Annotated in this window: 100 protein-coding genes, 1 pseudogene and 1 other annotated feature (2 of these 102 running past the window's edge); of the genes and pseudogenes, 7 read left to right on the forward strand and 94 right to left on the reverse strand. The window is 44.0% G+C overall.

What is annotated here, in order from left to right; all coding sequences use genetic code 11:
* From T546_RS0105835 to T546_RS0105850, 4 genes are all read right to left on the reverse strand, one after another.
* Positions 1-2,467, reverse strand: the 5' portion of a protein-coding gene (locus tag T546_RS0105835; protein WP_026890811.1) for a valine--tRNA ligase. 173 nt of this gene lie to the left of the window's left edge; only the first 2,467 of its 2,640 coding nucleotides appear in the window; the start codon lies at positions 2,465-2,467; the stop codon falls past the left edge of the window.
* Between the two features lie 64 nt (positions 2,468-2,531).
* Positions 2,532-2,748, reverse strand: a binding site (T-box leader).
* 49 nt (positions 2,749-2,797) lie between these two features.
* Positions 2,798-3,613 (reverse strand): hypothetical protein, encoded by an 816-nt coding sequence (locus tag T546_RS0105840; protein WP_026890812.1) that lies wholly within the window; start codon positions 3,611-3,613, stop codon positions 2,798-2,800.
* On the reverse strand, positions 3,610-4,833 hold the full coding sequence (locus T546_RS0105845) for a DUF5716 family protein (protein WP_026890813.1): 1,224 nt from the start codon (positions 4,831-4,833) through the stop codon (positions 3,610-3,612). Before T546_RS0105845 ends, T546_RS0105840 begins: the two co-directional genes overlap by 4 nt.
* A 17-nt stretch (positions 4,834-4,850) precedes the next feature.
* Positions 4,851-8,423, reverse strand: a complete 3,573-nt coding sequence (locus tag T546_RS0105850) for a DUF5717 family protein (protein WP_026890814.1) — start codon at positions 8,421-8,423, stop codon at positions 4,851-4,853.
* 143 nt (positions 8,424-8,566) lie between these two features.
* Between T546_RS0105850 and T546_RS0105855 the strand changes: the two genes are divergently transcribed.
* Together T546_RS0105855 and T546_RS0105860 are read left to right on the forward strand one after the other, a co-directional pair.
* Positions 8,567-9,724 (forward strand): NAD(P)-dependent malic enzyme, encoded by a 1,158-nt coding sequence (locus T546_RS0105855; RefSeq protein ID WP_026890815.1) that lies wholly within the window; start codon positions 8,567-8,569, stop codon positions 9,722-9,724.
* 75 nt (positions 9,725-9,799) lie between these two features.
* A complete protein-coding gene (locus T546_RS0105860) occupies positions 9,800-10,324 on the forward strand; it encodes a DUF4364 family protein (RefSeq protein WP_024836223.1) in 525 nt (174 codons plus the stop codon).
* A 352-nt stretch (positions 10,325-10,676) separates the two neighbouring features.
* Here T546_RS0105860 and T546_RS0105870 read toward each other — a convergent pair whose 3' ends face one another.
* From T546_RS0105870 to T546_RS22900, 13 genes are all read right to left on the reverse strand, one after another.
* Positions 10,677-11,642 (reverse strand): D-2-hydroxyacid dehydrogenase, encoded by a 966-nt coding sequence (locus T546_RS0105870; RefSeq protein ID WP_026890816.1) that lies wholly within the window; start codon positions 11,640-11,642, stop codon positions 10,677-10,679.
* A gap of 88 nt (positions 11,643-11,730) precedes the next feature.
* On the reverse strand, positions 11,731-12,474 hold the full coding sequence (locus tag T546_RS0105875) for an amino acid ABC transporter ATP-binding protein (RefSeq protein WP_026890817.1): 744 nt from the start codon (positions 12,472-12,474) through the stop codon (positions 11,731-11,733).
* Positions 12,475-13,275, reverse strand: coding sequence for an amino acid ABC transporter permease (locus T546_RS0105880; protein ID WP_026890818.1), 801 nt, complete (start codon positions 13,273-13,275; stop codon positions 12,475-12,477).
* A 104-nt stretch (positions 13,276-13,379) separates the two neighbouring features.
* Complete coding sequence (locus T546_RS0105885; protein WP_026890819.1) at positions 13,380-14,255, reverse strand: transporter substrate-binding domain-containing protein; 876 nt, start codon at positions 14,253-14,255, stop codon at positions 13,380-13,382.
* Between the two features lie 67 nt (positions 14,256-14,322).
* Positions 14,323-14,922 (reverse strand): ribosome biogenesis GTP-binding protein YihA/YsxC, encoded by a 600-nt coding sequence (gene yihA, locus T546_RS0105890; protein ID WP_026890820.1) that lies wholly within the window; start codon positions 14,920-14,922, stop codon positions 14,323-14,325.
* A gap of 12 nt (positions 14,923-14,934) precedes the next feature.
* Entirely contained in the window at positions 14,935-17,253 is a 2,319-nt protein-coding gene (lon, locus tag T546_RS0105895) for an endopeptidase La (protein WP_026890821.1), read from the reverse strand.
* Positions 17,254-17,330: 77 nt separating this feature from the next.
* Positions 17,331-18,632: an ATP-dependent Clp protease ATP-binding subunit ClpX gene (clpX, locus tag T546_RS0105900; RefSeq protein WP_026890822.1), complete on the reverse strand. Its 1,302-nt coding sequence runs from the start codon at positions 18,630-18,632 to the stop codon at positions 17,331-17,333.
* Positions 18,633-18,696: 64 nt separating this feature from the next.
* The gene (gene clpP, locus T546_RS0105905; RefSeq protein ID WP_024836232.1) at positions 18,697-19,284 is read right to left on the reverse strand and encodes an ATP-dependent Clp endopeptidase proteolytic subunit ClpP; all 588 of its coding nucleotides are present in this window, start codon (positions 19,282-19,284) and stop codon (positions 18,697-18,699) included.
* Between the two features lie 81 nt (positions 19,285-19,365).
* Entirely contained in the window at positions 19,366-20,652 is a 1,287-nt protein-coding gene (tig, locus tag T546_RS0105910; RefSeq protein ID WP_026890823.1) for a trigger factor, read from the reverse strand.
* Between the two features lie 110 nt (positions 20,653-20,762).
* Positions 20,763-23,741, reverse strand: coding sequence for an EAL domain-containing protein (locus tag T546_RS0105915; RefSeq protein ID WP_026890824.1), 2,979 nt, complete (start codon positions 23,739-23,741; stop codon positions 20,763-20,765).
* Between the two features lie 3 nt (positions 23,742-23,744).
* Positions 23,745-25,190 (reverse strand): extracellular solute-binding protein, encoded by a 1,446-nt coding sequence (locus T546_RS0105920; RefSeq protein WP_026890825.1) that lies wholly within the window; start codon positions 25,188-25,190, stop codon positions 23,745-23,747.
* Between the two features lie 16 nt (positions 25,191-25,206).
* Entirely contained in the window at positions 25,207-25,767 is a 561-nt protein-coding gene (locus T546_RS0105925; RefSeq protein ID WP_026890826.1) for a DJ-1 family glyoxalase III, read from the reverse strand.
* Between the two features lie 14 nt (positions 25,768-25,781).
* Positions 25,782-26,831 carry a substrate-binding domain-containing protein gene (locus tag T546_RS22900; protein ID WP_034598015.1) on the reverse strand — a complete coding sequence of 350 codons (1,050 nt, stop codon included), beginning with the start codon at positions 26,829-26,831 and terminating at the stop codon, positions 25,782-25,784.
* A 136-nt stretch (positions 26,832-26,967) separates the two neighbouring features.
* On the opposite strand from T546_RS22900, the gene T546_RS0105935 reads away from it, so the two are divergent.
* Complete coding sequence (locus T546_RS0105935; RefSeq protein WP_026890827.1) at positions 26,968-27,420, forward strand: CYTH domain-containing protein; 453 nt, start codon at positions 26,968-26,970, stop codon at positions 27,418-27,420.
* 95 nt (positions 27,421-27,515) lie between these two features.
* Here T546_RS0105935 and T546_RS0105940 read toward each other — a convergent pair whose 3' ends face one another.
* The 43 genes from T546_RS0105940 to T546_RS0106150 form a co-directional block, all read right to left on the reverse strand.
* Positions 27,516-28,514, reverse strand: a complete 999-nt coding sequence (locus T546_RS0105940) for a galactose/methyl galactoside ABC transporter permease MglC (protein ID WP_026890828.1) — start codon at positions 28,512-28,514, stop codon at positions 27,516-27,518.
* Complete coding sequence (locus T546_RS0105945; RefSeq protein WP_026890829.1) at positions 28,511-30,067, reverse strand: sugar ABC transporter ATP-binding protein; 1,557 nt, start codon at positions 30,065-30,067, stop codon at positions 28,511-28,513. Before T546_RS0105945 ends, T546_RS0105940 begins: the two co-directional genes overlap by 4 nt.
* Before the next feature lie 154 nt (positions 30,068-30,221).
* Positions 30,222-31,343 (reverse strand): galactose ABC transporter substrate-binding protein, encoded by a 1,122-nt coding sequence (locus T546_RS0105950; protein WP_026890830.1) that lies wholly within the window; start codon positions 31,341-31,343, stop codon positions 30,222-30,224.
* 194 nt (positions 31,344-31,537) lie between these two features.
* The gene (locus T546_RS0105955) at positions 31,538-32,560 is read right to left on the reverse strand and encodes a galactose ABC transporter substrate-binding protein (protein WP_026890831.1); all 1,023 of its coding nucleotides are present in this window, start codon (positions 32,558-32,560) and stop codon (positions 31,538-31,540) included.
* A gap of 14 nt (positions 32,561-32,574) precedes the next feature.
* Positions 32,575-33,546 carry a substrate-binding domain-containing protein gene (locus T546_RS0105960; RefSeq protein WP_026890832.1) on the reverse strand — a complete coding sequence of 324 codons (972 nt, stop codon included), beginning with the start codon at positions 33,544-33,546 and terminating at the stop codon, positions 32,575-32,577.
* A complete protein-coding gene (locus T546_RS0105965; RefSeq protein WP_026890833.1) occupies positions 33,543-35,315 on the reverse strand; it encodes a sensor histidine kinase in 1,773 nt (590 codons plus the stop codon). The genes T546_RS0105960 and T546_RS0105965 overlap by 4 nt, the downstream gene beginning before the upstream one ends.
* On the reverse strand, positions 35,315-36,931 hold the full coding sequence (locus T546_RS0105970) for a response regulator (RefSeq protein ID WP_026890834.1): 1,617 nt from the start codon (positions 36,929-36,931) through the stop codon (positions 35,315-35,317). The genes T546_RS0105965 and T546_RS0105970 overlap by 1 nt, the downstream gene beginning before the upstream one ends.
* A gap of 31 nt (positions 36,932-36,962) precedes the next feature.
* Positions 36,963-37,598 (reverse strand): precorrin-8X methylmutase, encoded by a 636-nt coding sequence (locus T546_RS0105975; RefSeq protein WP_026890835.1) that lies wholly within the window; start codon positions 37,596-37,598, stop codon positions 36,963-36,965.
* Positions 37,599-37,615: 17 nt separating this feature from the next.
* Complete coding sequence (locus T546_RS0105980) at positions 37,616-39,142, reverse strand: cobyric acid synthase (protein WP_026890836.1); 1,527 nt, start codon at positions 39,140-39,142, stop codon at positions 37,616-37,618.
* A gap of 4 nt (positions 39,143-39,146) precedes the next feature.
* Positions 39,147-40,235, reverse strand: coding sequence for a pyridoxal phosphate-dependent aminotransferase (locus T546_RS0105985; protein ID WP_026890837.1), 1,089 nt, complete (start codon positions 40,233-40,235; stop codon positions 39,147-39,149).
* 26 nt (positions 40,236-40,261) lie between these two features.
* Entirely contained in the window at positions 40,262-41,257 is a 996-nt protein-coding gene (gene cbiB, locus T546_RS0105990) for an adenosylcobinamide-phosphate synthase CbiB (protein ID WP_026890838.1), read from the reverse strand.
* 20 nt (positions 41,258-41,277) lie between these two features.
* Entirely contained in the window at positions 41,278-41,664 is a 387-nt protein-coding gene (locus tag T546_RS0105995; RefSeq protein WP_026890839.1) for a bifunctional adenosylcobinamide kinase/adenosylcobinamide-phosphate guanylyltransferase, read from the reverse strand.
* Between the two features lie 23 nt (positions 41,665-41,687).
* Positions 41,688-42,452 carry an adenosylcobinamide-GDP ribazoletransferase gene (locus tag T546_RS0106000; protein WP_408643057.1) on the reverse strand — a complete coding sequence of 255 codons (765 nt, stop codon included), beginning with the start codon at positions 42,450-42,452 and terminating at the stop codon, positions 41,688-41,690.
* Between the two features lie 326 nt (positions 42,453-42,778).
* The gene (hydF, locus tag T546_RS0106005; RefSeq protein WP_026890841.1) at positions 42,779-43,975 is read right to left on the reverse strand and encodes a [FeFe] hydrogenase H-cluster maturation GTPase HydF; all 1,197 of its coding nucleotides are present in this window, start codon (positions 43,973-43,975) and stop codon (positions 42,779-42,781) included.
* A gap of 31 nt (positions 43,976-44,006) precedes the next feature.
* Complete coding sequence (gene hydG, locus T546_RS0106010) at positions 44,007-45,422, reverse strand: [FeFe] hydrogenase H-cluster radical SAM maturase HydG (protein WP_026890842.1); 1,416 nt, start codon at positions 45,420-45,422, stop codon at positions 44,007-44,009.
* Between the two features lie 100 nt (positions 45,423-45,522).
* The gene (locus T546_RS0106015; protein ID WP_024836253.1) at positions 45,523-45,774 is read right to left on the reverse strand and encodes a TM1266 family iron-only hydrogenase system putative regulator; all 252 of its coding nucleotides are present in this window, start codon (positions 45,772-45,774) and stop codon (positions 45,523-45,525) included.
* Positions 45,775-45,948: 174 nt separating this feature from the next.
* The gene (locus T546_RS0106020; protein ID WP_026890843.1) at positions 45,949-46,497 is read right to left on the reverse strand and encodes a bifunctional adenosylcobinamide kinase/adenosylcobinamide-phosphate guanylyltransferase; all 549 of its coding nucleotides are present in this window, start codon (positions 46,495-46,497) and stop codon (positions 45,949-45,951) included.
* Positions 46,497-47,576: a nicotinate-nucleotide--dimethylbenzimidazole phosphoribosyltransferase gene (gene cobT / locus T546_RS0106025; RefSeq protein ID WP_026890844.1), complete on the reverse strand. Its 1,080-nt coding sequence runs from the start codon at positions 47,574-47,576 to the stop codon at positions 46,497-46,499. Before cobT ends, T546_RS0106020 begins: the two co-directional genes overlap by 1 nt.
* 4 nt (positions 47,577-47,580) lie before the next feature.
* Positions 47,581-48,993, reverse strand: a complete 1,413-nt coding sequence (locus T546_RS0106030) for a cobyrinate a,c-diamide synthase (RefSeq protein ID WP_026890845.1) — start codon at positions 48,991-48,993, stop codon at positions 47,581-47,583.
* Positions 48,986-49,558 carry a precorrin-6Y C5,15-methyltransferase (decarboxylating) subunit CbiT gene (cbiT, locus tag T546_RS25690; RefSeq protein WP_026890846.1) on the reverse strand — a complete coding sequence of 191 codons (573 nt, stop codon included), beginning with the start codon at positions 49,556-49,558 and terminating at the stop codon, positions 48,986-48,988. The genes T546_RS0106030 and cbiT overlap by 8 nt, the downstream gene beginning before the upstream one ends.
* Before the next feature lie 3 nt (positions 49,559-49,561).
* Positions 49,562-51,019 carry a precorrin-6A reductase gene (cobK, locus tag T546_RS22905; protein WP_034598039.1) on the reverse strand — a complete coding sequence of 486 codons (1,458 nt, stop codon included), beginning with the start codon at positions 51,017-51,019 and terminating at the stop codon, positions 49,562-49,564.
* Positions 51,012-51,746, reverse strand: a complete 735-nt coding sequence (gene cobJ, locus T546_RS0106045) for a precorrin-3B C(17)-methyltransferase (RefSeq protein WP_026890847.1) — start codon at positions 51,744-51,746, stop codon at positions 51,012-51,014. The genes cobK and cobJ overlap by 8 nt, the downstream gene beginning before the upstream one ends.
* Positions 51,743-52,780, reverse strand: coding sequence for a cobalt-precorrin 5A hydrolase (locus tag T546_RS0106050; protein WP_026890848.1), 1,038 nt, complete (start codon positions 52,778-52,780; stop codon positions 51,743-51,745). The genes cobJ and T546_RS0106050 overlap by 4 nt, the downstream gene beginning before the upstream one ends.
* Positions 52,777-53,544, reverse strand: coding sequence for a precorrin-4 C(11)-methyltransferase (gene cobM, locus T546_RS0106055; protein WP_026890849.1), 768 nt, complete (start codon positions 53,542-53,544; stop codon positions 52,777-52,779). The genes T546_RS0106050 and cobM overlap by 4 nt, the downstream gene beginning before the upstream one ends.
* Positions 53,545-53,546: 2 nt before the next feature.
* Positions 53,547-54,224 carry a precorrin-2 C(20)-methyltransferase gene (cobI, locus tag T546_RS0106060; RefSeq protein ID WP_026890850.1) on the reverse strand — a complete coding sequence of 226 codons (678 nt, stop codon included), beginning with the start codon at positions 54,222-54,224 and terminating at the stop codon, positions 53,547-53,549.
* 15 nt (positions 54,225-54,239) lie between these two features.
* On the reverse strand, positions 54,240-55,424 hold the full coding sequence (gene cbiD, locus T546_RS0106065) for a cobalt-precorrin-5B (C(1))-methyltransferase CbiD (protein ID WP_026890851.1): 1,185 nt from the start codon (positions 55,422-55,424) through the stop codon (positions 54,240-54,242).
* 69 nt (positions 55,425-55,493) lie between these two features.
* The gene (locus tag T546_RS0106070) at positions 55,494-55,715 is read right to left on the reverse strand and encodes a small, acid-soluble spore protein, alpha/beta type (RefSeq protein ID WP_026890852.1); all 222 of its coding nucleotides are present in this window, start codon (positions 55,713-55,715) and stop codon (positions 55,494-55,496) included.
* 130 nt (positions 55,716-55,845) lie between these two features.
* Positions 55,846-56,034 (reverse strand): PspC domain-containing protein, encoded by a 189-nt coding sequence (locus tag T546_RS0106075; protein WP_024836263.1) that lies wholly within the window; start codon positions 56,032-56,034, stop codon positions 55,846-55,848.
* A gap of 42 nt (positions 56,035-56,076) precedes the next feature.
* On the reverse strand, positions 56,077-56,985 hold the full coding sequence (locus T546_RS0106080) for a hypothetical protein (RefSeq protein ID WP_026890853.1): 909 nt from the start codon (positions 56,983-56,985) through the stop codon (positions 56,077-56,079).
* Entirely contained in the window at positions 56,982-57,725 is a 744-nt protein-coding gene (locus tag T546_RS0106085) for a DUF1700 domain-containing protein (RefSeq protein WP_026890854.1), read from the reverse strand. The genes T546_RS0106080 and T546_RS0106085 overlap by 4 nt, the downstream gene beginning before the upstream one ends.
* Positions 57,722-58,042 carry a PadR family transcriptional regulator gene (locus T546_RS0106090; protein ID WP_024836266.1) on the reverse strand — a complete coding sequence of 107 codons (321 nt, stop codon included), beginning with the start codon at positions 58,040-58,042 and terminating at the stop codon, positions 57,722-57,724. The genes T546_RS0106085 and T546_RS0106090 overlap by 4 nt, the downstream gene beginning before the upstream one ends.
* Positions 58,043-58,084: 42 nt before the next feature.
* Positions 58,085-58,333 carry a PspC domain-containing protein gene (locus T546_RS0106095; RefSeq protein ID WP_330371873.1) on the reverse strand — a complete coding sequence of 83 codons (249 nt, stop codon included), beginning with the start codon at positions 58,331-58,333 and terminating at the stop codon, positions 58,085-58,087.
* 224 nt (positions 58,334-58,557) lie between these two features.
* Positions 58,558-59,031, reverse strand: coding sequence for a pyridoxamine 5'-phosphate oxidase family protein (locus T546_RS0106100; RefSeq protein ID WP_026890855.1), 474 nt, complete (start codon positions 59,029-59,031; stop codon positions 58,558-58,560).
* Positions 59,032-59,169: 138 nt separating this feature from the next.
* The gene (gene pdxR / locus T546_RS0106105) at positions 59,170-60,582 is read right to left on the reverse strand and encodes a MocR-like pyridoxine biosynthesis transcription factor PdxR (protein WP_026890856.1); all 1,413 of its coding nucleotides are present in this window, start codon (positions 60,580-60,582) and stop codon (positions 59,170-59,172) included.
* A gap of 87 nt (positions 60,583-60,669) precedes the next feature.
* Entirely contained in the window at positions 60,670-61,710 is a 1,041-nt protein-coding gene (locus T546_RS0106110) for a TRAP transporter substrate-binding protein (RefSeq protein ID WP_026890857.1), read from the reverse strand.
* A 69-nt stretch (positions 61,711-61,779) separates the two neighbouring features.
* Positions 61,780-62,865, reverse strand: a complete 1,086-nt coding sequence (locus tag T546_RS0106115; RefSeq protein WP_026890858.1) for an ABC transporter substrate-binding protein — start codon at positions 62,863-62,865, stop codon at positions 61,780-61,782.
* Positions 62,866-62,892: 27 nt separating this feature from the next.
* On the reverse strand, positions 62,893-63,942 hold the full coding sequence (locus T546_RS0106120; protein WP_026890859.1) for an ABC transporter permease: 1,050 nt from the start codon (positions 63,940-63,942) through the stop codon (positions 62,893-62,895).
* Positions 63,943-63,944: 2 nt separating this feature from the next.
* Positions 63,945-65,489, reverse strand: a complete 1,545-nt coding sequence (locus T546_RS0106125) for a sugar ABC transporter ATP-binding protein (protein WP_026890860.1) — start codon at positions 65,487-65,489, stop codon at positions 63,945-63,947.
* A 201-nt stretch (positions 65,490-65,690) separates the two neighbouring features.
* Positions 65,691-66,296, reverse strand: a complete 606-nt coding sequence (locus T546_RS24515; RefSeq protein ID WP_026890861.1) for a TetR/AcrR family transcriptional regulator — start codon at positions 66,294-66,296, stop codon at positions 65,691-65,693.
* Between the two features lie 74 nt (positions 66,297-66,370).
* Positions 66,371-68,446, reverse strand: coding sequence for an oxidoreductase (locus T546_RS0106135; protein WP_026890862.1), 2,076 nt, complete (start codon positions 68,444-68,446; stop codon positions 66,371-66,373).
* A gap of 158 nt (positions 68,447-68,604) precedes the next feature.
* Positions 68,605-69,402 carry a response regulator transcription factor gene (locus tag T546_RS0106140; RefSeq protein ID WP_026890863.1) on the reverse strand — a complete coding sequence of 266 codons (798 nt, stop codon included), beginning with the start codon at positions 69,400-69,402 and terminating at the stop codon, positions 68,605-68,607.
* 8 nt (positions 69,403-69,410) lie between these two features.
* Positions 69,411-70,892 (reverse strand): sensor histidine kinase, encoded by a 1,482-nt coding sequence (locus T546_RS0106145; protein WP_026890864.1) that lies wholly within the window; start codon positions 70,890-70,892, stop codon positions 69,411-69,413.
* 147 nt (positions 70,893-71,039) lie between these two features.
* Positions 71,040-72,275 (reverse strand): D-alanyl-D-alanine carboxypeptidase family protein, encoded by a 1,236-nt coding sequence (locus T546_RS0106150; protein WP_026890865.1) that lies wholly within the window; start codon positions 72,273-72,275, stop codon positions 71,040-71,042.
* 191 nt (positions 72,276-72,466) lie between these two features.
* Here T546_RS0106150 and T546_RS0106155 point away from each other — a divergent pair, with 191 nt between their 5' ends.
* Positions 72,467-73,852 carry a polysaccharide deacetylase family protein gene (locus tag T546_RS0106155; RefSeq protein ID WP_026890866.1) on the forward strand — a complete coding sequence of 462 codons (1,386 nt, stop codon included), beginning with the start codon at positions 72,467-72,469 and terminating at the stop codon, positions 73,850-73,852.
* Between the two features lie 130 nt (positions 73,853-73,982).
* Here T546_RS0106155 and T546_RS0106160 read toward each other — a convergent pair whose 3' ends face one another.
* The gene (locus tag T546_RS0106160; RefSeq protein WP_026890867.1) at positions 73,983-74,918 is read right to left on the reverse strand and encodes a TIGR03943 family putative permease subunit; all 936 of its coding nucleotides are present in this window, start codon (positions 74,916-74,918) and stop codon (positions 73,983-73,985) included.
* 35 nt (positions 74,919-74,953) lie between these two features.
* Complete coding sequence (locus tag T546_RS0106165) at positions 74,954-76,186, reverse strand: CobW family GTP-binding protein (RefSeq protein WP_026890868.1); 1,233 nt, start codon at positions 76,184-76,186, stop codon at positions 74,954-74,956.
* Positions 76,187-76,408: 222 nt separating this feature from the next.
* Here T546_RS0106165 and T546_RS0106170 point away from each other — a divergent pair, with 222 nt between their 5' ends.
* Entirely contained in the window at positions 76,409-77,035 is a 627-nt protein-coding gene (locus T546_RS0106170; RefSeq protein ID WP_026890869.1) for a peptidase E, read from the forward strand.
* A gap of 142 nt (positions 77,036-77,177) precedes the next feature.
* On the opposite strand, the gene T546_RS0106175 is transcribed toward T546_RS0106170, so the two are convergent.
* The 3 genes from T546_RS0106175 to T546_RS0106185 form a co-directional block, all read right to left on the reverse strand.
* Positions 77,178-77,363, reverse strand: a complete 186-nt coding sequence (locus T546_RS0106175; protein ID WP_026890870.1) for a FeoB-associated Cys-rich membrane protein — start codon at positions 77,361-77,363, stop codon at positions 77,178-77,180.
* A 129-nt stretch (positions 77,364-77,492) separates the two neighbouring features.
* The gene (locus T546_RS0106180; protein ID WP_026890871.1) at positions 77,493-78,515 is read right to left on the reverse strand and encodes an LCP family protein; all 1,023 of its coding nucleotides are present in this window, start codon (positions 78,513-78,515) and stop codon (positions 77,493-77,495) included.
* Between the two features lie 61 nt (positions 78,516-78,576).
* Complete coding sequence (locus T546_RS0106185) at positions 78,577-79,230, reverse strand: HAD family hydrolase (RefSeq protein ID WP_026890872.1); 654 nt, start codon at positions 79,228-79,230, stop codon at positions 78,577-78,579.
* A gap of 139 nt (positions 79,231-79,369) precedes the next feature.
* Here T546_RS0106185 and T546_RS0106190 point away from each other — a divergent pair, with 139 nt between their 5' ends.
* A complete protein-coding gene (locus tag T546_RS0106190) occupies positions 79,370-80,095 on the forward strand; it encodes a DUF305 domain-containing protein (protein ID WP_026890873.1) in 726 nt (241 codons plus the stop codon).
* A 92-nt stretch (positions 80,096-80,187) separates the two neighbouring features.
* On the opposite strand, the gene T546_RS0106195 is transcribed toward T546_RS0106190, so the two are convergent.
* From T546_RS0106195 to T546_RS0106220, 6 genes and pseudogenes are all read right to left on the reverse strand, one after another.
* On the reverse strand, positions 80,188-82,086 hold the full coding sequence (locus T546_RS0106195) for a PTS fructose transporter subunit IIABC (protein ID WP_026890874.1): 1,899 nt from the start codon (positions 82,084-82,086) through the stop codon (positions 80,188-80,190).
* Positions 82,086-83,003, reverse strand: coding sequence for a 1-phosphofructokinase (gene pfkB / locus T546_RS0106200; RefSeq protein ID WP_026890875.1), 918 nt, complete (start codon positions 83,001-83,003; stop codon positions 82,086-82,088). The genes T546_RS0106195 and pfkB overlap by 1 nt, the downstream gene beginning before the upstream one ends.
* A gap of 281 nt (positions 83,004-83,284) precedes the next feature.
* Positions 83,285-84,150: pseudogene (locus T546_RS26410) on the reverse strand (MurR/RpiR family transcriptional regulator).
* 68 nt (positions 84,151-84,218) lie between these two features.
* Positions 84,219-85,133, reverse strand: coding sequence for a DMT family transporter (locus tag T546_RS0106210; protein WP_026890876.1), 915 nt, complete (start codon positions 85,131-85,133; stop codon positions 84,219-84,221).
* Positions 85,096-86,661, reverse strand: coding sequence for a metallophosphoesterase (locus T546_RS22920; RefSeq protein ID WP_051629631.1), 1,566 nt, complete (start codon positions 86,659-86,661; stop codon positions 85,096-85,098). Before T546_RS22920 ends, T546_RS0106210 begins: the two co-directional genes overlap by 38 nt.
* Positions 86,662-86,852: 191 nt before the next feature.
* Positions 86,853-88,022, reverse strand: a complete 1,170-nt coding sequence (locus T546_RS0106220) for an SAM-dependent methyltransferase (protein WP_026890877.1) — start codon at positions 88,020-88,022, stop codon at positions 86,853-86,855.
* 139 nt (positions 88,023-88,161) lie between these two features.
* Between T546_RS0106220 and T546_RS0106225 the strand changes: the two genes are divergently transcribed.
* Positions 88,162-89,061 (forward strand): DMT family transporter, encoded by a 900-nt coding sequence (locus T546_RS0106225; RefSeq protein ID WP_026890878.1) that lies wholly within the window; start codon positions 88,162-88,164, stop codon positions 89,059-89,061.
* Here the strand turns inward: T546_RS0106225 and T546_RS0106230 are convergent.
* From T546_RS0106230 to T546_RS22930, 23 genes are all read right to left on the reverse strand, one after another.
* Positions 89,039-89,632, reverse strand: coding sequence for a 4'-phosphopantetheinyl transferase family protein (locus T546_RS0106230; protein WP_026890879.1), 594 nt, complete (start codon positions 89,630-89,632; stop codon positions 89,039-89,041). The genes T546_RS0106225 and T546_RS0106230 overlap by 23 nt on opposite strands.
* Positions 89,633-89,648: 16 nt before the next feature.
* Entirely contained in the window at positions 89,649-90,296 is a 648-nt protein-coding gene (locus T546_RS0106235) for an MBL fold metallo-hydrolase (protein ID WP_026890880.1), read from the reverse strand.
* 100 nt (positions 90,297-90,396) lie between these two features.
* A complete protein-coding gene (locus T546_RS26235) occupies positions 90,397-91,458 on the reverse strand; it encodes a GNAT family N-acetyltransferase (protein WP_330371876.1) in 1,062 nt (353 codons plus the stop codon).
* Positions 91,459-91,611: 153 nt separating this feature from the next.
* The gene (gene eno / locus T546_RS0106250; protein WP_026890882.1) at positions 91,612-92,910 is read right to left on the reverse strand and encodes a phosphopyruvate hydratase; all 1,299 of its coding nucleotides are present in this window, start codon (positions 92,908-92,910) and stop codon (positions 91,612-91,614) included.
* A 19-nt stretch (positions 92,911-92,929) separates the two neighbouring features.
* Complete coding sequence (locus T546_RS0106255; protein ID WP_026890883.1) at positions 92,930-94,567, reverse strand: FAD-dependent oxidoreductase; 1,638 nt, start codon at positions 94,565-94,567, stop codon at positions 92,930-92,932.
* Positions 94,568-94,579: 12 nt separating this feature from the next.
* Complete coding sequence (gene ahpC / locus T546_RS0106260) at positions 94,580-95,143, reverse strand: alkyl hydroperoxide reductase subunit C (protein ID WP_026890884.1); 564 nt, start codon at positions 95,141-95,143, stop codon at positions 94,580-94,582.
* 216 nt (positions 95,144-95,359) lie between these two features.
* Positions 95,360-95,608, reverse strand: coding sequence for an RDAC family protein (locus tag T546_RS0106265; RefSeq protein ID WP_026890885.1), 249 nt, complete (start codon positions 95,606-95,608; stop codon positions 95,360-95,362).
* A gap of 2 nt (positions 95,609-95,610) precedes the next feature.
* A complete protein-coding gene (trpS, locus tag T546_RS0106270; RefSeq protein ID WP_024836299.1) occupies positions 95,611-96,702 on the reverse strand; it encodes a tryptophan--tRNA ligase in 1,092 nt (363 codons plus the stop codon).
* 68 nt (positions 96,703-96,770) lie between these two features.
* Positions 96,771-99,209: a homocysteine S-methyltransferase family protein gene (locus T546_RS0106275; protein WP_026890886.1), complete on the reverse strand. Its 2,439-nt coding sequence runs from the start codon at positions 99,207-99,209 to the stop codon at positions 96,771-96,773.
* A 26-nt stretch (positions 99,210-99,235) separates the two neighbouring features.
* Positions 99,236-99,880 (reverse strand): vitamin B12 dependent-methionine synthase activation domain-containing protein, encoded by a 645-nt coding sequence (locus T546_RS0106280; protein ID WP_026890887.1) that lies wholly within the window; start codon positions 99,878-99,880, stop codon positions 99,236-99,238.
* Between the two features lie 75 nt (positions 99,881-99,955).
* The gene (metF, locus tag T546_RS0106285; protein ID WP_026890888.1) at positions 99,956-100,813 is read right to left on the reverse strand and encodes a methylenetetrahydrofolate reductase [NAD(P)H]; all 858 of its coding nucleotides are present in this window, start codon (positions 100,811-100,813) and stop codon (positions 99,956-99,958) included.
* A 72-nt stretch (positions 100,814-100,885) separates the two neighbouring features.
* Positions 100,886-101,758: a protease modulator HflC gene (gene hflC, locus T546_RS0106290; RefSeq protein ID WP_026890889.1), complete on the reverse strand. Its 873-nt coding sequence runs from the start codon at positions 101,756-101,758 to the stop codon at positions 100,886-100,888.
* Entirely contained in the window at positions 101,755-102,732 is a 978-nt protein-coding gene (gene hflK / locus T546_RS0106295) for an FtsH protease activity modulator HflK (RefSeq protein ID WP_026890890.1), read from the reverse strand. The genes hflC and hflK overlap by 4 nt, the downstream gene beginning before the upstream one ends.
* Positions 102,733-103,118: 386 nt before the next feature.
* The gene (locus tag T546_RS0106300) at positions 103,119-104,213 is read right to left on the reverse strand and encodes a hypothetical protein (RefSeq protein WP_026890891.1); all 1,095 of its coding nucleotides are present in this window, start codon (positions 104,211-104,213) and stop codon (positions 103,119-103,121) included.
* Positions 104,214-104,226: 13 nt separating this feature from the next.
* Positions 104,227-104,553, reverse strand: a complete 327-nt coding sequence (locus T546_RS0106305) for a hypothetical protein (protein ID WP_034598057.1) — start codon at positions 104,551-104,553, stop codon at positions 104,227-104,229.
* Positions 104,554-104,618: 65 nt separating this feature from the next.
* Positions 104,619-105,974: a cell division protein FtsZ gene (gene ftsZ / locus T546_RS0106310; RefSeq protein WP_026890893.1), complete on the reverse strand. Its 1,356-nt coding sequence runs from the start codon at positions 105,972-105,974 to the stop codon at positions 104,619-104,621.
* Positions 105,975-106,092: 118 nt separating this feature from the next.
* Complete coding sequence (locus T546_RS0106315; RefSeq protein WP_026890894.1) at positions 106,093-106,821, reverse strand: cell division protein FtsQ/DivIB; 729 nt, start codon at positions 106,819-106,821, stop codon at positions 106,093-106,095.
* Positions 106,818-108,068, reverse strand: a complete 1,251-nt coding sequence (murA, locus tag T546_RS0106320; protein ID WP_026890895.1) for a UDP-N-acetylglucosamine 1-carboxyvinyltransferase — start codon at positions 108,066-108,068, stop codon at positions 106,818-106,820. The genes T546_RS0106315 and murA overlap by 4 nt, the downstream gene beginning before the upstream one ends.
* A 68-nt stretch (positions 108,069-108,136) precedes the next feature.
* A complete protein-coding gene (locus T546_RS0106325; RefSeq protein ID WP_026890896.1) occupies positions 108,137-109,288 on the reverse strand; it encodes an FtsW/RodA/SpoVE family cell cycle protein in 1,152 nt (383 codons plus the stop codon).
* A gap of 42 nt (positions 109,289-109,330) precedes the next feature.
* A complete protein-coding gene (murD, locus tag T546_RS0106330) occupies positions 109,331-110,677 on the reverse strand; it encodes a UDP-N-acetylmuramoyl-L-alanine--D-glutamate ligase (RefSeq protein ID WP_026890897.1) in 1,347 nt (448 codons plus the stop codon).
* A 12-nt stretch (positions 110,678-110,689) separates the two neighbouring features.
* Positions 110,690-111,658, reverse strand: coding sequence for a phospho-N-acetylmuramoyl-pentapeptide-transferase (mraY, locus tag T546_RS0106335; RefSeq protein WP_026890898.1), 969 nt, complete (start codon positions 111,656-111,658; stop codon positions 110,690-110,692).
* A gap of 75 nt (positions 111,659-111,733) precedes the next feature.
* Positions 111,734-113,494 (reverse strand): peptidoglycan D,D-transpeptidase FtsI family protein, encoded by a 1,761-nt coding sequence (locus T546_RS0106340; protein ID WP_026890899.1) that lies wholly within the window; start codon positions 113,492-113,494, stop codon positions 111,734-111,736.
* 74 nt (positions 113,495-113,568) lie between these two features.
* Positions 113,569-115,343 carry the 3' portion of a peptidoglycan D,D-transpeptidase FtsI family protein gene (locus T546_RS22930; protein WP_330371877.1) on the reverse strand. 418 nt of this gene lie beyond the right edge of the window, so the window shows 1,775 of its 2,193 coding nt (coding positions 419-2,193); its start codon lies off the right edge, out of view — the gene reads right to left on this strand; it ends in the stop codon at positions 113,569-113,571.

A 115,343-nucleotide genomic window follows, 5' to 3' on the forward strand; every position in this document is an offset into this window, starting at 1 on the left:
TCAGACGCTCAATCTCTTTCTCAATGTCTACCAGCTCTGCAAACGGCATATAGATTACCGCCTGATGGATAACTGCGGATACTGCATCGTCAGAAATACCGTTCTTATCCTTTTGGAGACAAACCTCACTTGCATATCCAAGGGTAGCAAAAAATACTTTGCTCTGCTCAAAGATAGTAAGGATTTCCTGGTTTTCAGAAACAACGTAAACCTTAGCCTTTTTGCTTGGCGGAACATTCATAGAGGTACGCACATTACGGATTCCTCTAACAGCTTCCTTAATGGTCTCTACTGCGTGCTCCTCTGAGGCAAAATTCCAGGAATCTTTAAATACCGGCCACTGAGAAATCATGATAGACTCCTCCTCATCCTGAAGATTACAGAAAATCTCCTCGGTAAGGAATGGCATATATGGGTGAAGAAGCTTTAAGGACTGAATGAGTACTGTCTTTAATGTCCAGATGGCCGCCGCCTTTGTGGTGTCTTCATCGTTCCACAATCTTGGTTTTACCATCTCAATATACCAGTCACAGAATTCTTCCCAAATAAAATCATATACCTTCTGAAGGGCAATTCCAAGCTCATATTTATCCAGGTTTTCTGTTACATCTTTTGCAAGAGAGTTGACCTTAGATAAAATCCACTTATCCGCCATGGTAAGTTTGGATAACTCAGCCTCCGCATTTGGTGCCTTCTCAATATTCATCATGATGAAACGGGATGCATTCCAAACCTTATTGGCAAAGTTTCTGCTGGCTTCTACTCTCTCCCAGTAAAAACGCATATCATTTCCAGGAGCATTTCCTGTAATCAGGGTCATACGAAGCGCATCGGCGCCGTACTTATCAATGATTTCCAGAGGATCAATTCCATTGCCTAAGGATTTGCTCATCTTACGTCCTTCCGAATCTCTAACAAGGCCGTGGATCAGTACGGTGTGGAATGGAAGCTTTCCTGTCTGCTCAATGCCTGAGAATACCATACGGATTACCCAGAAGAAAATAATATCATAGCCTGTTACCAGTACGTCTGTTGGATAGAAATATTTAAGCTCTTCTGTTTCATTGGGCCAGCCCAGTGTGGAGAACGGCCATAATGCAGAGGAGAACCAGGTATCCAGGGTATCTTCATCCTGAGCAAAGTGAGTGCAGCCGCATTTGGGGCAAACATCCGGGGCTTCCTTCCCCACGATAATTTCCTTGCACTCATCGCAGTAGTAAGCCGGAATCCGGTGTCCCCACCAAAGCTGTCTGGAAATACACCAGTCACGGATGTTCTCAAGCCAGTGAAGATAAGTCTTGTCAAAACGCTCTGGAACAAACTTTAAGGCACCGTTATTCAACGCTTCAATAGCTGGCTTTGCCATCTCTTCCATCTTAACGAACCACTGCTGTTTTACCAGAGGCTCTACTGTGGTACCACAGCGGTCATGGGTTCCTACTGCATGAGTATGGGGAACTACCTTTACTAATAAGCCAAGTGCTTCTAAATCCTTTACCATGGCCTTTCTTGCCTCATAGCGGTCCATGCCATGATACTTGCTTCCAGGAAGATGAATGGTTGCATCGTCATTCATTATGGTAAGCTCCGGCAGATTGTGTCTTTTTCCTACCTCAAAGTCGTTAGGGTCATGGGCCGGTGTGATTTTAACACAGCCGGTACCAAAGTCTTTATCTACATAGGAATCTGCAACAACAGGTATCTCACGGTCTGTAAGAGGAAGCTTAAGCATCTTTCCAATGAGTCCCTGATACCGCTCATCTTCCGGATTTACAGCAACAGCTGTATCTCCAAGGAGTGTCTCCGGTCTTGTGGTGGCGATCTCTACATATCTTCCCTCTTCCCCTGCAATGGGATAGTTGATATGCCAGAAGAAGCCGTTCTGGTCCTCATGCTCTACCTCAGCATCTGAAATGGAGGTCTGACACACTGGACACCAGTTAATAATTCTTGATCCTTTATAGATATACCCTTTTTTATGAAGGCGGATAAATACCTCCTGTACGGCTTCGGAGCACCCTTCATCCATGGTAAAACGTTCTCTCTCCCAGTCAGCGGAAGAGCCCATCTTATGAAGCTGGTTAATGATCTTGCTGCCGTACTCCTGTTTCCAGTCCCAGCACTTTTCTAAAAAGCCATCTCTGCCAAGATCAGCCTTATCAATTCCCTGTTTTTTTAAATTCTCAATGACCTTTACTTCCGTTGCAATGGCCGCATGGTCGGTTCCCGGCTGCCAAAGAGCCTCAAAGCCCTGCATCCTCTTATAACGGATAAGGATATCCTGCATGGTATTATCAAGTGCATGCCCCATGTGAAGCTGTCCTGTAATGTTTGGCGGCGGCATTACAATGGTAAATGGTTTTTTATCCTTATTAGGCTCTGCGTGAAAATATTTTTTATCCAGCCACTTCTGATAAAGCTTTCCTTCGATCCCTGCCGGATCATAAGTTTTTTCCAACTCTTTCATATTCTTCTCCTTTATTCTTCCATCAGTTTTTAGAACATAAGAAAAGCCCCTTGCATCCTGGGATGCAAAGGGCGAATCGTCGCGGTACCACCTTATATTATGGCACTTGGCCATATCTCTTAAGGCCTTTAACGCTGCCAGGCGTGAAGACTTACTTCTTAAATTTCAGCCTTCCGGTTCCAAAGCTACCTTCCGAACATACTTCCTTAACCGCCTTTCAGCCGATGGACGGTTTTCTCTTTCAGGGTTATGAACGTACTCCTCTTTTTCTTAACCTTTTTCTTATTGTTATCTTATACCATGTAATGATAGTGTGTTTTCCTGGTTTTGTCAAGACATAATGTTACGGTATTCCTGCTTCCATTTTTGCACAAGCTCTCCAGCTCCCTGGAAACGCTTAATAGGATCCTTTTGAAACAGCTTATCAAGCTCTAAGAGGCTGTCTGCCTGTTCTGCCTTTTCTTCTGCTTCCTTTCGGTCCTGCCCGGATTCCTGCAAAAGCTCCTCTGTAATCAGAACCTTTAACCGCTCACTGATGACAAGGCCAGGATTCCACTGGGAAAGATGGCAGATCCTTTTTAACACCTCGCTGCTCTTTACAAGATCAAAGGATTTCTGATAGGCCAGATAAGCCTTGTCCGTCATAAACAGCCTGGCATAGGATGCTCCCAGGTTATTATAAATTTTTGCCTGAAATACCTCTGATCCACGGCTTCCCTTAGGGAGATCTAAAATCTTTTGGTATTCTGCCGCTGATTTTCCATATTGCTTTCTGGAAAATAGGTAATCGGCTCTTTCTTTTAAGAATTCTGCCTCAGGCATTCTGCGGTAGGATGAGAGCTTTTGTCTAAAACGGCTTACCTCTGCCCCATTGTAATAATCGCATTCATGGAGAATGAGAGCCAGCAGCTCGTCGCCGTCTTCACCACTTTGCTGCCATTTGACCAGCTTAAGCGCAAGAAAGGCCATATCAAGATCATCCCGAATGAAATCAATCAATGCATTATCTACGAAGCCCTCCATAACAAGGAGAGGATTGTTATAAATAACATAGCAAAGCTCCTGAGAAGAATACAAGCGAACTCCCAGGCCTTCGAAATAATATGGATGTTTAACCGGCTCCTGCCGGCAAAGTATCAGACTCATAGCATGACCTCTTGTCTTATGATGGTATCCGAAGCCGGAAACAATTCCCCAAAGCCTTTGTCTTTTAATACCACTGCCATGGTTTTTTCGTCCAGAAACCCAAAGCTGATGCCAAGCCTTGTGGTTCTCCCTGGACGCTTTGGAAATCCTTCCAGATCTATTTTTATTAAACGCTTTTGTTTTGGATCCATGGGAGTTACCATAAATTCAACGTAATCCTGATTATCCACAATCAAATCTACGCTGCTCTTTGATTCATACCAGTTGTCACCTGCGGCTGCAACCACCAGCTGGCTCTCCCGTTCCTTATGAAGCACTCGCATGGAAACGGTGGAATGGAGACGTCCTTCACAAATACAGATAAATGGATATGCTGATTTTTCCTGGAGATAATCCATCCCACGTATAGCGGCTCCTCTTGCAAACAATTCCGGCTCCATAAATACCTTTCTGCGATGGCAGAGAAGTTTCATGGAGTCAGGTGCCCAGTCGTGGCGTTCAAAGCCTTTTCCGGTGAGGAACAAGGAGGAGAACAGCTTTTTCTGAAGGAGTCTGTCTGCACAGGAGCTTAAGATCTTATCCGCCAGCTTGCCGCCGGAAGGTGTATCTAAAATATCCAGGTTAAAGCTCTCTTCTAACGCTTCATCCTCTGCAATGACCATCATCTTTCGAAGCCCTCTTTGAACCTTTAATTCATGATAATGAAAGGAATCCTCGGATAAGTCAAATACTCCTACCTGATTGCTCCAGACTTCTTTTTTCTGGCTGAGAACGTAATACACGAATGCTTCCGTGTGGCTTACGATATGAATCCGTTCCCTGGGGATGCCAAGGGCGTCTCCGCAATACATGAGAGCGTCCATAATCTTCGCATCCGCCTTTTGCAGTGTGACCACAAGCTGCTTTACTTCTTCGCAGAAGAATTCCTCCATGGGAAGCTTTAATATCTTTTTTAAGAACATTGTCAGAAGGTTAAGACCTTCATATTTGATACCGCCCAAAGTGGCAGTCCCTTCTTTTCTAACCATTTTTATCAGCTTGTCTACTATGATGCCCTCACCTACAAGCGTGTAGGCGTAGGCTTCCTCTCCTACATACCAGGCATCTTCATCCTTTTTACGGCAGATTACCGTTGGAATGCACCATGACTTTTCCCTGTCATGGCAGCATATGCGGGTATAGGCATCACACAGATCAAGCCCTATTATCAGTCCGTCCATCGACAGCCCCCTTTATCTTACATCAGTGGAAATAATTCTTCTGCAGCAGCATTCTTCCTTAAATACTCCTGCATCCGTATTTTAAGCGCCGCTTCATCTCTTAAACTCAAAGACAGGCTCATTTCATTGAGACACGCAAATCTGCTGTCCATATCTTTTGAAGATTCCCCGGCATCGCAGCTTATGCTGCCTTCTTTTTTAAGAACCCAGTCTTCGTCAATCAGCTCGCTGATCCGGTATTCCATAATCTCGCCTTCAAACAGAATTTTCTGCTTTACGAACACGCCCTGATAAACCCGGGAGATATCCTCACTATGGAACTCTTCCTCATCCGGCAGAATCCTTATCTGAAGGTCAATCTTTGAATCACGGCCTGCGCAGTACTGAATCATAGCTTTATCAAGGATATCCTCAGGCATGGGAACATAGTTTGACAAGTCTTTAAAATGAGGGAAGACATATCCTTCCTCCAGTAAAAACTCCACCGTCTCCCTGCACAGTTCCTTCTGCTCATCTGAAAGCTCTGAAAGCTTGGCATAATACTTGGAGAGGGACAGTAAATAAATGGTGGGCAGACGTCCCTTTATGGAGGAGCCTTTTACCACTCCTTCCAGATAAGCCAATACCTTTTCTTCCGGTTCCTTATCCTCCATAAAGTATTCCGTACACTTTATAGTCAGATATGCCTTAACGATATTTTCACTGGTTTCCTTGCGGTTTCTATATAAATGGAAAACCTTATCCAGCTTGATCATAGCCCCGGAAAACATCATCTGGGCCGTCAGTCTTTCCTCTAAATCATAGGTTTCCACATGACCGGAAACCGATTGCATGAGAACGTGATACATCTGGTCTGACAGGCCGTTAAAATGTTCACACAGATAGTCCAAAATAACACTGTCATTTTTTCCTTCTTTAAAAACTTCATAGGCGATGGTAAGGAGCAGAGAATCCTCATCAAATAGCTTTTGGAGAATCATCTTTGTACACAGCTTATATAACTGCTCCATTCCTATGCCTTCGCAGCCAAATTCCCGGATCATATGAAATGCCTCTTCCATATAACCGTTAAGGATCAGGGTATTGCAGACTCCAATCCGCTCCTCTTTGGTAAGAACCTTTTTATCCAGAGTCAGAAGATATTTAGCTCCATCTCCGCCCTCTTCCGGAGCATCGGTCTGCTTTTGATAGAACTCAATCACCTTTGATAATAATAGCCGCTGATAATATGGACGAAGCTTCGGATCCTCTAAGGTCGCTTCTAAGATCTTAACTTCTTTTCTGTCAGTGACTCCCTTTGACAGTGCTTTTTCACACGCCCTTAAGCGAAGCATGGAATGCTCCGGAAACAGTTCAAAGCAACGCTCCTCAAGCTCCGGCCGGTCCATGACCGCGTCTTTCTTATAGGGGATATTGGCATACCGGTTTCCGTAGGCATCCTGGAATAACAGAATGCTGTGCTCTGAAAATAATGGCACATAGGCGACTCCATCATCAAGAAGGAACGCATCCTCTTCTGTCAGCTCTTCGTAGCAGACTATCACATATTTCATCTTTTTATTCTGGCATTCCACCCGGTAAGAACGTAAGATGGATGGCAGTACCATAGCCATAGGAAGATCTATGACATCCTTAAATATCATCTTTTCATAGATGGAGGCCAGACGATTGTCGATCCTGGACTCAAACAGCTGCTCGGTCGCAAACTTTTCTATGGTCCGCTCATAAGCCTGGTATAGCGGATCTGTAGGCTCCAGATATACCAGGACATTTTTATAAAGGACTGTCCTGCTGTTTAAATCCAGTTCACTTCCTCCGTAGGAAAAATATAAAAGTACTTCCTTAGGCAGAAGATAGCAATAATTCTTTGGAAGGGCATAAATATAATATTCGTAAAGCCTTGTAAGGCTGATCCCTGCTTTGATTCCTTTTTCATACCAGGCAAAGGCCTCTGCCATACGGCACTCTCCCTTAATCAGGAGTGCGCAAATAGCTTCCAGAACTTCCTTTTCCTGAAATTCCTCATAAAGCTTTATAAGCATCCGGTAATGCAGCCTGTTAAAATGCTTTGCTGAAAGAGTCAGCTTTGAAACTGCCAGAGCCAGCTTTTTATCCACCAGGCCCTTGCCCACGCAGTGATAAAGGATCTGCAGCTCCATAGGTCCCAGGGACCGGATTAAGTCTGGAGCTTCATTGAGCACCCGGCAGCCCCATAGGTAGAAAAATGGGCTTCTTACTCCCGTATCAAATTGACGTTTTAACATGGAAAACAAAGCAGGCATATTGTCAAACAGCCTGCGATCCAGCTTGATCAGCAGAAGGAACAGCCAAAATAGTTTTCTGTCTTCCTCCAGATACTTCTTCATGAGGCGGATCAGGGATTCCCTCTGATATTCATCCGGCTGAACCTGTAACCGCAGACACTGATAGTAACAGTATATTTCCCGTTTTTCCTGACGCTCATTTAAGATTACATCCCGGCACTCGTCTAGCAAAAGAGCGGCTTTTGACGGTTTCCCCTGTAACAGGCAGACCTCAGCACGAAAAAGCTTATAAAGGCTTTGCTCTCCCTTCATCAGCTCCAGCTCATCAAGGGCCTTTTCCATGTCTTCACAGAGAACATCGCCACTTCTTTGACCGCTTTCCTCCAAAAGGCGCAGCCGCAAAAATCGGCCGAAAGCCTCTTTTGCAAAGGCATCCTCCGCCGATATCCCTCCTCCGGGGTTCACAACCGCCGTTACCGGTATTATAAATTTATCTTCCATTCCGGTTATCATGATTCTGCCGGAATTCTCTCCCTGATGCATCCGTTCCGGGTGAATCAGAAACGGTACGCTGCACTGGTCGTTTTCAAAGTCAAGTTCACCAACCGTCTTTTTGGGCAGCTCTATAAAATCACAGTCCGTTGTCACGTCCAGATTCACGTAGCCCCAACCGCTCCGTGTAATGAATACCTGATCGTGTAAAACGTCCTCCAGTTCTCCAAATCTTAGCTCCTTATCATCCACCGACAGCACGACCGGCTTCTTTACCTTAAGGGCGGTCAAAAACTCTTCCAGTTCTTTTCGTCTGTCCAGTCTTCCCTTTAATCCGTCATAGATCGCCCTTATGTGGAGATCATCCATAAAAGGAGCCGTAACAAAATCCCGGTACTCGAATAAACGAAGAGCCGTGTCCATATCTTTCTTTGCAGCATCTGCAAAATCTTCTGCTGTCTTTAAATCACTGAGCGCTTTCCCTGACGTCCCCAGCTCCACACGAAAAGAATAAGGGACTTCTCTCTCGCCGCCATTGGTAACCAGGTAAAAAGATCCCTTAATGACATCCCCATCTTCCAAGAAACTTCCGTTTATCTCATAGACCAGATGGTTATATGTACCGCCAAACGCTCCGCTTAACAGCCTGACGCGGAAGTTTGAGGAATAGGCAAGCCCTTTTATGTGCAGATTATTCTCACTGGTAACGACAAGCTCCCGCCTGGTAGCTCCTCCGGAGCGCACCACATCATCAATTCCCGATGGGGTAACCTTTATCTTTGGAATTTCAGAATCAATGATGCCTTTTGCCAGCCTGTTGATTCGTTCTCTCATAGTACCACCTGTATCTTTAATTTCCTTATATTATTCGTTTGCTAAAAATTAATTACTCTATATTCTAACACATTTTCTATTGATTTAAAACCCTAAAATTGGTATGATATAATAAAAACTGTGGAAAAAAGGACAAACTGATTATGACAACCAACGAGAAAGCTTTATTGCTGCATGAAGAATGGAACGGAAAGCTGGAAATAAATTCCAAAGCAAAGGTCAAAACCAGGGAAGATCTTGCCCTTGCTTATACACCTGGAGTGGCTGAACCCTGCAAGGTCATTGCCGAGAATCCGGAAGCGGCTTATAAGTATACCATCAAATCCAATACAGTTGCTGTAGTCTCTGACGGAAGCGCTGTTCTAGGTCTTGGAAACATCGGTCCTCTGGCTGCCATGCCGGTCATGGAAGGAAAGGCCGTGCTATTTAAAGAATTTGGCGGAATCAACGCGATCCCGATCTGTCTGGATACCCAGGATACGGAAGAGATCATTAAAACCGTTGTTCATATCGCTCCTGCCTTTGGCGGAATCAACTTAGAAGACATATCTGCTCCTCGCTGCTTTGAAATTGAAGAACGGCTTAAGGAGCTTCTTACTATTCCTGTTTTTCATGATGACCAGCACGGAACAGCGATTGTGGTGTTAGCCGGAATCATCAATGCCTTAAAGGTCACCGGAAAGAAGATGGAGGAATGCCGTGTTGTGGTAAATGGAGCCGGTTCTGCCGGAATCGCCATTACAAAGCTTCTTTTGACTTATGGATTTAAAAACATTATCATGTGCGACCGTATCGGCATCCTGGCAAAAGGCATGGAAGGCCTGAACTGGATGCAGGAAAAGATGATGGAAGTTACCAACCTTACCGGTATAAAAGGTTCCCTGGCTGACGCCTTAAAAGGAGCTGATATCTTCGTAGGTGTTTCTGCTCCCGGGATTGTAACTCAGGAGATGGTATCCTCCATGAATTCTGATGCCATTCTTTTTGCCATGGCAAACCCGGTTCCAGAAATCATGCCGGATCTTGCAAAAGCAGCCGGAGCCAGAGTCGTAGGTACCGGACGGTCCGATTTCCCAAATCAGGTCAATAACGTCGTTGTTTTCCCTGGTATCTTTAAAGGTGCAATGGAGGGACGTTCCTCTTCCATTACAGAAGAGATGAAGCTGGCTGCTGCCGTTGCCATTGCTAATCTCGTAGCACCTTCAGAGTTAGATGAAAACAACATCCTTCCTGAGGCATTTGATCCCCGGGTCGCCGATGCTGTGAGCCAGGCAGTAAAGGATCATATCCGTCAGGCGTAAAACAAGAGGAATGGCTGGAAGCTTTTCGGCCATCCTTTATATTAGGGCGCAAAAAATGCGTCACTGGAGGTAACTATGCTGTCAGAACCTATGACCCTGTACAAACTAATGATTTTATATATGCTTAAACAGGTTAATTTCCCCCTGACCAGCGCACAATTGTCTAACTTTTTTCTGGAGCATGAATATACAACTTACTTTACATTGAACCAGGCGTTAAACGAACTGCTGGAGGCAAAGCTGCTTCATGTGGAGACCAATCACAACAGCAGCCGGTATGATATTACCAGAGAGGGCGAAGAGACTCTTTCCTTTTTTGGGAACAAAATATCACCTGCCATCATCAATGATATGGATGAGTATTTAAAGGACAACAAATTTCGTCTCCGCAATGAAGTTGGCGTCACAGCGGATTATTACAAATCCACGAGCCAGGATTACATTGTACACTGCGAAGTACGGGAAGGAAAAAACTGTCTGATCAGCTTAGACCTATCTGTTCCTGACAAGGACCAGGCAGAAATCATGTGTGACCACTGGAAATCAAAAAGCCAGGAAATTTATGCTTTTGCTATGAAATCTCTGATGAGCGGTTCCTGACGATCCGGAGGTCAGTAAAAGTTAAGGGGGAATTTACTTGAATAAAGCCCAAGTGAAACAAACGTGGTTTCATACCATTCATGACCATTATGAGTCTGTACGAAAGCAGCAGAATAAAAGATTGTTCCGTTTGAAAGTAAAGTTGTTTTTAACTGTCTTTCTTCCAATCTTTATTTTTGCTCTTGCAATTAAGGTGACTCGCACGTTTATACAGATTAAGGTCAGGAGTCTTTTTACTAAGACAACATGTCCTTTTAAAGATGACCACCTGCCCAAATAATATTGGAGCTTTTGTGATTCGTTCCTGAAACGTAAAAGAGGCGGCCTGAGTGTTAACACTCAGACCGCCTTTTTAATTCCCTCCATTTACGATATTTCTTTCTTCCCCTCTCAGATATGCACTGATATTCTCATAGATTTCTGACAGGCACCTTCTTCTCGCTTCTACGGTTGCCCAGCCTATATGGGGCGTAATGATCAATCTGGTACTGTCCTTAATGCTTAAAAGCGGATTATCCTTGCTCATTGGCTCTTCACTGAGAACATCGAGGCCAGCCCCGGCAATCTCCCCCTCTAACAGAGCCCAGGTAAGTGCTTCTTCATCAATAATTTTTCCTCTTCCCAGATTTAACAGCACCCCAGTTCGTTTCATCGCCTTTAGAGCCTTTTTATCCATGAGATTCCCGGTTTTCTCATTAAGAGGAGCGTGTATGGAAATGATATCAGAATCTTTCAGCAGGGTCTCAAATTCTACCCTTTCATAATTGGACTGATTGTTCATCCCTGAGGTGGAATAATAGATGATCCGGCAGCCAAAGGCCTCTGCCACCTTTGCTACTTCCCGACCGATTTCTCCAAGGCCAATGATCCCCCAGGTCTTTCCATAAAGCTCATTAAACTTTTTATCAAAACAGCTGAACACATCACTGTCTGTGTATTCCCCTGATTTTACAAAGGAGTCATAATAGGACAGCTTTTCATAGACGTAGAATAAAAGGGCGAAGGTATGCTGTACCACAGATCTTGTAGAGTAGCTTTTTACATTAGCCACAGCGATCTTCCGCTTGTTGGTATATTGAAAATCCACGTTGTTGGTTCCGGTAGCTGTCAGACAGATAAGTCTTACCTTTGTTGCATCTCGAAGCAGTTCTTCGTTCATAGTTATTTTATTAGCCACTATGATATCTGCATCCCTTACACGTGCAGAATTTTCTTCTGGATTAGAATTGTTGTATTTCACCACTTCTCCTATGGAGTAAAATGGAGCGTAATCCACATCATCACCTAAAGAATCTGTTTCCAAAAAGACTATTTTCATATATGACCTCCTTTTTGATTCATCATACCAAAAAGGAGCCTGCTCCACAACTGATTGTTCAGTTATATTGACTCAGCTCCTTCTTATGTTATCCCTGAATAAAACGGTCTAAAAACTCCTTTGTGGAATTTTTCTGGGGATTTCCAAATATATCAGATGGTTTTCCTTCTTCCTCAATGACACCGCCTGCCATGTAGACCACACGGCTGGAAACGTCTCTGGCAAAAGCCATCTCATGGGTTACGATAATCATCGTAAGCCCCTCTTTTGCAAGTGTTCTCATAACTGCCAGCACCTCACCTACCATCTGAGGATCAAGGGCTGAAGTCGGCTCATCAAACAACAGGATCTCCGGCTCCATGGCCAATGCTCTGGCTATGGCAACTCTCTGCTTCTGTCCTCCAGAAAGCTGTCTTGGCTTGGCATTGATGTAGGGAGCCATACCAACCTTCTCTAAATACATCATGGCCTTTTTTCTTGCTTCGTCTTTATCCTTTTTCAGAACCTTAATCTGGCCCACCAGACAATTCTCAAGAACTGTCATGTTGTTGAACAGATTAAAACTCTGAAATACCATACCTACCTTAGTCCGGTATGACGGAACGTTCATCTTTCTGTCCGTGATATCTACATCGTGATACAAAATCTCACCGGTAGTTGGTGTCTCTAAAAGATTGATGCAGCGAAGAAGGGTTGATTTACCGGAACCAGAAGCTCCGATAATACAGGTCACATCGCCAGCATTTACAGAAAAATCAATATCCCGCAGGACAACATTGGTTCCAAAGGTCTTACTTAAGTGATGAATTTCCAGTACTTTCTCTTCTGCCATTTATTTATCCTCCTTCTCTTTCGGATCTGGGAATTTCACCATACCGCTGGTATAAGCCAGGGTATCGGTAGTTGCCAGATCGTAGCTGTCAGGACCATCCATCTTCTTCTCCCAGTGACGCAGGATTCTGGAGCAGGTGAAGGTAAGAATAAAGTAAATGATCATGGTAATGGTAAATGCTTCAAAGTAAGTATAGTACGCTCCTGCCACGCCTTTTGTGGCATAGAATAACTCAACCACACCGATAACGGAAAGTACACAGGTATCCTTAATATTAATGATTAAGTTATTACCGATCTGAGGCATAATATTACGGAGAGCCTGTGGCATGATAACATTGACCATGGTCTGAAAATGAGTCATACCGATGGCTTTGGCGCCTTCTGTCTGGCCGGGATCAATGGAAAGAATTCCGCCTCTTACCGTTTCTGCCATATAAGCACCTGTATTGATGGATACGATGAAATATGCAGCAAATACGATGGACATATTGATCTGAAAGAGAGCCGAGGAACCATAAAAAATGAACATGGCCTGAACCATCATAGGGGTTCCCCTGAAAATCTCTACGTAAACATTCAAAATGACTTTAACTGCTTTCAGCAGAACTCGTTTTACCGGGTTATCATGCTTTGAAACAGGAATGGTCTGAACAATTCCCACTGCAAAACCAATGATACAGCCAATCAGTGTTCCTACAATGGCAATCGCCATTGTCTTACCGGCGCCGCTCAGGAAGGAGGGACCGTATTCCCGCAGAATAAACAGCATTCTGCCTAAAAAATCTGATGGTAAAGACATATTACCTTCTCCTTTTCTAACTGTCATTTAGACAGAACAAGCGGCACGAAGATAAGAACGCTCTTGTCCCGTGCCTGCAAGCCCTGATTCTTTTTTATTGCGTACTACTTTGACAATGGCTGTACGGAAATGGCCTCTTCCATCATCTTGTCAAAGTCAGCCTTTGTCATCTTAGAAAGGACTCCGTTGATGGCATCCTTTAACTCCGTATTGCCTTTCTTTAAGGAAACTCCGATGTTAATGTCTTCATCAGATACCTTGAAGTCACCGTCTGTACCGGTAAAGTCAAGAAGCTTGAAATCAGGATAAGCAATTAATGCTGCTTGTCCGGTAGGTTTGTCTGTTACTACCACATCACATCTGCCAGAGCTTAAAGCTACTAACATGGCAGGTGCGGATTCCATAGCCGGCTGGATATCTGCATTGGGGATCTGAGGAAGGCAGCTGTCATACCAGATGGTGTTTAACTGGGAAGTACCAGTTGCACCGGAAAGGTCTGCTACGCTTTTTGCATTCTCATATTTGCCGCCGCTCTTTACAAGGGCAACAATGGTCGCATAGTAATATGGATCTGTAAAATCTACTGACTGGAGGCGCTCTGCTGTAATGGACTGTCCTGCAATGACGCAGTCAACCTTGCCAGACTGAACAGCAGGAACCAAAGAATCCCAGTCCAGCTTTACGATCTCAAGGCCGTATCCAAGTTCATCAGCAATTTTTTTAGCCATCATAACATCATAGCCGTAAGCAAAATCAGAACCACCGGAAATAGGAACTGCTCCGTTGGCATCATTTGACTGGGTCCAGTTATAAGGCGCATAACTACACTCCATAGCAACTTTCAGTACTTTTTTACCATCTGCATCTTTACCAGCTGCATTGGTTCCTTTTCCAGCACCTCCGCCGCAGGCAGTAAGAGCTGCCGCTGCAAGGGAAACTGCTAAAAGAGTTGATGCGATTTTCTTTATTGTCTTTTTCATAACTGTTTTCTCCTCTTCTTGCCAAAATGAACTCTATGTAATAAATAGGTTCATTATAAAAAGATTTTTATTCCTTGTCAAGACTATTTGCGTAATCTGATATCAGCTCCCAAATTTCATCCCTTCCCTGCTTTGTTTCCGCAGAAAAAGGAATCACAGTTACATCACTTCCGATTCCCAAACCGGTCCTCACTTGCTTAATTGCCTTCTGTACCTGGCTTCTCTTTAATTTGTCCAGTTTTGTGGCGATGATGACTGGCTGATACCCCTGATACACGATCCAGTCATACATGGTCTTATCGTTGACGGAAGGTTCGTGGCGGATATCAATCAATAAGAATACGCACTGGAGCATAGGGGATTTGTGGAGATAATTTTCAATCATCTTTCCCCATTTTGCTTTTACCTCCAGGGCTACCTTTGCATAACCGTATCCTGGAAGATCCACATAATAAAACGCATCATTGATATTGTAAAAATTTATTGTCTGGGTCTTTCCCGGCTGGGAAGATGTCCTGGCAAATGATTTGCGGTTCATCAGAGCATTGATCAAAGAGGATTTTCCTACGTTTGATTTTCCTGCAAAGGCGAATTCCGGCTTAGTATTCTCCGGAAGCGTGCTTGTAATGCCACATACCGTTTCCAGTTCTACGGATTTAATAATCATATGATTTCCTTTCTATTCCTGGAGAAATGCCTCCTGTAAGACCTCTGACATATGCTTGACATACACGATGGTAAGATTCCCGATAATCTCATCTGAAAGCTCCAGAATATCAGGTTTATTCTTAAATGGAACCAGCACGGTCTCCACATGTGCCATACGGGCAGCCAGTATCTTCTCCTTCAGACCACCGATCGGAAGCACACGGCCTCTTAGAGTTATTTCTCCAGTCATGGCCACCTTTGCCTTTACTTTGCGGTTAATGACCGCAGAAAGCATGGCTGTTGCCATGGTGATGCCTGCCGAAGGACCATCCTTTGGAACGGCTCCTTCCGGTATATGAAGATGGATGTCGTGCTTTTCGAAATAATTATCTGCCACCTTATAGTCCGGGCAGACCGAACGCACGTAACTAAGTGCCGTCCGGGCAGATTCCTTCATGACATCTCCCATCTGTCCGGTAAGGGATAAATTTCCTTTTCCAGGCATAACATTGACTTCGATCTGCAGGGTACTTCCTCCAACGCTGGTCCAGGCAAGGCCTCTTACGATTCCCACCTCATCATCCTCATTGACATCTTCAAAGGTTACTTTCTCTTTACCTAAGTATGTTTCAAGATTCAAATCTGTAATCTCGATGGCCTCTTTTTTGTTCTCCAAAAATTGTCTGGCAGCTTTACGGTAAACAGCACCGATTCTTCTCTCCAGCGTTCTGACGCCTGCTTCTCTTGTATAATTGTGAATTATTTTTTCAAGGGCTTTATCTGTAATGGTGACCTGACTCTCTGTCAGCCCATTCTTTTCCCTTTGCTTTCTTACTAAGTAATTCTTAGCAATATGGAATTTTTCATTCTCCGTATAGCTGGTTACTTCAATTAATTCCATACGGTCAAGGAGCGGCCCCGGTATGGTTGTGGTGGTATTGGCCGTAGCAATGAATAAAACATTGGATAAATCAATGGGAAGCTCTATATAATGATCCCGGAACTTTACATTCTGTTCACTGTCAAGGACTTCTAAAAGAGCGGAAGAAGTATCTCCCTTGTAATCTCTGCTGACCTTATCAATTTCGTCCAAAAGCATAAGAGGATTGCTGACTCCTGCCTGTCTTATAGCCTCTGCTATTCTTCCCGGCATAGCACCTACATATGTTTTCCTGTGACCTCTGATCTCAGCTTCGTCCCTGACTCCACCCAGACTGATTCTTACATATTCCTTATTCAGCGCCTTTGCCACAGAGCGGGCGATAGAGGTTTTACCGGTTCCTGGAGGTCCTACCAGACAAACGATAGGGCTTGTTCCTTTTTTTGTCAGCGTACGGACTGCCAGGTATTCAAGAATACGTTCCTTCACTTTTTCAAGACCATAATGGTCCTCATTTAAAATATCTTCGGCATGGGATATGCTGTTGTTATCCTTGGAAACCTTTTTCCAGGGAAGCTCCAAAACAGTCTCTAAGTACATGCGCACTACATTGGCCTCCTGGCTTCCGCCTGGCATCGCCTTAAAGCGCTCGATTTCCTTTTGGATCTTGTCCTTAATCTCCTTGTCAGCCTTTAATGATTTTAACCGCTTGTTGTATTCATCTGCATCGGTAAGAGGATTATCCTCTCCTAACTCTTCCCGGATTACCTTTAACTGTTCCCTTAAAATATAATCCTTCTGATTCTTATCAATTCGCTCTTTTACCTGAGACTGTAATTCCCGTTTTACCTTTGTGACCTCAATTTCAGTCAAAAGATGCTTCATGACAAGAGCATACCTTTCATCCAGCATAATGCTCTCTAATACCTGCTGGCGCACCTGGTAATCCCAGGAAAGCTGTACGGCGATCTGATCCAGAAGCTCTCCTAAATCTGTCAGTATTAAAAGACCAGGGATCACTTCTTTTGCAAGCCTCTGGTTTTCCTTGCCGTATTCTGAAAGCTTATCCTGAACAATCTGCAGCATAGCCTGTTTTGTTACATCATCTATCATCTCATCAAATTCAAATACTGTATCGATTTCTCCCACCAGCATGGGTTCTTCATTCTCAAGAGCCAAAAGCTCTGCACGTTCCAGACCTTCCACCATAACACGGATTACATTGCCAGGCATCTTTACCAGCTGCTTGATAACAGCAATCGTACCGATGGAATGCAATCCCCCGAAATCAGGATTCTCTTCTTCTGAATCCCTCTGGGTGACGAGACACACCTTCTGGTCTCCAACCATTGCTTTTTCTACGGCTGCCGCAGACTTTGGCCGGCTGATATCAAAATGTAACATCATTTTGGGAAGAACCGTCATCCCGCGCAGGGCGATAACTGGCATTGTGATTGTCTTATGCACCATAATGTTCTCTCCTTTGCATTCAAAAAGGTGTTGCAGCAGTTTTCTCGCTGTAACACCTTCCCGACTCATGCAGGGATCTATGCGATCTCGCCTGTTTTATCTTTTCTAAGCTTTTGGGCCAGCGATTTTCTGGGAACTGTCGTATCCCGGAAGATGAGTTCTGGCTCACCTGTCTTATCTACAACTTCTTTGGTAATCTTGCAGATTCCGATGTTGCTGTCGGAAGGAATCTCATACATAAGCTCCATCATGACGCTTTCCATAATGGAACGAAGACCTCTGGCACCGGTTTTTCTTTCTACGGCCAGCTCTGCAATTCTTTCTACCGCGTCCTTGGACAGTTCAAGTTTTACATCGTCAAGTTCAAACAATTTCTGATATTGTTTCACCAGGGCATTCTTTGGCTCTGTTAATATCTTAACCAGTGCTTCCCTGTCTAAAAGCTCCAGGGAAACAGTAATCGGCACACGGCCGATAAACTCTGGAATCAGACCAAACTTCACCAGATCCTGAGGAAGGGTCTTTCTTAAAAGATCATCAATATCTGTCTTATTCTTATCTACGATTTCCGCATTAAAGCCGATGGAACCGGCACTTAAACGGCTTTCAATAATTTTTTCCAGTCCATCAAAGGCTCCGCCGCAGATGAACAAAATATTCGTTGTATTGATCTGTAAAAGTTCCTGATGAGGATGCTTTCTTCCTCCCTGAGGAGGCACACTGGCAACCGTACCTTCCAGGATCTTTAACAGTGCCTGCTGAACACCTTCACCGGATACATCTCTTGTAATGGAGACATTCTCCGATTTCTTTGTTATCTTATCAATCTCATCGATATAGATAATTCCGTATTCCGCTCTGCTTATATCATAATCAGCTGCCTGGATTAATTTCAAAAGAATGTTTTCTACATCCTCTCCCACGTAGCCTGCTTCTGTCAGGGCAGTTGCATCTGCAATGGCAAAAGGAACATTTAACACCTTTGCAAGGGTCTGGGCAAGGTAAGTTTTACCGGAGCCGGTAGGTCCTAACATAAGAATATTGCTCTTTTGCACATCCACATCCAATTTCTTTCTGGATGTGATTCTCTTATAGTGGTTATAGACTGCTACTGACAATACCTTTTTTGCGTTGTCCTGACCAATCACGTAGCTGTCCAGAAATTCTTTGATTTCCTTTGGCTTCATCAGATTGATATCAGCAAAATCAGGTCCTTCTTCTTCATGATTGTCAAATTCTTCTTCCAATATCTCTGCGCATAAATCAATGCACTCATCGCAGATATAAACATTATTGGAACCGGCAATCAATTTCTTTACCTGATCCTGGGTTTTCCCGCAAAAAGAGCATCGGATCTTTTCGTCAGTTCTGACCGGCATACATACACCTCATTCTTTCCTATAGTTACTTATGCTTTAAACATAAAGGTCTGCCCAAAAGGGATTAACGATTGTGGTTGTAAAGTATATCATCTATCAGGCCGTATGCTTTTGCTTCATCCGCAGTCATATAATTGTCACGTTCTGTGTCGCGCTCAATCACTTCGTACGGCTGGCCTGTATTAGCTGCCAGTATATCATTCAAACGCTTTTTAATCTTTAAAATGTTGTCTGCAACGATTCTGATATCCGTCGCCTGTCCCTTGGCTCCGCCTGAAGGCTGATGGATCATTACCTCTGCATTAGGAAGAGCAAATCTCTTTCCTTTTGCTCCGCCAGCTAAGAGGAAAGCACCCATGCTGGCCGCCATACCCATACAAACGGTTGAGACATCACATTTGATGTAATTCATGGTATCATAAATTGCCATACCTGCGGTAACAGAACCGCCAGGACTATTGATATAGAGGTTGATATCCTTATTAGGGTCTTCTGCCTCTAAAAATAACAGCTGTGCCACAATCAGGCTTGCTGATACATCAGAAACTTCTTCACCAAGGAAAATAATTCTCTCCTTAAGAAGTCTGGAATAAATATCGTAAGAACGCTCGCCCTTACTGGTTGATTCAATGACATAAGGTACTAAACTCATCTGTCTTCCTCCTGTCTCTTTTCTTCAAAGCCGAATAGACTCCGGACAAAAAACGTCAGGAATCTATCCGAATGAAACATCTTATACTAATTTTGCTTCCGCAACAAGAAAGTCTACTGCTTCCTGAACTGCAAGATCTTCCTTCATCTGATTGATACCGCTCTCTCCAAGATATTCTTTCACCTGGTCAGCTTCCATCTGGTAAGCTTCTGCCATGCCAGCGATTTCCTTCTCAACAGCTTCATCAGCTACTGTGATGTTCTCAGCCTTAGCAACTGCTTCTAATACAAGTCTGGTCTGGATTCTCTTAAGTGCCTGTGGCTTCATCTGATCCTTTAAGGATTCGATTGTCATGCCTGTAAATTTCATGTACTGGTCAAGAGATAAGCCCTGGCTCTGCATTCTTCTTGCATAGTCGTTCACCATGTTGTTTACCTGGCTTTCGATCATTGGCTCAGGGATCTCCATGGTAGAATTCTCAACAATCTTCTGAACTACATTGTCTTCGTTCTCTGTTGCTGCTTCTTTTTCTTTCTTTTCTGCAAGCTTAACTTTGATGTCATTTTTGTACTCTTCCAGAGTTTCAAACTCAGAAACTTCGCTGGCGAACTCATCTGTTAACTCAGGAAGCTCTTTTTTCTTAATTTCCTTAACGGTAACCTTGAACATAGCTGGCTTTCCGGCTAAATCTGTTGCATGGTACTCATTTGGGAATGTAACATTCACTTCACAAGCTTCACCGATTTTCTTACCGATTAACTGCTCTTCAAATGTATCAATGAAGGAATGGGAACCGATGGTAAGAGGATAATCCTCTCCTTTTCCGCCTTCAAAAGTCTTTCCATCAACAAAACCTTCAAAATCAACGACAGTCTGGTCGCCGTCTTCCACTGCTCTGTCTTCTACAGATACCAGTCTGGAATTCTGCTCCTGAACTCTCTTTAATTCTGCAGCAATGTCTTCCTCAGTCACTTCTGCAGAAGCTTTTGTTACTTCAATTCCTTTATACTCGCCTAAAGTTACATCAGGCTTTACGGCAACGGTAGCGGTATAGATTAAGTTCTGTCCTTTTTCTACCTGTACAATGCTGATCTCTGGTCTGGAAACGATGTCCAGTCCGCTTTCTTCTGCTGCACCTGCATATGTTGCATCAAGAGCTTCGTTTACTGCATCTTCGTATAAAACGCCTGCTCCGTACATCTTTTCAATCATGGCCTGAGGAGCTTTCCCTTTTCTGAAACCTGGGATATTAAATCTGCCCTTATTCTTATTGTAAGCTGCGGTAAGCGCCTTGTCAAACTCCTCAGCCGGCACCTCTACCGTTAACTTTGCCATGTTCTTCTCTAATTTTTCTACTTGTAAACTCATCAATGGGTTCCTCCTTGAAATATATGTGAACCGCCATACCGACAGGGCGTTACACTTCAATTTAGCATTATACCATACTCGTCCCGTAAATTCCAGTATTATTTACGAAATCATAGGGCATTTCCTGAAAACTCCTGCATCTTCTTCACAATGTACGGGTCAAGGGGACGAATCTCCATTTGTGGTCTGGCAATATAGTATCCCTGGAAAAGCTGGACACCACAATCCATTAAAAATTCCAGTTCTTCTGCCGTCTCCACGCCTTCTGCCAGCACCAGGATGCTGTTTTTTTCAGCAAAACCCATTAGATTTTTTAAAATGATCTGGCGGTTGGGGTCCTCATGGATACGCCGGATCAGGCTCATATCCATCTTTACAATATCTGGTTTCATGTGAAGGAGAATGGATTCGCTGTTATATCCGGTGCCAAAGTCGTCGATGGCTGTGAGGCCGCCCCATTCCTTTGCCATTTCCTTTTTGCTCTGCATGAAGTTCTGGCTGGCCGGCTCCCCTTCCGTCATCTCGATTACCACTCTTGACAAGAGCTCTCCATACTGCTCCTCCAGCTCTTTGATTCCTTCTTTTGTCAGACAGACACTGGCGATGGAATTGATAAACAGCTTTTCATCCTTTCCAAGCTGTCCTGCCTCTGCCTCCGCTTTTGCAGCCCTCAATCCGGCAAACCAGGTAAGGATTTCCATCTGCGGCAGCTTTGCCTGGGCTCTGGTTAAGTTAATCACCTCACCAATCCCTTTGATATTGGAAAAATCGGGCCGCATGAGAAGCTCATATCCATAGACAGCTCCTTCTCTTGTGGCAATGGGTTGAAAGGCAAACCGCACTTCCTTTCTATCCAGCAGCCGGTTAAGCTCTTCACTTCCTGTGAGCATATAGGAATTATGCGTATACTCGGATATATCAAATTCCTTAACCACACCTTTTACACTGTGCTTCACCATGTACATGGCAAAGTCTGCATAATTAAACAACGCATCAAAATCAAGTGCATCATCCGGATACCAGGAAAGCCCCCCGGATACCCGTATGGGAAACTGATAGCCGCTCTCCATCTTCAAGGTGAACTTTTTAAGGTGCTTCATAAAATCCCGGACAATCTTTCGGATATCTTCTTTTTTCTGGCCTTTTAAGAATACTACAAATTCATCCCCCGAATATCTGGAAATAATACCTCCATATTCCATAAATTTTTTCAGGCAGTCTGCAAATAGCACAATATAGCGGTCACCCTCGTCATGACCGTAGGTATCATTGATATATTTTAAATTATCAAGATCCCACATAATTACGGCTGCAATCTCGTCTTGTAACCCTTCTATGGCTGCCAGAGCCTTCTCTCGAAACGCTCTGCGGTTATATATTTCTGTTAAAAGATCATAATTTCGTTCCCGCTCGAGCTTTTCTTTCTCCTCTACATTTACTGTTACATCGGTGCAGACTCCAAGAATGGTTCCTTTTTTTGATTCATCCAGAATGATTTCAATCCATCTAAGGCCATCTGGTCCCTCAAGACATTTTAAGATCCGGTCTCCTTTTAATTCTATCTGCCCAAAGGTCTGTCTTAATAAGGGATCGAATTCCTCTGCCCTTATGTAACAATAAGCCTCTTTCATCCTACCCCAGCCAAGCATTTCAAAGAGGGATCTGCTGCAGAAAACTCTTTTTTCTTCCTCCTCGTATTCAAATACTCCAACAAGAACATTGGCATGCTCCAAAATCCCGGACATTTTATAGGAGGCCCGGTCCACATCCCGGTTTAACAGTTCAATGGTTTCTGATAATTCGTCGATTTCCTTTACATGGACCCGCTCTAAAGACAATCCGCGGCTCCCTGATTTTCTTCTCAATTCCTCCACCAGTCTGCGAATAGGCTCTGTCATGATTCTTCCTATCATATATGCTCCCAGTAAGCTGAAAAGCAGCGGGACCAGCATGGAGCTAAAAAGCATGCGTCTAACGGCATTATAAAAGGACAGAAGATCCTTCTGCCTCGCCATGCCCACCATTACCCACTCGTTGTCTCCATACATTCCGTCTGTTCCATAAATATTAAGCTTATTTACGCTGGCATACCATTCGGTGCCTTCCGGTGATTTTAAGGTACTGATATTTTCCTTATGGTTGTATTCATATTCAATTTTTGTATTCTCATTGAAATACTGATTATAGAGATATCCCGATTCCGCAACGGGAATGATGGTATTGGTTCCTTTTTCCCGTAGACCAAGGAGCCAGCATTCATTAAAGCTGCCATTAATCTGCTCCTGTGAAAGAATCTGTTCCAGCTGGTTTACCGTCATCTCAAGTCCGCAGACCCCTATAATCGTACCATCTTTCAGAATAACAGGGGCAGAATAGGTAATGACCTCCGTATCTTTGGGACTTAGCCGAAAGGGTGAACTTAAATAAGCATACCTCATGGTATCCTTCTTTTTTCCCTTATACTTTATCGCCGCATCATAAGGCTTTTGATAAAAATCAGCCGTTCCTTTTCCTCCTGTATTTAAAAATCCCAGTTCCCAGAAAGAATCCAATGGAATATTGTATTTTTCAGCCAGTGAGGGCAATCCCCGTTCCATTAAAAGAGAGGAATTGTCATTTAGATATCCTCCCGGATTGGAATTCCGGATATAGAAGCCTGCTTTCATCTCTGCCGGGCTTTTCATAGCCGCTGGCCCGTTTAATACCATAAAGACACCAGTCGCATTGCTTAAATGGAGCATTTCAATAGACTTTTCCATTATGGTATCAACGATTTCACGGTTTAAGTCATAATCTGAAAATATGGCCTCCGGCTCTCGTTGTTCTTTTTTAAGTATTTCCTCGATCTCTTCTGACATAAATCCGGAATTATTGAGCATCACCAACCAATGGTGCATGGTTTCCTTCTCAAATCCGGTCATGGTATTTTGTGTGTTTTCTGTCAGTATGTTTATTTCGTTCTTCTTTAGCTTGATGGAAACCCCGCCGAATAAAACAGTTCCGGCAATGACCGCTGCCTGTAATACCAGAAGAATAAGCAACGGTCCAAGCAGCTGGGTACGAATGGATTCACTTTTCTTTTTTTTCATGACTTATTCTCCGATGATCGTCTCCAGCTGCTTTTTGGTGTTCTCATACCATTGTTCAAAATTATCATCTGAGAGAAAAGCAGAAACCGCATTCTCCCTGGCCATTCCCTGTTCCATAAGCGCGCTTACCTTTTCATAATCTTCTTTTGCTTTACTGCTCATGGAAGTTTGCAGGATCTCCCTTGCTTTATCTCCGCCTTTAAAAGGTTTTGAAGTGTAGAGCCGGTATCGATTGGCTGTATCCAGTCCAATAAGCAGATTTTGTGATGCCGGGCTTGCTTTCCCTGATTCCTCCAGAAACGGCTTTAGAATCTCCTGGGTTCCTGATACCTTTTTTACAGGAAGATAGCCGGAGCCTATGGAAAATTCCATGTTATTTTCCACACGTGTAAACCACTTTAAAAATACAGTTGCTGCATATTCCCTTTTTTCTTCGGAACGAAATACCATCATACCAGCTCCCTGGGAAACGGCAGAGGGAATCGTACCCTCGAAATTAGGCAGAGAATAGAGCTTGCTTTCAATGGAATAGCTGGTCCCATCATCTAAGGTAACGGAAGAAGGAAAATAAGAAATTCCACTGGTTGCTCCCACATACGCCGCAAGTTTTCCAGTCTTAACATCGTCGCTCCTGAATTTGCCATAGGAACCAAAATATCCATTGACATAAGGTACGTAATAGTTATCCCAAAGCTTTCTCATGGTCTCTTTATGAAAATCCAAGGCTGTCTTGCCGTTCTCTGTCTGAAAGATTTCATGGCCAAGCTGCATGCTTCCAATAATTATGTAATTAGCGAAGGCATCTCTACCGAAAAATGCCTTTCCATCATCCGGTGTACTTGTGAGACTGTCTGTCCACTTATAGTAGGCCTCGGCCACCCGTGTAATGCCTTCCCAGCTTGAGAATGCCGCTTCCGTCACTCCTGTTGCCTCTGCAAACTTTTCCCAATCGGTCTGATTCACCGCAAGAATTTCCGTTGACTTCGCAATGGGGAATACTTTTATGGCATCGCTGCCATCTATTTTCCCCTCTTCCATATAGGCGTCTACGTATTCTGAGATTTCTTCCGGTGTCAGATATGGGCTTAAGTCCGCCGCAAGTCCCATCTGGTCGATCTCATATACCTTATCTCCATAGGCTGAAAATACATCAGGAAGTGGATCAGAACCAATTTTCTTATCTATGCTTTCATTGATCAGATTGCTTAATTCGTCTATGCTTCCTTTATTAAATGCTTTTACAATGATCCCCTGCTTCCGGCCCTCATTTTCATTGAAGGAGCGAATCAGCTTATCAAATTCTTCTTTCTGTACGCCATTATAGTAATGCCATACGGTAATGCTGATGGGATTTTCCTCTGAAAGCCCGTAGGGGCCCTTTTTTTCACAGCCTGTTAAAAGGCTTAAGAAGGCAGCCATCATAAAGGGCAGCATCCATGTTTTTTTCATACTTTAACCCACCCTGTCACATAGGAACCTGATCGTACTGGATTGCCTCCTTGATTCTTCTTGCTTCTTCTTCACTTGATAGATATTTTAATAGCTCAATCCCTAAGTCAAGGGCATAACCAAGTCCTCTCGCTGTTGTAATGGTTCCGTCTGTAACCACACCCTGGCTGGTATGTCTGGCACCTGTAAGCTCGCTTTCAAATCCTGGGAAGCAGGTCGCACTTTTCCCTTCTAAAAGGCCAAGCTTTCCTAATACACTGGGAGCTGCACAGATTGCAGCGATTCTTACATTTTTCTCATACGCTTCTTTCAGTAACTCTAAAAGGCCTTCATGGGCTCCTAAATTTTTAGTTCCCGGCATTCCTCCCGGAAGAAACAGTAAATCAGCATCAGAAAACTCCGCTTCTGAAAACTCTAAATCTGCCTGAAGCTTTACCTTATGAGAGGTAACAACGTCCCTGGTTCCCATGACTGATACCAGCTTTACATCCTGTCCTCCGCGAATCAATACATCCGTAACTGCCAATAATTCAACTTCTTCTGACCCATCTGCCAAAAATGCATATACTTTACCCATAGTAATCCTCTCCTTTACTCTTCAAATTTATTGACTGTTGTAATTTTTATATAGTCTACCAGATACTTTGTTTCTGCCTCTTCGCCACTTATCATCTGAATCAGGGTATCCGCTGCCAATTTTGCCTGGCCCTCATGATCGTTTAAAACAGTTCCCTGGATATCGCCTGCTTTTATCGCCTGAACGGTCTCCAAAAGTGCGTCCACTCCTACCAGATAAATATCTTTTCCCGGTTGATAGCCCGCTTCCTTAGCTGCTTCCATGGCGCCCATGGCAATGGCATCGTTTCCGCAGAACATGACCTCTATCTGTTTCCCATATTGAGAAAAAGCTTCCTGTGCCTGCTTCTTTCCTGTCTCCATGCTCCAGTCGCCGTTTGCTGTATAGAGGGTTTCTGTCTTTATGCCCCCTTTTACAAGAGCCTTAATGGCATATTCCGAACGGTAATCGCTGTCTTCATTGCCAGGCTCTCCCTTTAACAGAACACAGGATACCACTCCATCTTTATTGATATCTCCTTTTTGAGGAGTTTCTAATATAATCTCACCCTGATAGGTGCCGGCCTGCCTGGAATCGGTCCCCACACTGGATATTGCCATCTGGTTGCTTTTCCACCTCTGCTGCTCCGCCTCGTTAGGTACCCGGTTTATAAATACCAACGGAATCTTAGCCTGACTTGCCGCATCTGCCAGCTGCCCTGCCACTGAGGTATTGACTGGATTTACAATAATTCCCTGACAGCCATCTGCAATAAACTGGCTCACCTGCTGGTTCTGGATATCCTGATTGCCGCCTGCATTGCGCATAATTACCTCTGCATGATACGTCTCTTCCAGATACTGTTTTAACTCTGCACGATACAGCTTCATAAAGGTGTCATCATAACGATATATGCTCACACCAATCTTAGGTCCTTTTTCTTCCAGAACCTGGCCGCTCTCTGTTTCTTTCGCCTGGGTTTCCTTCACTTCATTTTGTTTCTTGGAAAAAGTGCAGCCATGAAGCAGGAAAATGGTTCCTGCGATGAAAAAGGCTGTCAATATCCCTTTTTTTGACCACTTCATCTCTTTCTTTCTCCTGGATTTTACTGTATTTCTCATATTACCACGTTTTTCTTGATTTTGCCACATACTTCTATTTTTTATCCAATTGTGTTATACTAACACCATTCGGCATAAAACAAGCTTTAGGAGGCCTTTCATGGAAATAGAACGAAAATATTTAATCTCCGATCTCCCGGAGGGAGCTACTGACTATCCTTATCATCTCATTGAGCAGGGATACCTTTCCACAGAGCCAGTGGTCCGTGTAAGAAGAGAGGATGACAGCTATTATCTCACCTATAAATCAAAAGGGCTTTTAGAGAGAGAGGAATATAACCTTCCTCTGACTAAGGATTCCTACGATCACTTGATTCTAAAGGCAGACGGGCATATCCTTACGAAAAAAAGATACTTGATTCCAGTAGAGGATTCTGATTCTCTGACGATTGAGCTGGATATCTTTGAGGGACGGTTTGAAGGGCTTATGCTTGCAGAAGTAGAGTTTGAGAGCCGGGAAGAGGCAGAGGCCTTTGCTGCACCGGAATGGTTCGGCGAAGATGTAACATTTTCCGGCGAGTATCAAAACAGCCGTTTAAGCAGGCTGGCATAAAGAAACCGAAGCGAAGGCAGAATAAATTAATATTCTACACCTTCGCTTCGGTTCTTTTTCTGACTATGCAGACGAAAGTCTTCCTGCCATTTGTATTATTTCTTAGCGATATATTTTCTGATATCAAGAGCGATTGCTACTACGATTACAATACCCTGTGCAATGTACTGGTAGTTGGTATCCACGCCAAGGTACTGGAGACATGTTTTTAATATCTCAAATACCAATACACCAATGAGAACGCCGGATACTTTACCAATACCACCGTTAACGGAAACACCACCGATGGTACAGGCGGCAATTGCCTCCAGCTCCCAGCCCATACCCATGTTTACAGAGGAACCGCCTGATTTGGCACCTACAAGAAATCCTCCCAGTGCATAAAGAACGGCTGCTGTTACATAAATGATGATCTTGGTCTTATTGGTATTTACACCGGAAACCTCTGCTGCCTGCTCATTTCCGCCAATGGCATACATATATTTTCCGTGAGGAGTCTTGTTATAAACAAACCAGATAATAAGACCAATCGCCAGGGCGATTAAAAATAAATAAGGAATCACACCAAAAAGTCTTCCTTTTGCCACCTCAGTATAAGCCGGGCGGTAGCCTCCGATTGGTGTTGCATTGGTATACACAAGGCACGCACCGTATACAATTAACTGCATACCCAGAGTTCCGATAAAGGCCGGTACCTTAAGGTATGAAATAACAAGGCCATTGATCAATCCGAAAATGGCACAGACAGCGATACAGATTAAAAGCACTACAAAGACCCACCAGATCCCAAAATCAGGAAGATTCGGGAAGAATTTTCCGCTGTATCCTGGTTTTTGGAGCAGAGTACCTGCAAGACAGGCAGAAAGTCCTACAATACGTCCTGCGGAAAGGTCTGTACCTCTGGTGATCAGACAGCCTGAGATACCGCAGGCAATGATGAACCGAGGTGCAACATTCAGTGCTATATTCTTCAAGTTATCTGGTGATGCAAAAGCTGGCTGCTTGATTGCCGTAAATATGGCCAGCAGGATGAGGACAACGATGATTCCATTATTAATAAGGAAATCCTTCATATTAACCTTCTTAGCTGTCATGACTTAACCTCCTGAGTGGAACTTTCTCCTATTTTATCGTTTAGATCAAATTTTGTGGCAAACGCCATAATCTTCTCCTGGGTTGCCTCCTCATCTTCTACTTCTCCTGTTATACGTCCGCTGCACATAACAATGATTCGGTTTGACATGCCAATGAGTTCAGGCATTTCAGAGGATATCATAATAATGGATTTTCCCTGCTTCACTAAATCCACCATAATTTGATAAATTTCAAACTTAGCGCCGATGTCAATTCCTCTGGTCGGTTCATCCATGATGAGAATGTCCGGATTATTGGCCAGCCATCTGGCTATAATTACCTTCTGCTGATTTCCGCCTGAAAGGGATTGAATCTGTGTTCTGTCATTGGGCGTTTTTATACTCAGCCTGGAAATGCTGTCTTTTACTACCGTTCCTACCTTTTTACTGTTAATAACACCTGCTTTTGTATAATTCCGGTAGGAGGAGATTGCCGTATTGTCAGAAATACTCAGGCATCCGAAGATTCCGTTTCCCCTTCGGTCTTCGGTTATCATCCCAACGGAATTATTAATAGCATCCTGTGGGTGCTTGATTGATACTTTCTCCCCAAGGATTTCAATATCTCCGGAAGCGATGTTTCGCATCCCAAAGATAGCCTCCATAAGCTCGGTCCTCTGAGCTCCAACCAGCCCTCCAAAGCCTAATATCTCGCCACGCCTTAACTCAAAGGAACAATCCTGAAAGGAACGCTTGTGAATGCTTGACAAATGGCTTACCTTTAATAACACTTCATCCGTTCTGTAATCATCCTTTGGCGGATAAACATTACCAAGCTCACGTCCTACCATCTGTTTTACAATGTCTTCATCTGTAATGTCCTTAACTTCCCAGGAGCCCACGTAAGTGCCATCCCGCATGATGGTGATATCATCAGCAATCTGCCTGATTTCTGCCATCTTATGGCTGATATATATCATAGAAACTCCCCTGGATTTTAATTCTTTTATAATCCGAAAGAGGGCTTCTACTTCGTTATCAGTCAGAGAAGAAGTCGGCTCATCCAGAATCACGAGTTTCGCATTCTGGCTTACTGCTTTCGCAATCTCTACTGACTGCATTTGTCCGATTGAAAGAGTTCCCAGCTTCGCTTTGGGATTAAACTCCATTTTAACATCCTTAAGCCACTTCTCTGCTTCTGCATTCATAAGTTTGTGATCCACAATCTTTAATGGACCAAATTTTATGAGAGGATATCTTCCCAGATACATGTTCTCTGCAATGGAACGCGCCGGAACCGGCTGCAGCTCCTGATGTACCATGGCAAGTCCTTTGTGCAAGGCATCATCGGGGTTTGCAATATCCACTTTGTTGCCGTCGATGAAGACTTCACCTTCATCCATGTTATAGATGCCAAAAAGGCATTTCATAAGGGTTGATTTGCCTGCTCCGTTCTCCCCCATCAAGGCGTGAACGGTACCGGGACGTACTTTTAAGTTAATCTTATCAAGTGCCTTGACTCCGGGAAAGGTTTTACTGACTCCAACCATTTCCAGTCTATACTGCTCTGCCATCCCGTTTCTCCTTTCATTACGTTTCATTATTATTGCCCATGCTTTCTGGGCATCCAGGTATACCCGTAGGGTGTTTCATTATTATAAGGGTGTTCCTATTATCTTTAAAAATCGGGTGTGCCTTACCGACACACCCGATATTCAGCTTTTTAAATTATTTTAATTTATCTAAGATATCCTGAGCATTTCCTTTGGTAACCTTGATATAGTCAACCATGTTTACGTTTTCAACAGCTTCGCCTTTTAAGAACTTAGCAGCCATATCGCTTGCTGTCTTAGCCTGAGAGAAGTGATCGTTGAATACAGTACCGGTCTGCTTGCCGTCGATTACGTTCTGAACTGCTTCTGTTAACGCATCAACACCAACCAAATAGATATCTTTATCTACGGTGCGGCCTGCTGCCTCGATTGCCTGTAAAGCGCCAAGTGCCATAGCATCGTTGTTGCAGAAGATAACTTCGATCTGGTCACCGTACTGTGTTAAGGCATCCTGTGCGATCTGCTGTGCTTTTGCCTGATCCCAGTCACCGCGCTGCTTTAAGAGTTCCTTTACTTTCATACCGGACTCTGTAAGAGCTTTCACAGAAAACTCTGTTCTGTACTGTGCATCAACGTTCTCTGGGTCACCCTGAATCATAATATAGTTAATAACGCCATCGCCGTTGATATCACCTTTGTTGGAGGTTTCAAGAATTTCTTCTCCCTGATAGGTACCGGACTGTCTTGCGTCACATCCTACGTAGGTTGCATTGATTTTCTCATCTTTCCATCTCTGTTCTTCTTCTGTATCAGGCTCACGGTTAATGTATACAACTGGAATTCCCGCTTCTTTACACATGTTGGTGATTTCTGGAGCGGAGGAAGCCTGAACAAGGTTTAAGATCAGTACATCATACTTCTGTGTGATGAAGTTCTGAATCTGATTGGTCTGCTCTGCCTGATCACCCTTACCATCCTGAATAACTACATTCTCCTTTTTAAAGCCAAGATCCTCTGTCAGATAGCGCTGAAGCTCTGTTCTGTAAAGAGTCATAAAGTTATCGTCGAACTTGTAGATAGAAATACCCACTTTCTTATCTGCTAAGTCTCCGCCTACTGCGTCCTTCACTGCCTTTGCAGTGGTCTCTGCTGCGCTGCCATCCTCTTTTTTGGTCTCAGCTGCAGTGGTAGCTTCTGGTGCTGCCGTAGTTCCTTTGGCTCCTGAACCGCATCCTGCCATGGAAAATACCATTGCTGATGCAAGGCCAACTGCTAATACTTTTTTAAGTAATCTCATGAAAAATCCTCCCTTTACATTATAAAATGAGCGTATCGATGTAAGCACTTTGCTTTATCAACACGCTCATTATATAGTTTTTTTGTGCACTTTTCCATAAGATATTATTGGGTCATATATCGAATTTTTTAGATTATCTATATTTTTATAAAAAATTTTTTTATTTTTGTGACTCACAGACAAAGCACCGTTCTTTATTGCTGGTAAACCGCTTTCTGACCACAGTCATAATATTTGCCATCACGAAGAGCTACCTTATCCTGTACATTTTCTCCTAAGGATTCTGCTGCTGCAATTTCAAATATGACCTTTGCATATTCCTCGCCGTCACACTGAACGGTTCCGAATATTTTACCGGTACGAAGCCCCTCTATGCCCTGGGGAGTGCCGTCGATCCCTACGATCTTAATTTGCTTTTTGATGTTATTTCTCTCCAGGGCATCTGATGCTCCAAGAGCCATATCATCATTGTTACAGATCACCACCTCAATCTGGTCCGGGTATTCGGTAAGCCACTGTTCCATCCAGGCGGAGGCCTGACTTCTGTCCCAACTGGCTATGGCGCCAGTGATCTTCTCCAGGGGTACTCCCCCGTTTTTTAGAGTCTGTATGGACCATTCTGTACGGATCAGGGCATCCTGATGGCTGCTCTCCCCCTCTAAAAGAACGTAGCTTACTTTTCCATCTCCATTTAGATCAAGAGAAGCCGGATTTTTTTTATAAGCCTCCACCAGTATATTTCCCTGCAAGACAGCAGTTTCCTTTGCATCCACTCCCACATAGTAAAGCTTCTCCCACCGCCTCATATCCTCTTCTACCGGCTCTCTGTTAAAAAATACCACAGGCAGATTGGCATCCATTGTCTTATTTATAATATTGGACGCCATGGAGCGGTCTACCACATTAACGCAGATGGCATTATAGCCAAGGGAAATAAAACGGTCAACCTGACTGTTCTGTGTATTTTGATTTCCCTTGGCATCTACGACTTCCATAACTACCTTAACTCCGGTCCTCTTTTCGTATTCCTTTGCCTGGTCCTCTAAATTGGAACGCAGCATATTGATAAATGAGTCATCCCCCCGGTAAAGTGCTACACCAATGCGAATGGCTTTTTTATCGTCTGTTTCTCCCGCTTTAAAATTCTTATAAGAAACCCCTGCCAAAATCAAAAGTATTACAAGTGCTGCTGCTATGATCCCATGAATTTTTCTCATATACCTTCCCCCATTTAATCAATCGGATATAAGATTTTTTCCAACTTGCTTTCCCGCAGGTTGGATTTGTTAATATAATAGGATTCCAAAACAATCTGGTCTCTTTCCTGTCTTTTGTGGAGCGCATCCACTGCCTTCTCAATGCTGGTATAGCCTGCATCAAACTGATTGCTTGCAATAAGCCCTTTTATGATTCCATTATCCAGCTGCTTTAATAGCTTCGTGGTACTGCCTACTCCATAAAGTCCTGCAATATAATTACCATAGACCGGACTTCCGGCGATGATGGTTGCCGCTTCATCAAGACTCTCCACGTCAATGGCTGCGATAACAGCCTCTTTGCTGTCTGGATATACGGTTTCTTCTATGACCTTTCGAAAGGTTTCGTTCTCCTTCTTTTCATACAGACCAACAGAAAATCCAGAATCTTTAAGAACGGCAGTCAGTCCGTCGTACACTTCTCTGTTATATCCATAATCCAGCCCTTCTGTAAAAATCCACACCGGAAGAGAAGTGGAATGTTCCGATGCAATGGCTTGCCCCAGCTTTTTCCCCTCCTCTTCATAATTAAGGGAAACGCTGCTGCGTACAAGTTCATTGGGGAAGAGATTTCCAAGTACAATAACCGGGCTGTTAAGAACCATGTTATCCAGGGCCTTAGCACATGCCTCTGGTTTGGCTGGTGCCAAAATGACTGCTGCCGCACCATCATCCATCTCTCTTTTTAACAGCTCCATCTGCTGAATGTCATCCCCTTTTTCAAAAAGTGTGATAAAGCTGACATCTACGTTATATTCTTCTGCCGCCTTATCCACGCCCTTTCTGAAATTTGCATAATATTCGTCGCTGGTATCACTGATAATAATGGAAACCGGATAAATATCTGTTTTCTTTTCTTTAATGATCAGATCCGTGGAGGACAAAAGAAACAGGACAACCAGCAGTAATGCCATAAAACTCCATAGTAATTTTTCCTGTTTTGTCATACTCTTTTTTCCTTTTCTGAAACAGACCCATAAGAAACGGCAGGCAGGTGAATGGTAATGGTGGTTCCTTCGTCTGGCTCAGAGTTTATAATAAGGCCATATGCTTCCCCAAAATAAAGCTTAATCCGTTCGTTCACATTCTTTACGCCGATCCCGGAGCCCTTTTTAGAGGTGCTGTGAGACTGTCCGGTAAATAAGCTTTCCACCTGTTCCTCTGTCATGCCCAGTCCATTATCCTTTACGATAAAATAAAGCTCTTCTCCCCGGCAAAAGACCTCTAAATAGATCTCTCCCTCTCCATCCATAAACTCCATGCCATGATAGATGGCATTTTCCACAAGAGGCTGCAGCATGAGTTTTAAGCTGGTCAGCTCCAGACATTCTTCCTCTACATGGATTTCATAAGAGAATTTATTTTTAAACCGCATGTGCTGGATCATCAAATAATTCCTTACGTGCTCAAGCTCGTCCCGGACGGTAATTATGCTTTTTCCTTTGCTTAAGCTGATGCGGAAAAACCTGGCCAGGGCGGTTACCGCTTTCACCGCTTCATTTTTTTGTTCGTTTTCGATCATCCATACTATGATGTCAAGGGTATTGTATAAGAAATGAGGATTGATCTGAGATTGGAGCGTGTCAAATTCCTGCTTACGTTTGGCTTCATGCTCGGAAACAATGTCATCCATAAGGACGCGGATCTGCTTTGCCATGTTTTTAATGGAATTTCCTAAATGCTGGATTTCGTAGGAACCTCCAATTAAAACAGGGGTGTCCAAATTTCCTTCTTCCAGCATTCCTACGGATTTTTCTAGCTCTTTGATCGGATTCGTGATACGTGATGAGATGTAAGAGTTTATTACGGCAAGTACGGATAAAATTAAGGTGATTAAAAAGACAATGAAAAGTCTTGTTTTAATGGAATTTAAGGATACTACATTTTTGGGAGTCACTCCGATGACCTTCCAGCCAGTATAACCAATTGATTTGACCGTTATGATCCTCTCTTTCCCCTCCAGCTCCTCTCTGTGGTTTCCATCCTTATAGGTGGCAGCCGCCAGATTGCTTTCTTTTAAACGGCCGGAGTCAATGAGCTGCATATTGGGGTGATAAAGAATCTGACCGTCACTGCTTATGAGATAGACGTAGCCGTCCTTACCAGTGGTTACCCCGTCAAAAAGATGTTCCAGGCTGGAGTAGCTTAAGTCCACAAGCAATACACCCTGGGTGGTGGAGGTTCCTTCCGTAAGCTCTACGGCTCTTGATAGGGAAATCACCCATCGGTACTGATTTTCATTGCTGTCAAAAATGTACTGGACATGAGGATAGGAGAAATGCTGGTTCTCCGTTTTATCCAGTGCATTCATGAACCAGTGCTCCTCTGTCACCTTAAGGCCATTTTTAAGCCTGGCCGCAGGCACTGCCTCTACCATGGAGCCAGTCTGGGTAAAAAGGGCAATATTATCCACATTGTCCTTGTTGTTGTCATATAGCAGGGTGATTTCATTATTTATGGATTCGGAAGAAATGTCTGCATTTTTAACGGCACCATAATAAAGGGAATCCGACAGCTTCATGACCGTTCGCAGATAAGATTCCACAGACCTTGCCACCTGGTTGATCAGGCTCTGATTTTCAGCCATTACCTTTTCCGTCACCTGGCCGGTGAGACGCTGGTATAGGGAAAAGGTGATTAAAAGGCTGGCAGCCAGAGCTGTCACGGTAAAATATACAAATATGGTATAGCGAATGCTGTTATATTTTTTCTCCATTACCTGGCTCCGCGATATCTGGTGGGTGATACACCGAATTTTTTCTTAAATACATAGCTGAAATAATTCTGTTCCTGGTATCCTACCTTGGAAGCAATGATGTAGGTCTTATCATCTGTTTTGTTTAAAAGCTCTACCGCCTTATTAAGCCTTACGTCCGTAAGGTAAGCGATATAAGCCTGTCCGGTCTCCTTTTTAAATACAGTGGAAAAGTAAGCCGGGCTCATATGAAGATGGCGGCAGATCATCTCTACCGACAAATCCGGATTCTGGTAGTTATCCAGGATATACTGTTTTGCCTCCTGGATGACCTGTCTGGTGGTCATATCACGTTCCTGATTGATGAGATGGTTTAGCTTGCCTGCAATCCTAAGGAGCCACTGACCAAATTCCTCTATCTTTTTCAGCTTATCAAACAGGACCATGGACTCCAGCTCTTCCCCCATAATATCCTCAAGAGCCAGGTCATACTGCTGCATCATCTGAATGATGCTGTTAAAGATGCCGATCATGTAGACCTGCTGCTGACGAAAATGGACCTTAGCTGTTTTCATCTTCTCCATAATATTCTTTACAGAAGATTCAATCTTTTCTTCCGGTCCAAATTTGATGGCAGAGATCAGCTCTCCTTCTGTCAAGCTGTCAAATTCCAGTTTTCCGGAGCCCACAGGTTCCATATCATTGATATATATGGTACTGCCATTTCCTGCGATGGCCTTGTAGCCAAGGGCATCTACCGCAGATTGGTATGCCTTTGGAATCCCTGAAATATCTTCACAGCTATGGCCGATGCCAATGGTGACGGGAACCTTTAAGATACGTTTCGTTTCTTTGCAGATATCCCCAAGGACATCGGTCAAGCCAGTAATGGAATTATCCTCATCAAGAGCGGTAATCACCACCATATCTGCTTCTGAGGCAGACTGAAACAGGGCGAACCGACAGTATCCCTCCAGCTTCTCCCTTACAATCTGCATGACAGATATGGGAATCAGCTCTTCCTCGCTATGAAGAGAAAGAGACTCTACGACATCTCCTTCTTCTACATCAATGGCTGCCAGCATCCATTTTCTCGCTCCCAGAATGGGAATATCGTATTCCCTTAGCTTCTGTTCCGCCAGGTCTTTTTTTAGATTTTTATGGACCAGCTCATTGAAAAACTGTTCCCGAATAATAGGAAGGCTTTTTCGGTATTTGTCCCTTAAACGGCTTAGATTTCGTTTTTCTTCAATCTCGAAATCCAGATTTTCTTTAATCCGTTTTAAAATGGAGGTCAGCTCCTCCACATTGACCGGTTTTAAAATATACTCGGATACATTCAGCTTGATCGCCCTTTGGGCATATTCAAAATCATCATACCCGGAAAAAATCACCACCTTCATGGAAGGATAGCGCTGTCTGACCTTTTCTGCCAGTTGAAGCCCATCCATGTAAGGCATACGGATGTCAGTCAAAACTACATCCGGCTCCAGCATCTCTATTTTTTCCATGGCATCTTCCCCATTTTCCGCATCCCCAACTACGTGGAATCCAGCAGCCTGCCATTCAATTTTCTTTATAATGCTTTTGCGTACCTCTTCTTCATCGTCCACTAAAATAATGCTGTATAAATCCATACTATCGTACCCCTCATAAGAAACATCCTGATTATTTTACCTGATATAACAAGGCGTTCACTATGGCTGCTGCCACATTGCTTCCACCCTTTCTTCCTCTGGCCACAATGTAGGGGATTCCCTCAAGAGAGAGAATCATCTCTTTTGACTGCACTACATTGACAAATCCTACAGGAACTCCTATGATCAGTCTCGGACGGATCTTACCTTCTTTTATCAGCTCATGAAGCCGTACCAGGGCTGTTGGTGCATTTCCAATGGCGAAAATACATTCCCCAGGAAGCTTGGAAGCCTTGTCCATGCTTGCGCAGGCTCTGGTAGTATTATGCTCCTTTGCATATTCTGCCACATCCTCATCTGCCATAAAACAGTCTACGGTGCAGTTAAGTCTTTTTAAAGCTGCTTTATTAATTCCAGCTTTCCCCATATTGGTATCCGTAATAATAGAGACGCCTTCTTTTATCGCTTTTAGCGCAAGTTCCACGGCATGAGGGGAAAAAATCAGATTATCCGCATACTCAAAATCGGCTGAGGTGTGGATGACTCGTTTGATTACCAGCTCATTTTCAGGGTCCAGCTTTTTTTCGCCCAGCTCTTCTGTAATGATTTCAAAGCTTCTCTTTTCTATCTCTTCCGGCAGCACTCGCTCTAATTCGTATTGTTTCATCGATTCCTCCGTTGTTGTCATTTGTTCATAGTTAACCCCATGATACGGTAGATTGCTTCCATATCAAGGCTTTCTCTCAGCATGTCTGCCAGACGTTCATATTGCTCTTCCTTATAATCCTGGTAGGATATCCCCTCAACCTCACCGGAGATTCCTTTCATTCTCATAAGCCCTTCAACCACAGCTTCTCCGATTCCTTCTTTATCAAAGATGCCATGGATATAGGTTCCGTATACATTCCCCCTCTGACATCCGTCCATCTTTGCTAAATGGGAGCCGGACTGGCTTTCCATTACATAGGAAAGAGGCGGCACTGCCCGCACCGTTTCCCCCATATGTATCTCATAACCTTCCATATTTCTGCCGGATAACCCTGCCAGTACACCATCTACACTTGCAAAGGCTCCCGTCACTCTGGTTCTGGTTTTTTCTTTTTCAAATACGGTCCTTACAGGTAAAAGTTCCATTCCCCGAATCTGCTGGGAAGCAGACGCTGTCTCCACTCCATGAGGGTCTGAAAGGCTTTCCCCCAGCATCTGGAACCCACCGCAGATACCAAACACGGGAATGCCCTCTGCTTCCAGCTTAAGGATAGCGGCTTCCAACCCATTTTGCCGCATCCAGAGAAGATCTTCCACGGTATTTTTACTTCCCGGCAGGATTACCATATCAGGACTTCCAAGGTCCTTCGCCCGTTCCACATACCGAAGCTGTACCTCAGGCATAATGGAAAACACCTGAAAATCTGTGAAATTGGATATTCTGGGAAACCGGATCACTGCGATTTCGGCTTTTGTGTGCTCCGTCCGCTCGGTTCCTTCCAGATGGGTTCCAAGGCTGTCTTCATCTTCTATATCCACCTTCATGTAAGGCACCACACCTGCCACCGGTATGTGAAGCTTATCTTCAATCATCTGCAGCCCTGGATCCAAGATGGTTTTATCTCCACGGAACTTGTTGACCACCAATCCGGCGATTCGCGCCTTTTCTTCCGGTTCTAACAGCATAACAGTTCCATAAAGCTGGGCAAATACGCCTCCCCGGTCAATGTCTCCTACCAAAAGGACAGGAGCATCAGCCATCTTAGCCATTCCCATATTTACTATATCATCCTGCTTTAAATTAATCTCAGCCGGGCTTCCCGCACCTTCTATCACAATGATATCATACTCATTAGAAAGCTTGTCAAAGGCTTTTTGAATCTGGGGAACCAGTTCTTTCTTATATGCAAAATACTCTTTTGCAGGCATATTCCCGATGGAAATGCCATTTACAATCACCTGAGAGCCTACGTCATTGGTAGGTTTTAGGAGAATGGGATTCATGGCCGCATCCGGTTTTACTCCCGCTGCCTCTGCCTGGACCACCTGGGCACGCCCCATCTCCAGGCCATCTTCCGTGATATAGGAATTGAGAGCCATGTTCTGGGATTTAAAGGGCGCTACCCGGAAGCCATCCTGTTTAAAGATACGGCATAGACCTGCAACGATCAGGCTTTTTCCTGCATTTGACATGGTTCCCTGTATCATAATCGTTTTTGCCATTCTCTTATTCCCCTTTTTCCAGTATGGTTTTTAATATGGTTAGAAATTCTTCATTCTCTGCTCTTTGTTTGATGCAGATACGGTAATACGTCCCATCAAGTCCTCGATAGTTTCCACAGGAACGAATAAGAACCTGTTTTGACAGCATCTGATGATATAAAAGCTTATCCTGTGCCAATGCCTCTGGCCTTTCATCTTTAAAGAAAATATAGTTTGCCATGGAATCAAATACATGAAGACCCAGGGAGGATAGCTGACCTTTCATAAAATTCCGTTCTTTGATCATCAGCTTTCTTGTATTCTCTACATACTCTGTTTCAGATAATGCCGCTTCCCCGGCTGCCTGGGCCAAAGAAGATACACTCCAGGGCTGCCGCAGACTGTGAATCTGCTCCAGAATCTTAACATTATTGCAAATCCCGTACCCAAGGCGGATTCCTGCCATGGCATAAATCTTTGTAAATGCCTTTAGAAGGAACACATGGTTCCATTCCAGGCGGCTCATGGAATCCAGGATGGAGTAGCGTTTCGGCTCCTCCAGGAATTCATTAAAGCATTCGTCCACGACACAAAATATGTGGTTTGTCTTACAAAACTCCATGAACACTTCCATACGCTCCCTTGTAATGGCAAAGCCAGTGGGATTGTTTGGATTGCATAGGAATATCATCTGAAACTGGATGTTACTTTCCTTAATCCAGGATATCAAATTTTCCACATTTAGTAAAAATCCCTCTTCTACCTTTAGATCATAATAGGATATATGGCAGGAAACCGCCCTGAGGGCCTGCTCATATTCCAGAAAAGAGGGAGCGATCAAAAGAGCCTTCTTGGGCTTTAAGGCAGCTACCACCTGAAAGATTAAGTCCGCAGCACCATTCCCACACACAATCGTATCCTCAGAAACTCCATGAAACTTAGAAAGCTTGTTTCTAAGTAAAGCTGACTGGCTGTCCGGGTAACGGTCACAATCTGCCACTGCTACGCAGATTGCCTCCGCTACGCCCTTTGGAACTCCCAAAGGATTAATATTGGCTGAATAATCTATTTTAACACTATTGGTGTAAATGTCTCCGCCGTGCTGATATTCCATGGTTTTCTCCTGTATACAATAAACATTTATAGGGTGATAAAAAAGAGTATGATAACCGGGACCAGGGCAAGAAGGTATGTAACTGTCATAAGGTCATTGGCCCTTCTGATATCTTCATGTTCCACTGGCCTTACAGAATCTCCAATGGTCGGTTTTTCATACAGCTTTCCAAAATACCAGGCGTTGCCTGCCAACTGAATCTGCAGGACCCCCGCGCATACGGATTCTGTCTGGGCGGAGTTGGGACTTTTGTGATTGAACCGGTCTCTTTTAAAAATCTCAATCCCTTTGTTTCCATTATAAGGATTGGAAGCTTTTATTCCCCTGGAAAGGAACTGGCACACATAGCCTGCTCCTATCATGAGTCCGGCCGATATCCTTGCCGGTATAAAATTGCAGATATCATCAAGCTTTGCCGCCGTCCGGCCAAACCATAAATAGCGGTCGTTTTTATAGCCAACCATGGAATCCATGGTATTAACTGCTTTATAAAGGCAGATTCCTACCCCTCCAAAGAAAATCATGGAGAGTAAGGGAGCAATCACACCGTCAGATGCATTTTCCGCTACAGTTTCGATGGCGGCTTTTGCAATTCCCTCTTCGGACAGGGATTTGGTATCTCTTCCTACAATCATGGAAACTGCCGTCCTGGCCGCTTCCACATCTCCTGTTTCAAACGCCTTTAAGACCTTCATGCTTTCAGACCGAAGAGAACGCCAGGCCATCATCTGATAGCAGATGATACTTTCTACCACGTAACCGATATAGGGAGAGAATCTGTAAGCGGTAAATAGGATGCCTCCTGAAAGTCCTCCTGTCACCAGTAGGACAAGAACCACCAGGAAACGTCCAGCCATTAGTTCTCCTTTATCCCCTTTCGGAAACCATTTTCTTAACGCCTTCTCAAGCCTTGTAATCAGATTACCAATGCCACAGACCGGGTGCCACAGCCACCTTGGATCTCCCAATAAGAAGTCCAGAAAACAGCCGGTTAGCACTGCTAATAAATGTAGTTGAATCATATTTTTCTTCCTTATTATCTCTATTTAATCCTGGTGGCGATGCCGCAAACCAGGCGGTATACTTCATCGGATGATTTTGCGATGCGGACTGAGGCTCTTCCTGTTTCTTCTCTCCATGCCCTGTCCTCCGGGTCCATTGGAACTATGCCGCAGCCAAGTTCATTGGATATGATGATCGCATCCGGATTATTTCTTTCTATAGTGGAAATAAAATCCTCCACACTGTCATCTGTTTTTAAAATCCGCTTTATGTATTCATGAAAATCGTGGATGATAGAGCTGCTTTCCGCAGATTTTAAGGAATCTGTCTTTCCTTCTGAGACGTTAACCATGATTCCCCGTTTCTCAGCCAGCTCCCTGGCAAAATCAAGTTTTCCCTGCCACGCTCCTCCAATAATCAGTATCATAGTAATTCCTTTCTTTTTCCATGCTACACCAGATGTGACACCACTGCCAGCCCCGCTGCCAGAGCCAGTTCACATATCTGCAGGAAATATCCGGCCAAATCCCCGGTAATACCTCCAAATTCCCGTTTTGCCATATTGTAATAATACCAGTACACCAAAGAGGCAATCAAAAAGACAATTACCGCAGCAAGGATACCTCCAAAATACCAGATGCCAAGCTCTCCAAGGATAAGATAAAGTATCATCACAATTCCAACCGTTCTTTTATGGGCGGCACCGGAAAACGAAGCAGCCAGTCCACTTTTTTTTGCCATGGGAAACGTTACCACGGCCAATCCGCTTAAGGCTCGTGTGAGAATAAATATCATTCCAAATGCAGGAAGCATATTTGGTCTCAGCTCTCCAAATACAGCCGCATATAGAAGCAGGTAGACGCCGCATCCTATAATGGCAAATGCCCCCGTATGGGGATCCTTTAAGATTTCCAGTTTCTTTTCCGTCTCCATATGAGAGGATCTTGCATCTATCACATCTAAAAGACCATCCATGTGAATTCCGCCTGTAATAAGAATAGGGAGGATAACAGGAAATAATTTTCCAAAATAAGAAAAACCAAACCGATTACAGACCCAATAAATGAGTAGCTGTAATACTCCTATCACCGCTCCTATTAAAGGAAAAAAGCACATGGCATATTTCATCCGTTCCCTGGTCCATTCCACCTGAGGCATGGGGATCCGGGAATACATGGAAAATGCGATTACAAAGCTTCCCATTAAATTTATCATCATTTTTATACCTGCCTCTGCCATAACCTAGCTAAAAATAAACGATTAAATTACTTTTCCATTTTTAGACATAAAATATCATACCACACTATCAGGAAATTGTCATTTCTATTCCAGATGCCTGTGGTAATTTTACTTTAGATTGCAGAAAAGGATTATGAGTCTGTACAGCTGTCAAATTTGAGAAAATCATCCTTCATTGAATCATGAGCTTCTTACTCCACAGGGCAATTTATTTTATAACACCATTTTAGTAACAATAAAAGACAAAGCAGTATCTGCTGTTACAGATACTGGCCTTGTCTTTTATTTATTCTGTGAATCAATTATGGTATCAAATGTTCCAAATCCGGAAGTACCATGAGACTTCTCTTTAAAATCCCTTTCATAAATGCAATGGCTGTTCCATAATTGGTAAATGCCACACCGGCATCTGCCGCGCATTTTCTGCGGTACTCCATCTCTCTTTCATTCAGCATGCAGCCTCCGCAGTGGATAATCAGGCGGTAGGAAGATATATCATCGGGGAATTCTCTGCCGGATGTGGTTTCTATTACAAGTTCTTTTCCCGTAGACTCCTTCAGCCAGCGTGGCAGCTTTACCGTGCCGATGTCATCGCACTGCCGGTGATGGGTACAGCCCTCAGAGATAAGGACTTTATCCCCATCCTTTAACTCCGGAATCACGGAAACACCTTTCACCGCATCAGTCAGAAAGCCCTTGTATCTGGCCATGAGAATGGAAAAAGAGGTAAGTAAAATATCTTCTGGCGTATCCTTATTTACCTGTTCAAACGCCTGACTGTCGGTAATCACAAGAGCAGGCTTTGTCCCTAACCGAAGAAGAGTATCCTTAAGTTCCGTGTCACGGACGGATATAGCAACGGCTCCTGCTTCCAGAATATCCCTTATGGTCTGCTGTTGGGGCAGTATGAGACGTCCTTTGGGAGCTGCAGTGTCAATGGGGATTACAAGAACAACCAGATCCAGAGGCTTTAATAAATCTCCGACAATCTTCATCTTGGCATCCCCGGTATTTACAAGGGTTCCGATTCGTTCCTTTAATTCATGGATAAACAAGCCTTCGGTTGCGCTGACAGCCAAACCGTCTGAATACTCATGACTATCTGTCTGGTCACATTTATTATAAGCGACTACATAAGGTATTTTTTTCTCTTGAAACAGGCCGATGAGCTCTTCATCCATCTCAGTCTTACCAAGGGTGCCGTCAACCACTAAAACAGCACAGTCTGCCCGGTTAAGTATCTGCTTTGTCTTTCTGACTCTCATTTCCCCTAAGGCTCCCTCATCATCAAAACCAGGGGTATCAATAATGACTACCGGACCCATGGGAAGAAGCTCCATGGACTTGTAAACAGGATCGGTGGTGGTGCCTTTTACATCAGATACTACGGACAGTTCCTGTCCTGTTACTGCATTGACTACGCTGGATTTACCTGCATTGCGGCGGCCAAAAAAGCCGATGTGTACCCGTTCAGATGACGGTGTCTCGTTAAGTCCCATGCTTTCACCTCATTATTCGTATGTGCTACTACTAGAAACGGAAATCCCTGATGCCTTCTTCTATCTTCTTTAAATGATCTTCACAAATCAGCCGTACCTTTTCTTTGGGAATACGGTCTAATTCAGCTTCAATCAGCGCCTGTCCCACTTGATGGGTCTCTTCTGAGGCGTAATCCATTAAGTATTCCTTTAAGGTCATAAGCGCATTGGGCTGGCAGCAGTTATGAATCTGGCCGCTCTTTAACAGCTTCATAAAACGGTCTCCGGTCCTTCCCTCCCGGTAACAGGCGGTACAGAAGGAAGGAATGTATCCCATATCCATGAGCCAGCGTACCACCTCATCAAGGGAACGCTGATCCGATACATCAAACTGCTCAGTATCTGTAGGGCGTTCCTCTTCCTGATATCCGCCTACACTTGTTCTGGAACCACCGCTCACCTGAGACACTCCAAGACGAAGCACTTTTTCTCTTACCGCCTGACTCTCTCTGGTAGAAATGATCATTCCTGTATAAGGCACAGAAACCCGGATCAGAGCACATAATTTGGCAAATATCTCATCATCAATTCCATTGGCAAATGCTGAGGGGTCAATATCATCCGCAGCCTTAATACGGGGAACGCTGATGGTATGAGGACCTACCCCTTTTGCAGCCTCTAAATGCTCCGCATGCATCAAAAGACCTGCAAATTCATATTTATAACGTTCCAGACCAAAAAGCACGCCTAAGCCTACATCATCAATCCCCCCATCCATGGCACGGTCCATGGCCTCGGTATGGTAGGCATAATCATGCTTTGGACCTGTTGGGTGAAGTTCTTCGTAGCTCTCTTTATGATAGGTTTCCTGAAAAAGAATGTAGGTTCCGATTCCTGCATCCTTTAGCTTACGGTAATTCTCCACAGTGGTTGCAGCTATGTTAACATTAACCCTTCGTATCTCGCCGTTCTTATGCTTGATGGAATAAATGGTATCAATACATTCCAGGATATACTCAATGGGGTTGTTGACCGGGTCCTCACCAGCCTCTATGGCAAGACGCTTGTGCCCCATATCCTGAAGCGCAATCACTTCTTTCCTTACCTCTTCCTGAGTCAGTTTCTTTCTTGCTATGTGCTTGTTCTTTAAATGGTAAGGACAATAAGTACAGCCGTTCACACAGTAATTGGACAGATACAAAGGAGCGAACATAACGATACGGTTTCCGTAAAAGTCTTTTTTAATCTGTTCCGCCAGATCGTAAAGCTCTTTTATCTTCTCCGGGATATCACAGGCCAGGAGCACAGAAGCCTCCCGGTGTGTCAGTCCCTTTAAGCTGCGCGCCTTTTCAATAATCTGGTCGATCAGTTCAATATTGTCTTTGTTTCTTTCCGCATAATCAAGTGTTTCAAGAATTTCTTCGTGTGAAATAAATTCTTCCGCCTTCAGCGATTTAGGATCATACATAAATGTTACTTCCTTTCTTTAGGGTCAGCTTTTTGCTTCTCCGTCAGTGGTATATTACTTCATAAGACCTTGGTCTTTTGAAATTATTTCCGGCTTTTTATCAGCCGCTTACTCCCTGGTAAGCTGTCTTGGAGCTGATTCCTTTCAGCTTCCCGATCTTTCCCGTCAATGCAGAAATGGCGGTCTGCGGCCCGTCAACCGCTATGCTTATGATGCAAACTCCTTTTTGAGGATATGGGATTCCCATACGCCCGATGATGATATTGCGGTAATCATGAAGGATGTCATTCAACAGCTCTACAGACTCCTCTTCCTCCACCACGATTCCGATAACAGCAATTCTAGTTTCCATGTCTGTTCCTCCATCTTTATCACACCTGATACGGTTCTTTTAAAATGCAAAAAACCGCACCAAAAAGGTGCGGCAAACATAACATTCCCCAAATGCCGAACCTTCTACCTCAAACAACGTTTTTGGTGTCAGGATACTGCTATGTTAAGATAATAACATATTTGAGGATTTTTTTCAATTAGTTCCTTTTACGATTATGGGAATTCCGGCTATCACTTCTATCACGCGATCCGAAATACGGGCAATCTCCTGATTGATTCTTGCCAGGGCCTCCCGGTATTCATTGGTCTCAATGCTATAGCTGTCTCCATCGGAAAAAACTTCATTGGTCACTATGGTAAGGTTACCTGTCTGGTGTTGAATTCGGCTGATTCCTTCTAATATTTCCGACACCGCCTCATGGGGCGTCAGTAAAACCTCCCCCTTTTCCATAAGGCCAAAAAGTTCGTTGGATACCAGATTTGACATACATTCCAAAAGGACCTCCAAAACCGCCTCCTGTTGTGAGAAATGGACTTCTTTTAGATTCCGGTAACATTCCACCGTCTCAAATCCTTTTTCTGCTCTCATGAGACGGTGCCTCTGAATTCGTTTTTCACATTCCTCATCCCAGGGCTTCATGGTAGCGATATAGATGCGCCTTCCCTTGGACCGGCTGGTAATCATGTTTTCTGCATATTCTGATTTTCCGCTTCCGCTTCCTCCGATGATCAGGGTTATCATCATTTACCTCCCAAAGGCTTATACTCTTCAATCTTAATATCTTCAAAAGAACTCATCTTCTCATAAATATCAGCTGCCATGGTAAGAAGGGGAATGGCAGCCACAGCTCCGCTTCCTTCTCCAAGGCAAAGACCTGCCTGAATGAGGGGAGTCAGCTTCAGCTCATCAAGGAGCAGCTTTCCTGCTGGTTCCGCTGAAACGTGGGACGCCAGCATAAAATCACGGCAGCCAGGATGAATCTTCTCCGCAGCCAGAGCGGCGGCTCCTGAAATAAATCCATCCAAAAGAATGGGGATCCGGTAAATGGCCCCTCCCAGAAAAACTCCTGTAAGACCAGCCAGATCAAACCCTCCTACCTTGGAAAGGACATCGATTCCATCCTTGCAGTCAGGTCCATAGGTTTTTATGGCTTCCTCAATGACTCTCCGCTTCCGGTCCAGTCCCTCATCGCTTAGTCCTGCACCTCTGCCTGTCAAAAGGCCAGGCTCCATGCCTAAAAGCATGGAGGTCACCGCACTGCTGGTGGTAGTGTTTCCGATTCCCATTTCTCCCGTGGCAATCAGACGGTAGCCTTTCTCTGCCAGAACTTTCACAAGCTCGATACCGGTTTCAATTGCTTTTATAGTCTCCTGCCTTGTCATTGCAGGCTCCTTGGAGAAGTTTTTCGTTCCATAAGCCAGCTTTTTACGTATCAGTGGGTAACGGTCCCCGGATTCCAAATCTCTGGAAACACCAATATCTACTGGAAATACGTCCACTCCTGCCCGCTCCGCCATAATACAGACGCTGCTGTTTCCATGGGTCATGTTTTCAGTTACAACCGCAGTTACTTCCTGCCCAGTCTGTGTAACCCCTTCTTCCACAATTCCATTATCCCCACACATAATGATGAGTGCTTTTTTATCCATATGGACTCTGGGATTTTGGCTGATTCCGGCTATTTTAATGATGTCCTCTTCCAGGGCCCCAAGGCTGTAGAGCGGCTTTGCTACCCGGCTCCAACGAATTTTGGACATCTCCATGGCCTCTTCATCCAGTGGAGCGATTTTAAGTAGATATTCCTTTAATTCCTCTGTCATATCATCAGCCCTTTCCTGTCACAGGCATTTCACAGCTTTCTTGTGACTTATAGTTTCTACATGCTTCCAAAAAGCGATGGGGCAAGGATGGGTTAGAGGGATAATAAAAATGAGGAAAGCCTGCCATCAGATGATTCTTCCCATGAACACAGTCCCAGCTTCTGTTTTGTCCCGGCTTTACCGCTTCCATATGGTCGCCATTATTTTCACTGTCCCAATAGTGGAATTCGTGGCCTCTTATGGATTCTCCTTTTTTCAGAAATGAAAGGTCCTCCTTGGGATGGACCTCAATATAACCGAATCGTCCCAGCCGTTTGGTGGGAAATACTCTCCCTTTAATTACCCCAGCCATAGGATACGTGCCTTCACCCGTGGCAAGCTCTTCATGAAGATACATAAAACCACCGCATTCAGCCAGTATGGGCAGGGAGGAATGAAACACACGGTTCACTTCCAAAAGCATGGATGTGTTCTCAGACAATTCTTTTGCATATAGCTCAGGATACCCGCCTCCAAGGAGAATCCCTGATATTCCTTCCGGCAGCTTATGATCCTTACACGGACTAAATGGAATCAGCCTTGCTCCCATGGATTTTAGAAGTTCCAGATTTTCCTGGTAATAAAAGCAAAAAGCATCATCCATTGCAATTCCAATGGACACCTGCTCTAGTTCCTCACCTGTATGTACATTCTCTTCAACAAAAGAAGCGGAAGAAGAAAGAGGATTTGCACTCTCTGTAAGCTCTAACAGCCCTTGAATATCAATGGTAGCTTCCATAGTCTCAGCCAATTGTTTCAGCTTATCTTTCAGCCCCCCGATCTCACCCGGCAGGACCAGGCCAAGATGACGGCTGTCAAGTTTCCCTTCCTCGCATTCCGGCAGATATCCATAAACCTTCACTCCCAGTGCCTCTATCTCCGGTTTCAGTCGTTCTGCCATGACCTTAGAGGTACGATTTAGGATAACTCCGGCAATATGGCTGTCAGTCTTATATTCCAGGAACCCCTTTATCACTGCTGCCAGAGAAAGACTGGCGCCCTTGCAATCTATAATCAGAACTACAGGGGCATCTATGGCACAGGCCACTTCGTAGGAGCTTGCCTGGGTGGTATTGCCTCCCACTCCATCGTAATACCCCATGACCCCTTCTATCACAGACACATCCGCACCTAAAGCCCGTGTCATGAACTGGTCCCTTACTCTTTCTTTTTCCAGAAAATAAGTATCTAAATTTCCCCCTTCAATGCCCAGCACATGCTTATGGAACATGGGGTCAATGAAGTCGGGACCGCATTTAAAGGACCGGCAGGAAATGTTTCGTAATTGAAAGGCAGTTAACAGCCCACAGGTAATCATGGTCTTTCCGCTGCCGCTTTTAGGGGCTCCAAGAAGGAGTCTATGAAAAGAATCACTCAACCGGAACACCTCCTTCTCCTCCAAAGGAAATGACATACACCGGGTTTTGACCCATCATCATATGATAGCTGCCTGCCGTTTTTCCTTTGGAAACCTGTACCTGTACAATTTCCGCTTCTACAGAATGTGCTTTTAGCCAGGCAAGTACATCTGCTACGGATTCCAGAGCAAGCACATTTATGACGATCCTTGCCTTTGGATTTTTCTTAAGGACGGTATCTAAAACCTCTCCCATGGCCCCAGAGGTGCCACCAATAAATACATGGGTAGGTGCCTCTAAATCAGAAAGAGCATGAGGTGCAATACCTTCGATTACAGTCACGTTTTCCGCAGTAAATTTTTCCTTATTTGCCTGAATCAGTTCAATGGCTTCCGGCTTTTTTTCTATGGCGTAGATCCGTCCTGAGGAAAGGGCGAAAGCCGCTTCTATGGAAACGGAGCCAGTGCCTGCACCTACATCATATAAAATGGAATCCTGGCTTAGCTCCAGTTTAGAAAGAGAAACAGCCCTGACCTCACTTTTGGTCATGGGCACAGCTCCTCTGATAAAGACTTCATCTCTCATATCCTACCTCTCAATCCATATTGCTGACAGCACATCAAAAGAACCATCTTTCAAGGTTTCCGGCGTACCGGTGGTAATTCGCTCATCTGGGTAGGAAAGCCGCTCTCCAACAGAGAGAGAGACATGTCCAAACCCTTCTTCTATGAGCCGTCGGCACACTTGGTTCACGGTATTGGTTCCGTCTAACAGTGCAAATACCTTATGGAATTTTAAAAGCTCCCGTGCCACATCTCCATCTCTTCCATGAAGGCTTATGAGTCTGGCATCCTCCCAGCCAGTCTTCAGCCTGGCACATAGGTAAGATACCGAAGAAATACCGGGAAGAACCTCTATTTCATACTGGTTTTCCTTTGTTTCAGCCAGAAACGCTTCTATCATCTTTTTTGCACCGCTGTAAAATCCGGTATCTCCAGAATAAAGAATGGCTATCTTCTTGTATTCTTTATGCTCATTCAGCCAGGGAAGAATGTCACGGCTTAAATACCAGGGAATCTGCTTTACACCTGGAATCAATTCCCCAATGCTTTTAAGCATTCTATCTGCTCCAAATACCACCTGACTGTCTTTTAATGCTTTGACAGCCTGTCCGGTCATCTGTTCCGGGCCGCCCATGCCAATTCCAATGAGGGATACGCTTCTTATTACAAATGATTCAGAAGGCAATTCTTTATCTGCCGAGTCCTTTTCTTCTGCTTCATACGCAGAAAGGAACTCTTTTGCTTCTGTTAAGGTCATACCCGATTCAACCGCGGGGCGGCCAACCACTACAGCTTTTATCTGACAGGCTTCTGCTGCATTTATTTTTTCCTGGAAACCTCCGGCTGCTCCTGCCTCTTTGGTCACCAGATAGCGAATATCATACTGCCGGATCATGGCTTCGTTCAGTTCCTGGGAAAACGGGCCCTGCATCCCGATTAAGCGCTTTCCTTTTATGCCGATTTCCTCACAGGCAGAAATAACACCCACCGTAGGAAGGACCCTGGCGTAGACACGCTCCTCAAAGGAGTCTAAACGAGTAAAGCGGATAAGCTCCTTGCTTCCTGTGGTAACAAGGATATTTCCAGGCTCATTTTCCAGATACTTAACTGCCTCTTCTACAGAATCGACCCAGACAACATGATCCCCTGCTCCTAAATCCTCTACGCTGGTCAAGGATTCCCGTATCACACGAATTCTTCTTGTCCCTGTTTTTTCACAGGAGGAGGCAATGTTTTTACTCACCACTGCTGCATAGGGGTGGGTGGCATCGAACACAAGAGTAATCTTGTTGCGTCTGATAAACTGCTCCATCTCTTCCTCATCCATTGGCGTTTCATGAATAAAAAGATAGGGACTTTCCGGAAGGACCATTTTGCCGTAACCAGTGGCAACGCTGACCCATACCTCCTTTTTTTGCTGGTGGCAGTATTCAGAAAGAAGACGTCCTTCCGTTGTTCCTCCGAAAATCAGAATCCTACACATTGCGGTATCCTCTCGGCGTTACCATGTTTCCATCTATTTCTTTTGTCATGGAATTTCCTATGTATACGGTAGTAAACATATCTACCTGAGTATCCCTTAATTCTTCCAGACTTAAGACGCTCTTCTCTTCCTCGCTTCTTCCTACATTTCTTGCGATTCCGCAGACAGTCTTAGGATTTTTGTACTCCATCACAATTTCACAGGCCTTCTTTAAATAATCTGACCTCTTTTTACTGGAAGGATTGTACAGGCAGATTACCATATCCGCTTTTGCCGACATTCTTAACCTGTCTTCAATCAGTTCCATAGGGGTAAGAAGATCACTTAAGCTGATGACTGCAAAGTCATGACCAAGTGGAGCTCCAAGGAGGGCACCCCCACTTAACGCGGCAGTTACACCCGGAACCATCTCAACATCAACGCTTCCATCCGAAAGCTCCAGAATCAATCCGCTCATTCCATATACGCCGGAATCTCCGCTGCATACCATGGCTACTGTCTTTCCTTTTTTTGCTTCATCAAGAGCCATCTGGCACCGCTCCTTCTCCTGACGCATTGGAGTCGTAAGAGTTTCCTTATCCGGGAAATGATCCCGAATGAGATCTATGTATACAGTATACCCAACAATGAGTTCACATTCCTTTAATATATTGATCGCCCTGACTGTCATGTCCTCATAGGAACCTGGGCCGATTCCCACGACATAAAGCTTACCTGTTTTTTTCATATCTCTACCTTCCAATCCCGGACCGCCAATGCCACTGTTACACCATGGTGGGGCTGTTTCTGAATCAGAAGCTTTCCACCACCCATTTCCTCCACGCAGGTTATGGCGGCCCGTTCGCATACATTATCAACACCAGTTACCTGTTTTACAAAAGACGAGGAAGAAAACTCTCCCTTAGCCTTTGATAGAACTTCCGCCGGGTACGTAACAAACGGAATTCCATAAAAGGCTGCCAATTGGCAGATTCCTGGTTCTTCTTTCTTTATATCAATGCTGGCACATACAGCCAGACTTTCTTTCTTTATATTCCAATCAAAAAGCACCTGATCCACAGCAGATTTTATGGTATCGAAAGAAACTCCTTTTCTGCAACCGATTCCAAGTACTGCGATCTTAGGAACCAGAAGCAGAGAATCTTTCCATTCTTCCTCAAGGTGATCCTTTATACTGATACAAACAGACGGAGATAAAGGACCGTCTTTGCAAAGTCCTTTTGGAAGCTCTCCTTCTATAGGGAAATCACTGAAAAATCCAACATTATCTCCATTTAGCAGAGAAGATGATATATCCTTAATCCCAGACAAAGGGGAGATAAAAAGTCCATGTTCTTTTGCAAACAGATCAACCGCAAATCTGCCATGATTGTCCGTTGCTGTCGTAATCACTGCCTGTCCTCCTGAAATATTGGCTGCCCGGGTTGCCAGTTCGTTGGCGCCTCCTAAGTGACCGGATAGCAGCGAGATGGAGAAGCGGCCTAAGTCGTCTAACACCACCACAGCGGGGTCTTTCTCTTTCCCTTTTAAATATGGAGCGATGGCACGGACTGCAATTCCTGTTGCCCCGATAAAGACAATTCCCTCTTTCCGCTCAAACTGATCCCCTGTCCAAGCCTTTAAAGGCGCGTTCACCTGCAAAAGTCCGCTGCCCTCTGGTCCGAATCCTTCGCAGACATCTCCGGACCTTGACAGTCCCTCCATAAGCCTTACACACAATCCGGCTCCAGCCCTGGTAAAGCAGATAAGGGATATTTTCATGAATCTTCACCGGTTCCTTTCCGGTACTCTGTAGTGAATACAGGATCGTAAAGCTTAGACCGTTCATAGCCTGTCTGAGCCACCGCATCTCCTACTACAATGAGAGCAGTTTTTTTAATGCCCCACCTTCTGGCATTCTCTTCCAGAGTTGCGACCGTACAAACTACAGTCTTTTCATCCTCCCAAGTAGCTTTATAAACGATGGCAGCCGGTGTTTCAGGAGCATATCCCCCTTTGATCAGCTCTTCGGATAAAGCCGTAAGCATTCCTGTGCTTAAAAATATGACCATGGTGGCACCATGAGAAGCAAAGGAAGCGATGGATTCCCTTTCTGGCACAGGTGTCCTGCCTGCCATACGGGTAATCACTACGCTTTGGCTTATTTGAGGAAGAGTATATTCCATCTGAAGAGCGGATGCCGCACCGCAAAAAGAACTGACACCAGGACAGATCTCATAAGAAATCCCTCTGGCATCAAGCTCGTCCATCTGTTCCCTGATGGCACCGTAAAGACATGGGTCTCCCGTATGAAGCCTTACCATCATCTTTCCTTCGGCTTCTCCCTTTTCTAACACAGAGATCACCTCTTCCAGAGTCATCTTGGCGCTGTCATAGACCTGGCACGTTTCTTTTCTGTAATCTAAAAGAAGGGGGTTTACGAGAGAACCTGCATAAATAATTATATCCGCTTTGGAAAGGAGTTCTTTCCCTCTTACTGTAATAAGATCCGGTGCTCCCGGACCTGCTCCAACAATATGTACCATATTTACCTCACAATCAGCAATGAATAGTAACCAGCTGTATCTGGTATCTCATCCAGGTTTAAATAAATCCGTTCCTCTTCCATGCCGCAATTTTCCACCATGACCGCGGTTAAGCCGCTGTTTTTTATTTCTTCCTTCACTGCGCTCATCTGCCTGCCTGCTTTCATAAGTACCTTGACCCCAGGCAGCTTTAATGCATGGGATACCTGATAGGAAGCCGGTATGATGTGAAGTTCCTCTGACCCAGTCACCAGTGGAAGATTCAGTCTTGCGGCCGCTGCACAAAAGGAAGGGATTCCGCTGACCAGCTGCGTCTCATAGCCTTCGCTTATGACACGCTCTGCCAGATAGGCAAAGGTAGAATAGATGCTCACATCTCCAAGAGTGAGAAAGCCCACGTCCTCTCCCTGCTTAAGCCGCTCTATCACAGCCTCTGCTGCCTCGTCATGACTTCTTTTTAGCGCTTCTTCATCTTTTGTCATAGGCATATGAAGGCAAAGACATTCCTTCTCTATAATTTCAGGCACCGCCTGTCTGGCGATCTCATAGGAAGTGCACTTTTCCTTGTCCTTATGAGGAATTGCAATTACATTTAATTCTCTGATTCTTTTTACTGCTTTTATCGTCATCAGCTCAGGATCCCCTGGTCCGACTCCAATTCCATACATGATCCCTGCCATGTTTTATCCTCCTGTCTATTCCCTGTCCTCTTCTCGTGTTGCAAAATGGCTTATCATCTCCTGTGCGCCCTCACTCATACCGAGGATCCCGTATGTGGTGGAAAAGGTTACTACTTCCACATGGACTCCTCCGCTCCAGCGAGACACATGAGCTTGAATTCTATGTACGACTTCTTTCATTACCGGTTCAAGAATATTATTTTCCTTTAGAATCTTAGAAGCCTCTTCCATGGTATTGGCACTTAATATCTCCCTCTCAAGCTTATGGGAATCCGGAATTACGCTGCTAACGCAATCCCAAAGAATCTCCATGCGCCGGTCTCCATGCTTGGAGTGGGTGTTGTATACCCCTCCTGCCACCTTTATCAGCTTTCCAATGTGGCCGACGAACAAAATCTCTTTAAAGTTATCCTCTCCTGCCATGGAAAAAGCTTCCCCAATAAAATTACTGCAGGTGACTCCTTCTGACATGGAAAGAAATAATGTTTCCTTAATGAATGCTTCTCCATAATTCCCTGGTGTGAGTATGACCTTTCTTTCCCCTGCCACAGCCTTCATATGAAGCTCCAGACGTATGGTGGCGGTGAGCGCTTCTTCACTCATAGGGTTAACAATTCCCGTGGTTCCCAGGATAGACAGCCCTCCTACGATACCAAGCTTTGAATTAAAGGTCTTTTCTGCCAGCTTTTTTCCTTCCGGCATAGACACAGTTATCAAAAGAGGTCCCTCAAATCCGGCTTCTCTTCTGGCCTCTTCCACTCCCTGAAAAATCATGGCTCTGGGAACGGGATTAATGGCCGGTAAGCCAATGGGACAGGACAGACCTGGCTTAGTCACCCAGCCGATTCCTTCCCCTGCGGTCAGAAACAGAGGGCTTCCCTTCTCATTCTCTAAGTCGTATCGGTAACAGGTCTTAAGAGCTTCCTTTTCATCTCCATAAAAATGACCCACACTTGCAAAAACAAATGCCTGATGGGTCACATCAGGATCATCTCCTGCATCCTTTTGCACTCCGCAGGCTGCATCCTGACCATTCAGGACAACGCGAAAAAGGGGCAGATCGGCTTCCGTCCCCTTTGGTGTCACAAGCTTCATATGTTGTAAAGGATTCCCAGTAAGCAACATGGCTGCTGCTGCCTTTGCCGCAACAGCGGCACATGTGCCAGTGGTAAATCCGCTTCTTAGTTGGTGTTTTTCCATTTTTTATCCTCTTTGATGTACATTATAAAAGATTTTTGCCTATGGCGCAAGGGAATTCCTAGCTTTTGCCTATGCTTCCTCTTCTTTTTCCAAAGCTTCTCTTTTTAATTCTCTTTTTCGTTTCGTAATCAATCCACCGATTCGGCCGCTCTCTTTGGCAGTCAGGCAGCGCCAGCCGCCTCTTATTACTTTATCGCCAAGCCCGAGTTCGGTGGCTATTTCAAACTTAAGTACTTCTTCTGGTTTTAAATTGTGGGGATCAAATGGTTCGTTATTTTTTACTTTTGACACTTTATTCCATCTCCTTTCTTAAATCTAGTGAGAGTATACCCGCTAAAGAAAGGTTTAAACGTACTGTAATATAAAAAAACAGGGGCTATGAATGGAATCACAGCTCCTGTCTTAAAATTTATTTCTACCCTTATCTTCTTGGAATGATAACTGCCGCAATGATATAGGCAATGATTCCAGGTCCTGAACAAGTTAACAGTACCCATAAAAGGCGCACGATCGTCGGATCAATTTCAAAATATTCACCAATTCCTCCGCATACACCACAAAGCATTTTATCGGTTTCAGAGCGGTATAACCTTTTTTGATTGTCTCCCATTTGTATTTCTCCTTCCTATTATATCATAATTTGACCATAGACTTATAACTCCGGATTTTTAAATGTTATTTGAACCGCACTCACTTCACAGTCCAGGATCATGGATTTTGGTGCATCGGGATTTTGAGTTATGGTTTTATCGAAAACAAATATACTTTGATTTTCAAGCTTTACGGCTCCCAGGCTGGCACTGACATCATAGCTGAAATCCTCTTTTTTGCCGTCCAGTTGGAGCTTTACAGCACTGGCTTCGCTATTTAAAGAGACTTGATTTGCTACATTGCCTGAATAATTCACAGCTCCTGCTTCTGAATTAATGAATAAGGTGTCGATGTTACCCTTCCCTATCTTTGCTGATCCTGCTTTTATATCCAGATTACATTCGTCAGCTATAAGGCCATCTGCTGAAAAATAAACACTTGAATCCTCATTCTTATAGACCACACGTTGAGGTTCTACTTTGATATCCACAGTAGTGAACTTGTAATCCTTTGGTACATGAATGGTAAAAAGCAATTTGGGATTTCTAACATTTACTTTTTTTGAATGAGTTTGAAGAAGCAGTTCCCCTTCATTCTCTTCTATCTCGTAAAAAGATTCATCCTTGTTGCAGAAAATGGTAATTTCATCTCCCTGAGAATCTTCCACAATCCGTACTCCGCCTGCTGAGATGTCTGCTTTTAAACTCTTAATACCGGCAGCCGAATAAATCTGACTTCCCTGTCCGCTAAGATCAAGCGTCTGCTCTCCCATTTCGTCAAAAGAAAAATCATTGTTATTCCAAAAATCTTCTTCGGCAATTTGTCCCAGCTCGAGCCCCCACTGCTTTAAACGCAGCGGAATTACATCCATCACGGTTCCTCCCATTGCCACAGCCGCCGCCGTAATCCCGCCGCCTGCCAGCACGCATACAGCACCGGCTATGATGCAGCTCTTTATAAATTTGTTCATAGACGGCTCCTCCTTCTATTTAATAAGTTCTGGATCGCATTGACAATTCCTCTAAAAAGGTACGGAAGAAACTTTCCGTAAAATGCCCCGCACACTGCGAGGCCAAGAAGCCCAAGTCCAAGCAGCGCAACGCCGATTCCCAAAACCAGGAAACCGCCCATGGGATGGACTGCTACTGATACAAAGCCTGCTATGATAACTGCAAAGCCGCTTACAAGGAGGGCAAGTGTGACTGCCCCAAGCCCTACGACCGCTGCCACCAGAATACCAAAAAGTCCTCCTAAAAGTCCCATAAAACCGCCTCCGATTCCCAGAATCAGGGGAGAGGCTGCAATAAGAAGTATGGCCCAAAGGATAAGCTTTACCGTTCGGTTTGATTGGTCACGCTTTCTTTCGCCATAAACTTCCTCTTCGGTTCTTTGTTCTCCACGGCTTTCTCCCTCTCTCACATCCGGGAGATCATACCGTTTTGCCATCTGATAGTTGGGGTCCTTAAACCGTTCATCTTCATAGCCATTTTCCGTAAATTCTCCGCCATCACCGAGGTGACCGGATATCTCAGAGCGAATGATGGAGGCGATTCGTTCCGGACTTCCAAAGTCACGAATGACCTGCTCTTCCTTGTCCGGTCCGGCTTCTTCCAGATAATCCCTGTAATATCCGATGGCATCTGCCTTATCTTCATCCGGTATATCCGATAACAGATATTCCAGACTTTTCATAAACTCATCCTTACTCATACATGTGCCTCCTCAAATATTTGGGATATTTTTCTGGAATAACCAATCCATTCACCTTTGTACAGGTTTAACTGAATACGTCCTTTTTCCGTAATTTTGTAATATCTACGATTTCTGCCATCAAAAGCCAGATCGTACACTTCAAGACATTCTTCCTTTTGTAATCTCCGTAGAACAGGGTACAGGGTTGATTCCGATATCTCTATTACATTTCTCACATCCTGGGTGATCTTATATCCATAAGTACCTTCCTGATCTCTTGACACTATCGCCAGGACAATGGCGTCCAGTAAAGCTGCTCCCGTGTTAAAAACCATATGTCCACTCCTATCTCTGCATGCAGGAAACGATCGTCTGCATTAATTTTCTGGTGCCTTGGGTATAATTGCTGCTGCAATGATATAAAGAATCAGACTGCCGCCTACGAGAGATAATCCCGTAAACCAATGGAATAAATTACGCCATGTTTGAAACATCATTAGAAATATCCATATTAGTCTTATCATTACCGGATCTATCTGAAAGTACTCTCCGATCCCACCGCAAACTCCGCATAACACTTTATTCTTTACAGAACGGTACAAACGCTTTGGCTCCACGATTGTCACCTTCCTTTCTCTTATTTAGTATGAACAGTTATAATATTATGTCTTACCCTATATTATATGTTGTATAGTATATATTATATGAGGTATAATATTGTTTGTCAACACTTATTTATTGATTTATCATCACTTTTTAACTGTAAATAATTTCTATAAAAAAACGAAACACCAGATCATTCGTTTTGACCTGATGTTTCGTTTCTAATATATAATGTTTCATAAATCCTTTACTCATAGTACTTGCCGGTGAGCTCTTCCACAATGATACGTATGACAGCAGTTCCTTTTACCATATTGTCAGGAAGGGTTATATGGGCCAGTTGTGGGGTATATTTTGCCACAATGTTTTGAAGCACTTCCCTCTTCTCTTCTAAGTCCGTGACCAAAGCCGCATTCCCTGTTGCAATGGCACTCTCATATTTTGTATTTGTGTCACAGGGCTTACCGTTCTCATCGAGCAAAAGCGCCTGCATATCATACGCAGTAAATCCCACTTTACTATTACGAATGATATTGTCAATCTTTTGTCCTTTTGGCAGACCATGTACATAGATATTGTTATTGATAGAAACAAAGTGGACCGGAGTATTATATGGGGTGCCATCTTCGTTAAGGGTTGCCAGACTGCCAGTTTCTACCCGGTTCAATAAATCTTTCAGCCGATCGTCTGATAGCGGATGGGTCTTCATTCTGTACTGCATATCATTTTCCTCCTGTGAGACGCTTATTGATCTTAACTTTATTATAATACGAAGAAAAAGTTTCATCGATCATGCTCATTATACCCAAACACCGTATCCTTGATAAGGGACAGTTTTGACATTTTTACAGGATACAGTTCAGACATGTTCAAACCATGCTCTGTTCAGACCCTCTACGGCAGGCAGAATATCTTCCTCTTTTATCCCTCCATATCCAAGAATGACACAGTGAGTCTTATAATTACTCTTTTCCAGCCAGGAAGGAGAAACAGGGCTAACAAAAACGCCATACTTCAAAGCCTCTCTCACAAGAATATCCTCTTGCTCCCCATTCTTAAATTCTAGTAACAGATGAAGCCCAGCATGATGACCGTAAACATTCACCCGGTCTCCCATGACGTTTCCAATGGCAGCAATCAGGGCATCATGCTTTCTTTTCTGGCTTAAGCATACCCGGCGGAGATGCTTTTCCCAATGTCCGTCTTTCATAAAATGATAAAGTATCTTTTGCTCCATCAGGGGAATTGTACATTCATACCCAGTATACTTCTCATCATAAGCAGCTAACAGCCAGGAAGGCAAAACCAGGTAAGACATCCGAAGCCCTGGTGATAATGACTTTGAAAATGTCCCAATATAAATCACACGCCCAGCCTGATCTATGGATTGCAGCGACGGAATGGGTCGTCCTTTGTAGCGAAACTCACTGTCATAGTCATCTTCTATGATTACCATATCACTCTTTCGTGCATGATTTAATATCTCCAGCCGGTTGTGGATGGGCATAACAGCGCCTTTAGGAAACTGATGGGAAGGGGTGAGATAAACCATTGGTACCGATTTTGACGATAGACTTTGTATCTCTATTCCGTCTTCCCCAACCGGAACAGGCTGTATTTGAAACCCGTTGCTTTGAAATACGGCCCTTGCGCCTTCATAACAAGGCTCTTCCATTGCAATTGTTTTCTCGCCTGAGAAAATTCGTATCACGATTTCCAGGGCAGACTGAGTCCCGCTGCAAAGGATGACCTGCTCTGTTTCGCATTTCACCCCACGGCTGACATAGAGGTACTCTTTAATCTGCTGACGCAGTCCAAAGTCTCCCTTTCCATCGGAACATCCGTTCCATGAATTAGTCAGAGGTCCATCTAAAACATGAGCCCCATATGTCCGCCAGAGCTTCTTTGGGAAACTGGATTCCTCAAGCTCCCCATATTGAAAGCTGTATTTTATCTTATGGTCAGATGGAGAATGAGGCCGGGATTCGGGTTCATTATGCCGATATACTTCGGTCGGTTTCTCCATAAGATCAAACTCTAATTTGTTTACGATGTATCCTGCTCCTAGCTTACTGGTGATATATCCCTCCAGCCTAAGCTGATCGTAAGCATTTTCTACTGAGTTTCTGCCAACCTGCAATTCTTTCGCCAGAGCTCTTGTGGAGATAATACGGGCGTTAACAGGTATGTTACCAGTCAGGATGTCCTTTTTCAACTGTTCATATATCTGCTGATATATGGGTGTCTTATTATCACGATCAATGTAGAGCATATTTTCCCTCCTCACCACTTTGTCCTGAATTATAACACACTCCACCCAATCTGTATCCCATGTTTTCTATTAATTCGTGACCTGACCTTATCTCTCCTGGGCAATCCGGTTGACAACATCAATATAGTCACTGCAATACGTCTGATAAACGCTCATGACGGCCGACCGGAAACGAACCTGTTCATTTGGCTTTAACTCTGTCACCACACAGCCAGCCTTTGTTAACCGCTCTCTGGCATCCTGCTCTCTGATTTTCCACAGCTCTCTTTCATAAAGGGCGGATTCTTCTCCGCAGGCTCGGATAATTTCCTGGTCCTCCTCGCTTAACCGATCCCAGGTGGACTGGGATGCCAGCTGAAGTTCCGGAATTCTGCTGTGAGCATCGAGAGTGACGTATTTAGCAACCTCATAGTGGCGCATGGTATCATAGGAAGGCCAATTATTTTCCGCACCGTCAATATGGCTCGTTTCCAGTGCCGCGTAAACCTCGGAATAAGCCATAGGCACTGCTTTTGCTCCAAGAGCCTCTACCATGGCCGCCATCATGTCTGATTTTGCCACCCGGATGCGCATTTTCTTTAAATCTTCCACCCGCTCAATGGGGTGGGACGAATTATAAAAATTCCTGGCTCCTGCATCAAACCAGGATAGAGCCACCATTCCACTGCCGTCTAATTCCTTTTTAAATTCTTCCCCGATTTCTCCATCGAGTACCTTCCACATGTGGTCCTCATCCCGGTAAACATAGGGAAGCTGGAGCACATTGAACTTTGGCCTGATATCCGTAAGCATCATCACCGATACCCTGGCAAAATCAATTCCCCCGTATTGAAGCTGCTCGGTAATCTGATCCTCGTCTCCCATCTCTCCACCGGAAAAAACGTTGATTTTTATCCTTCCTCCCGTTCTTTCAAAGACCAGCTGTGCAAATTTTTTTGCCCCCTGGGTGGTGGGATAATCATCCGGCTGGTTATCCGCATAGGTAAATACATATTCCGGCGTTGTTTTAAGCCCCGGAAAAACAGGGAGCTCTCCCCTGTGCCTTAAATTCCACAAAAAGACTGTCCCCAAAGCAGTCAATGCTAATACTGCCGCATAAATGCTGGCTTTTGCTATTCTTTTTTTCATTTCCTTCACCCCAAAACGCCTCCTCTGGGCACAGAGGAAGCGTCTTAATCTTACTTATAGTATTTTTGTTTATGGATTAATTATACTCTGAACCTTAGGATCATCCACATTGGTCTTATCTACCAGAATAACACCAGTATCCACGGTTTTCTCTTTTACACCATTACCATCGGCAAGTTCAAGGGCTGTCTTAACCCCATCATAGCCCATATAGAACTGACGCTGTACCACAGAAGCTACATCGTACTTCTCACTGCGGATCATGGTCTCAATCTCAGCAGAGAAATCAAAGCCAACCATGGAAATATCGTCACGTCCGGATTCTGTAATACCAGTTACAAATCCTACGGTAGAACCGTTATTTGGTCCAAATACTGCTTTTAAGTTAGGATAGGTGGTAATGAAATCCTGGCAGAAGCCTACTGCCTTGCTGATATCACCATCATTTACCTTGATGTCGTTATTTAAGACCTTCCAGCTCTTTGGAGCATTGGAATCCCAGTACTCGTTAAAGCCTTTTACACGGTCATTGATGGTCTGGGAGCCGGTGGAACCAACCTGAATGGCAATTTGAGCCTCTTCTGTTTCACTGATTCCTCTGTCTTTTAATCTGCGGATCATCTCTTCAGCCGCAGTTCTTCCAGCTTCTACGTTGTTTGTAAGAAGAGCTGCGCTGTAATTGTCGCTCTTAATGACGGTATCTACTAAAACAACCGGAATACCAGAATTATTTGCTTCTGTTATGGGTGCGTCAAGGGATACACTGTCAAGGGGAGCAATGACGATTCCATCTGCCTGAGCAGATACCGCATTCTGAAGAAGGGTAAGCTGTCCTTCAATATCAGATTCCAAAGCTGTTCCAACGACGACTACATTACAGCCCAGCTCTCTGCCTGCCTGCTCTGCACCTGCCTGTAAAACGCTCCAGTACTGGTTTCCCAACACCTTTACGATTACGTAGATGGTCTTACCCCCTGCTTTTTGTTCTGTCTTAGCCTCAGCTTTGGTACTCTCTGCCTTCTCCGGTGCTGATGTTTCCTTGCTGCCCTCCGCTGCAGTGGTCGCTGCTGCGCCTCCTGTCGGTTTGCTGGAACAGCCAACCAAACCGGTAACTGCCATGGCTGCCGCCAACAATACTGCCGTTACTTTTCTCATTTCTTCTCCTCCTGGAATTATATAGTTTTATTTTGTCAAGCCAAAGAACCGCTTGATTGCCCCTAAATCACCGCTCTTTTTCGCTGTCTGAGATGCAACTGCGATCAAAAGGATAACGCCTACAATTACCTGCTGCCAGAATGAATTGACTCCATTTAAATTGAGTCCATTACGAATGACACCCATCATTAGGGCACCGATTACCGTATTTAAAATCTTACCTTCTCCACCCATAATGGAAATTCCGCCTAATACAGACGCTGCAATGGCTTCCATCTCATATCCGTTACCAGCGGTAGGCTGGGCACTGGATAATCTTGAGGCAACTAATATTCCGCAGATTGCAGCAGACAGACCGGAAATACAGTAAGCGAACATACGTGTTTTTACTGCATTGATACCAGAAAGCTTAGCCGCTTCTAAGTTGGAGCCGCAGGCATAAATCTGGCGGCCGATACGCATCTTTGCAAGGACCACTCCAAGGATCAATGCATAGACAAGAGTAATAATAACGCTGTATGGAAGCCCGTCCCCTCCAATTCTGCCTCCGCCAAGAACGTAAAACTGCTTCTGAACTTCTGCGGAAGGAATGTTGGTGGTATAAAGCGGAGCACCGTTTACCAATACATTGGCCATGCCTCGGTATACCCACTGGGTTGCTAACGTGGCGACAAATGGTACCACTCCTAAAATCTCGATAAAGAAACCGTTCATAACACCTGTAAGCAGGCCCATGATCAGGCATAAAATAATACATACGGGAAGGGGAAGCCCCATCATCAAAAGGGCTACCATAATAATGCCTGACAATGCCATGGAAGCACCTGCAGATAAATCGTTACCACCGCAGACAAGACAAAATGTCAAACCGCATCCAATAATCGTATACGTTACAATCTGCTGCAAAAGATTCTGTAAATTAGCAGGAGCCAAAAATTTTGTCGGCTGAAGAACTGAAAACAGTACAAACAGTCCGATCAGGATTCCCAGTGAATAGATTGCACGCCTTGTGGCCGCATCCAGCTTGCCAAACGAGCCGCCTTTCTTTTCCTGCCCCTTTGCTTTTATAATTGCCATCCTTATTCTCCTTTTCTATCTCCTCCGCCCGGTAAAACAGGCGCCTTTTTTCCTTCCAGTTTGTTATAACCGGCTGCCAGATATAAAATCTCTTCCTGGGTCGTAGTTTTCGCATCCAGTTCTCCATTAATCTCACCCTGATGGATAACAACGACCCTGTCACTCATGCCAAGGATTTCAGGTAATTCTGATGAGATCATGATAATGGATACGCCCTGATCACTAAGCTGGTTGAAAAGCTCATATACCTCGTACTTTGCTCCTACATCAATTCCTCTGGTAGGTTCATCCACGATCAGCACCTTAACATCATTGCACAGCCACTTTGCCAGGACCACCTTCTGCTGGTTTCCACCGGAAAGATTTCCGCAAAGCTGATGGACACTGGGTGTTTTCGTCCTCATTCGCTTTACATATTTTTCAGCATTTTCAAGTCCTGCCTTATCATCAATAAAGCCGAAACGGGTTATGCTTGGGAGATGAGCCATATTGGTGTTGTATTTAATGTCCAGACCAAGGGCCAGTCCATCCCGCTTTCTGTCTTCTGTGGCGTAGCCAATTCCATGCTTAATGGCCTGAATGACGGAAGTCACCTTAATGGGCTTTCCCTCCATAAAAAGCTCCATGGAGTCCGGCTGGTCCGCGCCAAAGATACAACGCATAAGCTCTGTTCTGCCAGCACCCACAAGACCTGAAATTCCAAGGATCTCTCCCTTTCTTACATACAGGTAATCCGCATTTACCTTGGTACCGCGGCGTACATTTTTAGCTTCCAGTACAATGTCTCCGATGGTCCGCTTATGCTTTGGATATTTGTCCTCCAGCGAACGGCCTACGATCATGTTTACCAGTTCATCCATTGTGATCTCATTTAAATTTCTGGTTCCTATGTACTGTCCATCCCGGATTATGGTCACCCGTTCACATATCTGGTTCAGCTCCGCCATTCGATGGGAGATATAGACCATTCCAACGCCTTTTTCCTTCAGACGCCTGATAATTCCAAACAGCTGCTCGATTTCCTTCTCTGTCAGCGTAGCCGTTGGCTCATCAAGAACCAGTATCTTGGAATTAAAACTGATTGCTTTTGCGATTTCCACCATCTGCTGCTGTGCAATGCTCAAGCTTCCTACGTGATCATAGGTATTTAAATCAATGCCTAAGTCGACCAGTATCTTTTTTGCTTCCTCGTGCATCCTGTTGTCATCAATAAAGATACCTTTTTTATGCGCCCTGCCAATAAATATATTATCCGCAACGCTTAAATGCCCGCACATGTTAAGTTCCTGCATAATAATGCTGACCCCAAGCTCATGTGCCCTGGCAACCGAATCAATGACTACTTTTTCCCCCTCAATAAAGATTTCTCCTTCGTCTGCCTGATACACTCCGGATAAAATCTTCATAAGAGTGGATTTGCCAGCTCCGTTTTCGCCTACAAGTCCTAATACTTCTCCTTTATATACTGACAGTTTTACTTTATCGAGAGCCTTGACCCCGGGAAAGCTTTTGCTGATTCCTTCCATACGAAACAATTCCTGTTCCATCCCTCATCCTCCTCTCTGCTTGTTCACACCTCCTGTGCTTACATTCATTATATCTGCTGCATATACCGGATTCTATCGTAAGTTTTTATCATCCCTAGTATAATTTTATCTTTTTTTATAAATAAAGAAAAAAGAGCTGCTGCATAGCCAGCCGGCTAACACAGCAACTCATTTTAAATTTAAAATCACAGGATAATTCTGTTATCTTAATGATTCCTTTTGTAATTTATTAACCTGGAACAAAAAATACTCCATCACTTCATCTGTCTGTTGCTCCGGCCATTGATCCAGCATATTACCAGGATCAATGCAGGCATTATACATCATGCCCCGGCAAAACCTCAATAACTTCCAGGCAAGCTCATGTACTGCCTCGTGATCAGGCTCTTTTCCCAAATAAGCTGATATCTCTTCCTTTAGGTCTACAAATATGGGACGGCTTTCACGAAAGAAATACTCATCATAATACACCAGGTGGCTGATGTATACGGATTTCACTGAATTAATATTATCCCAACTGATCAGTCCCAGATGCAGCGCGATGATACTTCGAATATTTTGAAGCGGTGTCCCATCCCGGGCCAGCTCTTCAAATTTATAATCAACGGTTTGATAGCTAAAAAGGATCGCTGCTTCCTTACTGTCAAAATGATGGTAAAATGCCCCAGGAGAAATTCCCGTATGACTGCAGATTTCCCTTATTGTTAATTGTGAAATAGGACGTTCCGATACCATCTGGGTAATCGACTCTATGATTGCTTTCTTTGTCTTCTCTGCCTGTAGTTTTCTTTTATTTTTTTCTACCATGCTCACACCTCACAGGCATTGTAGCATAAAAAGCAGTCAGAAACAACCAGACATTAAGGAACCATCAGATGAGACTATATGGAAAGCGCAGCATCGTATGCTCCCCATACAACATTCATCAAATTGCCGACGCTTTTTGCATCTCCAATGATATGAACATTTTTATCATTACTTTCAGTTACAGGAGAGGGGATATAACCTATGGAGGTAATCACATTATCCGCCTCAATCAATTCTTCTCCGTGGTCTGTCATAATGACGACTCCCTGATCCCTTATTTCAATCACCTTTGATTCCAAATAAACCGGTGTTTCATATCTTCTAAACGCATCACGTAAGAAGTTTGCATTGGCTGCACTTAAACCGTCGATTTTTAAAATGTCATCCATCATTTCTATGATGACCGGCTGTTTTCCTTTTAAAATAAGATCATAGGCGATCTCACAGCCAGTCAATCCACCTCCAATAATGGCTACACGATTTCCATCCGCTTTCTTTCTGCCTCTTAAATATTCAATTGCTTCCATGACGTGGTGGAGTTTGGCACCAGGAACAGAAAGGGTTCTGGGAACAGCACCCGTTGCAACAATGATCTCATCCACACTCATAGAGTCCAAGTCTTCTTTTTTTATCTGGGTATGATAGATAACGTCAATATTTAAGTTACTGATCTGGCGCTTATACCACTGAATGAGCATTTTATCCTTCTCTTTAAAATCAGGTGCTCCGGCAGCAATGAATACTCCGCCTAACTCATCCGTTTTTTCATAAATAGTTACTTCATGTCCCCGCATGGCTAAAAGACGGGCTGCTTCCATTCCTCCGATGCCGCCGCCGATCACAGCAATTCTCTTTTTTGTTTCCGCCGGGATTATTTGATATTCCTGTTCCTGAAGTGTAACTGGATTAATCGCACAGCACCCCATCTTTCCCTCCGGCATAGAGCCTGGATTGCCTTTATATTTGCTGACTGCAAAGCATCCATTGTGGCAGGCAAGACAAGGGCGTATGTCATCGACCCGGTCTTCTTTGATCTTTGAAACGTACGCTCCGTCACAAAGAAGCTGTCTGGCAATGCCAATTCCATCAACTTTGTTATCCTTTAACGCCTGAGCTGCTGTATCCGGGTCTTCCATACGTCCCGCACATACCACAGGGATATTAACGTAAGGCTTAATGGCTGCAGAGCTTTCAAGGTTACAGCTTAATGGCATATATAACGGCGGATGTGCCCAAAACCAGGAATCATAAGAGCCGTTATCCGCATTTAACATATCTGCCCCGGCCTCTTCCAGGATCTTTGCTCCCTTAATACCTTCTTCTAAATCACGGCCAAATTCAATATAGTCCTCACCTGGCAATGCTCCTTTGTTAAATCCAATCATTTTGCTTTCTACACTGTAGCGGACGCTGACAGGGTAATCCATGCCACAGACCGCTTTAATTTCTTTAATGATTTCTGTCACAAACCGGAATCGGTTTTCCAGAGAGCCGCCGTATTCATCTGTGCGGTGATTTGTTGCAGATATTGTAAACTGATCCAGCAGATACCCTTCGTGTACCGCATGAATCTCAACCCCGTCAATTCCTGCCTTTTTGCAAAGAGCGGCGGCTCTTCCATATTCCTTTACCATTTGTTTTATCTCTTCCCTGGTCATCTCTGTACTTAAAATATCAGGGTCCCATACATTAGGTAAGCCGGCAGATGGGGAACGAAAGATTCTGTCTACATCAAAAGGTACCGGAGTCTCTACCTTTTTCCCCTCTTTTTGTGCATAGTAAATATCTCTTAATGGCTTAATGGCAACCATTGCCCTCCCCATTCCTGCACCAATCTGAAGGAAAACCTTAGAGCCATATGTATGGATTTCTTCCATAAGACTTTTCACCGGTCCCATCATGATCTCTTCCTGATCTCCCAGCCAGCTGTCCCCCACCATGCTTTTTACTGTTACCATTCCAGGTACCATGAGAGCTACCTCATTCTTTGCCCTTTCCAAATAATAATCTCTGCAATGCTTGTTAAACTCATACCCCATCATACCTTCAACAAGATTTGTACCTTCCATGGCACATAAAACAATCCTGTTTTTAATCGTTATCTGGCCAATTTTTAATGGCTGAAACAGCGGTTCATACTTGTTTGACATATACCTTCTCCTTTTTAACATTACTTGTTCGGTTAACTTGTTATGTAAATAATATCACTTTGTTACATTTTTGTCAATCCAGTATTCTGGCAAAATTTCAACTGCAAAAAATCTCCCATATCGCAAAAAATAAGAGCCTGGATTACCAGGCTCTGTCCCTATGAAAGCTCATTCAATCGATTCATTCTATACTCTGACGGATTAATCCCGACCAGACGTTTAAAGACCTTTGTAAAATAATTGGAATCCAGGTATCCCACTCTTGCACCAACATCTTTCACGATTACATTGGGCTGTTCCAGAAACTTTTTTGCCTCGCCAACCCTGTAATCCATGAGGTAAGAGGTAAAGCTTTGACCGAACTGCTGCTTGAACATTTTACAAAAATAAGGCTCTGAATACCCGATGGAACGAGCTACTTCATTCATCGAAATATCATTCATGAAATTAGAACGGATGTATTCCTCCACCATAGAGGTCATTACCGACAGCCGGCTGCTGTTATAATCCGGTTCTTTTTCTGATAGGGCAATACCATCTTCTGATGCCGGCCCCTGTTCCTCATTGGTCTGCGGAGCAACATCACCGCTCACCCTTAGAGCTTCTTCCACTACATTAATGATTTCCTTCTGAGAATAGGGCTTTAATAAATATTCCATGGCTTTTATGGATATGGCTTTCTTTGCATAGTCGAACCTGTCATATGCCGTTAAAAATATAAGGCAGCAATGCGGGTCTTCCTTTCTCATAATTTCAGCAGCCTGAATTCCATTCAGGCCTGGCATCCCAATATCCAAGATAGCTACCTGAATCTTTTCCCGCCGAAAGACCTCCACTGCTTCTTTTCCGTTCTGTGCCTCAAACACCAAACAGCTCTCCCCAAACTTTTTCTGAATCATCTTCTTAAGCACAATCCGCTCAATCATTTCGTCTTCCACTATCATTAACCGTTGCATTCCCCGTATTACCCCTTTTTCCGACCGAATTCAATTTCTACTACAGTGCCCTCGTTCTCTGTGCTGTGAATGGTTACCTTCCCATATTCGTAATAAGCAGAAATTCTTCTGTATATATTTCCAAGACCAATTCCCAGTCCGGTTCCTTTTGTTTCCATGGCATTTCGTATGGCTTTAAGCTTCTCGGTATCCATCCCTTTTCCGGTATCCGAGACGGATATCCATAAATTCTCCCCCGATTTTTTAATATCGATCTGAATGGCGCCCCCCATTTCTTTCTCCGATATGCCGTGAATCACCCCATTTTCCACCAGGGGCTGGAGAAGGAAAACAGGAACCTCTTCCTGATACAAAGCGCTGTCACAATTGATATTCCATTGAAACCGGTCTTTAAAGCGCATTTGCTGGATGTACATATAATCCCGCACTACCTTAAGCTCCTGTTCCAGAGGCTCGAAGGCGTTTGAGGTCCTAAGACTATAACGAAGAAGATTTCCAACGGCCACCAGCATCTCTTCAGTTACCGGCGCTTCTTCCATCTGAGCCATTCTTGTCATCATATTTAAAGTATTAAACAGAAAATGAGGGTTCAGCTGACTTTTAATCAGCTGAAGCTGAGCCATGGAGAAACGTTTTTCAAGCTCCGCCCTCTCAAGCTCATGGCGGTAAAGCTTTTCTTCCACCTGTCTTTTCTCTTCCGTTGCAATCACATAATTTTCGGTGGAAGATTTCATTTTATTAAAGGCATTCACAAGCTGTCCGATTTCATCAGTTCCGTCCCAGCGCACATCCGGAGAAGAAAAATCATTCTTTTCAATCCTCCCGGAAACAGTAGCCAGCTGTACCACCGCCTTAACGATACTCCCTGTAATGAACCGGAGAAGAATCACCAGCACCACAAAGGCCGTAAGGCTTATCACAACCAAAAGATAAGGCATCCGCTTCAGCGCTGAAATCTGGACTTCATAATAATCATTTCCCGCCATTAACACGATCTTTGTGAGGCGGTTGGCATAGATTTCCAGATATTTCTGCATGTTATAGGCCTTGTACAGCTCTCTGATGTAGTTATCATCTCCAGAGCTCATGGATACTACCTTTTCCCGTTGCTTTTCATAGGTCTCATATCCATTGATAATATTCCAGGTCACTCCAAAACGGGCCTCCCCTATCTTATCGTAGTCATAAGGAAGTCCATCTAAATGAATTCTAGTCTCCCTGCAGGCCAGCTGGTATGCCGACCGGTTCTCCGGTGTATTGTTTGAAAGAAGTCGGGCAAACTGCTCCCTCTCCTTTTCCATGGATTCCTGAAATTTATAGCAGGCCAGATTGTCATCCATAATCACTCTTGCACCATCTACGAATATGTAAACCACCTTTAAATTGATAAAAATAGAAGCACCCATAATCATTCCAACGCTGCCAATGATTACGTACAGCTTCTTTTTTAGTGTCATCTGATACCAAAGGGCAAGCAGCCGTTTCCCCACCTGATTTCCTCCCAATCCCCATTTGTCGTATTTTGTGCAATAATCATAATTTATCTTAGCTTCCCTTAAACTTTTTGTCAATATTATTGTATATAGAAAAAAACACAGCCGCATAATGAGAGTTTTTGCGACTGCGTTTTTTTGTAATTACAAATTAAATGCCTTTAAGAGACGTTTCAAATAATCCATGAATTTAGCTTCCCGGACGGCCTGGGCAGTAAGAATGGGAACCTCTCCTATCTTCTTTCCACCAAGGGTATAGACAAGAGAACCGGCCGGCTGGCCTTCTTCTAAAGGTGCCGGAAGGGAAGGAACCAGTTCCAGCTTCTTTTCAATGGCTGCAAAATCTTCCCCTTTTAAGCTCAGATAAGAAAATGAACCGCCATATTTTAAGGGCACCTCTTCCTCCACACCGTTATCTACGATCATGTTGGGAAGAGGAATCATATCTTTATCTTCATACAGCTTACAGTTAGCATATCCATAGTTTAACAAGGTCTGGGCATCGGCAAACCGAACCTTATAATCCGGTGCTGCCATAATGGAAGCAATGAGCCGGACACCATCTTTTTCCGCTGTGGCTGACAAACAGTACTTGGCAACAGAGGTAGAACCTGTTTTTAAACCAGTTACATTAAAGTTCGTGGCCATCTTTAACAGCTTGTTGGTATTGGACAGACCGAATTCTTTTGTCCCCTGCTTTGTTACATGGGTGATGTTCTCCATCCAGATGGTGGAGTAATTATGTATTTGAGGATATTTGTTAATAAGCTCTCTGGACATAATAGCAATATCCCTGGCAGTCGTTACATGGGTGGGGGACTCTGTAAGTCCGCAGCAATCTTCAAAATGAGTATTGGTCATTCCAAGAGCTGCAGCCCTCTCATTCATCATTTTAATAAACTCATCTTCTGTTCCTGCTATGTATTCTGCCATGGCCACAGAGGCATCATTACCAGAGGCAACCACAATACACTTAATCAGGGTTTCCACTGTCTGAACCTCTCCCTCTTCCAGGAACACCTGAGAACCACCCATGGATTTTGCATGGGCACTGGTAACGACCTCATCCGTAAGTTTAATTTTGCCGGAATCCAGCGCATCAAATATAAGGATCAGTGTCATGATTTTTGTAATACTGGCTGGGCTTCTCTTTACATCCGCATCCTTTTCATAGATGACCTGACCGGTCGAAGCCTCCATTAAAACAGCACTTGGGGCCTGGATCGCCGGGCCTCCCTCTGCATTTACCTCCTTCGCCTGTTCTGCCTGTACAATCATATCCGAGGCTACCGCGATATCAGGCTCCTGTCCTGCGGCCGGAATGCATAAACTGTAACAAAGCAGGATACAGCTTAAAACAAATGCCGTAACTCTCCTCATGCTAGATACCATCCCCTGAAAATTACTTTATACCATTGTATGGGGACATATCCTATTCATATGCCAATTTTTCCAAAAAAAATTCCCAGCTTATCGTTTCATCTTCCTATAAAGTATGTTATACTTGTACAGGAAATGTTACACTCATTGGGTAACAACCTAATATATTGAAAAAGCTAAGGGGTTAGACTATGAACTTTAATAATTTCCGTGAACGAAATTTCGGCAGAGGTCGAAACCGCATTCAAAGCACAATCATGATTGCAATCTCTGTATTATTAATCATCGCAATTCTTGCACTCTGTGGCATTGCCATAAATAAAAAGCTGGGTAATGGCACATTGCCAGCTGATTCTTCTGTCGCAAACCACTCCTCTGAAAGTGAAGCAACTGCTGCCAGTGAGCCAGAGAAGGATCCTGGTTTAACTCTTCTTGAAAAAGCTGAGGCACTGTCGGTCCAATACGATTATGACGGAGCCATTGCCCTCTTACAGTCCGATACCAATCTGGCCGCCAGAGAGGATTTTAAATCAGCCATTGCCGGCTATGAAACTGCCAAAAGCGCTTTAGTCCCCGTTAATCCCCAGGATGTGACCCATGTATTTTTTCATTCTCTGATCATGGACAACAAAAAGGCCTTTGATGGAGATAAGAAGCAGGCAGGCTATAACCAGATGATGACCACCAAGTCTGAATTCTTAAAGATTATGCAGTCTATGTACGATAAGGGCTACGTGCTGGTCAGGATTCACGACCTGGCATATGAGACAAAGGATGAAAACGGCAATCCCAAATTTACATATGGCAACATCATGTTACCTGAGGGAAAAAAAGCATTCGTCCTTTCCCAGGATGATGTTTGTTACTACGAATACATGGATGGGGACGGCTTCGCTTCCAGGATTGTCATTGGAAAAGACGGCTACCCTACCTGTGAGATGAAGATGGATGATGGCAGCGTTTCCGTTGGAGATTATGATCTGGTCCCCATTTTGGAAAACTTCATCCAGACACACCCTGGTTTTTCCTACAAAGGAGCAAGGGGAATCCTGGCTTTTACCGGGTACAACGGAATCTTGGGATATCGCACCGACGAAGCTTATAAAGATACCAACCCTAATTTTGAAGAAGACAAAAAACAGGCGGCAGCCGTAGCCCAGAATCTAAAGGAGCATGGCTGGGAGCTGGCTTCTCACAGCTGGGGCCACCGCAACATGGGCGGAATCTCCATGGAGCATTTTAAAATAGATTCTGATAAGTGGGCAAAGAACGTAGGGTCCTTAATCGGCCCAACAGATATTATTCTCTTCCCCTTTGGAAGTGACATTGGAAGCTGGACGCCTTATACGGAGGCAAACGAACGTTTTACTTATTTACAATCACAGGGCTTTCGCTATTTCTGTAATGTAGATGCCAGTAAATCCACCTGGATGCAGCTTGGACAAGATTATTTCCGCCAGGCCAGAAGAAATCTTGACGGATACCGGATGTACTATTATCCAGACAGCTTAAAAGATCTCTTTAATGTACCTGATGTATTTGATCCGGACAGGCCTACCCCGGTTCCTCCCATGTAAGCGGCAATGCTAAACTGGAAACGTTTAATAAATGAATACGCATATAAGTAAAAAGGTATTTTGACATGGTTTTGCACCTGTCAAAATACCTTTTTTTATGATGAACTACGTTATATACTTAAATGATGTATTAAAATTCTACAAATCCTTTGATCGGCTGGTCAGGGGATACGGTTTCTGCATAAAGAACCGGGCCTTCCCCGTTATAATCCTTCCAGTATTCATAGGCGATCCTAGCCTTTACCTTGACCCACTGCTTTGTCTCAAGATTATTGGCTTCTCTTGATTTTGTTACAAATCCTAAGAAGGTCATATCATCTTCACAGCAAGTCATGGCCATACGTCCCGGTACAAAGTAATTTCTTGGGAACTCGGGAGTTTTTAATACCATAGCTGTAAATTCCACGGTTTTCCCTTCATACCGATCTCTTCGCTCCATACAGTCAATATACCAGACTCCATAAGCCTTAGGCGATATCTGAATCACTTCCTGGCTCACATCATAGGGCAGATCTTCTTCTGCAATCTCATTGACCTCTCCCTCAGAATCTTCAAATACAATCTCGCCTTTTGGACTCATGGACTTAAGCGTCCGGCGATAGCCGGAAAGATCCTCGATTCCATCACAGCGGTTGCAGATGATCATCTCGGAATTTTTGACCATTGCGAAAAGAAGCGGCTTCATATTGGCTGAGTATAAATCAAAGGTGGACATATCAATCAATGTAATTTGCTGATAAACGTTCCAGTCATCCGGAAGCTTTAACTGATCTAAATTCCACATTCCGTTCCATTCAATCAGAACACGCTCCGGATTGTGAAGCAGCTCCAGCTCCAGAAGCCGGTCTGGCGTCATCTCTTCTAAGCTGTCAATGAAAACAGCCTCTGTATGATTACGGGAAAGCAGCTCTGAATCATATTCTGTCTCACCCTCTTCGCAGACAATTAACAGTGTCTTCCCTTCTGTCTTAAAATAATCCTGTTCCATGGTAAACTGAAGGAACTGGGTCTTACCTGATTCCAAAAATCCATTAATCAGGAATACCGGCATAAAATCATCTTCCATTGTTTCGGTATTGCTCATGTTTTCCTCCATTCCAATTAACGCTTAAACGCTTTTTTCAGCTCTTCTTCTTTTAAATTGGCTCCAATGACACATACCTTGCCGGTATATTCCGGAACTCCGTTACGGATTTCATACTGCTCCGGCACAAGATCAAAGTAAAGCCACTGACCCTTTTCTTCTCCTGGGATCATACCCTTTGCCCGAAGCACATCTCCAAAGCCTTCTCCGTATGCCAGCTCATCGAGGATCTTATCCAGCTCTTCCCTGCTGATAGAAGCAACATTCTCTGCTCCCCAGCTGGTGAATACCTCATCTGCATCATGATGGTCATGGTCATGACCGCAGCCGCAGCCTTCTCCATGATGATGATGATGCTCATGGTCATGGTCGTGATCGTGATGATGACCGCAGCCACAGCTCTCCTCGTGATCATGGTGATGATGCTCATGGTCGTGATCGTGATGATGACCGCAGCCACAGCCCTCCTCGTGGTCGTGATCATGGTGATGATGTTCATGGTCATGATCGTGGTCGTGATGATGACCACAGCCGCAGCCACCCTCGTGAGCATGGTGGTGATGCTCATGGCCGTGATCATGACCGCAGCCACATTCTCCTTCGTGGTCATGATGATGGGACTTGACCTCAGCCAAAAGATCTTCAACCATGGTATCAGGCTTTTCAATAATTTCCATAAGCTGTTTTCCGCTCAGTTCTCCAAATGGAGTGGTGACTACGGACGCTTTTGGATTTAATTCCCTGATGATTTCAACCGCCTGGTCAACCTTGTCCGATGGAGCGATGTCCGTACGGCTTAAAACAACGGTTCCGGCATTTTCTATCTGGTTATTAAAAAATTCACCAAAATTCTTCCGGTACATTTTACACTTCTGGGCGTCTACAATGGTCACTGCGCTGTTTAAGACCACATCAAGCTGGGAAGCAACGTCAACAACTGCCTTCATAACGTCAGACAGCTTACCTACGCCAGATGGCTCGATAATTACACGGTCAGGCTGGTATTTTGTAAGCACTTCTTTTAAGGATTCTCCAAAATCGCCTACAAGAGAACAACAGATACAGCCAGAATTCATCTCACGGATCTCAATGCCTGCATCCTTTAAGAAACCGCCGTCAATTCCTATCTCACCAAATTCATTTTCAATCAGGACAACCTGCTCACCTGCAATGGCCTCCTGTAATAACTTCTTAATAAAAGTCGTCTTTCCAGCTCCAAGGAAGCCGGAGATAATATCAATCTTTGTCATGTCAGTACGTACCTCTTTTCTTTCCAGAGTTTAACAAGAAACTACAACTACTTATTGTGTCACAAACTTTACCATAAGTCAAGCAGAGTGCCTTCGGTTTTCTTTTGCATAATCTGCAAAAATTATCAGCTGATCCAATGATTCCAATTTAAATGTATCACTTTTTGACACCTTTTTCTGATATACTATAAAAAAGACAGCAAAGAAAGGAGCTAACAGCTAATGAAAAAACTATTTCTGGCATCCTCATTTCAGGATGTGGCAGACCTGCTTCCAGATTTCGAAAAAAACTTAAAGGGGAAAACAATTACCTTTATTCCAACTGCAAGTATCGTGGAAACGGTTAATTTTTATGTGAAATCAGGCAGAAAAGCATTGGAAGATATGGGACTTCTGGTTGATGAGCTGGAGATTTCCACTGCATCAGCAGAAGAAATCACTTCAAAACTCAAGCAAAATGATTATATTTACGTGACCGGAGGCAATACATTTTTCCTGCTTCAGGAAATGAAGCGTACCGGTACTGATCAGTTAATAAAAGAGGAAGTAGATTCAGGAAAGCTTTATATTGGAGAATCTGCAGGAGCCATTGTTGCATCGGCTGATATTGAATATGCAAAAGGTATGGATTCTGTTGATGAGGCACCGGACCTTGAAAGCTTTAAGGCGCTTAGTCTTGTAGATTTCTACCCTGTCCCACACTATAACAATCCGCCTTTTCAGGAAGCCACGAAGCAAATTATAGATACTTATTCCTCCACATTAAAGCTCTCTCCCATCAGCAATCAAGAGGCCATTCTGGTCAATCATGAAGAGATAAAAGTAAAGGCAAGCCAGCTCCATTCATAAATACGGATTCTGTCCATTTACTGATTTTTGATATGGTATCATGGTTATCATGCCATAAAAATACGCCTTGAAACGGGATTTATAAGACCGATCAAGGCATATTTTTTATCCTTTTTTCCACAGGGTGCTTGTAATAAGACTTCTAAAGCTCCTGCTTTTCCCTTTCCTGCTCATCAAAACAGTGAAAACAGCATCCGCTGCATCCAGAACAGTTTCCGCAGCAGTTACCCTTTTGCTTTGTCAATTTCTTTCCGGCAAGATACACCAGAACAATCAGAATCAGAGAAATAATAATCGTAGATCCATTGGCGGAAAGCCACAACAGCATAAGAGGTCTCTCCTTCCTTTATTGTCCCCATCTCTAAGTAGCTTAGAGAATCAGATACTTTTATATATAGAATATTCTCTCGCTCACGGATTGTAGCCAGGTTCCAGATAAATCATTGCATACCTGTCATTATTTATTTACTCTGGACTTAATGAGTTTTCCGATTTCCTTTACCGTCTCTGATGGCTGATAATCCTCTTCATCAAACAAAAACTGATGCAGGTGCTTGACACTGTCCACCATATCAATGGGCACAACGTAGTCCTTTACTTTCCCGATGGCAGCGTCTTTTACTTTATAGGGAAATCCCTCCGATACTGTCATGTGGAACCGCCTCACATTCTTTATCAGGGGCAGAAGATCCTTCATTCCAATGCTGGTCGATATCTGGGGAAGAACGGTAGATACCAGCCTATTTAAGGTAGGCAGATCAGCTTCTCTGGCCTTCTTAAGCACCAGATTCGCAACCTCTCTCTGCCGTTCCGTCCGCTTAAAGTCAGTATCCGTTTTACGAAGCCTGGCATAAGCCACCGCCTGAACCCCATCTAAATGATTTAAGCCTTCCTTCTTTAGATGATGGGAGCCTATGCCTGTAGATTCCACGGTCTCCGTAATAAAACCATTGATTAACCGAAACTCTTCATGGCTGATATCAACATCAATCCCGCCCAAAATATTGATAGCCTCTGCAACCGCCTTCCAGCTAAATGCGGCATAATCATCAATGCTTAAATCAAGATTTTCTGTCAGAGCCTCCACTGCCTGTGCAGGACCTCCAAAGAAGTAGGCATCGTTGATCTTCCCATACCGTCCTTTTTTATCAAGCTTTAAGTAAGTATCGCGGTATACAGAAACGACTCTCATTTCTCCGGTACCCAGATTAATATTAAAGACCATCTGCATATCAGACCTGGTACTCTTTTTTAAATTGCCTTCTCTGGAATCCACACCGAAGACAGCAACGGTCCAATAGCCTTCCATCTTTTCCTGAGTCTCTATACTGATATTTGTATTCTGAACCGGGGGCCGATCCATCTCCGGCAGCTTCTGGGGCATATGAGCCATATTCCATGCAAATCCTGCCATCGTACCTATCATAGCCGCCCATACGGCTGCAATCGCTATAAAGCCCCATTTCAAGTTTTTAGCCATGATTCCTCCCAAGTTAACAATGCATTCTTATCTCTCCTTAATTTCCCTTTATTTTTAAATTTTATGCAAAAACATGTTTTATCTTTTCCGGGTGATCGATGATATAGTTGGGGTGAAATGTTTCAAGTTCTTTCTGATCTCTGAATCCCCATGTGACACCAACCGTGTCCATACCTGCATGGATTCCAGTCTTCATATCTGTGTTGGTATCTCCAAAATACAGGCATTCCGAAGGCTTCACGTGAAAGGCTTCCGCCATAAATAAGGCACCGGCTGGATCAGGCTTTAAGGAAATTCCGTCTCCATCTCCTACAATCAGATCGAAATATCCCCGTTCAAAGCAGGTCTCCACACATTCCACCGCTCTCACACGGTTTTTATTTGTCAGTATCCCTATTTTGATTTCCTTTTCCTTTAAAAACCGAAGGAGCTCCGGGATTCCATCATACGGTTTTATCTCATAGAGGCAATTTTCCTCAAATATCTTTTCATATACAGAAAGAGCTTCCTCATAATGCACCAGAGCTTCATCTCCGGAATAAACCAGGGCCCGTTCCACCAGCTTTTTATATCCGTCTCCTACAAATTTCTTCGTATGGTCCTCATCCACCGGTCCATAGCCAAAATGAGCCATAGCCAAACTGACACTATGAGAAAGGGATGCGATGGTATCAAGGACGGTTCCATCAAGATCAAAAATACAGCATTTATACATAATTCTCCTCCTTACGTAAATTCATAGTTCCATTATAGAGCATGGTGCATTTAAAATCCAGTATTCCCTGATTCTGCATAAGGTACTTATTTATGACCATAATAAACATGTCTGTAAATAACAGATAAGGGAGAATGATATGAAAGAATATAGAAGATACTGGATCATCGCAGCCATGATAGGAGTTGCATTCCTTTTGATTGCCGCTTTTACCACAGCAAACTGGTATCATAGCAAAAGCAAAGCAGCAGACCAAAGCGCCATGACAAATGGCGTCCATGATTCATCGACAGCCCTATCCAATAAAAACCTGGACAATGTTTCCGCCGAGGATGCCGTAAACCGCTATCTCACCAGAGAACAAGAGCTTACAACAAATTTATTAAAGGAGCTTAAGCCTATGGAAGCCTCAGGAAATGGTTCCCTGGATTATGTAAAAGCAATGATTTCATTAAATGAAGCAACCACCCTCCTTTCAGAGTCCTATAAAACCTTTGGCGGTAATGATGAAACATTTAAGCTCCTATCCCAGCAAACAGAAAAAAAGCTCCCGGCAGAAAATGAAACCATGAAGGAATTAATGGATAAATACGCCAGGGAAGAGCACAAGAATGAGGATATGGAAAATGCTTATCTCACCGATTTCAATGCACTGGTGGCTGAATTTGAAAAAGCAGGAAAAACGGACTCTTCCAGCTTGGAACATGCCTTTTCTCAGACCCTTATTCAGTATGATCAGTTAGCCGTAAATCTGTCCACCTCAATACTCGAATATACCGATTATAATGAAATCGTTACCATGGCTCAGAAAATTATAAACGATAGAAAACCCCAAATAGAGGAATTAAAAAAATTGACGCAATAGAATACAGCGTACGAGAAAAACGCCTTGTCGGAATTTCATTGTTCCGGATCAAGGCGTTTTTGCGTTATATATAAATCAGTCTGTGTGTATCCTTATTCTCTGTCCAGATTTTTCTTTAATAAAGCCAGAACCCCACAGCCAGCCACAGAACCGATCACAATGGCTGCAAGATACCCCAATGGGTTACCAATGGTAGGAAGTACAAAAATACCGCCATGTGGTGCTCTTAAGGTACATTGAAATGCCATGGATAACGCTCCTGCCACGGCTGAACCGATCATACAGGAAGGAATGACACGAATAGGATCAGCGGCTGCAAATGGAATTGCTCCTTCGGAAATAAAGGAAAGTCCCATAATATAATTTACCAGACCGGACTGACGCTCCTTTTCGGTAAATTTCTTCTTAAAGAAGGTGGTACAAAGGGCAATGGCGATTGGAGGAACCATACCGCCTGCCATGACTGCTGCCATGATATCAAAATTTCCTTCTGCAAGCTGAGCCGTACCGAATACATATGCAGCCTTGTTAACAGGACCACCCATATCCACTGACATCATACCGCCTACAACAGCTCCTAATACAATTTTACTGGTGCCACCCATGCTGTTTAACAAACTGGTAATACCATCATTGATAGCTCCTACAAATGGATTAATAAAGGTAGTTGCCACGGCTGCCAGGAGAATACCGATTAAGGGGTATAACAGCACCGGCTTAATTCCCTCTAAGGATTTTGGAAGCTTGCTGAAAGCTTTCTTAAGCAGCAGTACAATATAACCTCCGATAAAACCAGCTAACAGAGCTCCTAAGAATCCAGAGTTCACTCCGCCGCCTGCAGGATTTGCAAAGGTAGATCCCATCTTTGCAATGAGTCCGGCTACGAAACCTACAGCTAATCCGGGACGGTCTGCAATGCTCATTGCAATGTATCCGGCTAACACAGGAAGCATCATACCAAATGCCTGCTCACCAATGGTCTTTATATAAGCTGCAAAGGGTGTATTTTTACCAAAGTTTGAAGGATCAATGGAATAATCGTCAAATAAGAATGCCAGTGCAATTAAAATACCGCCGCCGATAACAAAGGGGAGCATGTGAGAAACACCATTCATTAAATGCTTGTAGATGGAATGGCCTACACTTCCGCTTTCGCTGCTCTCCTGGGAAGAAGAACCGGAATAATGATAAACCGGAGTTTCCTTACTGACTGCCCGTTTGATCAGTTCCTCGCCTTTTTGAATGCCTTCTGAAACCGTAGCCATGACAACACGCTTTCCGTCAAACCGGGCCATATCTACATTTTTATCTGCGGCAATAATGATTCCTTCGGCAGCCTCAATTTCTCCCCTGGTCAATGCATTGCCGATTCCCTCGGCTCCATTGGTCTCTGCCTTTAAAGGAATTCCCAGCTTCTTTCCGCTCTGTTCCAGATTTTCTGCTGCCATAAAGGTATGAGCAATTCCTGTGGGACATGCGGTAACCGCCAGGACACGATACCCTCTTGTTTCTTTCTCTTCTTTTTTCTGGTTCCCCGCTGACTCTTTATCATCAATCACCTTTAAAAATTCTTCTTTTGATCCTGCATTCATTAAATCTTCTCTGAAATCCGGGTCCATAAGAAGAGTGGACAGCTTTGATAACGCCTCTAAATGTAAATCAGCTCCGCCTTCCGGTGCAGCAATCATGAAAATCAGCCTGACAGGAGCTCCGTCAAACGCCTCATAATCCACGCCCTCAGGCACTACAATCGCTGCAAGACCTGCTTCCTTTACGGCATTCGTCTTTCCGTGAGGAATGGCAATTCCCTCGCCAACAGCCGTGCTTCCATGTGCTTCCCGCTTTAAGATTTCTTCTTTGTAAGCGGCCTTATCAAGCAGTCTGCCGCCCCGTCCCATTAAGTCTACCAACCGGTCAATGGCTGCTTCTTTTCCTGAGACCTTAACATCAAGCTCTACACTTTCTTTTTTCAGTAACTCTGTGATCTTCATCAAAACCCCTCCTTTGACAATTCATCATACTGCTTTCTTATCTCATCCCTGGTGGCAAGGCCCTCGGAAAAAGCGGTGGCGCTTCCTGCTGCACTGCCAAGCCTAAGGGCATGTTCATAACTGCCGTTTTCTAAATATCCTGCAAGAAAACCTGCTACCATGGAATCTCCTGCTCCTACGGAATTTTTTACAATCCCCTTTGGAACGCCCATCTTGTAAACTTCCTGATCTGCTGTGATCAAAATCGCTCCATCACCAGCCATGGATATGAGAACATTCTGTGCTCCCATTTCCTGCAGCCTTTTTCCGTATTCAATGATCTCCTCTGTACTACTTAGAGTCACATGGAACATCTCACCCAATTCATGGTTATTGGGCTTAATTAAAAATGGCTGGTAAGGAAGCACGTTAATCAGCAGATCCTTTGTTGCATCTACTGCAATGCGGACACCCCTGTCTTTTAACCGGGCCATGATCCGCTCATAAATATCATCGTCAATGGTCTTTGGAATGCTTCCGGATAAGATCAGGACATCTCCCTCTGTTAGGCAGTCCAGCTTATCAAACAGGAGATTTATATCCTCACCCGTAATCTCAGGGCCCATTCCATTTAACTCAGTCTCTTCACTTGATTTTATCTTAACATTGATTCTTGACATGCCTTTTTCCACCTGGATAAAGTCCGACCGAAATCCCATATTCATGACTCGTTTTAGAATCTCATGGCCGGTAAATCCTGCAACAAAGCCAAGGGCAGTACTTCCAAAACCTAATGCTGCCAGAACTGTAGATACATTCAGTCCTTTTCCCCCGCAATAGATGCCTTCCCAATCAGCTCTGTTAACAGTTCCCAGGGTGAAGTGATCAGCTTTTACCACATAATCCAAAGCAGGATTAAACGTAACTGTGTAAATCATATTTCACCTCTCCTTTTATGCGTAAAATTTTATTTCATCCCTCACTAATAATATAATACGATTGTTTTATTTCGTCAATATAATTCCACAAGAAATAATATTTCTCAAATCTTTTCGTCGCTTTGCACAATTTTCTACAACTAGTCAAAGGTAACACCGATTTATTTTGTGCTTATTTACCTGTTTTTATCCAGATCGGAACATACTTATAAAATAAAACAAAAAACGAAGGGATACATGGCATACATGCATCTCTTCGTTTCTTATTCATAGATACTTCTCTATTTTTTATCGTCTGATATGGCAATCTCATGACGTCTGATGTGGTCATGAGAATCTTTTATGCTCACTGACAGGAATAAATACAAAATCTCCATCACCGTAGTTGCCGAAACTCTGGAAAAACAGAATTCGCCCAGCAAAAGCTTCTCTCTGGTGGCCGTCGTAATATGATACTGGCAGGCCTGGCCCAAAGGTGATGACGGATTGTTCGTAATCGCAATGATTGGCGTATGATTCTCCTTTGCCACCGCGGCAAGGGTCATAAGACGCTTGGAAAAACCGGAATTGGAGATGATGATCACCGCATCCTCTTTCGTTAAATTACAGGTAAAAGCCATCTGAGTCTCCCAGATGGTGCCGGATACTGCCCGGATACTGCCCGGATACCAAGCTGGTTAAACTTAAAAGATCCGTCCATGGCTACGGGTATGGTATTGCCTACCGCAACCAACTGAACTGTTCTTGCATGTTCGATGATCTTTAAAATCTTATCAAGCTCCTCTGTATCCATCATGGTTATGGTCTGAGTCAGCTCTGCCACCTTATTTGCCAATATATTCTGTAGAGACTGAGAAAGATTCTCTCTGTTTATATCATTGGATACATGGGTGGAATTCCCTCTCTCCTCAGCAATTTCTTTTGCAAGATTGATTTTTAAATGGTGAAAGCCGTTAAAACCACATCTTCTGCAGAATCTGGATACGGTCGCATCGCTGGTTCCGCTTGCCAGAGCCAGTTCTGCTACCGTCATATCGATCATTTCACTTTTATGAGCCAGAATATAGTCTGCTATCTTTTTCTCCGCTTCAAAAAAGGAATCATAAGACGAACAGAGTACTCCTGACACGCTGATATTTTCCTGCATATGCAACCCGCCTCTCATGTAACATTATTTCATAATTATATCATGATGTGAAATAAAATGTAAAGAGGTTATCTTCTTTTCCCAAGGGTGAGTAAAAAGATGGTGGAAATAATACAAGCAAAACCAAGAAGATCCATGAGACCAAATCCCACCTTTAAAAGAAGGGCGGAAAACAACGTAGCCGAAACAGGCTCCACGGAAGCAAACAAGCTCCCCCTCTTTGGTCCCACCCATTTGACACCTTCCAAATAGGCCACAAATGCAACAATGGTACCAAACAGGATGATATAGGTAAGCCCCCCGATCACCCCTGCGTCTACGGTGACTGCCATGGTCCAGGGTCTGAAAAACAGACAAAGGAGAACTCCGCCAATGAGCATTCCCCAGCCGGTCACGATCATGGACCCATATTTTGTTAATATGGCCCCTGGCTGTACGGTATAGACTGCTAAAGCCACTGCCGAACAAAGTCCCCAGAACAATGCCTTATGTGATATGGCGAGGCTGTTTAACTTTCCATGAGTAGCCAGCAATACAGTGCCAAGGATTGCAAGTAAAACCGCAAGCACCTCAATTTTATCCGGTCTTTTCCCAGTCTTTAGGGAAACATAAATGACGATCAAAACAGGACCTATGTATTGAAGCACAGTGGCTGTTCCAGCGTTTGACTGGCTGATTGCCGTAAAATAAGTATATTGGCACATGGACATTCCAAACATGCCGAAAATCAAAACATCAAGCCCATCCCTTGGAGTCTTAAAAATCTGAAATACCTTCTTCCCATCCTTAATAAAGCATATAGTCAGAAGAATAATTCCTGCCAAAAGAAGGCGTATGGGAATCAGCCAATCAGAGGTAAGCCCCTTGCTCTGCATCAGATACTGCCCACAGGTTCCTGAAAGCCCCCACAAAATTCCTCCGAACAAGGTTAAAATACAACCTTTTTTAAGATTGGGGACTGCTGTCATTTCCAATTCCGTCATTTCTCCTCCCATATTCCAGGGCACATTCCCATGTATTAAAATCGTGTCCCGTATCTCTTATCATTTCATTCATTTCAGCAAAAAGCCTGCTGTCTGGTAAATTTCGTTCCCATAGCCGGTAAGCTTCTTCCGACTTGACCCAGGCGGCATCCACCGGTATACCAGCGCAGTAAGCCCGGTTAATATCTGAATAGAGCCCTGCCATCTTATTTCTCTGCTCTTCGGGCAGATTTTTAAGCTTTTCATAGACCTGGCTGCTGACTATATCCATTAAGAAATCAGCTCCGTATTCTCTGAATTTAAGCAGATTATCATCGGTTACCTGCTGGTCTTTGGCCCATTTTCCTACATCAAGCTCTTTGGAGGTATAAAAAAGTCCATTGTTATCCGTCCATTTTAAGACTCCATATTGGAAAGGGGAAATGGCCAGGGAATCTGCCACCACCTCACTGATATGATATCCCTCCTCAGGGGCTCCAGGCCTTGGCTTATGAGTTTTCGTCCTTTGTAAGTGCAGATGGCCGCTTATGTATAAAGGTACCCGGTAAGACTCTAAAAGCTGTATGACTTCCTCGCTGTTTTCCAGGGTACAATCAACCGGATATCGAATGCTTTCCTTTAAAAGATTGTGATGGGCGATGGTAATTACGTTGACCGAACGCTTCTTAGCCTCTAAAAGCTCAGTCTTCATCCAGGCCAGAGTCTTCTCCCTGATCCGTCCTCCCACCTTATTCTCAGGCTCATACTGGGCAGAATCCAGCATGAGGAGCCAGTTGTATTCATCAAGCTCATATACGTAGCTAAAGGAAGCCTCATCCTGGCTGATTGCCTGGTCATAACCAAAGCTCCTATAGATACGGTAAAAATCTTCTGGAGTTACAATGTCTGACGGTTCTCTTTCTTTCCCCATATAGGATGCTGAATTATAATTATTAATATCATGATTTCCTGGTATGACTAAGACCTTAACGCCTTTTTCCTCTAAAACTTCCAGCTTCTTAGCCAGTGCCTCATGCCCTCTCTTTTCCCCATTTAGGGTAAGATCCCCGCTTAAGACTACTACAGACGGCTTCAGTTCTTCCATATCCCTGGTAAAGGAATCCATAAGCTCTGGTATATATTGAACTACCTTTCCATCATCCCCTTTTGCCATGGTCCAGAACGCCTGGCCATAATCTGTAAGGTCCGGGGAATAGTAATGCACATCCGTTGCTATTACAATGGAAGGAGGCTTGTATACTTCCTCTGTTTCTGTTGTTTGGTCAGATGAAATCTCTGCTTTTGATTCTGCAATGCTTTCTTTGGTTTCTTCCTGTGTGGTCTGAGATTCCAAATCCGGCAGGGAAGGTTGTGTTTCGCTTTCTTTTGTCTCGCCTTCCGTCACTTCCATTATCACTGGTTCAGAAGTCTGGGTTTTATCAGGAGATGGCGAACTCAGTCTGCCAACCATGGTAACGATTCCAAAACATACGAAAAGCATCACCGAATAAATCAAAACCAGAAGGCTGTTTTTCTTTCGTTTATTCATTTTATTTCTTGATAATCCTTTTCTTTTCCATATATCCTAAGGAATCATATCACGCATTGAAGAATAGGGCAACCATAGAATTGCAAAAGAAACCCTACAAGCAGGAAAGGTGCTGCGCCCATGGCTGAAATTCGGCCAAGAGTACAACACCTTCTTTATAAAACCTTATTTACAAATCATATTCTATATCTTTAATACCACCGGGTCATTGGAATCTCATTATTCACACCCTTGGAAACAAGGATCTGGTGGAGGTCTATGATTCCGTTATGAAAGGTGGCTGCGCAGCCATTCAGATAAAGATCCCACATCCGGACAAATTCATTTCCCATCTTTTCCTGGATTTCCTGCCTGTGTTCGTTAAAATTCATATCCCAGCAGCGGAGGGTCTTATAGTAGTGCCTGCGAAGGCTCTCTACGTCCAGGGTATAAAACTGATGGTCACTTAAGATATGAATCATCTCTCTGAGGCTTGGAACCATGCCACCTGGGAAAATGTATTTCTTCATCCAGGGATCTCCCGGATATTCCTTTAAAGCACTGATATAATGTAGCAAGAACAGACCGCCCGGTTTTAAGACCGCTTCTGCATTTTTAATAAACAGCTCATAATGCTCTCTGCCCACATGCTCCACCATTCCAACACTGACTACCCGGTCAAAGGTCCTGCCACACTTTTCCAAATCTCTGTAATCCATTAATTCGGAAGAAACCTTTCCAACAAGTCCCTCTGCCTCGATCCGTTCATCAAATTTCTTTTTCTGCTCTTTGCTGAGAGTAATGCCCACACCGTTCACTCCATACTCCTTGGCAGCCCGTATGAGTAAATAGCCCCAGCCACAGCCGATATCAAGAAGGGTCATATCCTTTTTCAGGCACAGCTTCTGTAAAATCCGTTCTACCTTATTGCACTGGGCCTCGTATAGGCTGTCTTCATCCGTTTTAAAGTATCCACAGGAATAGCTCATGGTATCGTCAAGCCAGAGGCTGTAAAAATCATTGCCGATATCGTAGTGTGAGGTTACTTCCTTTTCCTGATTCTTTTTGGACTGAGAAGAAAAAATAAGTTTCTTAAGCTTTGAATGGTCTGCGGAAAACTTCCCCATCTGACCGAGAAAATGATCCAGAGCCTGAAATAAATCTCCTTCGATCTCCAGATTTCCCTTCATATACGCTTCCCCTAAGGCAAGAGACGTACTTGTTAAAAGCTCCTGACTTCCGATATCTTCTTTTAGATTCACCAGAAATGTTGGATTTCCTTCTCCGATATGATGTTTTTTCCCATTGACGATCACATCAAAGGGGTGATCATCAAACTTCTGAAGAAAGGATATTAAAAAATTGTCTGTCATTAGTTTCATGGCTTTTCCTCCTGTTCCTTATTTGTTATATCAGCATTTTTGCCATAATTTAGCTGTTTTATAAGACATTTTATATTTTCTGTGATAAAATCAGTACAGCCAACAATAAAATTATCGTTTTAACAGGAGTACACACATCATGAACAAACAAAATCATCTATACGGGCACCTCGCATCCGCCTTCTCTATCTTTGTATGGGGAACCACCTTTATTTCCACCAAAGTTCTGCTTCGGTCATTTACCCCTCTTGAAATCCTTGTTTTTCGTTTCATCATCGGTTATGCCGCCCTTTGGCTCGCTTTTCCCCATTTTATGAAGACCAAAAGCTTAAAGGAAGAGATTTTATTTGCCTGTGCAGGCATATGCGGAGTTACCTTATATTTCCTCATGGAAAATTTTGCGCTTACCCTGACCCTGACTTCTAATGTCAGCACGATTATAGCCGCTGCCCCATTTATCACCGCTTTATTTGACTGGTTCTTTTTAAAGGGAAAAAGACCGGGAATTCGCTTTATAGCTGGATTTATTACTGCCATCGTGGGAATCGGACTGATCAGCTTTCAGGGAAACAGTACGCTAGAGCTGAATCCAAAAGGAGACTTACTTGCCCTCTTTGCAGCCATTACCTGGGCAGCATATTCCGTGTTCACAAAAAAAATAGGGGAGTACGGTCACGGAACCGTAGAAACAACAAGACGTATCTTTTTCTACGGCCTGTTGTTCATGATCCCAGTATTGACTGTTCTTCCCATTCGACTTGAGCTTCACCGGTTTAGCAATGCTGCTAACCTGTTAAATATTCTGTTTTTAGGTCTGGGTGCTTCTGCCCTGTGCTTTGCCACCTGGAACTTCGGTGTTAAAGTTCTTGGCACTGTAAAAACCAGCATCTACATCTATGCAGTACCAGTGATCACCGTTATTACTTCCATGATTTTTCTTAAGGAGACCCTTTCCTTGCAGTCCTTCTTTGGAATCCTTTTGACACTGGCAGGGCTCATGCTCTCGGAGAGCAAATTTAAAAAACAGGCTGAAACGTAACCTGGAATGTTTCGTCCCCTTCCCTGCATGCGGAAAAAATATATCCCCCTGAGAGACGTTTCTGGTAAAAGGAATAACCAGGAACCGAACAGAGGGGATTTTCTTTTTCCGTCTGGGTAAAGGAAATTTGGGATAAAGGCATGGCGATTCCGCAGCCAACTGCCTTCCCATAGCTTTCTTTTAAGGTCCATATCTTAAAAAAGTACTCTTCACGTTCCTTTTGGGGCAGCTCTGAAATAAAGCGGTTCTCTGATTCTGACAACACCTTTCTAAGAATTCCCTCCCCATAAGGGCGCATCCGTTCCACATCCACCCCGATCTCCCTGTCTGAAAAACCGCAGATGACCATACCATCGGTATGGCTGATGTTATAGTGAATCTGAGGAAAATCCTTTAAGCACGGTTTTCCGTGAATTCCAGTTGTAAACTGGAGGTCAGCCAGTTCATGTTCCTCTATTCCGTACGATTCCTTTAATCCCAAAATCAGAAGTTTTCGTCCCAGCTGGTGCTCCCACTCATGCTTTTTTACACCCTCTGGTATTTTATTTTCCGACAGATAGATTTCTATCATTCTCTTTTATCCTCATTTAAATTCCGGTCCGGCTCCATTCCCGGTTTTCCACCGGATTACCATGACCAAAATATATTTTTCTCTCTCCCAGAGCGCTGATTTTTAGTGCACTCTCTATCATTAATTCTCTATCCTGGTAAATCATGGACAAGCCTGGATAGAAAAGATTCATCAGGGCATCCCCGGCGATAAAATGCTCCTCTTCGATATCAAGTCCAATGGAGCCACTGGTATGTCCTGGAAGTTCCATGACTTTGGCATCGATTCCATATTCATGAAGGTGATCTCCTTCACGGAGGTAAATATCCGGGACAAATTCCGGAATCCGGTTCTTTTCCAAGTTTTTTTCCGCGACCTCTGCCACAAGCATCGCTAAAAGCCCCTGATGGTAGATGGGAACCTTTCGGTTATCCTTTAACAGGGGAACATCTGCCTGATGCATTGCTACCGGCACCTTTAGCATATCCGCCAGATATGCCGTATTCTGCACATGATCAAAATGTCCATGGGTCAGGAGGATCAGCTCCACCTTTGTCTTACGACACATGTCCAGTATCTTTTTCTCTGCCCCCATCCTTCCTGTATCCACCAGGATGGCTCTTCCCTGGTTTTCGATCAGATAGCTGTTCACACAGCCGCATCTGATTTGTTCTATTACTGCCATCGCTTTTTCCTCTCCAATACCTTTATCTCACATACCCCCGCCCCAAGCGGCACTCTGCTATTATCCATTGTATTGAAGGGAAGCCTTGCTTATTCCACCTTTAAAGGGATCTTTTCCGGTATATACAATCAACGACTCCATTTTCTGACTGTAGGGAGACAAGTTTTAAAAGCTGCTCCTTTTCTCCTCCCTGAAACAGGGGAATTCCCTTTCCAAGAAGAACGGGCATAATGGTCAAATGGTACTCATCAATCAGATTCTTTTCCATCAGCTGTCTGATCAGCTCAGCACCTCCACATACCCAGATTCCTTTTTTACACTCCTTTTTCAACCTTCCGACCAGAGTCTCCAATGGTTCTTTTGTAAAATGAATTCCTTCCTTATCCTCAAGCTCCTTATGGGTTATTACATAAGTTTCCTTATCTGCATACACCCATTCCTCAGGCGATAGCTCTGAAACCACCTGGTCATACGTACGGTAACCCATTAAAACAGTATCCACCTGTTTTTCAAAAGCTCCATACCCATAATCTCCGGTGTAAGCATCATCCTGCCCCACAAGCCAGTCCACCTTACCATCGGCATCGGCAATGTAGCCATCCAGACTGATTCCTATATATAGTACGACCTTTCGCTCCAGAACATATTCCAGCTGACAGTCATAGGGCTCTCTTGTTACGTGGTCCTCATCGTATTCCTTTGCCTCTACACAGCCCATGGCTCTGTAAAATGCCTGCGTCTCCACAGAGGAGTGGGCAGAGATGTAAAGCTTTTCTGCGCCCTTAAGCCTGGCCCACTCAGAGGCCATATGAAACAGGCGGCGGCCTGTCCGCTTTCCCCGCACATCAAAGGATACGTGTATGTTGGATAAATCAAGATAATTCTTATGCTTACCAATGGGTACCCCTTCCACGGAAGCGAACCCCTTTAGCTCTCCATGGTGAAAGGCTCCAAACACAACGCCTCCCGTATGAATGGTGATTTTAAGACAGCGGATCAGCACATCATAATCCTCGTCCTTCCACTGCTCTGTAAATGGATTCTTTACTGCTGACCAGATTCCATTTATCTTTCTCATACATTCATTCACTTCCTGATAGCGGTTAAACTGACAAAAGAGCTCTTTCTTTAACTCAGATTCCTTTAACTCCCTGTATTCCATAGTCTTCTCCTGTATCATATGTTTCCTAAAGCATACCATTTTTCCACAGTTTCATCAATTCTTTTTCTCAAGCAGGTGGCGATAGACCCGCCTGCATATTTTTAACGCGAAAAAGCCTGTCAGATCTTAGACCTGACAGGCTTGTGTTTATGATTAAGAACGCTTGATGTGGAACGCATCCATTCCTGGATATACAGCACCCTCTCCTAATTCCTCTTCGATGCGGATAAGCTGGTTGTATTTCGCTACACGCTCACTTCTGCTTGGAGCACCTGTTTTAATCTGACAGGTGTTAAGAGCAACGGCCAGGTCTGCAATTGTAGTATCCTCTGTCTCTCCGGAACGGTGAGAAGCAATGGCAGTATAGCCAGCGCTGTGAGCCATCTTAATCGCTTCCAGTGTCTCTGAAACAGATCCGATCTGGTTTAACTTAATTAAGATAGAATTTCCGCAGCCTTCGTTAATTCCCTTTTTCAGACGCTCGGTGTTGGTTACAAATAAATCATCTCCAACCAGCTGGATTCTGTCTCCAAGCTCCTTGGTAAGAAGCTTCCAGCCTTCCCAGTCATCTTCATCAAGAGCATCTTCAATGGAATAGATAGGATACTTGTCACACAGGTTCTTCCAGTGACCAATCAATTCCTCAGATGTAAAGTGCTTTTTGCATTTCGGAAGGATATATTCTCCCTTCTTCTCGCCCTTCCATTCGCTGGAAGCGGCGTCCATAGCCAGGACAAAATCGCGGCCCGGTTCAAAGCCAGCTTTTCTGATTGCTTCTAAGATAAGCTCAATGGCTGCATCGTCACTCTCAAGGTCAGGTGCAAAACCACCCTCATCACCTACAGAAGTAGCAAGGCCTTTTGATTTTAAGATAGAGGCAAGGCAGTGGAATACTTCGGTACACCAGCGAAGGCCTTCTTTAAAGTCAGCGGCTCCTGCTGGCATAATCATGAATTCCTGCACATCAACGGTGTTGGCTGCATGAGCTCCTCCGTTTAAGATATTCATCATAGGGACTGGAAGACGATTGCCTGTGATGCCGCCTAAGAAACGGTATAACGGAATGTCTAAGCTGATAGCCGCTGCTCTGGCACAAGCGATGGATACCGCTAAGATAGCGTTGGCACCAAGTCTTGATTTATCCTTTGTCCCATCTGCGGTGATCATAGCCTTATCAATGGCATAAATATCTGAAGCATCCATTCCTACAAGAGCATAATGAATGACTGTATTGATGTTATGGACCGCATTTAAGACACCTTTTCCTCCAAAGCGGGCTTTGTCCCCGTCACGAAGCTCTAACGCTTCAAATTCACCGGTAGATGCTCCACTTGGTGCAGCTCCTCTTGCTATGGTGCCGTCAACTAAATGTACTTCAGCCTCTACGGTAGGATTTCCTCTGGAATCAATAATTTCTCTTCCAATTACTTTCTCAATCTCAAGATAATTCATCATGTTATCTCCTTTTCTTTTAAATGGTTTCCAGTATGTTAAGAAGGTCCTCAACGGATTTCTTCCCAAACTCAACTTTTTCCTGATTTATAATCATACAGGGAACACTCATGATCTGATAACGCTCCTTTAATTCCGGATAAAGAGCCAGATCATAGGTCCACGCATTAACCATTTCATTCTCTGCCGCAATTCTTCCGGCAGACATTACAGTGGTGGGGCACATGGTACAGGATAAAGATACCATGACCTTGATATCAACAGGCTTTTTAATGTCCCGGATTCTCTGTGCTTCCTCCGGGCTAAGTGCCTGACCTGGTCCCGCCACATTATAAAGACCTATGACAAAGGAATTAAATTCATGACCGCCGGGAATTGCATAGAACCGAAGTCCGGATTCTTTGCCATCTTCTCCCAGCACACAAATAGCCGGAATTGTCTCAGTCGGTGAAGTATCTTCCGATTCCCAGCTGACCAGACATTCTACCTGATCGGAAATACCAGAAAGCTCCTTTAAGAAACCTTCCATCTGAGCCGCCAGAGGGCTTTTATCAAGCAAAGCCTTAACAGTTACCTTACGCTCAAATTTTCCGAATAAGTCTTTTAACTGGGCCTTCATCTCAGGCGTAATAAATTCTTCGCCGTCTTCACTCTCCGAAACAGCAGCATGAGCTTTCTGCTCTGCCTTTTCCGGTTCCTCTTTTCTTTCAATGCCAAGCTTTTCCCTTAGGTCTGCTACATATTTTTCCAAAGAGGTGGCTGCAACTGCGCCGTCAGAAACGGCCGTTACCACCTGACGTAAGTTCTTCACACATACATCACCAGCTCCGTAAACTCCGGGAATATCTGTCATCTGGTTCGGATCTGTGATAATATATCCATCATGATTTAAGGAGATTTTCCCTTTGATCCATTCCGTATCCGGAACATAGCCTGCAAAGACAAAGATTCCAAAGGTTCCGCCGCCTGGCGCTTCATACTGCCATTCTTCTCCGGTCTTACTGTCCCGGAACCTAGCTTTCCTAAGTAAGGTATCTCCTGCTGCTTCCATAATCTCCGTATGGTAGTGGACTTCGATCTTCTCATGCTCTCTTGCCTTATCCGCTACTGACTCTGCACAGGTAAAATCATCCTCCCGTACAATAATGGTCACCTTTTTGGCATACTTTGTTAAAAATACGGCCTCTTCTGCGGCTGCAAAACCGCCTCCGATGACAAACACCTCCATTCCCGTAAAGAATTCTCCGTCACAGGTAGCACAGTAAGCAACTCCCCGGCCTTTGTATGTCTCTTCCCCCTGAAAGCCAATCATTCTGGGGTTTGCACCTAAGGCAAGTACTACCCCAAGTGCGTTTAAATCGCCTTTGTCCGTCTTAACTACCTTAATATCCCCAGATACATCAATGTCAGTGACTCTGGCCATCTTAAATTCTGCGCCAAAGCTTTCCGCCTGTCTGCGCATCTTATCTGTCAGCGTTGTGCCGTCAATGCTTTCGATTCCGGGATAATTAACGATTTCAGAAGTAATCGTAATCTGCCCGCCAAGCTTTTCTTTTTCAAGCACCAGTACCTTAAATCTGGCCCTGGCAGCATAGATGGCTGCGGACAGGCCCGCTGGGCCTGCACCGACGACAATTACGTCATGCAATCCATCCATAATATCCCACCTTTACAGCAGTCCAACTAAATCAAGGCTGGGCTTTAATGTTTTTTCACCTGGTTTCCAGTTTGCTGGACAGACCTCATCTCCATGTTCAGCAACGAACTGGGAAGCCTGTACCCGGCGGAATAATTCTTCCGCATTTCTTCCTACATTTCCTGCAATGACTTCATAGGCCACAATTTTACCCTCTGGATTTACCACAAAGGTTCCTCGCTCTGCCAATCCAGCGTCTTCAATCATGACATCAAAATCTCTTGCAAGTGCTCCGGTCGGATCCGCAAGCATGGGATAATTGATTTTCTTAATGGTCTTTGACACATCGTGCCATGCCTTGTGTACAAAATGGGTATCGCAGGATACACTGTAAATTTCACAACCAATCTTCTTAAAATCTTCGTATTTATCTGCAAGCTCTTCCAGCTCTGTGGGACAAACAAAGGTAAAATCTGCCGGATAGAAGAAGAATACTGACCATTTTCCCAGAACATCCTTCTTAGTCACTTCCTTAAATTCTCCGTTTATAAAACTCTGAACCTTAAAATCACTGATTTCTTTTCCAATAAATGACATACCATCTATCTCCTTTCGCAATCGCTATACTAATTTAATATGGCATATTTCTATGTTTTTATGAGTTAGTCAATACTAATTCATGTATTAATATTAGCACATATCTTCCAAAAGTTCAATAATGATATTGATAATAATTATTGTTTTATCAAAAACGCCGGAAAAGCTCAAAGGAACCCATTCCCTCAGTAACTTTTCCGGCGTCCCTTCTTCTGGTCAGGAATGAATCCAAAAATTCAACTTGTCTTCTCCATATTCCAATGTAAAACGAAACCTTGCAAAATATTCGTCCAAACTTTTATAAAGAGCCTGAAACTCAGCTTCTCCATTCTCTTCACTGAGGGATTCAATGCGGCACGACTGCCTTCCGCAGGCATCCCGCAGGTGTATCCGGAAGTTTAAGCCCTTTTCCTTTATCAGCTCATTGCATTCTAAAATCTGTTGGAAGGAAATGATATTCATCATCCTTATTCCTGACTCTGGTACTTCTTAGCCTGTTCTTCTATCAGCTCCAGATCATCAAAGTAATTGATCTTCATGGCATCTTTTACATCCTTTAAGGTTTTAGCCGCTGTGTCCGCTGCCTTCTTAGAGCCTTCCTTTAAAATCTGGAATACGTAAGGGATGTTCGCCTCATATTCCTTTCTTCTCTTTCGGATTGGCTCTAACTCAGCCTGTAGAATGCTGTTTAAAAATCTCTTGACCTTAACATCGCCCAGACCACCTCTTCTGTAGTGGTCCTTTAATTCATCAAGATTTTTGTATTCCGGTAAGTATTTTTCAAAATCATCTTCCTTACAGAATGCATCAAGATAGGTAAATACCGTATTTCCTTCCACTTCTCCCGGATCAGATACCTGTAAATGATTGGGATCTGTGAACATGCTCATTACCTTCTTCTTTACTTCCTCTTCTGTATCCGATAAATAGATACAGTTACCCAGGGATTTGCTCATCTTTGCCTTGCCGTCAGTACCTGGAAGTCTTAAGCAGGCTTTGTTATCAGGAAGAAGGATATCCGGCTCTATCAGTGCTTCTCCATAAACGGAGTTGAATTTCCTTACGATTTCCCTGGTCTGCTCAATCATTGGCTCCTGATCCTCGCCCACTGGAACCGTGGTGGCCTTAAATGCCGTAATGTCAGCCGCCTGGCTGATGGGATAGGTAAAGAAGCCTACTGGTATACTGGTTTCAAAATTCCTCATGGCGATCTCAGACTTGACCGTTGGATTTCTCTGAAGTCTTGAGACAGTCACCAGGTTCATATAGTAAAAGGACAGCTCAGTCAGTTCCGCAATCTGGGACTGGATGAACAAGGTACACTTCTTGGGGTCCAGACCGCAGGCAAGATAATCCAGCGCGACCTCTATGATATTCTGACGAACCTTTTCGGGGTTGTCCGCATTGTCCGTCAATGCCTGGGCATCCGCAATCATAATATAAATCTCGTCAAATTCGCCGGAATTCTGCAGCTCCACTCTTCGTCTTAAGGAACCTACGTAGTGGCCGATGTGCAGTTTTCCTGTGGGCCGGTCTCCCGTTAATATAATCTTTCCCATCTTTGTACCTCCAGTTGTATTATCAAGTTTAATTGTACCATTCATTCCGCATTTGTCAATGAGGCACCTTATATTCCTTCAAATACTCCTTCGGCATAATTCACGGAAGCCATGGCGTCCCGGCAGTACTGGTCTGCGCCAATGGTCTTTGCATAATCAGCCGTTAAAACAGCACCTCCTACCATAACTTTTGTCTGAGGAGATTCCGCCCTCAGCTGTCTGATGGTTTCCTCCATGCTGGGAACTGTGGTGGTCATCAGAGCGCTTAAGCCTACCAGTTTAACCTGTTTTTCCACAGCGGTCTTTACGATCAGCTCTACCGGTACATCTTTTCCAAGGTCGATGACATCGTAGCTGTAATTTTCAAGAAGTACCTTCACAATATTCTTTCCAATATCGTGGATATCTCCCCGTACCGTAGCAAGAATAACCGTGCCTTTTTTTCCTTCCTCCATGCCGTTTTTTGCCAGCTGTTCCTTTATAACTTCAAAGGCCGCCTTCGCCGCCTCCGCACTCATTAAAAGCTGGGGAAGGAACACTGTCCCCTTTTCAAATCCCTTTCCTACCCGGTCCAGGGCAGGAATCATCTCCTCATTGATGATAACGAGAGGTTCCTTGTCTTTCATAAGCTCTGTGACTGCCGCATGGGCTCTGTCCTTAAGTCCCTTTTCAATGCTTTCTGATAAGGAAAGCTCTTTCCCTGCACTGCTTCCTCCTCCTGATGCTGATCCTGGCCTTACGGTATCTCCAAGAGTCGCCACCTGTCCGCTGTACACCTGAATGTAGCGGCTGCACTGAGGATCTAAATCAGAAAGGGTGAGATAGCTTAAATAAGAACGCATCATTGCTTCTGAATTTGGATTTATGATAGCAGCGTTTAAACCATTTTGAAGAGCCATGGTAAAAAATGCAGCATTGATGATCTCTCTTTGAGGAAGTCCAAAGGAAATGTTGGATACTCCAAGAATCGTCTTTCCATGCAGCTCGTCTCTTACCTTTCTTAAGGTTTCCAGAGTGGTTAAGGCGCCTTTGCTGTCAGAGCTGACTGTCATGCACAGGGCATCAATGACAATGTCCTTTTTTTCGATTCCATACTCCATGGCTTTATGATAGATTTTTTCTGCGACTGCGATTCTGCCGTCTGCGGTCTCAGGAATCCCATCTTCATCAAGGGCAAGAGCTACAACAACACCTCCATACCGCTTGACCAGAGGAAAGATTGCTTCCATCACTTCCTGTTTTCCGTTTACGGAGTTAATGAGAGGTTTGCCGTTGTAAATTCTCATGGCCCGTTCCATAGCTTCAATATCAGAAGTGTCGATCTGTAAAGGCAGGTCAATAATGCTTTGAATCTCCTTAATTACCTCTACCATCATAGACGCTTCATCAATTTCCGGAAGACCTACATTGACATCAAGGACATGAGCCCCGTTGTCCTGCTGGGAGACTCCTTCTCTTAAAATGTATTCCAGGTTGTGATCCCGAAGGGCCTGCTTGAATTTTGATTTCCCGGTGGGATTAATTCTTTCACCAATGATAACCGGTTCCTGGTCCATAACAACCGCCTGGGCATAGGAGGATATTACGGTGCGGTCCTTTTTATCCGGAAGCCTGACAGGAAAATCCTTACACAATGCCACTGTTTTTTCAATATGCTCCGGAGTCGTGCCACAGCAGCCACCTACTACACATGCTCCCATTTCAACAATCTCTGCCATGACTCTGGCAAACTCATCGGCATCAATATCGTAAACCGTTTTGCCTCCTTCACTTCTTGGAAGTCCGGCATTGGGATTGACAATGACAGGTATGGAGGTCACCTTCATAATGTCAGCCAGAATGCCTTTCATCTGAATGGGGCCTAATCCACAGTTGATTCCAAGGGCATCCACCCTCAGTCCTTCTAATAATGCAACGGTGGATTCTACATTACCGCCTGTCAGAAGCTTTCCTTTCTCATCAAAGATCATGGTCACGAATACGGGAAGGCTGGAATTTTCCTTTGCTGCCAGCACGGCCGCTTTTGTTTCATAGCTGTCGCTCATGGTTTCGATGAGTACTAAGTCTGCGCCCTCTTCTTCCCCGATTTTAACCACCTGGGAATACATGTTATAGGCGTCCTCAAAATCAAGGTCACCTAAGGGTTTTAAAAGCTTTCCGGTAGGTCCTAAATCCAGGGCAATGTAGCCGCGCTTCTTTCCTTCGGGGTAATTGGCTGTTTTAACCGCCTGTCTGGCATTATGAAGCGCTGCCCGCACTACCTCATCCAGATCAAATTCAGCTCCCTTATAAAACTTTAAACCATTGGCTCCAAAGGTATTGGTCTTTATAATATCTGCGCCAGCTTCCAGATAGTCCCGGTGAAGCTTAGTCATAATATCCGGATACACCACGTTCCAGGTCTCCGGCAGCTCCCCTGGTTTTAAACCATTGGCCTGTAAAAGACTTCCGGTTCCTCCGTCAAAAAATACAATTCTTTTTCTGATCTCTTCTAAAATCCCTGTCATATATTCCTCCACTAAAATCTGTCCCTTTAATTTCTTCGGTATGCGCAATCTGTCTTTCCACAGGACTCGCATCCCTTGACCTCACACCGGTATGGTTTATCGCTGACTCCCATGATTGCTGTCACTGATTTTGACGGTGTCATTAAGAGACTGTCCGTCAGCATAATTCCTACCCGCTTTGAGGTTTCCAAAACGGCTGTAATATTCTTCTGGCACTCTAAGGCAAAGTCACCGTATCCAGGGCTGAACCTTGGCCGTAAATAAAACCCCCTGGCTTCATATTCCTGTTTCAGCTTTATATTTTCCTGGTCGCAAAATTCCTCGATCATGGCTGCCGCAGCCGCCTGCATGGTGACCGCCTTACTCATCTGAAGCTTTGTATATTTATGCAAAAGAACATCCACACCGGTCCCCAGTGTGGCTGCAAACAATATGACCTGACTGCAGTCTTTTAAATTCTTACTTAAATGCCTGCTTTTCGTTTGAAAAACAGTAAAATCAATCTCTTCCTCAGGCAGGAGAGTTAAGGGGAACGTCCGGCTGACGCTCTTACATGTGGCGACAGCGGTAAGCTCCTTAATACACTCCTCAATCAACCCGTTTACCGCATCATCCCCATCCTGTATGCCATATCCCAAGTACCTGCGAACTTCTTTACGGCTGATTTCCATGAGCCTTCCTCCCTTATAAATCTGTGAAAGAATGGGTCCGGTCCTGCAGCAGGCACCGAACCCTAAATGGTATAACTATAATATCTCTGATAAGTTTTCCTTAATTTTATATGCAATATCCGGCTTATTCATGGAATACACATGAATGGCATTGACTCCGTTTGCGATGAGGTCAATGATCTGCTCTGTCGCATAAGCGATTCCCGCCTGCTTCATGGCTGCCGGATTATCTCCGAACCGGTCTACAATTGCCTTAAACCGGGATGGCAGATAGGTTCCGGAGAGCTGACAGCTTCGTATAATCTGTCTTACATTGGTTACAGGCATAATTCCTGCAACGACTGGGACTGTAATTCCTTTTTCCCGTATTCGGTATAAATAGTTATATAATATATTATTATCAAAAAACATCTGAGTGGTTACAAAATCGCAGCCAGCTTCTACCTTTTGTTTTAAATAATCCATATCAATGGTCTTGCTGGCAGACTCTACATGGCCTTCCGGATAGCAAGCAGCACCGATACAGAAATCTCCTGCTTCCTTGATCTCACGGATCAGCTCAGAAGCATAGCTGTATTCCTTGGAAACTGCTCCGTCCTGAGGGATATCTCCCCTGAGAGCAAGCACATTCTCAATGCCAGCCTCCTTTAATTCATGAAGAACCTCCCGAACCTTCTCCTTTGTAGAAGATACACAGGTTAAATGGGCTAGTGCCGTTACATGATGATTATGATGCAGTGCCGAGGCTATATCAACCGTATATTTGCTGGTCCCTCCGCCTGCTCCATAGGTGACACTCATAAAAGCCGGGTTTAACTTCGCAATCTCTGCCGCCGCCCGCTCTACAGATTCATATTTATCCTCTGTCTTAGGGGGGAAAACTTCAAAAGACAAGGTCGGCTTTCCCTGACTCAAAATGTCTTTAATCTTCATGCTGTCTGTCTCCAATCTTTCGTCTTTTTATCTTTTTAACACTTTACCACAAAAAATTGTTTCCTGCAACAATTACCGTCCCGTAAAAATTTGTGCGATCGGCGAATTTCCCGGAAGGATGAGGGTATTGTTTTCACCGGCAAGAGATGTTTTTGCTGCTTCCAGAGAACGGATAAAGGAATAAAAATCAGCTCTCTGGGGATTGCTGTAAGCCTCCGCCAGGATTCTCATGTACTCTGCCTCTCCCTCTGCTGTAACTGATGCAGCCATTGCCTGGGCATCGGAAATACTGATAGCGATCTCCCTGTCTGTGGTATTTTGTATTTTCTTTGCTTCTGCCTGCCCTTCTGCGGTATAGGTAGCTGCAATTTTATCACGTTCTGATATCATTCTTTCGTACACAGCTGCTTTATTATCCACCGGAAGGTCCAGACGTTTCGTCTCAACGGCCAGTAGCTTAATACCGTACTGGCTCATATTCTCACCCACATTCTTCATGATCGCCTGTGAAAGCTCTTCATCTCTGCTGCTGATGACATCGTTCTGGCTCATACTGCTGATTACATTTTTTACGGAGTTATAAACTACCGTATCAATTCTTCCTTCCGCATTGGCAATGGAAGAATTTAAGGACTGGGCGAACCTTAAGGGGTCTTCAATCTTCCATAACACATAACTGTCACTTAACATGGTCTTCTTATCCATGGTAATGACATCGGATGCTGCCAGATCGTAAATTAAAATCTGTCTTGGCAGCGTGTCTGCTGTCTGTATCAGGGGAATCTTCATGGTAACACCAGCTGTATTTATGACTCGTTCCACACGGCCGAACTGACGTATTAATTTATATTCATTTTCATTGGTAACGACAATGGAACCAGACAATACGATGACCGCTAAAAGAGCGACAAATATCAGGACGGCTTTTTTTAGTTTCTTTTTCATTCTGCTTTCTCCTTTTCTTTGCTGTTTCCTCCACCGGTAAAGCTATCCAAAGGGAGGATGGTGCTGGTCTTATCGGTTCCGTCAATAATGACTTTCATATTTGGAAGGACTTTTTCCATGGTTTCATAGAACATCCTCTTTTTTGTGACCTCCGGATTCTTTTCATATTCCATGAACATTGCATTGAATTTTGCAACCTCTGCATTGGCTTCATTGATCCTTTTTGCTTTTGTTGATTCTGCATCCTGTAATATCTTATCGGTCTGAGCGGTTGCCTCAGGAAGCTTTTCATTGCGGTATTTATTGGCATTGTTTATGGCAGTTTCTTTTCCCTGCTTTGCTGTTTCTACTGCCTTAAAGGCTTCCATGACCTCTTTGGTGGGCGGTTCAGAATCCTGAATGGTCACATTTACCACCGTAAGGCCTATTTCATGCCCTTCCAGCTTTTCCATGATCATCTGTTTGATTTTTGTCTGAATCTCATTCTTTCCTGTGGTCAATACAGCATCCACATCATAGCCTCCAATTACGGTACGAATACAGCTTTTTGTAATGCTCTGTAAAACCTTTAAGGGGTCCTCTGAGCCATAGACTGCCTTCACCGGATCTGATACCTTATACTCTGTAAAAAAGTCTACGTTAACGAAATTATAATCCTTGGTGATCATCAGAGAATCTTCCTCCCTGCTTTCGTTATCGTCAGGATTATAGCCAATGGCAAATCCCTGAATGGTGGTGTTCACTTTCTTTACCTTCTGGACAAACGGCACTTTAAAGTGAAGCCCCGAATCTGTCACTGCCCTTGGCTTACCCATTGTCGTTACGACTGCCTGCTCCTGTTCCTGGATGTTGTATATGGAACCAAAACCAATCACTGGAATTGCCACCAATAAAACGGCCGCAGCTCCTGACCTCTTAAGGACTTTCTTTACCCTTTTCCATACCTCTCTTTTTTGAGGATCAAACGTTTCCATAATGTGCTCCTTTCTTTACTTACCCTCTATGTTTATGCTCTCGTAAAGGAAACAAGAAAGAGTCTGACTTGTCAGACTCTGGCACTGACGCGCTGTCACTTTAGTGACATCTTCCTCTTAAGCGTCATGTGCATCCTGCATGGAATGCTTTTTATTATATAGGGGGTGTAGACCCCCCCTATATAATAAAAAAGACCTTTATTGACACCTTTACGGTATCAATAAAAGTCTTGCACATTTCATAAGGATGCGGATAAATCACTTTACCGTTCTGACGCAATCTTATCCAGCAAATGCTGGCAGCTACTCCCTTTTACGATTGAAGCTATTATATCAGATCCATAGCAGTGTGTCAAATGAAACCCTTAGTATATTGCTGGTAAGGATCAGGTTTCCCCATGTTCTGTGGAAAGCAGGGAGTTATAGGATACCGTTACCTGAAGAGTGTCATCTTCTTCATATACATACAAGGAGAAAATTCCATCGGTAAAAATAGTTTCCTCTCCCTGTTCCAGCCCTCCCCTGACCTGCTCCATAATGACTGGAACACTGCTCTCCTCCAAAGGAATCTGAGCTGCTGTTTCTGTTGTCTTTAAAAACTGCTCCAGATAGGCCAAGGATGCTTCTTTATCTTTTATGGAAGAGATATAATCATGCATCTCTCCGGTGGCAGTGTCATAGTTGATCTCCACATACTGGTATACATATCCCTCATCCTCTGAAGTCAGCTTACTGGTCACTTCATCCTCCAGATAATAGCCTTCCACGGTATCATAATAAGATATGGATCCGGAATCTGTTTTCATCTCATAATTATCCGAATAAACTGCCTGGGGTTTTAAGAGAAACCCATAGGAATTTGCATTTATATACTGACCCATGGAATCCATGATCTCTTTTCCAGACACCGGAAAATGATTGTAACCATTGCAGGGGATTCCGGCTGCCTTTACATCCTCTTCCTTTAAGTCCTTAAAGCCGGAATCGTCAAATGGATATGATACTTCATAATCATTTGACTTATCCAGAAACCGGTCCGCTTTTTTTGCAATATCAGGCAGAGAACCAGCTATGATAAAAAGGAAGGTAATAATTCCTGCTATGGAAACAGGAAATCTCCTGCCCACTTTTTTCTGGGGCGGTACTGAGGAGCCTGACGGTATGTAATCTCTGGGCGGCTGAGCGTCCACAGGAGGCGGTGTCGCTGTACGTGGTGGTATCATAGTTCTTGCTGGCTGTATGGTCTTAGCTGGCTGAGCTGACCCTGTCCTGGCCGGCTGAGAAGAGCCTGGGTGCTTAGGCTGCACAGCAGTTCCATTTGACGAAGAGCCGATTGATGCAATTTCCTTTGCAGGCGGCTTTTCATTTAAATAGTAATTCATTTCCCATATGACGGGACGGCGAACAATCTTTTTACATCGGACACAGAAATTAGCCTCATTGACCGGAAGATCACAAACCGGGCATATCTTTCTTTTCACTTTTGTCTCCCCCCTATCCAAGTACCAGATGGGCCACAGCTATTTCATCATCTTCGTGGAAACCCTGGGCACAAACCTGGATATTATATACATATGTTTCCTCCAGGCCGGTAAGTGCAGATATTTCTTTTATATTTTTCCCTTCACCAGCCAATGCCAGTACCTGATGAACGTCCTCAATGGTCTTTTTTAATAACTCATCAGAAGGACTGGGAGTCATAAGCTCTCCATGATCAAGATCTGATTCCAGAATAAAATCCTCCAGAGACATCTTTTTATCCTTCTCCTGACTGTCATAATAGTCCTCAGAAATTTCCCAATCATTTAATTTATCAGACATACTGTCACTCCTTTCCAAAACAGGCAGGTTCGTCGGAACCTGCCTGATATGTAACATAATATGTTTTATCGTTTATTTCTTAAAAAATCTGGTATGTTGATCTGAACTTCTTTGTTCACAGTTGGACGGTAAGGTTGTCCATTGCCCTGGGAAGCTCCCTGTGGGTTGTTCTGTGGGTTGCTGTTCTGTGGCTGGTAGTTTGGCTTCTGATAATTATTGCCTGCATAGTTCTGGTTGCCATAATTCCCATTACCATTCTGGTAGTTCTGGTTGTTGTTATAATTAGGAGCAGTATAATTGCTGTTATTATTATTGTTATAATTCTGGTTGAAGTTCGGATTAAATCCTGGATTTGCTGCTGTAGCTGCTGCTTCCTGGTTGCCAGTTCCGCTCTGAGGTGCTGCTGTCTTTGGCTGTTTAAAGTTTGGGTTGGAGAAATTCGTCATAACCTTGGATACCGGTGTTTCTGACTGCATATCAAGACCGGTTGCAATCACAGTGATGCTTGCCTCATCCTGAGCGTTCTCATCATACATAGCACCAAAGATAATATTGGCATCATCTCCTGCCATCTCCTGAACGTAGCTGGCTGCTTCGTTTGCCTCAATCAGGCTGATATCACCGGAAATGTTAATGATTACATGGGAAGCACCTTCAATGGTTGTCTCAAGCAGAGGGCTTGATACAGCCTGCTTCACTGCTTCTAAGGCCTTCTCATCACCCTTAGCACGTCCAATACCGATATGGGCAATACCCTTGTCTGTCATAACGGTCTGAACATCTGCAAAGTCTAAGTTAATAAGTCCTGGTACGTTGATTAAGTCAGTAATACCCTGTACTGCCTGCTGAAGAACCTCATCAGCCTTTTTTAATGCATCCGGCATAGTTGTGCGTCTGTCCACGATTTCAAGAAGGCGGTCGTTTGGAATTACAATTAAGGTATCAACGCTTTCCTTTAAGCGTTCAATACCGTTAATAGCATTGCTCATACGGGTTCTTGCTTCGAAACGGAAAGGCTTTGTAACAACGCCGACCGTAAGAATGCCCATGTCTTTTGCGATCTTTGCAACAACAGGAGCTGCACCGGTTCCGGTTCCGCCTCCCATACCGCAGGTAACGAATACCATATCAGCGCCCTTCATGGCCTGAGCCAGCTCGTCCGCATTCTCTTCCGCTGCCTTCTCACCCATCTCCGGCTTTGCACCTGCACCAAGTCCCTTGGTCAGTTTTTCTCCGATCTGCATAGCTGTTGGTGCCTTACAAAACTGTAACGCCTGCTTGTCCGTGTTGATGCCAAGAAATTCCACACCAGCGATATTCTCTTCGATCATGCGGTTCACCGCATTGTTTCCGGCACCGCCTACTCCGATAACCAGAATTCTTGCGGCATTGTCCGCCTCATTTATCTTAATCTCTAACAAGATTATATCCTCCTTTAACCATAAACAGCTTACTATATAAACCTAATTAATATAATATTTGATTTTTACAAAAATATCAACTATTTTTTGAACAAAATTGCTTGCAAATTATGTAAATTCATTTATCCTTTACAAATCGATAAGATGTGACAGTTTCCGCCTCATCGTAAGTGTCCAGATATAATGTTCCCTTAAGCCCCTTTAAAACTGGCAGCTGATCATTCAACTCGGAGATCTTTCCATTCATCTGGTCATTGCTTCCAAGAAAGACCTTGATCCCTTCCATCATAAGGGTGGCATCCCCTCTGGTGTCATATTGAATCTGATCTACTGATATCCCATGAGTGGATAACAGCTGAGTCAGGGTCAGTATTTCATTAAATATCCTGCCATTTTCCACAGGAAGGGGCTGGTGCAGGGCAATATGCCCATACTTAAGCCCGACGATCTTCGGAATCCCAGGCAGTTCCCCGCTGGAGCTTTCCACGATGATCCCGTCCTTATCAAAATACATATAGCTTCCCATATAAGAAATATAGCCCACTACAGTTTTTTCATAGATGATGACCTCGACCTTGACCGGGCTATGGAATACGATTTTATAGTCTTCTACAAACGGAATCTGTTCGTGTTTCTGAAAGCGGTCCTTGTAGAAACAATAAATCGCATTCCGGTCCCAGCTGCCCTTGAAAATAAGGTTTACAATCTGCTCGGAAGTATATTTTTTATTGCCGGTCACCTTAATCTCTTTGATTTGAAAGGATAAAAAGGCAATGGCAACCAACAAGATCACTGCCACGGCAATTCCAACTTTAATTTTTCCTCTGCTGCTTTTTAAATATCTCATTCCATCCCTCTGATTACCGCACCAAGACTACTAAGATCCCGGCAGATGTCTTCGTATCCCCGTTCAATATGGTAGCATTCGTGAATTTCCGTGACGCCTTCGCATGCCAGACCTGCCACCACCAGTGCCGCACCGCCTCTTAAGTCGGGGGCTGTTACCCGGTTTCCTGACAGGGGATAAAGACCATGTACAATGGCACGCTTGCCATCTATCATAATATCTGCTCCCAGTTTCCTTAGCTCTTTGGCAGTGGCAAACCGCCCTTCAAAAATAGTTTCCATAAGTCTTCCGGTCCCATGTCCAGATGCCATCACTGCCATGATCTGAGACTGAAGATCCGTGGGAAATCCAGGATAGGGTGAAGTCACTACGTCCATACAGTCAGGGCGTCCCTTCATGTACACCTCTAATCCGTCACGGTAGGTTTTAAGCTCTGCGCCCATGCGTTCTGCAAGTGTGGTAGCCGCAGATAATTCCTCTGGCCGGATTCCCTTGATAAAGATGTTCCCTTCTGCGGCCATAACTGCCGCTAAGTAAGTTCCTGCTACGATCCGGTCTCCTGCTACGATAAATTCAGAATCGTGGAGACTTTTTACACCCATGACCGTCAGCTTTGAGGTTCCGGCTCCTTCAATCTTCGCACCCATATTGTTTAAAAATTCACAAAGAGTGGTAATCTCCGGCTCTTTCGCCGCACCCCGGATTACAGTGGTTCCTTTGGCAAACACAGAAGCCAGCAGTGCATTCTCTGTTGCTCCCACACTGGGAAACCTGAATTCTATATCAGCACCTGTCAGTGTTCTTGCAGATACAATAAGCTTTTCGGCCTTCTCCTCAACCACTGCTCCAAGTCTCTGAAATGCATACAAATGAAGATCAATCGGCCTCTGTCCAATGGAACAGCCTCCAGGAAAACTTGTAACTGCAAGACCTGTTCTCCCAAGAAGGGGGCCGGACAAAATAATGGACGACCGCATGCTCTTTATATATTCTTCCGGAATCTCTGCCTGAGTAATTGTTGATGCGTTTACGATCAGTGTAGTGCCGTCCAAGCGGCAATCACAGCCAATACGCTGAAGTATCCCCAGCATACAGAACACATCCTGTATCCTGGGGACGTTATGAATCACTGTTGTACCTTTATGGAGAACCGCCGCTGCCATCATGGGCAGAACAGCATTTTTGGAACCCTGAATCTTTATCTCACCTTTTAAGGATCGTAACCCCTGGACCTGTATGACTGACAATCCGGTACCTCCCATGGCTTCTTATATACTATCCTATGTTAAAAGTGAGAGAATGGTATCAAATTTTATCATTTTTCCAGTTTTATCTGGTTGGAAACACTTAAGACCATACCCATTTCCATCATAAGAAACATGACCGAGGTACCCCCGTAACTGATAAATGGCAGGGTAATACCGGTATTTGGTATGGTATTGGTAACTACTGCAATGTTAAGGATAACCTGTATGGCAATATGTCCCATGACTCCAACCACAAGAAGGGCACCAAACAGATCCGGCGCATTGTCTGCAATCAGCATGAAACGGTATATCATGAAGAGAAAAATGAGAATGACTGATACCGCTCCAAAAAGCCCCAGCTCTTCGCAGATAATGGAAAAAATCATATCATTTTGCGCCTCAGGCACAAATCCCATCTTCTGTATGCTCTCTCCAAGGCCTCTTCCTACAAGGCCACCGGAACCAATGGCATATAAGCCCTGTAATACCTGATATCCACCGGTAGACGGGTATGCCTCCGGCTCCAGCCATACTAAGATACGGCCCAGCTGATAATCATGCAGTATGTTCATTTTTTGAAGAACGGTAGCCACAGGCCCTGCAAAAGCCAGAAGTGCTACTCCACCTAAACCACAGGCAAAAAACGGCCATTTCTTTTTACATGCAACAAACAGCATGACAAAAGCAATTCCCATAATAATAATTCCGGAGCTTAAGTTATTTGCGGCAACGATACCAGCAATAGGAATGGTCGTAATGATAACCAGAATGACTCCATTTCTTGTATTGATATTTTTACCCATCTGTACAATCATGAGAGCCAGCATTACAATCAAAGCGATTTTTACAAACTCTGTAGGCTGAAAGGAAAGAGAGCCGACTCCAAGCCATCTCTTTTTTCCGTTTGCCTCAATACCTACAAGAGAAACTGCAATCATAAGTATGTAGGAAAGCACATAAGCAAATACTGCAAACTTTCCATACCAGTGATAATCCATTCTGGATATAATGATCATAATTACAAAGCCACCAAGTGCGATCTTTGCCTGCTTCATCATAAAAAAAGCCGCATTATTAAATTTAAGCTGAGCAGCGTAAGAACTGGAGCTGTATATCATGACAAGTCCAAAGACTGTCAGGAATATCACGGTAAACAAAAGGCTGTAATCGTAAAAACGGCGTGGTTTATTCTTTTTCTTCACTGGCCTTTTTTCTGCCATATCATTCCTCCTCGCCAACCATACTTCTATGCAGAAATAACCTTACAGATTGCGGACGCATTCTTTAAAGATTTCGCCGCGTTCCTCATAGCATTTGAACATGCCCCAGCTGGCACATGCCGGAGAGAGAAGTACATAATCTCCGTTATTGGCATAGGAAGCACAGACACTGACAGCTTCCTGCATATCCTCCGCATACATCACATTGGTAAAGCCATGTCTTGCGGCACATTCGGCAATTTTTTCCCTGGTCTGTCCAAGCAGAACCATATATCTTACCTTACCGTCAAAGGACTCGATCCATTCATCATACTCCGACTGCTTATCGTACCCTCCTGCAATGAGAATGGTAGGACCAGGCATAGCCTTAACCGCCTGAATGGCTGCATCCGGGTTGGTTCCCTTGGAATCGTTGTAATATTTAACTCCTGACTTCTCTGCCACATATTCAATTCTATGCTCCACTGCCTTAAACTCACAGACTGCCTTTTTAATCACTTCCATGGGAACCTTTGCTTCTACAGCCATGGCAATAGCTGCCATAACATTCTCATGATTATGACGTCCAAGAAGCTTTAATTCATGAACGGAAATGATATCTTCCCGCACACCTTCATGATTGCGGATAATCATGTCCCCATCAAGGCAATACCCTTCGTTTAAGGCTTCCCGGCTGCTGAAAAATACAACCTTTGATTTTAAGGTACTACCAAACTCTCTTAAAACCGGGTCATCATAATTTAAAACGCAAGCATCCTCTGCTCCCTGGTTTTTTGTAATGCTTTCCTTTACTTTTATGTAACAATCCATTGTTTTATGACGATTTAAGTGATCCGGAGTAATATTAAGAATTGCACTGACATGGGGCTTAAAGTCTGTTATCGTCTCTAACTGAAAGCTGCTGATCTCTGCTACGGTCACAGAATCTTCCGTTGTTTTCAGCGCCTCCTCTGTATAAGGAATTCCAATGTTCCCTACCACAAAAACGTGATCATAAAAAGCCTTCATGATCTCCCCGGTGAGAGCCGTTGTGGTGGTCTTTCCATTGGTCCCGGTGATAGCAAGGAGCTTACCTCTGGCATGATGGTATGCCAGCTGAATCTCACTCCAGATTGGGATATTCTCCTCATTTAGAATCGCTACAAAAGGAGCCTCCAGAGAAATACCAGGACTGATGACACAAAGATCAATTCCCTTTAAATCTTCCTTTTTTAATTCTCCCAGCAAAACGGAGAAGGTTCCCTCTCCCTCAAACTGTTGTGACAGCTCATCCTTATTTAAGGCATCATTGCTGTCATAAAGTACAACTTCATCACCCGTTTTTAAAATCATCCTGGAGGCGGCGATACCACTTTTCCCACTACCGGCTACTAAAATTTTCTGACTCATATGGTTTTTCTCCTATAATCCAAGGTATGCAAGCAGGCAAAGAACCGCTGTTATAATAGAAAATATAGCTACCACCCGTGTCTCCGACCAGCCACAAAGCTCAAAATGGTGATGGATGGGAGCCATCTTAAAAAATCTTTTACCGCCTGTTTTTTTAAAGTATGCTATCTGAATGATGTCCGATAAAACTTCTAACAAATAAATAAATCCGATGATAGCTATAAAAACCGGAATCTGCATCATAAATGCACTGGAAGCAACAAAGCCGCCAAGCGCAAGGGAGCCGGTATCTCCCATAAACACTTTGGCCGGATAGACATTAAAAAGTAAAAATCCCAAAAGACTTCCGACTACAGCTCCAGTAATAGGGCTGATACCAGTCTTTTCTCCAATGGCTACCACAGTAAGGAAAGTGGCTACCAATATGGTGACACTGGTGCATAACCCATCTAAACCATCGGTAAAATTAACGCCGTTATCTGTCCCTATTACAATGAAAAACACAGCAGGCACAAAGAATATACCAAGATTTAGATATAGCCCTTTATCAAAACCTCCTGTAAAAGGGATCAACATTCCTGTGCCCACATCATTTGAATGAACCAGATAATAGGCAAAAACTCCTGTGATGATTAACTGCCCTATTATTTTCTGAAAAGGTTTAAGGCCTTCAGATCGCTTCAGCACTATCTTGATATAATCATCAAGAAATCCAACGATTCCAAAACCAACAGTCATAAAAAGCACAGGAAGAATCTTCGGATAATCCTTGATATAAAACAAGGACGTAATGATGACGCTGGTCAGAATAATGAGGCCGCCCATGGTGGGAGTCCCCTGTTTTTTCAAATGGCTTTCAGGACCTTCCTTACGGACCTCTTGGCCAAATTTTAGTCTGTGTAAAAATGGAATTACTATGGGACACAGCATGGCGCTGATGGCAAAAGCTATGATGATTGCCAGAATCGTTTCGTTAATCATGTCACACCTCAATATTTTATGTATTCGTATATCAAAAGTACACAGTAAGTAGTATACGTCTTTTTTTCCGAATAATCAACCACTGATTCGAAACGTAGAAACAGTTTTTTCCTCTGTTGGCTCTATTCCCATATAAGGAAGAATATTCTTAAAAATATCTGCGATTACCGGTGCCGCAATGGTTCCTCCATAATAAATCCCCTGAGGTTCATCAATGGTAATAAGTGCAATTACCTCTGGATCATTAGCCGGCGCAAAGCCTACAAAAGAAGAAATATATTTCTTTAAGCTTCTTGGAAGCTTTTCTGATGTAGCTGTTTTACCACCAACTCGATAGCCGTCGAGTTTTGCCTTTTTACCACTTCCTTCTGCTACTACTTCTTCCAGGATATAACGCATGGTCTCACTGGTTTGTGCGGATACAATCCCCTCTTTCATCGGATAGGTAAAAGTATGAGAGGACTCTCCGTCAGCAGTGGTTGCTTTCACACCAAAGTGAGGGGTTATGCGGTTTCCTCCGTTTACAATAGATGCTGCTGTTGTGATAAGCTGCAGTGGGGTTATCTGGAATGACTGGCCAAAGGACACGGTGGCAAGCTCTACCAGTCCCATATCCTGCTTTCTATGCATGATGGTAGACGCCTCACCTGGTACGTCGATTCCTGTCTTTCCTTTTAAACCGAACTGCTCAAAATACTTATAATAATTGTCCACACCAAGACGCTGTCCTACATCGATTAAAACCGGGTTGCAGGAGTTCATCATTCCCTGAAGAAAGGTTTCTGAACCATGACCGCCCACCTTATGGCACCGTATCTTACGATCTTCCACCACCCGAAATCCCGGGCAGGAGAAATGATCATCAAGCTTAACTACTCCAGACTCAAGACCTGCTGCTGCCGTTATGATTTTAAAGGTGGAACCCGGCTCATACGTATCATTGATGCAGGGATTTCTCCACATCTGATTTAACAGATCCTGCTTTTCCTTAGCTGAGGCAGGGATTTCTGTATTGGTATTTAAGGTAAATGGATCGTTAAGATTGAACTCCGGAACATTTACCATTGCCTTGATCTCCCCGTTTTTAGGGTTCATTACAATGATAGATACTTTCTTTGCTCCCTTTTTCTCCATGACCTGATAGGCAGCCTGTTCGCAATATTTCTGAATATTTACATCCAGGCTGATCTGCAGTGTCTGACCGGAAATGGGTTCAATCCTGTCTTCTGCTGCATTTTCAATTTCAATTCCTGCCGCATCAGACATGGTGAGGATCTTTCCATTCATTCCTTTTAAATACTGCTCGTATTTTACTTCCAGTCCGATAATTCCCTGATTATCTCCGCCAGTAAAGCCTAATACCTTGGAAGCCATGGTATCGTAGGGATAATAACGCTTATAATCCTCATCCACCTTTACTCCAGCCAGATGATACGTACGGATCTGATCTCCCAGGGCCTTGTCTACATTGGTCTTAATAATTTCCCTTGAACTGTACTTTTCTACCTTCTTACGTATTTCAGCTTCCTCAATACCCAACTCCTTTGACAGGACCGCTACCACTTCATCCGGCTTTTTCACCTGATTATGAATGACCGAAATGGTACAAACCGTCCGATTGGTTGCGATGACGGTACCATTGGCATCAATGATATTTCCCCTGGCAGCCTTTATGGTCCTCTCGCGTTCATGGAGATCCTCAGCCATGGCGCTGTAATGTTCGGATTGGAAGATCATTAGAAAAATAAGCCGACCCATCAGTCCTGTCATGGCGAGAAACAACAGGAAAAACAGGAGGGCTATTTTCTCTCTGTGATGTGTTTTGTTTGAATTCATATGCTGCTCCACCGTCATTATTGTTACAGTATATGAATATCTGACTTTTTTATGAGCCCTCTAAGTTTCTTTTCTTATTGGGCAGTGGTTTCTCCCACAGACTCCGTTTCACCCTCAGTGGATTCTCCGGTATCTCCTGGTATGGAGTCAGGAAGGTTAAAGTCTTCTCCCTCCTGCCTGTTATTGTATTCTTCTGAAGGATTTAAGTATTCATTGGGAATGGGCTGTCCATTTTCCATGGTTGGTGCTGGTGCCGTTGTTTCCTGAGTACCAGTCTCCTGAGTCGTCTCTTGTCCTTCCGTACCCGCTTGTGTCTCGCTGGTGATTCCTTCCTGTTCCGGAAGCTTTTCCCCTTCTCCTGATGGAGCACCACCGTTTGTATCAGTATCCGGGAAGATATTTAAATAAGGAAGAATATCCGTCATAATCTTCTGGAATATCTGACTTGCGTACGTACTGTGCGGCTGGTCTTCCACGTGAGGTTCATCCACCACCACATAAACCAGTACCTGGGGATTATCTGCTGGTGCGTATCCGCAGAATGATACAACATAATTCGTCTTGTCACGAGGTATCTTTTCTGCCGTTCCCGTTTTACCAGCAACCTTATATCCTGCAACCTTGGCAGCACCGCCGGTGCCGCCTTCTGCGTTGACCGTCTTAAACAAGGCTTCATTAATAAATTTGGTGGTAGACTCTGATACTGTTTCCCGAACCAAAACAGGGTCCACCTTTTTTACAATCGCTCCCTGCTCATTTAATATCTGTTTTACCACATGGGGTTCGTAATAGGAACCGCCGTTAATAACGGAACAATATGCAGCTGCCATCTGGATCATTGTAGAGTTGAAATTCTGTCCAAAGGAATTGGTAGCAAGATCCGTTGGACCTGCATTTTCAACGGTATAGATATTACTCTTATTATCTGCCTCACCAGGAAGATCAATACCAGTTTTTGAACCAAAGCCAAACATCTGCTGATATTTATAGAATTTATCCTTACCCATCTGCTGGGCTATCCTCATCATGACCACGTTACAGGATTTCATAAGTCCTTGTTCTACTGTAATTAGACCATGTCCATATCGGCTGACGCATTTGATTTTATGGCCCCCCACTTCCAGGAACCGATTGCATTCATAGGTCTCGTGTCCCGTAATCGCACCTTCCTCCATAGCGGCTGATACGGTAAATATCTTTTCTGTTGATCCTGGTTCATATCCATCACTAATGGTAAAATTACGCCAGGTCTGGTTCCAGGCGACCTGAGTTCCCAGGGATATAATCTCCTGATCGCTGTAGTGCTGTGGTACGGTCTCGGGTGTCAGAGGCGCGGCGTCTTTATTCTTTCTCTTATAATCATCAATGGCTTCCTTGATTCCCAGCTCTCTTAACACTTCAGCAGTAAACTCCGGTCTCAGATCACGGGGATTGTTAAGATCAAAGGACTTATCATCTGCCATCGCCAGGACCTCAGCGTTGTTGGGATCCATGACTATGACTCCCACCTTTTTGCTGCCTGTCTGCTGCTCCCATTCGTTTATGTATTTTTCAACGATTTTCTGTATGTTCACATCAATGGTGGATACGACTGTATTACCATTGGTGGAGGGTTTGATCACTCGCTCTAAATTGGAATCATCGTTTAGATATCCGTACTCTCTTCCATTGATTCCCATAAGTGTGGTATTATAATACTGCTCAATTCCACCGGTTCCTCCCATTCCATCTCCATTGGCGAATCCGATTACCTTGCTGCCCATGGAATTGTAGGGATACACTCTCTTATACTCATCTTCGAACCAGATACCCTTTATGGCCTTCTTTGATTTTTTCAGTTCTTTGGATT

The organism is [Clostridium] aerotolerans DSM 5434, from assembly GCF_000687555.1.
In the GTDB taxonomy this organism is placed as follows: Bacteria; Bacillota; Clostridia; order Lachnospirales; family Lachnospiraceae; genus Lacrimispora; species Lacrimispora aerotolerans.

What these genes read in the sequence shown, in the direction of transcription:
- T546_RS0106085 (WP_026890854.1), bottom strand. Translation starts at nt 57,725, where the DNA reads ATGAGTAAGGATGAGTTTATGAAAAGTCTGGAATATCTGTTATCGGAT.
- T546_RS0105935 (WP_026890827.1), top strand. Translation starts at nt 26,968, where the DNA reads ATGGAAATAGAACGAAAATATTTAATCTCCGATCTCCCGGAGGGAGCT.
- T546_RS0106080 (WP_026890853.1), bottom strand. Translation starts at nt 56,985, where the DNA reads ATGAACAAATTTATAAAGAGCTGCATCATAGCCGGTGCTGTATGCGTG.
- T546_RS0105855 (WP_026890815.1), top strand. Translation starts at nt 8,567, where the DNA reads ATGACAACCAACGAGAAAGCTTTATTGCTGCATGAAGAATGGAACGGA.
- T546_RS0105885 (WP_026890819.1), bottom strand. Translation starts at nt 14,255, where the DNA reads ATGAAAAAGACAATAAAGAAAATCGCATCAACTCTTTTAGCAGTTTCC.
- T546_RS0106340 (WP_026890899.1), bottom strand. Translation starts at nt 113,494, where the DNA reads ATGAATTCAAACAAAACACATCACAGAGAGAAAATAGCCCTCCTGTTT.
- T546_RS0106305 (WP_034598057.1), bottom strand. Translation starts at nt 104,553, where the DNA reads ATGTCTGATAAATTAAATGATTGGGAAATTTCTGAGGACTATTATGAC.
- T546_RS0106235 (WP_026890880.1), bottom strand. Translation starts at nt 90,296, where the DNA reads ATGGCAGTAATAGAACAAATCAGATGCGGCTGTGTGAACAGCTATCTG.
- cbiB (WP_026890838.1), bottom strand. Translation starts at nt 41,257, where the DNA reads ATGATTCAACTACATTTATTAGCAGTGCTAACCGGCTGTTTTCTGGAC.
- T546_RS0106255 (WP_026890883.1), bottom strand. Translation starts at nt 94,567, where the DNA reads ATGGATGGATTGCATGACGTAATTGTCGTCGGTGCAGGCCCAGCGGGC.
- T546_RS0106180 (WP_026890871.1), bottom strand. Translation starts at nt 78,515, where the DNA reads ATGGCTAAAAACTTGAAATGGGGCTTTATAGCGATTGCAGCCGTATGG.
- T546_RS26235 (WP_330371876.1), bottom strand. Translation starts at nt 91,458, where the DNA reads ATGGAATACAGGGAGTTAAAGGAATCTGAGTTAAAGAAAGAGCTCTTT.
- T546_RS0106265 (WP_026890885.1), bottom strand. Translation starts at nt 95,608, where the DNA reads ATGATGAATATCATTTCCTTCCAACAGATTTTAGAATGCAATGAGCTG.
- T546_RS0106280 (WP_026890887.1), bottom strand. Translation starts at nt 99,880, where the DNA reads ATGGAAATCAGCCGTAAAGAAGTTCGCAGGTACTTGGGATATGGCATA.
- T546_RS0106125 (WP_026890860.1), bottom strand. Translation starts at nt 65,489, where the DNA reads ATGGAACAGGAATTGTTTCGTATGGAAGGAATCAGCAAAAGCTTTCCC.
- T546_RS0106315 (WP_026890894.1), bottom strand. Translation starts at nt 106,821, where the DNA reads ATGAGATATTTAAAAAGCAGCAGAGGAAAAATTAAAGTTGGAATTGCC.
- hflK (WP_026890890.1), bottom strand. Translation starts at nt 102,732, where the DNA reads ATGGAAACGTTTGATCCTCAAAAAAGAGAGGTATGGAAAAGGGTAAAG.
- T546_RS0106150 (WP_026890865.1), bottom strand. Translation starts at nt 72,275, where the DNA reads ATGAGGAGAGTTACGGCATTTGTTTTAAGCTGTATCCTGCTTTGTTAC.
- hydG (WP_026890842.1), bottom strand. Translation starts at nt 45,422, where the DNA reads ATGTATGATCCTAAATCGCTGAAGGCGGAAGAATTTATTTCACACGAA.
- T546_RS0105845 (WP_026890813.1), bottom strand. Translation starts at nt 4,833, where the DNA reads ATGGACGGACTGATAATAGGGCTTGATCTGTGTGATGCCTATACCCGC.
- T546_RS24515 (WP_026890861.1), bottom strand. Translation starts at nt 66,296, where the DNA reads ATGGTAGAAAAAAATAAAAGAAAACTACAGGCAGAGAAGACAAAGAAA.
- T546_RS0105880 (WP_026890818.1), bottom strand. Translation starts at nt 13,275, where the DNA reads ATGTCTTTACCATCAGATTTTTTAGGCAGAATGCTGTTTATTCTGCGG.
- cobI (WP_026890850.1), bottom strand. Translation starts at nt 54,224, where the DNA reads ATGGCAGGGATCATGTATGGAATTGGAGTCGGACCAGGGGATCCTGAG.
- T546_RS0105970 (WP_026890834.1), bottom strand. Translation starts at nt 36,931, where the DNA reads ATGGATTTATACAGCATTATTTTAGTGGACGATGAAGAAGAGGTACGC.
- T546_RS0106140 (WP_026890863.1), bottom strand. Translation starts at nt 69,402, where the DNA reads ATGCAACGGTTAATGATAGTGGAAGACGAAATGATTGAGCGGATTGTG.
- lon (WP_026890821.1), bottom strand. Translation starts at nt 17,253, where the DNA reads ATGGTGCATAAGACAATCACAATGCCAGTTATCGCCCTGCGCGGGATG.
- T546_RS0105870 (WP_026890816.1), bottom strand. Translation starts at nt 11,642, where the DNA reads ATGAAAATAGTCTTTTTGGAAACAGATTCTTTAGGTGATGATGTGGAT.
- clpP (WP_024836232.1), bottom strand. Translation starts at nt 19,284, where the DNA reads ATGAGTTTAGTACCTTATGTCATTGAATCAACCAGTAAGGGCGAGCGT.
- T546_RS0105920 (WP_026890825.1), bottom strand. Translation starts at nt 25,190, where the DNA reads ATGAAAAAAACATGGATGCTGCCCTTTATGATGGCTGCCTTCTTAAGC.
- cobT (WP_026890844.1), bottom strand. Translation starts at nt 47,576, where the DNA reads ATGACAGAGGAATTAAAGGAATATCTACTTAAAATCGCTCCACTGGAT.
- T546_RS22900 (WP_034598015.1), bottom strand. Translation starts at nt 26,831, where the DNA reads ATGAAGTGGTCAAAAAAAGGGATATTGACAGCCTTTTTCATCGCAGGA.
- T546_RS0106020 (WP_026890843.1), bottom strand. Translation starts at nt 46,497, where the DNA reads ATGATAACCCTGATCATCGGAGGAAGCGGAAGCGGAAAATCAGAATAT.
- T546_RS0106230 (WP_026890879.1), bottom strand. Translation starts at nt 89,632, where the DNA reads ATGATAGAAATCTATCTGTCGGAAAATAAAATACCAGAGGGTGTAAAA.
- T546_RS0106015 (WP_024836253.1), bottom strand. Translation starts at nt 45,774, where the DNA reads ATGGAAACTAGAATTGCTGTTATCGGAATCGTGGTGGAGGAAGAGGAG.
- mraY (WP_026890898.1), bottom strand. Translation starts at nt 111,658, where the DNA reads ATGATTAACGAAACGATTCTGGCAATCATCATAGCTTTTGCCATCAGC.
- T546_RS0106190 (WP_026890873.1), top strand. Translation starts at nt 79,370, where the DNA reads ATGAAAGAATATAGAAGATACTGGATCATCGCAGCCATGATAGGAGTT.
- T546_RS0105975 (WP_026890835.1), bottom strand. Translation starts at nt 37,598, where the DNA reads ATGAAACAATACGAATTAGAGCGAGTGCTGCCGGAAGAGATAGAAAAG.
- T546_RS0105840 (WP_026890812.1), bottom strand. Translation starts at nt 3,613, where the DNA reads ATGAGTCTGATACTTTGCCGGCAGGAGCCGGTTAAACATCCATATTAT.
- tig (WP_026890823.1), bottom strand. Translation starts at nt 20,652, where the DNA reads ATGAGTTTACAAGTAGAAAAATTAGAGAAGAACATGGCAAAGTTAACG.
- T546_RS0105945 (WP_026890829.1), bottom strand. Translation starts at nt 30,067, where the DNA reads ATGGCAGAGCAGTATAGACTGGAAATGGTTGGAGTCAGTAAAACCTTT.
- T546_RS0106120 (WP_026890859.1), bottom strand. Translation starts at nt 63,942, where the DNA reads ATGGCAATTATAAAAGCAAAGGGGCAGGAAAAGAAAGGCGGCTCGTTT.
- hflC (WP_026890889.1), bottom strand. Translation starts at nt 101,758, where the DNA reads ATGAAAAAGAAACTAAAAAAAGCCGTCCTGATATTTGTCGCTCTTTTA.
- T546_RS0105850 (WP_026890814.1), bottom strand. Translation starts at nt 8,423, where the DNA reads ATGAGAGAACGAATCAACAGGCTGGCAAAAGGCATCATTGATTCTGAA.
- T546_RS0105915 (WP_026890824.1), bottom strand. Translation starts at nt 23,741, where the DNA reads ATGAAAAAAAAGAAAAGTGAATCCATTCGTACCCAGCTGCTTGGACCG.
- cbiD (WP_026890851.1), bottom strand. Translation starts at nt 55,424, where the DNA reads ATGGAAAAACACCAACTAAGAAGCGGATTTACCACTGGCACATGTGCC.
- hydF (WP_026890841.1), bottom strand. Translation starts at nt 43,975, where the DNA reads ATGGGACTTAACGAGACACCGTCATCTGAACGGGTACACATCGGCTTT.
- T546_RS0106185 (WP_026890872.1), bottom strand. Translation starts at nt 79,230, where the DNA reads ATGTATAAATGCTGTATTTTTGATCTTGATGGAACCGTCCTTGATACC.
- T546_RS0106175 (WP_026890870.1), bottom strand. Translation starts at nt 77,363, where the DNA reads ATGCTGTTGTGGCTTTCCGCCAATGGATCTACGATTATTATTTCTCTG.
- T546_RS0105940 (WP_026890828.1), bottom strand. Translation starts at nt 28,514, where the DNA reads ATGACAGCTAAGAAGGTTAATATGAAGGATTTCCTTATTAATAATGGA.
- murD (WP_026890897.1), bottom strand. Translation starts at nt 110,677, where the DNA reads ATGAGTCAGAAAATTTTAGTAGCCGGTAGTGGGAAAAGTGGTATCGCC.
- T546_RS0105960 (WP_026890832.1), bottom strand. Translation starts at nt 33,546, where the DNA reads ATGACAAAACAGGAAAAATTACTATGGAGTTTTATGGCATTACTGCTG.
- T546_RS0106110 (WP_026890857.1), bottom strand. Translation starts at nt 61,710, where the DNA reads ATGAAAAAAAGAATAGCAAAAGCCAGCATTTATGCGGCAGTATTAGCA.
- cbiT (WP_026890846.1), bottom strand. Translation starts at nt 49,558, where the DNA reads ATGAGAGATGAAGTCTTTATCAGAGGAGCTGTGCCCATGACCAAAAGT.
- trpS (WP_024836299.1), bottom strand. Translation starts at nt 96,702, where the DNA reads ATGGGAAAGATTATATTAACGGGAGACCGGCCCACAGGAAAACTGCAC.
- T546_RS0106325 (WP_026890896.1), bottom strand. Translation starts at nt 109,288, where the DNA reads ATGGCAGAAAAAAGGCCAGTGAAGAAAAAGAATAAACCACGCCGTTTT.
- cobK (WP_034598039.1), bottom strand. Translation starts at nt 51,019, where the DNA reads ATGTGTAGGATTCTGATTTTCGGAGGAACAACGGAAGGACGTCTTCTT.
- T546_RS0106210 (WP_026890876.1), bottom strand. Translation starts at nt 85,133, where the DNA reads ATGACGGAATTGGAAATGACAGCAGTCCCCAATCTTAAAAAAGGTTGT.
- T546_RS0105995 (WP_026890839.1), bottom strand. Translation starts at nt 41,664, where the DNA reads ATGATACTGATTATTGGAGGAGCGTGGCAGGGAAAACTTGATTTTGCC.
- pfkB (WP_026890875.1), bottom strand. Translation starts at nt 83,003, where the DNA reads ATGATTTACACAGTTACGTTTAATCCTGCTTTGGATTATGTGGTAAAA.
- T546_RS0106135 (WP_026890862.1), bottom strand. Translation starts at nt 68,446, where the DNA reads ATGTCAAACAAGTATGAACCGCTGTTTCAGCCATTAAAAATTGGCCAG.
- T546_RS0106170 (WP_026890869.1), top strand. Translation starts at nt 76,409, where the DNA reads ATGAAAAAACTATTTCTGGCATCCTCATTTCAGGATGTGGCAGACCTG.
- eno (WP_026890882.1), bottom strand. Translation starts at nt 92,910, where the DNA reads ATGAATTATCTTGAGATTGAGAAAGTAATTGGAAGAGAAATTATTGAT.
- T546_RS0105985 (WP_026890837.1), bottom strand. Translation starts at nt 40,235, where the DNA reads ATGGAATATCAGCACGGCGGAGACATTTACACCAATAGTGTTAAAATA.
- T546_RS0106100 (WP_026890855.1), bottom strand. Translation starts at nt 59,031, where the DNA reads ATGCAGTACAGAATGAAGACCCATCCGCTATCAGACGATCGGCTGAAA.
- T546_RS0105955 (WP_026890831.1), bottom strand. Translation starts at nt 32,560, where the DNA reads ATGAGAAAAATTCATGGGATCATAGCAGCAGCACTTGTAATACTTTTG.
- T546_RS0106225 (WP_026890878.1), top strand. Translation starts at nt 88,162, where the DNA reads ATGAACAAACAAAATCATCTATACGGGCACCTCGCATCCGCCTTCTCT.
- T546_RS0106160 (WP_026890867.1), bottom strand. Translation starts at nt 74,918, where the DNA reads ATGGAAGATGATTTTATGCCGGTATTCCTGATTAATGGATTTTTGGAA.
- T546_RS0105860 (WP_024836223.1), top strand. Translation starts at nt 9,800, where the DNA reads ATGCTGTCAGAACCTATGACCCTGTACAAACTAATGATTTTATATATG.
- metF (WP_026890888.1), bottom strand. Translation starts at nt 100,813, where the DNA reads ATGAAGATTAAAGACATTTTGAGTCAGGGAAAGCCGACCTTGTCTTTT.
- T546_RS22920 (WP_051629631.1), bottom strand. Translation starts at nt 86,661, where the DNA reads ATGAATAAACGAAAGAAAAACAGCCTTCTGGTTTTGATTTATTCGGTG.
- clpX (WP_026890822.1), bottom strand. Translation starts at nt 18,632, where the DNA reads ATGCCGGTCAGAACTGACGAAAAGATCCGATGCTCTTTTTGCGGGAAA.
- T546_RS0106000 (WP_408643057.1), bottom strand. Translation starts at nt 42,452, where the DNA reads ATGATAAATTTAATGGGAAGCTTTGTAATCGCATTTTCCATGTATTCC.
- T546_RS0106155 (WP_026890866.1), top strand. Translation starts at nt 72,467, where the DNA reads ATGAACTTTAATAATTTCCGTGAACGAAATTTCGGCAGAGGTCGAAAC.
- T546_RS0106075 (WP_024836263.1), bottom strand. Translation starts at nt 56,034, where the DNA reads ATGGGAGACAATCAAAAAAGGTTATACCGCTCTGAAACCGATAAAATG.
- T546_RS0105980 (WP_026890836.1), bottom strand. Translation starts at nt 39,142, where the DNA reads ATGGCAAAAACGATTATGATACAGGGAACCATGTCAAATGCAGGAAAA.
- ahpC (WP_026890884.1), bottom strand. Translation starts at nt 95,143, where the DNA reads ATGTCATTTATTGGAAAAGAAATCAGTGATTTTAAGGTTCAGAGTTTT.
- T546_RS0106090 (WP_024836266.1), bottom strand. Translation starts at nt 58,042, where the DNA reads ATGGTTTTTAACACGGGAGCAGCTTTACTGGACGCCATTGTCCTGGCG.
- T546_RS0106220 (WP_026890877.1), bottom strand. Translation starts at nt 88,022, where the DNA reads ATGAAACTAATGACAGACAATTTTTTAATATCCTTTCTTCAGAAGTTT.
- T546_RS0106165 (WP_026890868.1), bottom strand. Translation starts at nt 76,186, where the DNA reads ATGACAAAGATTGATATTATCTCCGGCTTCCTTGGAGCTGGAAAGACG.
- T546_RS0105965 (WP_026890833.1), bottom strand. Translation starts at nt 35,315, where the DNA reads ATGGAGAAAAAATATAACAGCATTCGCTATACCATATTTGTATATTTT.
- T546_RS0106275 (WP_026890886.1), bottom strand. Translation starts at nt 99,209, where the DNA reads ATGACAGGGATTTTAGAAGAGATCAGAAAAAGAATTGTATTTTTTGAC.
- cobM (WP_026890849.1), bottom strand. Translation starts at nt 53,544, where the DNA reads ATGGTACATATTGTTGGAGCAGGTCCGGGAGCACCGGATCTTATTACA.
- T546_RS0106050 (WP_026890848.1), bottom strand. Translation starts at nt 52,780, where the DNA reads ATGAAAATATCCCTTATCTGCTTTACCAGGGCTGGAGCCGGATTGTGT.
- T546_RS0105925 (WP_026890826.1), bottom strand. Translation starts at nt 25,767, where the DNA reads ATGGGTAAAGTATATGCATTTTTGGCAGATGGGTCAGAAGAAGTTGAA.
- pdxR (WP_026890856.1), bottom strand. Translation starts at nt 60,582, where the DNA reads ATGCTCTACATTGATCGTGATAATAAGACACCCATATATCAGCAGATA.
- yihA (WP_026890820.1), bottom strand. Translation starts at nt 14,922, where the DNA reads ATGATTATTAAATCCGTAGAACTGGAAACGGTATGTGGCATTACAAGC.
- cobJ (WP_026890847.1), bottom strand. Translation starts at nt 51,746, where the DNA reads ATGAAAAAAACAGGTAAGCTTTATGTCGTGGGAATCGGCCCAGGTTCC.
- T546_RS0106195 (WP_026890874.1), bottom strand. Translation starts at nt 82,086, where the DNA reads ATGAAGATCACAGAGTTACTGAAAAAAGAAAGTGTAGAGCTTGATGTT.
- T546_RS0105875 (WP_026890817.1), bottom strand. Translation starts at nt 12,474, where the DNA reads ATGGCAGAAGAGAAAGTACTGGAAATTCATCACTTAAGTAAGACCTTT.
- T546_RS0106115 (WP_026890858.1), bottom strand. Translation starts at nt 62,865, where the DNA reads ATGAGAAAAGTAACGGCAGTATTGTTGGCGGCAGCCATGGCAGTTACC.
- T546_RS0105950 (WP_026890830.1), bottom strand. Translation starts at nt 31,343, where the DNA reads ATGAGATTACTTAAAAAAGTATTAGCAGTTGGCCTTGCATCAGCAATG.